The sequence below is a fragment of the Klebsiella sp. K47 genome (assembly GCF_051858335.1).
Taxonomy (GTDB): Bacteria; Pseudomonadota; Gammaproteobacteria; order Enterobacterales; family Enterobacteriaceae; genus Klebsiella; species Klebsiella pneumoniae.
Map to the genome: position 1 here is coordinate 1 of NZ_JBPYUI010000015.1, position 115343 is coordinate 115343.

At 57.1% G+C, this 115343-nt stretch carries 103 protein-coding genes, 1 pseudogene and 1 riboswitch (1 of these 105 running past the window's edge); of the genes and pseudogenes, 54 read left to right on the forward strand and 50 right to left on the reverse strand.

What is annotated here, in order from left to right:
- Window positions 1-143 precede the first annotated feature (143 nt).
- Window positions 144-605 (reverse strand): acetyltransferase, encoded by a 462-nt coding sequence (locus tag RRF55_RS15540; RefSeq protein ID WP_004178258.1) that lies wholly within the window; start codon window positions 603-605, stop codon window positions 144-146.
- 156 nt (window positions 606-761) lie between these two features.
- Between RRF55_RS15540 and metA the strand changes: the two genes are divergently transcribed.
- From metA to aceK, 4 genes are all read left to right on the forward strand, one after another.
- Window positions 762-1691 carry a homoserine O-acetyltransferase MetA gene (gene metA, locus RRF55_RS15545; protein ID WP_004146576.1) on the forward strand — a complete coding sequence of 310 codons (930 nt, stop codon included), beginning with the start codon at window positions 762-764 and terminating at the stop codon, window positions 1689-1691.
- Window positions 1692-1951: 260 nt separating this feature from the next.
- Complete coding sequence (aceB, locus tag RRF55_RS15550; RefSeq protein ID WP_032415842.1) at window positions 1952-3553, forward strand: malate synthase A; 1602 nt, start codon at window positions 1952-1954, stop codon at window positions 3551-3553.
- Window positions 3554-3632: 79 nt separating this feature from the next.
- Window positions 3633-4937, forward strand: a complete 1305-nt coding sequence (gene aceA, locus RRF55_RS15555; protein ID WP_004192658.1) for an isocitrate lyase — start codon at window positions 3633-3635, stop codon at window positions 4935-4937.
- A 102-nt stretch (window positions 4938-5039) separates the two neighbouring features.
- Window positions 5040-6824, forward strand: a complete 1785-nt coding sequence (aceK, locus tag RRF55_RS15560) for a bifunctional isocitrate dehydrogenase kinase/phosphatase (RefSeq protein WP_002884575.1) — start codon at window positions 5040-5042, stop codon at window positions 6822-6824.
- 50 nt (window positions 6825-6874) lie between these two features.
- On the opposite strand, the gene iclR is transcribed toward aceK, so the two are convergent.
- Entirely contained in the window at window positions 6875-7705 is an 831-nt protein-coding gene (gene iclR / locus RRF55_RS15565; protein ID WP_002884578.1) for a glyoxylate bypass operon transcriptional repressor IclR, read from the reverse strand.
- A gap of 194 nt (window positions 7706-7899) precedes the next feature.
- Between iclR and metH the strand changes: the two genes are divergently transcribed.
- Both metH and RRF55_RS15575 read left to right on the forward strand, forming a co-directional pair.
- Complete coding sequence (metH, locus tag RRF55_RS15570; RefSeq protein WP_032439099.1) at window positions 7900-11583, forward strand: methionine synthase; 3684 nt, start codon at window positions 7900-7902, stop codon at window positions 11581-11583.
- Between the two features lie 129 nt (window positions 11584-11712).
- The gene (locus RRF55_RS15575; RefSeq protein ID WP_004177864.1) at window positions 11713-13344 is read left to right on the forward strand and encodes a Na/Pi cotransporter family protein; all 1632 of its coding nucleotides are present in this window, start codon (window positions 11713-11715) and stop codon (window positions 13342-13344) included.
- A gap of 89 nt (window positions 13345-13433) precedes the next feature.
- Here the strand turns inward: RRF55_RS15575 and RRF55_RS15580 are convergent, their stop codons facing one another.
- The 8 genes from RRF55_RS15580 to RRF55_RS15615 all read right to left on the reverse strand — a co-directional run bounded on the left by RRF55_RS15580 (window position 13434) and on the right by RRF55_RS15615 (window position 19975).
- Window positions 13434-14243, reverse strand: coding sequence for a shikimate 5-dehydrogenase (locus tag RRF55_RS15580; protein WP_020803742.1), 810 nt, complete (start codon window positions 14241-14243; stop codon window positions 13434-13436).
- A complete protein-coding gene (gene sorE / locus RRF55_RS15585) occupies window positions 14236-15468 on the reverse strand; it encodes an L-sorbose 1-phosphate reductase (protein WP_002884587.1) in 1233 nt (410 codons plus the stop codon). The genes RRF55_RS15580 and sorE overlap by 8 nt, the downstream gene beginning before the upstream one ends.
- Window positions 15469-15540: 72 nt before the next feature.
- Window positions 15541-16365: a PTS system mannose/fructose/sorbose family transporter subunit IID gene (locus tag RRF55_RS15590; RefSeq protein ID WP_032104777.1), complete on the reverse strand. Its 825-nt coding sequence runs from the start codon at window positions 16363-16365 to the stop codon at window positions 15541-15543.
- Between the two features lie 11 nt (window positions 16366-16376).
- Window positions 16377-17177 carry a PTS mannose/fructose/sorbose transporter subunit IIC gene (locus RRF55_RS15595; protein WP_002884608.1) on the reverse strand — a complete coding sequence of 267 codons (801 nt, stop codon included), beginning with the start codon at window positions 17175-17177 and terminating at the stop codon, window positions 16377-16379.
- Window positions 17178-17242: 65 nt separating this feature from the next.
- The gene (locus RRF55_RS15600; RefSeq protein ID WP_004151751.1) at window positions 17243-17737 is read right to left on the reverse strand and encodes a mannose/fructose/sorbose PTS transporter subunit IIB; all 495 of its coding nucleotides are present in this window, start codon (window positions 17735-17737) and stop codon (window positions 17243-17245) included.
- Window positions 17737-18144: a mannose/fructose/sorbose PTS transporter subunit IIA gene (locus RRF55_RS15605; protein ID WP_009309461.1), complete on the reverse strand. Its 408-nt coding sequence runs from the start codon at window positions 18142-18144 to the stop codon at window positions 17737-17739. Before RRF55_RS15605 ends, RRF55_RS15600 begins: the two co-directional genes overlap by 1 nt.
- A 9-nt stretch (window positions 18145-18153) precedes the next feature.
- A complete protein-coding gene (locus RRF55_RS15610) occupies window positions 18154-18957 on the reverse strand; it encodes an SDR family oxidoreductase (protein ID WP_002884614.1) in 804 nt (267 codons plus the stop codon).
- A 70-nt stretch (window positions 18958-19027) separates the two neighbouring features.
- Window positions 19028-19975 carry a sugar-binding transcriptional regulator gene (locus RRF55_RS15615; protein ID WP_002884616.1) on the reverse strand — a complete coding sequence of 316 codons (948 nt, stop codon included), beginning with the start codon at window positions 19973-19975 and terminating at the stop codon, window positions 19028-19030.
- 349 nt (window positions 19976-20324) lie between these two features.
- On the opposite strand from RRF55_RS15615, the gene rluF reads away from it, so the two are divergent.
- Window positions 20325-21200: a 23S rRNA pseudouridine(2604) synthase RluF gene (rluF, locus tag RRF55_RS15620; protein ID WP_002884619.1), complete on the forward strand. Its 876-nt coding sequence runs from the start codon at window positions 20325-20327 to the stop codon at window positions 21198-21200.
- Here the strand turns inward: rluF and RRF55_RS15625 are convergent.
- The 3 genes from RRF55_RS15625 to lysC all read right to left on the reverse strand — a co-directional run bounded on the left by RRF55_RS15625 (window position 21197) and on the right by lysC (window position 24003).
- Window positions 21197-21469: a DUF3811 domain-containing protein gene (locus RRF55_RS15625; protein ID WP_002884625.1), complete on the reverse strand. Its 273-nt coding sequence runs from the start codon at window positions 21467-21469 to the stop codon at window positions 21197-21199. The two genes, rluF and RRF55_RS15625, sit on opposite strands and share 4 nt — an antisense overlap.
- Window positions 21470-21585: 116 nt before the next feature.
- Window positions 21586-22515: a ketopantoate/pantoate/pantothenate transporter PanS gene (panS, locus tag RRF55_RS15630; protein ID WP_002884627.1), complete on the reverse strand. Its 930-nt coding sequence runs from the start codon at window positions 22513-22515 to the stop codon at window positions 21586-21588.
- A gap of 138 nt (window positions 22516-22653) precedes the next feature.
- Window positions 22654-24003 (reverse strand): lysine-sensitive aspartokinase 3, encoded by a 1350-nt coding sequence (lysC, locus tag RRF55_RS15635; protein WP_004146591.1) that lies wholly within the window; start codon window positions 24001-24003, stop codon window positions 22654-22656.
- Window positions 24004-24182: 179 nt separating this feature from the next.
- Window positions 24183-24418, reverse strand: a riboswitch (Lysine riboswitch).
- A 349-nt stretch (window positions 24419-24767) separates the two neighbouring features.
- On the opposite strand from lysC, the gene pgi reads away from it, so the two are divergent.
- Window positions 24768-26417: a glucose-6-phosphate isomerase gene (gene pgi, locus RRF55_RS15640; protein WP_002884631.1), complete on the forward strand. Its 1650-nt coding sequence runs from the start codon at window positions 24768-24770 to the stop codon at window positions 26415-26417.
- Window positions 26418-26466: 49 nt separating this feature from the next.
- On the opposite strand, the gene RRF55_RS15645 is transcribed toward pgi, so the two are convergent.
- The 6 genes from RRF55_RS15645 to RRF55_RS15670 all read right to left on the reverse strand — a co-directional run bounded on the left by RRF55_RS15645 (window position 26467) and on the right by RRF55_RS15670 (window position 30363).
- The gene (locus tag RRF55_RS15645; RefSeq protein ID WP_004177857.1) at window positions 26467-26922 is read right to left on the reverse strand and encodes an acyltransferase; all 456 of its coding nucleotides are present in this window, start codon (window positions 26920-26922) and stop codon (window positions 26467-26469) included.
- Between the two features lie 8 nt (window positions 26923-26930).
- Window positions 26931-27440, reverse strand: a complete 510-nt coding sequence (locus tag RRF55_RS15650) for a GNAT family N-acetyltransferase (protein ID WP_048332275.1) — start codon at window positions 27438-27440, stop codon at window positions 26931-26933.
- 107 nt (window positions 27441-27547) lie between these two features.
- On the reverse strand, window positions 27548-27928 hold the full coding sequence (locus RRF55_RS15655; RefSeq protein WP_004178266.1) for a Rid family detoxifying hydrolase: 381 nt from the start codon (window positions 27926-27928) through the stop codon (window positions 27548-27550).
- Between the two features lie 20 nt (window positions 27929-27948).
- Window positions 27949-28269 carry an AzlD domain-containing protein gene (locus tag RRF55_RS15660; protein WP_004177855.1) on the reverse strand — a complete coding sequence of 107 codons (321 nt, stop codon included), beginning with the start codon at window positions 28267-28269 and terminating at the stop codon, window positions 27949-27951.
- Window positions 28262-29002 carry an AzlC family ABC transporter permease gene (locus RRF55_RS15665; protein WP_004177854.1) on the reverse strand — a complete coding sequence of 247 codons (741 nt, stop codon included), beginning with the start codon at window positions 29000-29002 and terminating at the stop codon, window positions 28262-28264. Before RRF55_RS15665 ends, RRF55_RS15660 begins: the two co-directional genes overlap by 8 nt.
- An 83-nt stretch (window positions 29003-29085) precedes the next feature.
- Entirely contained in the window at window positions 29086-30363 is a 1278-nt protein-coding gene (locus tag RRF55_RS15670; protein WP_004178268.1) for an L-cysteine desulfidase family protein, read from the reverse strand.
- Between the two features lie 373 nt (window positions 30364-30736).
- Here RRF55_RS15670 and psiE point away from each other — a divergent pair, with 373 nt between their 5' ends.
- The gene (gene psiE, locus RRF55_RS15675) at window positions 30737-31147 is read left to right on the forward strand and encodes a phosphate-starvation-inducible protein PsiE (protein ID WP_002884721.1); all 411 of its coding nucleotides are present in this window, start codon (window positions 30737-30739) and stop codon (window positions 31145-31147) included.
- Between the two features lie 191 nt (window positions 31148-31338).
- On the opposite strand, the gene malG is transcribed toward psiE, so the two are convergent.
- The 3 genes from malG to malE all read right to left on the reverse strand — a co-directional run bounded on the left by malG (window position 31339) and on the right by malE (window position 35096).
- A complete protein-coding gene (gene malG / locus RRF55_RS15680) occupies window positions 31339-32229 on the reverse strand; it encodes a maltose ABC transporter permease MalG (protein ID WP_002884725.1) in 891 nt (296 codons plus the stop codon).
- 14 nt (window positions 32230-32243) lie between these two features.
- On the reverse strand, window positions 32244-33788 hold the full coding sequence (malF, locus tag RRF55_RS15685) for a maltose ABC transporter permease MalF (protein ID WP_002884726.1): 1545 nt from the start codon (window positions 33786-33788) through the stop codon (window positions 32244-32246).
- Window positions 33789-33905: 117 nt separating this feature from the next.
- Window positions 33906-35096: a maltose/maltodextrin ABC transporter substrate-binding protein MalE gene (malE, locus tag RRF55_RS15690; RefSeq protein WP_002884740.1), complete on the reverse strand. Its 1191-nt coding sequence runs from the start codon at window positions 35094-35096 to the stop codon at window positions 33906-33908.
- A gap of 370 nt (window positions 35097-35466) precedes the next feature.
- Between malE and malK the strand changes: the two genes are divergently transcribed.
- The 5 genes from malK (at window position 35467) to ubiA (ending at window position 40551) form a co-directional block, all read left to right on the forward strand.
- A complete protein-coding gene (gene malK, locus RRF55_RS15695) occupies window positions 35467-36576 on the forward strand; it encodes a maltose/maltodextrin ABC transporter ATP-binding protein MalK (protein ID WP_002884743.1) in 1110 nt (369 codons plus the stop codon).
- An 83-nt stretch (window positions 36577-36659) separates the two neighbouring features.
- Window positions 36660-37949, forward strand: a complete 1290-nt coding sequence (locus RRF55_RS15700; RefSeq protein WP_002884747.1) for a maltoporin — start codon at window positions 36660-36662, stop codon at window positions 37947-37949.
- A gap of 114 nt (window positions 37950-38063) precedes the next feature.
- Window positions 38064-38987, forward strand: coding sequence for a maltose operon protein MalM (gene malM, locus RRF55_RS15705; RefSeq protein ID WP_004151749.1), 924 nt, complete (start codon window positions 38064-38066; stop codon window positions 38985-38987).
- A 187-nt stretch (window positions 38988-39174) separates the two neighbouring features.
- On the forward strand, window positions 39175-39672 hold the full coding sequence (gene ubiC, locus RRF55_RS15710; protein ID WP_002884807.1) for a chorismate lyase: 498 nt from the start codon (window positions 39175-39177) through the stop codon (window positions 39670-39672).
- Between the two features lie 12 nt (window positions 39673-39684).
- Entirely contained in the window at window positions 39685-40551 is an 867-nt protein-coding gene (ubiA, locus tag RRF55_RS15715; protein WP_032415843.1) for a 4-hydroxybenzoate octaprenyltransferase, read from the forward strand.
- A gap of 48 nt (window positions 40552-40599) precedes the next feature.
- On the opposite strand, the gene plsB is transcribed toward ubiA, so the two are convergent.
- Entirely contained in the window at window positions 40600-43023 is a 2424-nt protein-coding gene (gene plsB / locus RRF55_RS15720) for a glycerol-3-phosphate 1-O-acyltransferase PlsB (RefSeq protein ID WP_004178269.1), read from the reverse strand.
- A gap of 128 nt (window positions 43024-43151) precedes the next feature.
- Here plsB and RRF55_RS15725 point away from each other — a divergent pair, with 128 nt between their 5' ends.
- From RRF55_RS15725 to dinF, 3 genes are all read left to right on the forward strand, one after another.
- Window positions 43152-43520 carry a diacylglycerol kinase gene (locus tag RRF55_RS15725; RefSeq protein WP_002884819.1) on the forward strand — a complete coding sequence of 123 codons (369 nt, stop codon included), beginning with the start codon at window positions 43152-43154 and terminating at the stop codon, window positions 43518-43520.
- A 122-nt stretch (window positions 43521-43642) separates the two neighbouring features.
- A complete protein-coding gene (lexA, locus tag RRF55_RS15730; protein ID WP_002884822.1) occupies window positions 43643-44251 on the forward strand; it encodes a transcriptional repressor LexA in 609 nt (202 codons plus the stop codon).
- Window positions 44252-44320: 69 nt separating this feature from the next.
- Window positions 44321-45637 carry an MATE family efflux transporter DinF gene (gene dinF / locus RRF55_RS15735; protein WP_004151748.1) on the forward strand — a complete coding sequence of 439 codons (1317 nt, stop codon included), beginning with the start codon at window positions 44321-44323 and terminating at the stop codon, window positions 45635-45637.
- Window positions 45638-45656: 19 nt separating this feature from the next.
- Here the strand turns inward: dinF and RRF55_RS15740 are convergent, their stop codons facing one another.
- Complete coding sequence (locus RRF55_RS15740) at window positions 45657-45806, reverse strand: hypothetical protein (protein WP_004219133.1); 150 nt, start codon at window positions 45804-45806, stop codon at window positions 45657-45659.
- Window positions 45807-45871: 65 nt separating this feature from the next.
- On the opposite strand from RRF55_RS15740, the gene RRF55_RS15745 reads away from it, so the two are divergent.
- Window positions 45872-46081, forward strand: a complete 210-nt coding sequence (locus RRF55_RS15745; protein WP_004151747.1) for a CsbD family protein — start codon at window positions 45872-45874, stop codon at window positions 46079-46081.
- Window positions 46082-46176: 95 nt separating this feature from the next.
- On the opposite strand, the gene zur is transcribed toward RRF55_RS15745, so the two are convergent.
- On the reverse strand, window positions 46177-46692 hold the full coding sequence (gene zur, locus RRF55_RS15750; protein ID WP_002884931.1) for a zinc uptake transcriptional repressor Zur: 516 nt from the start codon (window positions 46690-46692) through the stop codon (window positions 46177-46179).
- A 249-nt stretch (window positions 46693-46941) separates the two neighbouring features.
- Here zur and RRF55_RS15755 point away from each other — a divergent pair, with 249 nt between their 5' ends.
- The 3 genes from RRF55_RS15755 to pspG all read left to right on the forward strand — a co-directional run bounded on the left by RRF55_RS15755 (window position 46942) and on the right by pspG (window position 48911).
- The gene (locus RRF55_RS15755; RefSeq protein ID WP_002884935.1) at window positions 46942-47430 is read left to right on the forward strand and encodes a cupin domain-containing protein; all 489 of its coding nucleotides are present in this window, start codon (window positions 46942-46944) and stop codon (window positions 47428-47430) included.
- A 100-nt stretch (window positions 47431-47530) separates the two neighbouring features.
- Entirely contained in the window at window positions 47531-48529 is a 999-nt protein-coding gene (dusA, locus tag RRF55_RS15760; protein WP_032415844.1) for a tRNA dihydrouridine(20/20a) synthase DusA, read from the forward strand.
- A 139-nt stretch (window positions 48530-48668) separates the two neighbouring features.
- Window positions 48669-48911 (forward strand): envelope stress response protein PspG, encoded by a 243-nt coding sequence (gene pspG / locus RRF55_RS15765; RefSeq protein WP_009484997.1) that lies wholly within the window; start codon window positions 48669-48671, stop codon window positions 48909-48911.
- 182 nt (window positions 48912-49093) lie between these two features.
- Here the strand turns inward: pspG and RRF55_RS15770 are convergent, their stop codons facing one another.
- Window positions 49094-50077: a quinone oxidoreductase gene (locus tag RRF55_RS15770; RefSeq protein WP_002884941.1), complete on the reverse strand. Its 984-nt coding sequence runs from the start codon at window positions 50075-50077 to the stop codon at window positions 49094-49096.
- A 169-nt stretch (window positions 50078-50246) separates the two neighbouring features.
- Between RRF55_RS15770 and dnaB the strand changes: the two genes are divergently transcribed.
- From dnaB to RRF55_RS15800, 6 genes are all read left to right on the forward strand, one after another.
- Window positions 50247-51662 carry a replicative DNA helicase gene (gene dnaB / locus RRF55_RS15775; RefSeq protein ID WP_002884942.1) on the forward strand — a complete coding sequence of 472 codons (1416 nt, stop codon included), beginning with the start codon at window positions 50247-50249 and terminating at the stop codon, window positions 51660-51662.
- A 31-nt stretch (window positions 51663-51693) separates the two neighbouring features.
- On the forward strand, window positions 51694-52773 hold the full coding sequence (alr, locus tag RRF55_RS15780; protein WP_002884943.1) for an alanine racemase: 1080 nt from the start codon (window positions 51694-51696) through the stop codon (window positions 52771-52773).
- Window positions 52774-52949: 176 nt separating this feature from the next.
- The gene (gene tyrB / locus RRF55_RS15785; protein WP_002884946.1) at window positions 52950-54143 is read left to right on the forward strand and encodes an aromatic amino acid transaminase; all 1194 of its coding nucleotides are present in this window, start codon (window positions 52950-52952) and stop codon (window positions 54141-54143) included.
- 190 nt (window positions 54144-54333) lie between these two features.
- Window positions 54334-55047 (forward strand): acid phosphatase AphA, encoded by a 714-nt coding sequence (gene aphA / locus RRF55_RS15790; protein ID WP_004151745.1) that lies wholly within the window; start codon window positions 54334-54336, stop codon window positions 55045-55047.
- Between the two features lie 130 nt (window positions 55048-55177).
- A complete protein-coding gene (locus tag RRF55_RS15795; RefSeq protein ID WP_002884951.1) occupies window positions 55178-55594 on the forward strand; it encodes a secondary thiamine-phosphate synthase enzyme YjbQ in 417 nt (138 codons plus the stop codon).
- 3 nt (window positions 55595-55597) lie between these two features.
- Complete coding sequence (locus tag RRF55_RS15800) at window positions 55598-55954, forward strand: MmcQ/YjbR family DNA-binding protein (RefSeq protein WP_002884953.1); 357 nt, start codon at window positions 55598-55600, stop codon at window positions 55952-55954.
- Here the strand turns inward: RRF55_RS15800 and uvrA are convergent, their stop codons facing one another.
- Window positions 55955-58780, reverse strand: coding sequence for an excinuclease ABC subunit UvrA (uvrA, locus tag RRF55_RS15805; protein ID WP_004146620.1), 2826 nt, complete (start codon window positions 58778-58780; stop codon window positions 55955-55957). It abuts the gene before it with no gap.
- Between the two features lie 251 nt (window positions 58781-59031).
- On the opposite strand from uvrA, the gene ssb1 reads away from it, so the two are divergent.
- The gene (gene ssb1 / locus RRF55_RS15810; RefSeq protein ID WP_004151744.1) at window positions 59032-59556 is read left to right on the forward strand and encodes a single-stranded DNA-binding protein SSB1; all 525 of its coding nucleotides are present in this window, start codon (window positions 59032-59034) and stop codon (window positions 59554-59556) included.
- A 124-nt stretch (window positions 59557-59680) separates the two neighbouring features.
- On the opposite strand, the gene RRF55_RS15815 is transcribed toward ssb1, so the two are convergent.
- Window positions 59681-61261 (reverse strand): lytic transglycosylase F, encoded by a 1581-nt coding sequence (locus RRF55_RS15815; RefSeq protein ID WP_064153648.1) that lies wholly within the window; start codon window positions 61259-61261, stop codon window positions 59681-59683.
- 584 nt (window positions 61262-61845) lie between these two features.
- Between RRF55_RS15815 and RRF55_RS15820 the strand changes: the two genes are divergently transcribed.
- Window positions 61846-64104 (forward strand): TonB-dependent siderophore receptor, encoded by a 2259-nt coding sequence (locus RRF55_RS15820; RefSeq protein ID WP_004177845.1) that lies wholly within the window; start codon window positions 61846-61848, stop codon window positions 64102-64104.
- A gap of 263 nt (window positions 64105-64367) precedes the next feature.
- Here RRF55_RS15820 and RRF55_RS15825 read toward each other — a convergent pair.
- From RRF55_RS15825 to RRF55_RS15835, 3 genes and pseudogenes are all read right to left on the reverse strand, one after another.
- A pseudogene (locus RRF55_RS15825) lies at window positions 64368-64737 on the reverse strand (helix-turn-helix transcriptional regulator).
- A 33-nt stretch (window positions 64738-64770) separates the two neighbouring features.
- A complete protein-coding gene (locus RRF55_RS15830; RefSeq protein ID WP_064153649.1) occupies window positions 64771-66531 on the reverse strand; it encodes a tannase/feruloyl esterase family alpha/beta hydrolase in 1761 nt (586 codons plus the stop codon).
- 373 nt (window positions 66532-66904) lie between these two features.
- Complete coding sequence (locus RRF55_RS15835) at window positions 66905-67135, reverse strand: hypothetical protein (RefSeq protein WP_064153650.1); 231 nt, start codon at window positions 67133-67135, stop codon at window positions 66905-66907.
- A gap of 21 nt (window positions 67136-67156) precedes the next feature.
- On the opposite strand from RRF55_RS15835, the gene bamA reads away from it, so the two are divergent.
- Both bamA and iraM read left to right on the forward strand, forming a co-directional pair.
- Window positions 67157-69580: an outer membrane protein assembly factor BamA gene (gene bamA / locus RRF55_RS15840; protein WP_064153651.1), complete on the forward strand. Its 2424-nt coding sequence runs from the start codon at window positions 67157-67159 to the stop codon at window positions 69578-69580.
- Between the two features lie 551 nt (window positions 69581-70131).
- Window positions 70132-70485, forward strand: a complete 354-nt coding sequence (gene iraM, locus RRF55_RS15845; protein ID WP_002885039.1) for an anti-adapter protein IraM — start codon at window positions 70132-70134, stop codon at window positions 70483-70485.
- A 38-nt stretch (window positions 70486-70523) separates the two neighbouring features.
- On the opposite strand, the gene RRF55_RS15850 is transcribed toward iraM, so the two are convergent.
- Genes RRF55_RS15850 through RRF55_RS15860 form a run of 3 tightly spaced genes read right to left on the reverse strand, consistent with a single transcriptional unit; the run spans window position 70524 to window position 73076 of the window.
- Window positions 70524-71285: an inositol monophosphatase family protein gene (locus RRF55_RS15850; protein ID WP_048332285.1), complete on the reverse strand. Its 762-nt coding sequence runs from the start codon at window positions 71283-71285 to the stop codon at window positions 70524-70526.
- Window positions 71286-71295: 10 nt separating this feature from the next.
- The gene (locus tag RRF55_RS15855; protein ID WP_002885046.1) at window positions 71296-72309 is read right to left on the reverse strand and encodes a LacI family DNA-binding transcriptional regulator; all 1014 of its coding nucleotides are present in this window, start codon (window positions 72307-72309) and stop codon (window positions 71296-71298) included.
- Window positions 72306-73076, reverse strand: coding sequence for an MBL fold metallo-hydrolase (locus RRF55_RS15860; protein ID WP_004178284.1), 771 nt, complete (start codon window positions 73074-73076; stop codon window positions 72306-72308). Before RRF55_RS15860 ends, RRF55_RS15855 begins: the two co-directional genes overlap by 4 nt.
- Window positions 73077-73239: 163 nt before the next feature.
- Here RRF55_RS15860 and RRF55_RS15865 point away from each other — a divergent pair, with 163 nt between their 5' ends.
- The 4 genes from RRF55_RS15865 to RRF55_RS15880 are packed head-to-tail and all read left to right on the forward strand — an operon-like array spanning window position 73240 to window position 77188.
- Window positions 73240-74271, forward strand: coding sequence for an ABC transporter ATP-binding protein (locus RRF55_RS15865; protein WP_032415926.1), 1032 nt, complete (start codon window positions 73240-73242; stop codon window positions 74269-74271).
- 29 nt (window positions 74272-74300) lie between these two features.
- Window positions 74301-75440: an ABC transporter substrate-binding protein gene (locus RRF55_RS15870; RefSeq protein ID WP_004177835.1), complete on the forward strand. Its 1140-nt coding sequence runs from the start codon at window positions 74301-74303 to the stop codon at window positions 75438-75440.
- Between the two features lie 60 nt (window positions 75441-75500).
- Complete coding sequence (locus RRF55_RS15875) at window positions 75501-76334, forward strand: ABC transporter permease (RefSeq protein ID WP_004177833.1); 834 nt, start codon at window positions 75501-75503, stop codon at window positions 76332-76334.
- Complete coding sequence (locus RRF55_RS15880) at window positions 76331-77188, forward strand: ABC transporter permease (protein ID WP_004872930.1); 858 nt, start codon at window positions 76331-76333, stop codon at window positions 77186-77188. The genes RRF55_RS15875 and RRF55_RS15880 overlap by 4 nt, the downstream gene beginning before the upstream one ends.
- A 46-nt stretch (window positions 77189-77234) precedes the next feature.
- On the opposite strand, the gene RRF55_RS15885 is transcribed toward RRF55_RS15880, so the two are convergent.
- Entirely contained in the window at window positions 77235-77516 is a 282-nt protein-coding gene (locus RRF55_RS15885; protein ID WP_004177826.1) for a YjcB family protein, read from the reverse strand.
- A gap of 506 nt (window positions 77517-78022) precedes the next feature.
- Between RRF55_RS15885 and RRF55_RS15890 the strand changes: the two genes are divergently transcribed.
- Entirely contained in the window at window positions 78023-79627 is a 1605-nt protein-coding gene (locus RRF55_RS15890; RefSeq protein WP_020803550.1) for an EAL domain-containing protein, read from the forward strand.
- Here RRF55_RS15890 and soxS read toward each other — a convergent pair.
- Window positions 79612-79941 (reverse strand): superoxide response transcriptional regulator SoxS, encoded by a 330-nt coding sequence (soxS, locus tag RRF55_RS15895; RefSeq protein WP_004151738.1) that lies wholly within the window; start codon window positions 79939-79941, stop codon window positions 79612-79614. The genes RRF55_RS15890 and soxS overlap by 16 nt on opposite strands.
- 84 nt (window positions 79942-80025) lie before the next feature.
- Here soxS and soxR point away from each other — a divergent pair, with 84 nt between their 5' ends.
- From soxR to RRF55_RS15915, 4 genes are all read left to right on the forward strand, one after another.
- Entirely contained in the window at window positions 80026-80484 is a 459-nt protein-coding gene (gene soxR / locus RRF55_RS15900; RefSeq protein ID WP_002885077.1) for a redox-sensitive transcriptional activator SoxR, read from the forward strand.
- Window positions 80485-80743: 259 nt separating this feature from the next.
- Window positions 80744-81412 carry a glutathione S-transferase family protein gene (locus tag RRF55_RS15905; RefSeq protein WP_002885078.1) on the forward strand — a complete coding sequence of 223 codons (669 nt, stop codon included), beginning with the start codon at window positions 80744-80746 and terminating at the stop codon, window positions 81410-81412.
- Window positions 81413-81800: 388 nt separating this feature from the next.
- Complete coding sequence (locus tag RRF55_RS15910; protein WP_002885079.1) at window positions 81801-83150, forward strand: NCS2 family permease; 1350 nt, start codon at window positions 81801-81803, stop codon at window positions 83148-83150.
- A 147-nt stretch (window positions 83151-83297) separates the two neighbouring features.
- Window positions 83298-84944, forward strand: a complete 1647-nt coding sequence (locus tag RRF55_RS15915) for a Na+/H+ antiporter (RefSeq protein ID WP_002885082.1) — start codon at window positions 83298-83300, stop codon at window positions 84942-84944.
- A gap of 162 nt (window positions 84945-85106) precedes the next feature.
- Here the strand turns inward: RRF55_RS15915 and RRF55_RS15920 are convergent, their stop codons facing one another.
- On the reverse strand, window positions 85107-85988 hold the full coding sequence (locus RRF55_RS15920) for a LysR family transcriptional regulator (RefSeq protein ID WP_048299747.1): 882 nt from the start codon (window positions 85986-85988) through the stop codon (window positions 85107-85109).
- 105 nt (window positions 85989-86093) lie between these two features.
- On the opposite strand from RRF55_RS15920, the gene RRF55_RS15925 reads away from it, so the two are divergent.
- The 7 genes from RRF55_RS15925 to RRF55_RS15955 all read left to right on the forward strand — a co-directional run bounded on the left by RRF55_RS15925 (window position 86094) and on the right by RRF55_RS15955 (window position 93239).
- On the forward strand, window positions 86094-86501 hold the full coding sequence (locus RRF55_RS15925; RefSeq protein ID WP_002885086.1) for a CidA/LrgA family protein: 408 nt from the start codon (window positions 86094-86096) through the stop codon (window positions 86499-86501).
- Window positions 86498-87187: an LrgB family protein gene (locus RRF55_RS15930; RefSeq protein WP_002885088.1), complete on the forward strand. Its 690-nt coding sequence runs from the start codon at window positions 86498-86500 to the stop codon at window positions 87185-87187. The genes RRF55_RS15925 and RRF55_RS15930 overlap by 4 nt, the downstream gene beginning before the upstream one ends.
- A gap of 510 nt (window positions 87188-87697) precedes the next feature.
- A complete protein-coding gene (locus tag RRF55_RS15935; protein WP_004192602.1) occupies window positions 87698-88255 on the forward strand; it encodes a fimbrial protein in 558 nt (185 codons plus the stop codon).
- Between the two features lie 60 nt (window positions 88256-88315).
- Entirely contained in the window at window positions 88316-89005 is a 690-nt protein-coding gene (locus RRF55_RS15940) for a fimbrial assembly chaperone (RefSeq protein ID WP_087847632.1), read from the forward strand.
- Window positions 88959-91538, forward strand: a complete 2580-nt coding sequence (locus tag RRF55_RS15945) for a fimbria/pilus outer membrane usher protein (protein WP_020324833.1) — start codon at window positions 88959-88961, stop codon at window positions 91536-91538. The genes RRF55_RS15940 and RRF55_RS15945 overlap by 47 nt, the downstream gene beginning before the upstream one ends.
- A 35-nt stretch (window positions 91539-91573) precedes the next feature.
- Window positions 91574-92122 carry a fimbrial protein gene (locus RRF55_RS15950; RefSeq protein WP_151152145.1) on the forward strand — a complete coding sequence of 183 codons (549 nt, stop codon included), beginning with the start codon at window positions 91574-91576 and terminating at the stop codon, window positions 92120-92122.
- A gap of 19 nt (window positions 92123-92141) precedes the next feature.
- Window positions 92142-93239 (forward strand): type 1 fimbrial protein, encoded by a 1098-nt coding sequence (locus RRF55_RS15955; protein ID WP_002885139.1) that lies wholly within the window; start codon window positions 92142-92144, stop codon window positions 93237-93239.
- Window positions 93240-93285: 46 nt separating this feature from the next.
- Here RRF55_RS15955 and actP read toward each other — a convergent pair whose 3' ends face one another.
- From actP to acs, 3 genes are all read right to left on the reverse strand, one after another.
- A complete protein-coding gene (gene actP / locus RRF55_RS15960; RefSeq protein ID WP_024623073.1) occupies window positions 93286-94938 on the reverse strand; it encodes a cation/acetate symporter ActP in 1653 nt (550 codons plus the stop codon).
- Complete coding sequence (locus RRF55_RS15965; RefSeq protein ID WP_004177812.1) at window positions 94938-95249, reverse strand: DUF485 domain-containing protein; 312 nt, start codon at window positions 95247-95249, stop codon at window positions 94938-94940. The genes actP and RRF55_RS15965 overlap by 1 nt, the downstream gene beginning before the upstream one ends.
- 183 nt (window positions 95250-95432) lie before the next feature.
- Window positions 95433-97391 (reverse strand): acetate--CoA ligase, encoded by a 1959-nt coding sequence (gene acs, locus RRF55_RS15970; protein WP_002885145.1) that lies wholly within the window; start codon window positions 97389-97391, stop codon window positions 95433-95435.
- Window positions 97392-97491: 100 nt separating this feature from the next.
- Between acs and RRF55_RS15975 the strand changes: the two genes are divergently transcribed.
- Both RRF55_RS15975 and gltP read left to right on the forward strand, forming a co-directional pair.
- Window positions 97492-97692 carry a hypothetical protein gene (locus RRF55_RS15975; protein WP_004226113.1) on the forward strand — a complete coding sequence of 67 codons (201 nt, stop codon included), beginning with the start codon at window positions 97492-97494 and terminating at the stop codon, window positions 97690-97692.
- Between the two features lie 111 nt (window positions 97693-97803).
- Window positions 97804-99117, forward strand: a complete 1314-nt coding sequence (gene gltP / locus RRF55_RS15980) for a glutamate/aspartate:proton symporter GltP (protein WP_004146659.1) — start codon at window positions 97804-97806, stop codon at window positions 99115-99117.
- Between the two features lie 36 nt (window positions 99118-99153).
- Here the strand turns inward: gltP and RRF55_RS15985 are convergent, their stop codons facing one another.
- Together RRF55_RS15985 and fdhF are read right to left on the reverse strand one after the other, a co-directional pair.
- Window positions 99154-99840: a tetratricopeptide repeat protein gene (locus RRF55_RS15985; RefSeq protein ID WP_004151733.1), complete on the reverse strand. Its 687-nt coding sequence runs from the start codon at window positions 99838-99840 to the stop codon at window positions 99154-99156.
- Window positions 99841-100069: 229 nt separating this feature from the next.
- Window positions 100070-102217 (reverse strand): formate dehydrogenase subunit alpha, encoded by a 2148-nt coding sequence (gene fdhF / locus RRF55_RS15990; RefSeq protein WP_439419142.1) that lies wholly within the window; start codon window positions 102215-102217, stop codon window positions 100070-100072.
- Window positions 102218-102489: 272 nt separating this feature from the next.
- On the opposite strand from fdhF, the gene RRF55_RS15995 reads away from it, so the two are divergent.
- The 3 genes from RRF55_RS15995 (at window position 102490) to RRF55_RS16005 (ending at window position 104985) form a co-directional block, all read left to right on the forward strand.
- Window positions 102490-103218: a response regulator transcription factor gene (locus tag RRF55_RS15995; protein ID WP_002885152.1), complete on the forward strand. Its 729-nt coding sequence runs from the start codon at window positions 102490-102492 to the stop codon at window positions 103216-103218.
- A gap of 85 nt (window positions 103219-103303) precedes the next feature.
- Window positions 103304-104062: a type IV toxin-antitoxin system AbiEi family antitoxin gene (locus RRF55_RS16000; RefSeq protein ID WP_004177809.1), complete on the forward strand. Its 759-nt coding sequence runs from the start codon at window positions 103304-103306 to the stop codon at window positions 104060-104062.
- A 5-nt stretch (window positions 104063-104067) separates the two neighbouring features.
- On the forward strand, window positions 104068-104985 hold the full coding sequence (locus tag RRF55_RS16005) for a nucleotidyl transferase AbiEii/AbiGii toxin family protein (protein WP_019704723.1): 918 nt from the start codon (window positions 104068-104070) through the stop codon (window positions 104983-104985).
- A gap of 124 nt (window positions 104986-105109) precedes the next feature.
- Here the strand turns inward: RRF55_RS16005 and RRF55_RS16010 are convergent, their stop codons facing one another.
- The 4 genes from RRF55_RS16010 to RRF55_RS16025 all read right to left on the reverse strand — a co-directional run bounded on the left by RRF55_RS16010 (window position 105110) and on the right by RRF55_RS16025 (window position 109679).
- Complete coding sequence (locus tag RRF55_RS16010) at window positions 105110-106117, reverse strand: carbohydrate kinase family protein (RefSeq protein ID WP_004178300.1); 1008 nt, start codon at window positions 106115-106117, stop codon at window positions 105110-105112.
- A gap of 74 nt (window positions 106118-106191) precedes the next feature.
- On the reverse strand, window positions 106192-107133 hold the full coding sequence (locus tag RRF55_RS16015; RefSeq protein WP_002885156.1) for an ABC transporter substrate-binding protein: 942 nt from the start codon (window positions 107131-107133) through the stop codon (window positions 106192-106194).
- A 30-nt stretch (window positions 107134-107163) separates the two neighbouring features.
- Window positions 107164-108162, reverse strand: coding sequence for an ABC transporter permease subunit (locus RRF55_RS16020; protein WP_002885172.1), 999 nt, complete (start codon window positions 108160-108162; stop codon window positions 107164-107166).
- Window positions 108159-109679: a sugar ABC transporter ATP-binding protein gene (locus RRF55_RS16025; RefSeq protein ID WP_032415851.1), complete on the reverse strand. Its 1521-nt coding sequence runs from the start codon at window positions 109677-109679 to the stop codon at window positions 108159-108161. The genes RRF55_RS16020 and RRF55_RS16025 overlap by 4 nt, the downstream gene beginning before the upstream one ends.
- A gap of 179 nt (window positions 109680-109858) precedes the next feature.
- Between RRF55_RS16025 and RRF55_RS16030 the strand changes: the two genes are divergently transcribed.
- Together RRF55_RS16030 and yjdP are read left to right on the forward strand one after the other, a co-directional pair.
- Window positions 109859-112144, forward strand: a complete 2286-nt coding sequence (locus tag RRF55_RS16030; RefSeq protein WP_020802928.1) for an ATP-binding protein — start codon at window positions 109859-109861, stop codon at window positions 112142-112144.
- 70 nt (window positions 112145-112214) lie between these two features.
- The gene (yjdP, locus tag RRF55_RS16035; protein WP_004151729.1) at window positions 112215-112568 is read left to right on the forward strand and encodes a DDRRRQL repeat protein YjdP; all 354 of its coding nucleotides are present in this window, start codon (window positions 112215-112217) and stop codon (window positions 112566-112568) included.
- 21 nt (window positions 112569-112589) lie between these two features.
- Here the strand turns inward: yjdP and phnP are convergent, their stop codons facing one another.
- The 4 genes in view from phnP to phnL are tightly spaced (at most 15 nt apart) and all read right to left on the reverse strand, a layout consistent with a single transcriptional unit that may run on beyond the window.
- The gene (gene phnP, locus RRF55_RS16040; RefSeq protein ID WP_106516923.1) at window positions 112590-113348 is read right to left on the reverse strand and encodes a phosphonate metabolism protein PhnP; all 759 of its coding nucleotides are present in this window, start codon (window positions 113346-113348) and stop codon (window positions 112590-112592) included.
- 15 nt (window positions 113349-113363) lie between these two features.
- On the reverse strand, window positions 113364-113927 hold the full coding sequence (gene phnN / locus RRF55_RS16045; protein ID WP_064153701.1) for a ribose 1,5-bisphosphokinase: 564 nt from the start codon (window positions 113925-113927) through the stop codon (window positions 113364-113366).
- Window positions 113927-115063 (reverse strand): alpha-D-ribose 1-methylphosphonate 5-triphosphate diphosphatase, encoded by a 1137-nt coding sequence (gene phnM / locus RRF55_RS16050; RefSeq protein WP_064153700.1) that lies wholly within the window; start codon window positions 115061-115063, stop codon window positions 113927-113929. Before phnM ends, phnN begins: the two co-directional genes overlap by 1 nt.
- On the reverse strand, window positions 115060-115343 hold the final stretch of the coding sequence (gene phnL, locus RRF55_RS16055) for a phosphonate C-P lyase system protein PhnL (RefSeq protein ID WP_004221959.1). The gene runs 397 nt beyond the window's last position; only the last 284 of its 681 coding nucleotides appear in the window; its start codon lies off the right edge, out of view — the gene reads right to left on this strand; its stop codon occupies window positions 115060-115062. Before phnL ends, phnM begins: the two co-directional genes overlap by 4 nt.

Here is a 115343-nt window from a genome sequence, read left to right on the forward strand (position 1 = left end):
CATCCTGCCGGATGGGCTTTTTGCGTTTCTGTCGTCCGGCCAGCGTGCCGGTATGTCTCCCCGGTGGCGCTGCGCTTACCGGGGCTACGGATCCTCGGCCACCTGCTGGCCGAGGGGACATCAATGCCGCAAAGTTACCGACGTCAATCGTAGTCTGCTTCAGCCTGCTGCTCATACATCAAATTCAATAACGGATACGGTTGCCCCAGATCGTCCGTTTCAGAGCGCCCTGTCACCCTAAAACCCATCTTCTGATAAAACCCGACCGCTTGTTCATTCTGCTCATTTACATTGGTCGTCAGCTTCGGCGTTAACGACAGCGCATGCTCAATCAGCAACTTCCCCACGCCACAGCCGCGGACATCCGGATCGACGAACAGCGCATCCATATGATCTCCGGTCAGCAGCATAAAGGCGATCGGCTGGTCTTCCGTATTAACCGCCACCCACAGCGGAGCCTCCGGTAAAAATGCGCGTACCATCTCCTCCAGCTCCTTTCGATACGCTTTTGTCAGAAAATCATGCGTGGCGTCGACCGACCGACACCAGATCGCAGTCAGTTTATCCCCTTCATCAGGCCGGGAACGGCGGATGTTAATAACCATACTTTCTCCTTTTCTACATTCTTATATTCTAACTCAACAAGCGCCGTGAAATTTTCTCACCGTGAACATGCAGACTCGACATTCACCCGATTCCTGGTTATCTTCAGCTATCTGGATGTCTAAACGTTTATACGTATGCTATGAGGTAATACAGTTATGCCAATTCGGGTGCAGGACGAGCTGCCAGCCGTCAATTTCTTGCGCAATGAAAACGTCTTCGTAATGACGACAACACGTGCAACGACTCAGGAAATCCGCCCCCTGAAGGTGTTAATCCTCAACCTGATGCCGAAGAAAATCGAGACGGAAAATCAGTTCCTGCGTCTGCTATCAAACTCTCCGCTGCAGGTGGATATCCAGTTATTACGTATCGATGCGCGCGAGTCGCGTAATACCCCTGCGGAGCATCTGAATAACTTTTACTGTAATTTCGATGAGATCTGCGATCAGAACTTTGACGGCCTGATTGTTACCGGCGCTCCTTTAGGCCTGGTTGAGTTTAACGATGTTGCTTACTGGCCGCAGATCAAACAGGTGCTGGAGTGGGCCAAGGATCACGTCACTTCGACGCTGTTCGTCTGTTGGGCGGTTCAGGCCGCGCTGAATATTCTGTACGGCATTCCCAAGCAGACCCGCGCCGAAAAGATTTCCGGCGTCTATGAACACCATATTCTTCATCCGCACGCCTTACTGACCCGCGGTTTCGACGACTCTTTCCTGGCCCCGCACTCACGCTATGCTGATTTTCCGGCCGGACTTATTCGCGACTATACCGATCTTGAGATCCTCGCGGAGACGGAAGAGGGCGATGCGTATTTGTTCGCCAGCAAAGATAAGCGCATCGCCTTTGTCACCGGCCACCCGGAGTACGATGCCAATACCCTGGCAAGTGAATATTTCCGCGATGTGGAAGCCGGTTTGAACCCTGAGATACCTCATAACTATTTCCCACAAAACGACCCGCAGAACAAACCGCGCGCCACCTGGCGCAGCCACGGCAATCTGCTGTTCGCTAACTGGCTTAACTATTACGTCTACCAGATTACGCCATACGATCTGCGTCATATGAATCCGACGCTGGAATAATACTCTACGTGAGACGATCCTAAAGCGTTTCAGCATTTTGCCTCTGGCACCTTCGGGTGCCTTTTTTATTTCCGAAATTCACTTCATACACGATGATAACTTTAATTTCATTGTTATCAATGTGTTAATGATAATTTAAAATTAAAATGGAAATTGTTTTTGATTTTGGAAATTAATTGAGTAGTCTTAATTGTGCTGAGCGAAAACTGCACAACGATCTTTCGCTCGCTTCCAGCGGATCAACCAAGAGGAGCAGCACAATGACGCAGCAGGCGACAATCACCGATGAACTGGCCTTTAGTCAGCCCTATGGCGAGCAGGAGAAGCAGATCTTAACGCCTGAGGCGGTAGAATTTCTGACGGAACTGGTGAGCCGCTTTACGCCGGCGCGCAATAAGCTGCTGGCCGCGCGTTTGCAGCAACAGCAGGCTATTGACGACGGGCAGCTTCCGGATTTTATTTCGGAAACTGCTTCCATTAGAAATGGCGACTGGACTATTCGCGGTATCCCGGCTGATTTGCAGGATCGCCGCGTGGAAATCACCGGCCCCGTCGAGCGCAAGATGGTCATTAACGCGCTGAATGCCAACGTCAAAGTCTTTATGGCGGACTTTGAGGATTCGCTGGCGCCTGACTGGCGCAAAGTCATTGATGGTCAAATCAACCTGCGCGATGCCGTGAACGGAACCATCAGCTACACCAACGAGGCCGGCAAAATCTATCAGTTGCAGCCCAATCCCGCTGTGCTGGTATGCCGTGTGCGCGGCCTGCATCTGCCGGAAAAGCATGTGACCTGGCGTAATGAGGCCATCCCCGGCAGCCTGTTCGATTTTGCGCTCTATTTCTTTCATAACTACCAGGCGCTGCTGGCGAAAGGAAGTGGTCCCTACTTCTATCTGCCAAAAACACAGGCCTGGCAGGAGGCGGCATGGTGGAACGATGTCTTCAGTTTTACGGAAGATCGCTTTGACCTGCCGCGCGGCACCATCAAGGCCACGCTGCTGATTGAGACGCTGCCAGCGGTGTTCCAGATGGATGAGATCCTGCATGCGCTGCGCGACCATATTGTTGGCCTGAACTGCGGCCGCTGGGATTACATCTTCAGCTATATCAAGACGCTGAAAAACCATCCGGATCGCGTACTGCCGGACCGGCAGGTGGTGACGATGGATAAACCCTTCCTCAGCGCCTACTCACGCTTGTTGATTAAGACCTGCCACAAACGCGGCGCGTTTGCGATGGGCGGTATGGCGGCGTTTATCCCGAGCAAAGATACCGAACGTAACCGCCAGGTGCTGAGTAAAGTCACCGCCGATAAAGAGCTGGAGGCCAACAACGGTCACGATGGGACCTGGATCGCCCACCCGGGCCTGGCGGATACCGCCATGGCGGTGTTTGACCGCGTGCTGGGCGATAAGCCGAATCAGCTCTCGGTCACCCGGAGCGAGGATGCGCCAATTACCGCTGAACAACTGCTGGCTCCCTGCGAGGGCGAACGCACGGAAGCCGGAATGCGCGCCAACATTCGCGTGGCGGTGCAGTACATCGAAGCGTGGATCTCCGGCAACGGCTGCGTACCGATTTATGGCCTGATGGAAGACGCCGCAACGGCCGAGATCTCGCGCACCTCTATCTGGCAGTGGATCCATCATCAGAAAACCCTGAACGACGGTACCCCAGTCACTAAGGCGCTGTTCCGCCAGTGGCTGGCGGAAGAGCTGATGGTGATTCAGGAGGAGCTGGGAGAGCACCGCTTCAGCCACGGCCGCTTTGACGATGCGGCGCGACTGATGGAGCAGATCACCACCTCCGACGAGCTAATTGATTTTCTGACATTGCCGGGCTACCGCATGCTGGCCTAATCGCCAGATGGTGTGGTTCGCCATTTAGTCCTTCACCTATGAGCCTGGGGAGCCAGGAAATTATATGGAGCATCTGCACATGAAAACCCGTACCCAACAAATCGAAGAATTAAACAAAGAATGGACGAACCCGCGCTGGGAAGGCATTACCCGTCCCTACAGCGCGGAAGAGGTGGTGAAGTTACGCGGCTCGGTGAATCCGGAATGCACGCTGGCGCAGCTTGGCGCGGCGAAACTATGGCGTCTGCTGCACGGGGAGGCGAAAAAAGGGTACGTCAACAGTCTCGGCGCGCTGACCGGCGGCCAGGCCTTGCAGCAGGCGAAGGCGGGTATCGAAGCCATTTATCTCTCCGGCTGGCAGGTGGCGGCGGATGCTAACCTGGCGTCCAGCATGTATCCGGATCAATCGCTGTATCCGGCCAACTCGGTACCGGCGGTGGTGGATCGGATCAACAACACCTTCCGCCGCGCCGATCAGATCCAGTGGTCAGCGGGAATTGAACCGAACGATCCGCGCTTTATCGACTACTTCCTGCCGATCGTGGCGGATGCGGAGGCCGGTTTTGGCGGCGTCCTGAACGCCTTTGAGCTGATGAAATCGATGATTGAAGCCGGTGCAGCGGCTGTTCACTTCGAAGATCAGCTGGCATCGGTGAAGAAGTGCGGCCATATGGGCGGTAAAGTGCTGGTTCCGACTCAGGAGGCGATTCAGAAGCTGGTGGCGGCGCGTCTGGCGGCCGACGTGATGGGGGTCCCGACGCTGGTCATCGCCCGTACCGATGCCGACGCCGCGGATTTAATTACCTCAGACTGCGATCCGTACGATCGTGAGTTTATTACCGGGGATCGCACCAGCGAAGGGTTCTTCCGCACCCACGCCGGGATCGAGCAGGCGATCAGCCGCGGGCTGGCCTACGCGCCGTATGCGGATCTGGTGTGGTGTGAAACGTCGAAACCGGATCTCGAGCAGGCGCGCCGCTTTGCCGAGGCTATCCATGCGCGTTTCCCGGGCAAACTGCTGGCCTATAACTGCTCGCCGTCGTTTAACTGGAAGAAAAATCTCGATGATAAAACCATCGCCAGCTTCCAGCAGCAGTTGTCGGACATGGGATACAAATACCAGTTTATTACCCTCGCGGGGATCCACAGCATGTGGTTCAACATGTTCGACCTCGCCCATGCCTACGCTCAGGGTGAGGGGATGCGCCACTATGTTGAGAAAGTGCAGCAGCCGGAATTCGCCGCCGGGCCGGAAGGCTACACCTTCGTCTCGCATCAGCAGGAAGTGGGCACCGGCTACTTCGACAAGGTCACCACCATTATCCAGGGCGGTACCTCGTCGGTAACGGCGCTGACCGGCTCGACCGAAGAAGATCAGTTTTAAGCCATGCCCGGTGGCGCGACGCTGACCGGGCCTGCAAGAGGACGCAGGCCGGATAAGCGAGCGCGCCATCCGGCATGACGTAGCGCCGGATGGGGGAAAGCGATGACGCGTGGTCTGGAATTACTGATTGCCCAAACGATATTGCAGGGATTTGACGCGCAGTATGGGCGTTTTCTTGAAGTCACTTCCGGCGCGCAGCAGCGCTTTGAACAGGCTGACTGGCACGCCGTGCAGCAGGCGATGAAGCAGCGGATCCATCTCTACGATCACCACGTGGGCCTGGTAGTAGAGCAGCTGCGCTGCATCACCGAAGGGAAAAGCACCGACGTCGATTTTCTTCTGCGGGTGAAACAGCAGTACACCCAACTTTTACCGGATTACCCTCGCTTTGAAATTGCTGAGAGCTTTTTCAATTCGGTCTATTGCCGCCTGTTTGACCACCGCTCGCTGACCCCCGAGCGGCTCTTTATTTTCAGCTCGCAGCCCGAGCGACCCTTTCGTACCCTCCCGCGACCGCTGGCGAAAGATTTCTTTCCGGAACGCGGTTGGTCGCACCTGCTGGGTAAAGTACTGTCCGATCTGCCGCTGCGGCTACCGTGGCAAAACAAAGCGCGGGATATCGGCTATATCATTGCCAGTCTGCAGGAGGCGCTGGGGGAGGAACTGCTCGCCACCTGTCATCTGCAGGTCGCCAATGAGCTGTTCTACCGCAATAAAGCCGCCTGGCTGGTGGGCAAACTGGTCATGCCGATGGCGACGCTGCCTTTTTTGCTGCCGATCCACCGCAGCGAAGAGGGTGAGCTGTTTGTTGACACCTGCCTCACAACCCATGCCGAAGCGAGTATCGTTTTTGGCTTCGCGCGTTCCTATTTTATGGTTTATGCGCCGTTGCCCGGCGCCCTGGTGGAATGGCTGCGCGAGATCTTGCCGGGTAAAACGACGGCCGAGCTGTACATGGCGATTGGCTGTCAGAAGCATGCCAAAACCGAAAGCTATCGCGAATATCTACACTACATTACTCGCTGCGATGAGCAGTTTATTGAAGCGCCGGGTATTCGCGGGATGGTGATGCTGGTGTTTACCCTGCCGGGCTTTGACCGGGTGTTTAAGGTGATCAAGGACCGCTTCGCGCCGCAGAAAGAGATGACCGCCGCCCATGTGCGGGCTTGCTATCAGCTGGTAAAGGAGCATGACCGCGTCGGGCGGATGGCGGACACCCAGGAGTTTGAAAATTTCGTGCTGGATAAACGGCAAATCGCGCCGGCGCTGCTGGCGCTGCTGCAGGCGGAAGCGGGGAACAAACTCACCGATCTCGGCGACCGCATAGTCATCAGCCATCTCTATATTGAACGGCGAATGGTGCCGCTCAACCTGTGGCTGGAGCAGGTTAACGGCCAGGCATTGCGTGATGCGGTAGAAGAGTATGGCAATGCTATCCGCCAGCTGGCCGCCGCCAACATCTTTCCCGGCGATATGTTATTTAAAAACTTCGGCGTCACCCGCCATGGCCGGGTGGTGTTCTACGACTATGATGAAATCTGCTATATGACGGAAGTGAATTTTCGCGAGATCCCGCCGCCGCGCTATCCGGAGGATGAGCTGGCCAGCGAGCCGTGGTACAGCGTTTCGCCTGGCGATGTGTTTCCGGAGGAGTTCCGCCACTGGCTGTGCGCCGACCCGCGCATTGGGCCACTGTTTGAAGAGATGCATGCCGACCTGCTGCGCGCCGACTACTGGCGCGCACTGCAGATGCGGATTAAAAACGGCCATGTGGAAGATGTCTACGCCTACCGGCGCAAGCAGCGTTTTAGCGTGCGCTATGGCGCCGACAGTAGACCGGATAAGGCGTTTACGCCGCCATCCGGCAAGGTGCGCCGATCTGCCTGATGGCGCTACGCTTATCAGGCCTACTTAAAATGCCCCTCTGGGGCATTTTTTTATTTAACCCCGCCATACGCCAGCGTCACTTCCTTCGCCGCCTTGATCACCAGCGCGCCCAGCTCAGTCACCCGATCATCGGTCATACGCGAGATGGGGCCTGAGATGGAGATTGCCGCGAACGGTTCGCGATGTTCATCGTAAATGCAGGCGGCGACGCAGCGCAGGCCGAGCGCGTGCTCCTCATCATCGAAAGAGTAGCCCCGCTTGCGGGTCTGGGCTAAATCTTCCTTCAGATGCAGCGGGGAGACCAGCGTGGCATGCGTATAGGCATGCAGCCCTTTACGGTGCAGCAGACTGGTGACCTGCTCTTCGCTCAGCTGCGCGAGAAACGCCTTCCCGGCGCCGGAAGCGTGCATCGGCAGTTTACCGCCGATTGGCGCCGACATCCGCATCAGCTGGGTGCACTGCACCTGATCGATAATGATCGCCTGGTGGTCGCTCTGGTCGAGCACCGCCAGATTCACCGTTTCACCGGAATCTTCCATCAGCTGGCGCAGGATCGGGTGGACAATGGCCAGCAGATTGCGGCTTTGTAGAAAGCTGCTGCCGACCACGAAAGCATGCGCCCCGACGGCCCAGTGACCCAGCTCGCCAACCTGGCGGACGAAGCCCAGCTGTTGCATGGTGGTCAGCAGACGGTGAGTCGTGGAGTTGGGCAGACCCGCCTGCTGCGCCAGTTCGGTCAGCGCGACGCTGCTGTGGGACTCGGCAATCCATTCGAGTAATTTCAGGCCGCGGGTCAGCGACTGAACCTGACCGCCAGCCTGCTGGGCAGTGGCAGCCGCGGGTTTTCTGCCGCGTTTCGCGGGAATGGGGGTAGTGGCCATCGCGAACTCCTTTTTCTGTATCGTGGAAATAATTTTCGTTTTATTTGGCAATAATGCAATCACAACCGGACTCATCGGAGGAGTGAAGCTGAACATGTCTCATATTGCCCGTTGTTGTCTTTTCCGCTCCGGTGGTTTATGCCAGTATGGTTTGTTGGCTATTTGGCCTGAGTCGAGCGTTGTCGGGAGCAAGTGTGAGCAGCAAAGTTGAGCAACTGCATCAGCAGTTAAAAGAACGTATTCTGGTTCTGGATGGGGGCATGGGCACCATGATCCAGGGCTATCGTCTGAGTGAGCAGGACTTTCGCGGTGAGCGCTTTGCTGACTGGCCGTGCGACCTGAAAGGCAACAACGACCTGCTGGTGCTCAGCAAACCCGAAGTGATCCGCGAGATCCACGACGCCTATTTCGAGGCCGGCGCGGATATCATTGAGACCAACACCTTTAACTCGACGACCATCGCGATGGCGGATTACCAGATGGAATCCCTGTCGGCCGAGATCAACTTTGCCGCGGCGAAGCTGGCCCGCGCCAGCGCCGACGCCTGGACGGCCCGCACGCCGGAAAAACCGCGCTATGTCGCGGGCGTGCTTGGCCCGACCAACCGCACCGCCTCTATCTCGCCTGATGTGAACGATCCGGCGTTCCGTAATATTACCTTTGACCAGCTGGTGGCCGCCTATCGCGAATCCACCCGGGCGCTGGTGGAAGGCGGCGTGGATCTGATCCTGATTGAAACGGTGTTTGATACTCTGAACGCTAAAGCGGCCATCTATGCGGTGAAAGAGGAGCTGGAGGCGTTAGGCGTTGACCTACCGCTGATGATCTCCGGGACCATTACCGATGCCTCTGGCCGCACGCTTTCCGGACAGACCACCGAAGCCTTTTATAACTCGCTGCGTCACGCCGAAGCCTTATCGTTTGGTCTGAACTGCGCCCTCGGGCCGGACGAGCTGCGGCAGTACGTCCAGGAGCTGTCGCGCATTGCCGAATGCTACGTCACCGCGCACCCGAACGCCGGCCTGCCCAACGCCTTCGGCGAATACGATCTGGACGCCGACACCATGGCGACGCAAATTCGCGAATGGGCGGAAGCCGGTTTCCTCAATATCGTTGGCGGCTGCTGCGGTACCACCCCGGAGCATATCGCCGCCATGAGCCGGGCGGTAGCGGGCCTGCCGCCGCGTCAGTTGCCGGAAATTGCGGTGGCCTGCCGCCTCGCCGGCCTGGAGCCGTTGAATATCGGCGACGATAGCCTGTTCGTTAACGTCGGTGAACGAACTAACGTCACCGGCTCGGCGAAATTTAAGCGGCTGATTAAAGAAGAGAAGTACAGCGAAGCGCTGGACGTTGCGCGTCAGCAGGTGGAAAGCGGCGCGCAGATTATCGATATCAACATGGACGAGGGGATGCTCGACGCGGAAGCGGCGATGGTGCGTTTCCTTAACCTGATTGCCGGCGAGCCGGACATTGCCCGCGTGCCGATCATGATCGACTCCTCCAAGTGGGAAGTCATTGAAAAGGGCCTGAAATGTATTCAGGGCAAAGGCATCGTTAACTCGATTTCGATGAAAGAGGGCGTCGAATCCTTTATCCACCATGCGAAACTGGTTCGCCGCTACGGCGCCGCGGTGGTGGTGATGGCTTTCGACGAGGTTGGTCAGGCCGACACCCGCGAACGTAAAATTGAGATTTGCCGTCGCGCCTACAAAATCCTCACCGAAGAGGTCGGCTTTCCGCCGGAAGATATTATCTTCGACCCCAATATCTTTGCCGTCGCCACCGGTATCGAAGAGCATAACAACTACGCACAGGACTTTATCGGCGCCTGCGAAGACATCAAACGCGAGCTGCCGCATGCGCTGATCTCCGGCGGGGTCTCCAACGTCTCCTTCTCCTTCCGCGGTAATGACCCGGTACGTGAGGCGATCCACGCCGTATTCCTCTACTACGCGATCCGCAACGGCATGGACATGGGGATCGTCAACGCCGGTCAGCTGGCCATCTATGATGACCTCCCGCGCGAGCTGCGCGACGCGGTCGAAGACGTGATCCTCAACCGCCGCGATGACAGTACCGAACGGTTACTTGAGCTGGCGGAAAAATATCGCGGCAGCAAAGCGGACGACGGCGCGAATGCCCAGCAGGCGGAGTGGCGCACCTGGGAAGTAAAAAAACGCCTCGAATATTCGCTGGTTAAGGGCATTACCGAATTTATCGAACAGGACACCGAAGAAGCGCGTCAGCAGGCCGCCCGCCCGATTGAGGTCATTGAAGGGCCGCTGATGGACGGCATGAACGTGGTCGGCGATCTGTTCGGCGAAGGCAAAATGTTCCTGCCGCAGGTGGTGAAATCCGCCCGTGTAATGAAACAGGCGGTGGCCTACCTTGAGCCGTTTATTGAAGCCAGTAAAGAGCAGGGCTCCAGTAACGGCAAAATGGTGATTGCCACGGTAAAAGGCGACGTTCATGACATTGGCAAAAACATCGTCGGGGTGGTGCTGCAGTGCAATAACTACGAAATCATCGATCTTGGCGTGATGGTCCCGGCGGATAAAATTCTCAAAACGGCCAAAGAGGTAAACGCGGATCTAATTGGTCTTTCCGGGCTGATTACCCCATCGCTGGACGAGATGGTTAACGTGGCGAAAGAGATGGAGCGCCAGGGCTTTACCATCCCGCTGCTGATAGGCGGCGCGACCACCTCGAAAGCGCATACGGCGGTGAAAATCGAGCAGAACTACAGCGGCCCGACCGTTTACGTACAGAACGCCTCGCGCACCGTCGGCGTGGTGTCTGCGCTGCTCTCGGACACGCAGCGCGACGAGTTTGTCGCCCGCACGCGCAAAGAGTATGAAACGGTGCGTATCCAGCATGGGCGTAAAAAACCGCGTACGCCGCCGGTGACCCTTGCCGCCGCGCGGGAAAACGATCTGGCCTTTGACTGGGAGAGCTACACGCCGCCGGTGGCTCATCGTCTGGGAGTACAGACGGTGGAAGCCAGTATCGAGACTCTGCGCAACTACATCGACTGGACGCCGTTCTTCATGACCTGGTCGCTGGCGGGTAAATATCCGCGCATTCTGGAAGATGAAGTGGTAGGGGAAGAGGCGCAGCGCCTGTTCAAAGATGCTAACGAGCTGCTGGATAAGCTGAGCGCAGAGAAAACCCTGAACCCGCGCGGCGTGGTGGGTCTGTTCCCGGCCAACCGCGTGGGCGACGATATTGAAATCTATCGCGATGAAACCCGCACCCACGTGCTGACGGTGAGCCATCATCTGCGCCAGCAGACGGAGAAGGTTGGCTTCGCCAACTACTGCCTCGCCGATTTTGTCGCGCCGAAGCTGAGCGGCAAGGCGGACTACATCGGCGCCTTCGCCGTGACCGGCGGCCTGGAAGAGGACGCGCTGGCGGACGCCTATGAAGCGCAGCATGATGACTATAACAAGATCATGATTAAAGCCATCGCCGATCGTCTGGCGGAGGCCTTTGCCGAGTATTTGCATGAGAAAGTGCGCAAGGTTTACTGGGGATATGCGGCCAATGAGAACCTCAGCAATGAGGAGCTTATTCGCGAGAACTACCAGGGGATCCGACCGGCGCCGGGATATCCGGCCTGTCCGGAGCATACCGAAAAGGGGACCATCTGGCAGCTACTGGACGTCGAAGCCCATACCGGCATGAAGCTCACCGAATCGTTCGCCATGTGGCCGGGCGCATCGGTTTCCGGCTGGTACTTCAGCCATCCGGACAGCAAGTACTTCGCCGTGGCGCAGATCCAGCGCGATCAGGTCGAAGATTACGCGCTGCGTAAAGGAATGACGCCGGCGGAGGTCGAGCGCTGGTTAGCGCCTAATCTGGGCTATGATGCGGACTAGTCGTCATCTTTCCTTACAACAAACAAGGCGCTCTGTGAGCGCCTTGTCTCTTTATTGAGGTTAACCCCTTATACTGAGATAGGTTCCTGAACTTCGGAAAACCTATAACGATAAGGAGAAGCTGATTCCGTGTTAACTCTGCTACACCTGTTGTCCGCGGTTGCTCTGCTGGTGTGGGGCACGCATATCGTGCGTACCGGGGTGATGCGCGTCTATGGCGCTCGCCTGCGTACCGTTCTCAGTAGCAGCGTAGAGAAAAAGCCGCTCGCCTTCTGCGCGGGTCTTGGCGTGACTGCGCTGGTGCAAAGCAGTAACGCCACCACCATGCTGGTGACCTCATTTGTCGCCCAGGATTTAGTGGGTCTGATGCCAGCGCTGGTGATGGTGCTGGGGGCCGACGTCGGGACGGCGCTGATGGCGAGGGTGTTGACCTTCGACCTGTCGTGGCTGTCGCCGTTGTTGATATTTATCGGGGTGATTTTCTTCCTCGGCCGCAAGCAGACCCGCGCCGGGCAGCTTGGACGGGTGGGGATTGGTCTGGGGCTGATCCTGTTGGCCCTCGAGCTGATTGTCCAGGCCGTACACCCCATAACCCAGGCGAACGGCGTGCAGGTGATTTTCGCCTCGCTGACCGGCGATATCATGCTGGATGCCTTGATTGGCGCCGTATTTGCAATCATTAGCTACTCCAGCCTGGCGGCGGTGCTGTTAACGGCGACGCTGACCGCGGCGGGAGCGATCTCTTTCCCGGTGGCGCTGTGTCTGGTGATTGGCGCCAACCTGGGATCGGGGCTGCTGGCGATGCTTAACAACAGCGCGGCGAACGCGGCGGCGCGCCGGGTGGCGCTGGGCAGCCTGCTGTTTAAGCTGGTGGGGAGCCTGATTATTCTGCCGTTCGTCCATCCGCTGGCCGCGGCGATGCACAAGCTGCCGTTGGCCGAGTCCGAGCTGGTTATCTACTTCCACGTCTTTTACAACCTGCTGCGCTGCATCGCGATGGTGCCCTTTGCCGGACCGATGGCGAAGCTGTGCCAGCGTCTGATCCGCGATGAGCCCGAGCTGGATAACCATCTCAAACCCAAGCATCTCGACCCGTCGGCGCTGGACACCCCGGCGCTGGCGCTGGCCAATGCCGCGCGTGAGACGCTGCGTATTGGTGACGCGATGGAGCAGATGCTGGAGAGCCTGCACAAGGTGATGCATGGCGAACCGCGTCAGGAGAAAGAGCTGCGCCGTATGGCGGATGATATCAACGTACTTTACACCGCTATTAAGCTCTATCTGGCGCGAATGCCAAAGGATGAGCTGGCGGAAGAGGAATCCCGGCGCTGGGCGGAAATTATTGAGATGTCGTTAAACCTCGAACAGGCGTCCGATATCGTCGAGCGAATGGGCAGCGAGATCGCCGATAAATCGCTGGCGGCGCGGCGCGCCTTCTCGGTAGAAGGGTTAAAGGAGCTGGACGCCCTGTACGATCTGCTGCTCAGCAACCTGCAGCTGGCGATGTCGGTCTTCTTCTCCAGCGATGTGCCCAGCGCCCGCCGCCTGCGGCGCAGCAAACACCGGTTCCGCATTCTTAACCGCCGCTACTCGCATGCGCACGTTGACCGTCTGCATCAGCAGAACGTGCAGAGCATCGAAACCAGTACGTTGCACCTGGCGCTGCTGGGGGATATGAAGCGTCTGAACAGCCTGTTCTGCTCGGTGGCTTACAGCGTGATGGAGCAGCCGGATGAAGACGACGAACGGGATGACTACTAAGACGGGTTATTTTCCCCGTTTATGTCGCTTCTTTTGTGGCGCGATAGCCCTCCCGGGAGGTGGCTGACGCCTTTCCCGGGAGGGAGACACTAGCTTCTGGCAAACGCCGAGGCTTCTGCCACCAGCGCATTATCCGGCCGTACGCCGGTATAAAGGGCGAACTGCTCGACGGCTTGCAGGGCAATAACTTCCGCACCGCTGATGGTTTGCTTACCCCGTTGTTGCGCCAGGCGGATCAGCGGAGTTTCCGCCGGCAACGCGACCACGTCAAACACGACGCTGGCCTGGGCCACCATGGCCTCGCTGAACGCCAGCGTGTTGCTTTCCGCTCCCCCCGCCATGCCCAGCGGTGTGACATTGACCAGAATCTCGGCTGCGATCCCTTCGGGCAGGGGCTGCCACTGAAAGCCATACTGTTTTGCCAGCGCCAGGCCGCGCTGGCGATTGCGGGCCGCAATGATCACGTCGCGGAAACCGGCATCACGGAAGGCGGCAATGACGGCTTTCCCCATGCCGCCGCTACCCTGAATCATCACTCTGGCGTTGGTATCGAGCCGATGGCTGGCGATCAGGCTTTTGACCGCGATGTAATCGGTGTTTAGCCCGGTTAACTTCCCGTCGTCGTTGACGATGGTGTTGACGGAGTCGATGACTTTTGCTGACGGATCGATCGCGTCAAGAAACGGTATGCAGCTCTCTTTAAACGGCATGGAGACCGCACAGCCGCGGATACCCAATGCGCGAACCCCTTTTACCGCCGCCTCAATATCCTTAGTCGTAAAGGCTTTGTAGAGGTAGTTCAATCCCAGCTTGTCATACAGATAGTTATGAAAGCGGGTGCCGAAGTTGCCGGGGCGACCCGCCAGGGAGATGCACAGCAGCGTATCGCGGTTAATCATGCGTAATATCCTCCGCGTGGGCCAGCAGATACGCTTCAGCCTCCTGGGACCAGATCCCATGGTGACGCGCCACAATCGCTGCCAGTTCGGGATCGGCGATCTCGCCCAGCGGCGTGAGCGGGAAGGCTTTTCCGGTATACACCAGCTTTTTTCCCCCGCCGACGGCAGGCAGATCGAGGGTGGTTTCGCCCGCGGCGTTCAGGCCGAGAATATGGGTGACCACTTTCGCCGTCTGGACCTTTTTCGCCTGCATCAGCGCCACCGCGGCGCGCATATCGTCAGTATTACCGCCGGAGGTGCCGACGTAGTGGGTGAAGGCGTAGTGCACGTCGTAGAAGTTGATCGGGGCGCTGAATTGCTTATCCTGGGGGCCAGCAAAGAAGTTCAGGCAGCCGTCCGGAGCCAGCAACGAGGAGGCCAGGGTGATCAGCTGTTCGTTTGGCACAAACACGAAGATATCGTCGAAGCCATGGCCGCCGCTGAGCGCCAGCAGCGTATCGCGACTGGCCTCATGGCCGTCGAGGTAGTGGATCAGCGTCTGCGGCTCAGAGGGGTAATGACGGCGGGCGTAGCTGAGCTTCGGCTTATTGGTATCGGTCACTACCAGTAGTGAAGGATTGATGGGGCCGTGCAGCGCATAGTCGATAGCCAGCAGCCCCATCGGCCCCGTCCCGCCCAGGATCAGAGTGTGTCCCTGAGGACGGATCCCCATCACGTGGTTGTAACTCCCCTCCTGCAGATGATAATTGGCGTTGAAAGCGCCAATGACGCAGGAGAGCGGCTCCACCAGCGATCCTTCAAACCAGGTATCCCCCTCCCAGGTGAGCAGGCAATCCTGCGCCATCACCTCATTGGGGATCACCACATGGGTGGCTTCGCCACCGATCCATGGGAATGAGTAGCCGGGGCAGTCGGGTCGGTCGGGCAACTGCAGGTTGGCCTGGATCACGTAGCGCTGCCCTGGCTGAAACTTATGCTGCCACTTTTTACCGACGGCAAGGATTTCGCCGCAGAATTCATGACCGATAATAATGGGCCTGGTGGCCACATCATCTGGCACCTTTTTATGATCGGCACCCTGATTGGCCTCTTTCCATGAGGAAAGACACAGGCTGTCCGTGACCACCCGGGCGAGGATCTCATCGTCCTGCATCGCCGGGAGGGTAAAGGTTTCCAGGCGCAGGTCTCGTTTGCCATACAGGCGCAGGGCCGTTGTTGTTTGCATAAACCACCTCATCCCCTTCATCTTTCGGGGCTATGTTGTTGACGTCACCCCGGCATCGCCGGGGCGGAATAATCAGGACAGAAAGCCGAGGGCGTTGCCGATAATGCCTAAGCCGAAAAGGGCGAAAATCAGCCAGACCGGATTCACTTTCTTGTTCAGCAGACGCACCATCAGTAGCGTCAGGCCCAGCGCCAGCAGGCCGGGGCAGAGCTGATCGAGGATGTTCTGGACGGTCATCGTGACGGTGGCGCCGTCTGCACCGGGCGTTTGGGAAACCACCAGCGGCACATTGATGGTGGTCCATTTGGTCACCAGCACCCCCATGACAAACAGGCCGAGAATGGAGGCGCCTTCAGTCAGCTTCTGCAGCAGGTTACCGCCCATATCGCTGACGATATTGACCCCTTTACGGAAGCCCAGTTGCAGGCCGTACCACTTCATTGCCAGCCGCACTGCATTGAAAATAAAGAAAAATAACAAAGGTCCCAGAATGTTGCCGGAGAGGGCCAGCGAGGCGCCAAGGGCCGCAGTAATCGGCCGCAGCGTGCCCCAGACCAGCGGGTCGCCGACGCCGGCCAGCGGGCCCATCAGACCCACTTTGATGCCGTTGATAGCGCCATCGTCAATGGCCGCGCCGTTAGCCCGGGCCTCCTCCATGGCGGCGGTGACGCCGATCACCGGGCCACACACCGCCGGCGTGGTATTAAAGAACACCAGATGACGCTTCAGCGCCGCGACCTGATCGGCTTTGAGCGGATACAGGCGTTTGATCGCCGGGATCATGTCGTAGCAAAACCCCAGGCCATGAATACGTTCGAAGTTAAAGGAGGCCTGCTGGAGGTTGGAGCGGAGAAACATGCTCACCAGGTCGCCTTGCGTGATTTTTTTCTGTTTCATTTTCGGCTCCATTAGTCGTCAAGCTGGTCAAGGGCGGGGGCAGAGGGGGCAGTGGAGGCGGCGGGTTCAGCCTTACGCCACTGTGGATTGAGCTGGATGTAGATCAGCGCGATGATGACGCCCACGCCGCCGAAGGCCAGCAGGCTGAAGTCGAGATAACCCCCGGCGAGAAAACCGAGGAAAAAGAAGGGCATCAGGTATTTCACGCCCATCATTCGCAGCACCATCGCGTAGCCCACGACGACAATGAAACCACCGGCAATCTGCAGGCCGCGGGTGACGAATTCCGGGATCGCGCTGAGCATACTGCTGACCATATCCGCGCTAACGAACAGCGAGACCACCAGCGCCGGGATTGCCACGCGCAGTGCCTGCACCCCCAGTGCGGAGACATGCAGCAGGTCGATGGTGCGAAAGCGCGCCTCCTCGGCCGCTTTGTCCGCGGCGTGCTGGAACACCACGGTAATGGTACGGGCGAAAACGGTCAGCACCTGCCCGGCGGCGGCCACCGGCAGAGCAATGGCGATACCGGTGGCAATGCTCTGGTGGCCCACAATCACCAGAATGGCGGAGATAATGCTGGCCAGCGCCGAATCTGGCGACTGCGCTGCCCCCACGTTCATCCAGCCGAGGGCGATCAGCTCCAGCGTACCGCCGAGCATAACCCCGGTTTTTAAATCGCCCAGGATGAGGCCAATCACGGTACAGGCGATAAGGGGCCGATGGGTCTGAAATTCATCCAGCACGCTGCCCATTCCGGCAATACAGGAAAAAATAAATATGGCTATTATCTGTAGGGTACTAATTTCCATAATTTATGACCTTTAAGGTGTGAGTCATCCTGCCTGCTACGGCATATCACAACAGGCGCTATTTTTTATTCGCAGAAAGCTGTTTCGTTAATTTTGTCGAGAATATTGACTGACGGATCTGATGCGACCACGCGTAAATCGAGTTTTACGCCCAGTTTATCGAGTTCACGGAATGCCTGAATATCCTGCGGATCCAAAGAAACGGCTTTGGTTAGCTGTTTTTTACCGGGTCGCCAGGCCATGCCACCAATATTTAACGTGGCGATCTGCACGCCCTGGCGCACCATCGTTAAAACATCGTGTGGATTGGTAAATAAATAAAAGACGGTCTCGTCCTGATATTGCGGGTTATGATAGACCGCAACCGCTTTTTCCAGACTGACAACGTTTACCTTCATGCCTGGCGGAGCCGCCTGGCGCAACAGGGTCCGGCGAACCTCATCGTTAAATACATCGTCATTGCAGATAATTATCCGCTGGGCGTTGGCGACTTTTGACCACACGGTGGTGACCTGGCCATGAATCAGTCGGTCATCAATACGGGCGAGGGTAATTTGCATCAGAACTCCTCCTCAACGGTTTCTGGCTGCTGCCAGACCACACAGCACTGACTGGCGATGGCCTGCAGATGCTGGCATAAGTCATCGGCGCTCAGGGTATACTGGTTATCCACCAGCTCGAGCGCCAGCGGCAGCGACAGGCCGCTAATCACCCGGATCTGCGGGTGACGCATTGCCAGCCCGGCTGCGGCATTCCATGGGCTTCCGCACTGCAAATCTACCGCGATTACCCACTCCTCATCGGTGTGGGCGCTTACTAACTTTTCCAGGTTAATGGCGATATCCGCCGCGTTTTCGCCGGGGACAAACGCGACGGCGCTGACGTTAACCTCGCCGTAGACCATGCATACCGAATCAAGCATGGCCCCGGCCAGCTGGCCGTGGGCGCAGAAGATAGCGTGAACCATACTGCCTCCTTAACCGCGCGTTTTTCCGCCGGCAATGTTAGTGGTGACTCCGGTGATGTAGCTGGCGCGCGCTGACAAGAGATAGCAAACAAAATCAGCGACTTCTGAGAGTTTTCCTGCCCGCCCGATGGGAATGGCGTTTTTGGTATATCCCTCGCGAAGTTGCTCGACGGTGATATTGCGCGTCCAGGCCAGCGCCTCTTCATATTCCGGTGTCCGCAGACCGGTTTTTTCGAGGATCCCCGGCGCAACGCCGACCACGCGGATCCCATATTTACCCAATTCTTTGGACCAGGAGCGGGTAAAGCTGTTGAGCGCGGCCTTGGTCGCGGCGTAGCAGCTTTGACCTTCAGAGCCTTCCAGGCCGCTCTCCGAAGAGACATTGACAATCACACCGGCGCGCTGTTTGACCATTTGACGCGCCACCGCCTGCGACATGAAAAACACCCCTTTCTGGTTGATATTGACCATTTTTTCAAAAGCGGCTTCGTTTAATTCATAGCGGCCGGCCGGTGCTTTTTCGTCGACTAATAAACGCGGGAAATTCACGCCAGCGTTATTGACCAAACCATCAATACGCGACCAGCGCTGAATAATGGCATCGATAGTCTGTTGCACCTCTGTCGCGCTGGAAATATCCGTCGGCCAGAAGTGATAATTATCGCCATTGTGATGACGATCGCCGCCATGAATATCAATCATCTGGACATGAGCACCTTGTGATAATAATTCATCGACAATGGCCAGCCCAATTCCCGAGGCGCCGCCGGTCACGATAATGACGTTATCTTTTAAATTTAACCAAGTATTCATTATTCACTCCCATTTCTTTAGATAAAGGGATCCCCCGCAGCGGGTGCTGCGTGAAATCATATCCTGTGTGTTATTTCAGTAATAACTCAGCCGTTTCTCTGTTTGTCACCAGACAATTAATATAGCGTCCGTGCAATGCGCCAAGAATGCCAGAGTATTTCTCTTCCCCCATGGCGATGCCGATGGAATAGCGAGCCTGGCGCAGCTTCGCCATTTCGATCGACAGGGTTTTTTCGCTCATATTGGTATCGACTAACCCGCCGTTAATATCGTAGAAACGCGAACAGATATCCCCGGCGACGTGGCGGGCGTTGAGATCGTCGCTCTCTTCGCTGCCGTAGAAGGCGTGCCAGTTTGCGCCGTCGCGAATGGCCGGTGAACCAATACCCACCAGCGCCACATCCAGGCTGTCCCAGTAGGATGAGATGGTTTTAAAGTGCTGGGACTGCATGATGCCGTTGCGGATCAGCGGGTTATCCAGCAGGGCTGGAAAATCGGCAAGGTGGGATTCCGCTTTCAGTCTGGCTGCCGCGCCGTAGGTTAAGGTGTTCACATGGTAGCGGCTCTCCAGTTTACCGGAAGGTCCACCGATGATGGGGACGCAGATCACCTGGCGTGACTGGCTGGCCTGCGGCAGGTTCTCCACCAGCGAACGCACGGCGCGGCCCCATGAAAAACCGATGATATCGCCTGGCTCCAGCAACCGATCGACAAGCAGGGCGCCATGCTGGCCCATCGCACTCAGCTGTTCTTCTTCCAGCAGCCCATCGCTGCTGGCAACCACCGCCTCTTTCAGGCCAAATTTTTGCTTGAGCTGTTGCTCGAGCCACAGGTTTTCATTGTAGTCATAGTTGATGGCGATGGTAACAATGCCCTGCTCGCGGCCGCGCTTCAGCAGGCGACTGATGGTGGTGCGATAGATCCCCAGCTCGCGAGCAATTTGCGCCTGAGTCATATCCTGCTCGTAATAGAGCTGGGCGATTTTGACAATCAGCCGGATATCGTCACTGTTTTCCATGGTCATCTGCAGGCTCCTGCACATTTGTGCAAATCGCGGGTTTGTGCTGTTGATCTGATATAACCCTATTAGAGCCACCGTTTAAAGCGATTTTCTTTTATTTCATCACCCTAATCTGGCGAATAATCTTGCACATTTGCGTTATCAATAGCGGGTTGTTGGCACCTTTGTGCATTGCACGCTAAATCGCTGATTCTGTGATATTTCATCATGCAAAGTTGCCAGGCGTTGAGCGGGACACTTTTGTGAAAAAAGGCGTAGTCGATCACACCTTGCTCCGGAGGGCGCAAAGGCACATCTTTTTTCTCGCCCACAAGGTAGGGTATATTTCGCTTTTACAGGAGAATCTATGCTGCCCGACTCATCAACCCGATTAAATAAATACATCAGCGAAAGCGGCATCTGCTCGCGTCGCGAAGCGGACCGCTTTATTGAACAAGGCAACGTCTTTATCAATGGCAAGCGCGCCACCATTGGCGATCAGGTGAAGCCTGGCGATTTAGTCAAAGTTAACGGACGGTTGATTGAGCCGCGTGAAGCGGATGATCTGGTGCTGATTGCGCTGAATAAGCCGGTCGGCATTGTGAGCACCACGGAAGACGGCGAGCGCGACAACATTGTCGATTTCGTCAACCACAGCAAGCGTATCTTCCCTATTGGCCGTCTGGATAAAGATTCTCAGGGGCTGATCTTCCTCACCAACCATGGCGATCTGGTGAACAAGATCCTGCGCGCCGGCAACGACCATGAAAAAGAGTATCTGGTCACGGTCGATAAGCCGGTGACCGATGAGTTCATTCGCGGGATGGGCGCGGGGGTACCGATTCTCGGGACGGTGACGAAAAAATGTAAAGTGAAGAAAGAGGCGCCGTTCGTTTTCCGCATCACTCTGGTGCAGGGGCTGAATCGCCAGATCCGTCGTATGTGCGAGCACTTTGGCTATGAAGTGACGAAGCTTGAGCGTACGCGGATCATGAACGTCAGCCTGACGGGGATCCCCTTGGGTGAATGGCGTGATCTAACCGATGACGAGCTGATCGACCTGTTCAAGCTGATTGAAAACTCCTCTTCCGAAGCGAAGCCGAAAGCCAGGCCGAAGGCCAAAGCGGCGACTCCCGGCATCAAGCGCCCGGTGGTGAAGATGGAAAATAGCAACGATAAGGGCCGCCCGGCTGGTAACGGGAAACGTTTCACCCAGCCGGGACGTAAAAAGAAAGGGCGTTAACGCCTGCCGCGGGTCGGCGTATTCGCCGACCAGGAAAAGGTCGCTTCCTTATCCGTTTTATAAGCCTGCTGTTTTCTCACCTGGCGGGCTTTCTTCGCTTCCGCTTCACGCTGCGCCATCAGCTTATCGATATATTCCTTTTTCACGCTGTTCGTTTCCGCATTGCTCAGCGGGCGGCCATGCGCAATACGCGCGCGGTCAAGCAGCGTTTTCAATTCGCGCTGTTCGCGCTCGGTCATCTCTTTTTGTGTAATACGGGGGAGTGCCATGGTGGTGCCCTCAGTCAGACCAGAGCACCCAGTGTACGGCAATGAATATTTTACTGATAGCCTGTATGGCAACTAAAGCAGGCACACGCCCGGGCCTGCGCCCGGACGTATCACGCTCAGCGCTTGTCGGCTTTTTTGGCGATGGGCTTTCCTGACCAGTACCCGGCCAGCAGCGAACCGGACAGGTTATGCCAGACGGAGAACAGCGCGCCTGGCAGCGCCGCCAGCGGGCCGAAGTAAATTTTACCCAGCGCGGCCGCCAGGCCGGAGTTCTGCATCCCCACCTCGATCGCCAGCGTACGGCAGGTGGATTCATCAAAACCAAACAGACGTCCGCCCCAGTACCCGCCAAGCAGACCAATAGTGTTATGCAGGATCACCGCGATAATCACCACCAGGCCGACGGAGGCGATATGGGCGGCGGAACCCGCCACCACCGCGCTGATGATCGCCAGAATGCACACCATCGAGAAGGCGGGCAGGAACGGCTCTACCGCTTTCACCACCTTCGGCAACAGATGATGGACAATCAGTCCCAGCGCGATAGGAATGACCACAATCTGTAGAATGCTGAGCAACATGCCCATGACGTCGACCTGAATATGCGCGTCGACGTACAGACGGGTGAGCAGCGGTGTCGCCACGACGCCGACGAGGGTGGAGACCGAGGAGATGGTCACCGACAGCGCCACATCCCCTTTGGCAAGAAAGATCATCACGTTGGAGGCGGTTCCGCTGGCGACGCTGCCGACCAGCACCATCCCGGCGGAAAGCTCCGGCGGCATATGAAACAGCAGCGCCAGCAGCCAGGCGGCGAGCGGCATCACCAGATAGTGCAGAAATATCCCCGCAGCGACCGGCGCCGGACGCGACAGGACGCGTTTGAAATCCTCCAGCTTCAGATGCACGCCCATACCGAACATGATCAGCATCAGCAGGGTGGTGACCCATGGGCCAATTGGGGTGAAGGTAGTGGGAGTGTAATAGGCCAGAACGGAGAGCAGCAGTGCCCATAACGGGAACAGCCGCGTCAGAGTTGCGAGCATGTTGTGTTCCTTGCGATACGCGAACCGGGCCGCGCCATCCCGATGGGCGGCGAGCAGGTTAGCTGGTTGTGTTGATGTTGTTATAAAAAAGCCGGGTTCGAGCCCGGCTATAGGTATTGTTTATCGTGCTAAGGAATTTTATTCAAACAAATTATGATGCAGCTTCTGCACAACCTTCTCCGCATCGTCGCCCGGCACCAGGAAGCACAGGTTGTGGCTGGAGGCGCCATAGCAGATCATGCGGATGTTAAACGGCTCGAGGACGCCAAAGACCTCTTTGCCGACGCCGCAGGCTTTCGACAGCTCATTGCCAATCAGGGCGACCAGCGCCAGATTTTCTTCCACTTCCACGCGGCACAGCGAAGAGAGCTCGGTCAGCAGCGCCTGGGTCAGCAGGGTATCGCCCGCAGAGGTCGAGCCGGTGGTGTCCATGGTCAGGGCCACGCTCACTTCGGAGGTGGTGATCAAATCAACTGAGATGTTATGGCGCGCCAGAATACCGAACACTTCGGCGAGGAAGCCGCGGGAGTGCAGCATATTCAGGCTGTGCAGCGTCAGCAGCGTTTGCCGGCGACGCAGCGCCAGCGCGCGGAACAGCGGCGGGTTCTCGGTGGTTTTACACACCAGCGTACCGCCCGCTTTAGGCTCTTTACTGGAGCCGACAAACACCGGGATATCGCTGCGCACGGCAGGCAGCAGGGTCGCCGGATGCAGCACTTTGGCGCCAAAGGTGGCCATTTCCGCTGCCTCTTCAAAGGCGATGACGTCGATGCGTTTCGCCGCCGGCGCGACGCGCGGGTCGGTAGTATAGATCCCCGGGACATCGGTCCAGATATCGACGCGGGTGGCATTCAGCGCTTCGCCGAGCAGAGCGGCGGTATAATCGCTGCCGCCGCGGCCGAGGGTGGTGGTGCGGCCTTTCGCTTCGCTGCCGATAAAGCCCTGGGTCACCACCAGGCCTTCCGCCAGGCGCGGCGCCAGCTGCTGCTGGGTCAGTTCGGCGACGGCGGCGATGTCCGGTTCGGCGCGGCCAAAGCGATCGTTAGTGCGCAGCACTTTACGGGCGTCAAACCACTGCGCCTGAATACCGCGTTCACGCAGAATTTCCACAAACAGCAGGGTGGACATCAGTTCGCCATGGCTGACCAGTTCGTCAGTCAGGGCGGTTGAGGAGGCGAGCGCGGCGGCTTCCGCCAGCGTCGTGATATTTTCCAGCAAGCGCTCAATCTCTTCGCGGATCACGTTGGGATAACGCAAACGCTCCAGAATATTGAACTGGATCTGACGCAGAGCGTCCAGCTGGGAAAAACGTTCGGTGGGTTCCAGCCCTCCCGCTAAGGCCACCAGAATGTTGGTCACGCCGGCAGAGGCGGAGAGCACAACAATACGGGTATTGGCATCGAGCAGCGCCACATCGATGCTGCGGTTCATTGCGTCAAAATCAGCAACGCTGGTGCCGCCAAATTTGGCGACGACTAGATCTGTCATAACAACCTCGTGTCAGGGGGCCTGACTTATTAAAACGATTCCTGAGCACCGATCCTGGCAGGGGCTGGACGCCGCCGGATCGCAACAAAATGTCTTAATAAGCCAGGCCAAATTATTCAGCCATGGCACAAGGGAAGAGCGATAAACAGGGTGGCGCAGAGTGATAAACAACTACGATGTCACCCAGAAGTGCTCCACCTTGTAGACCCGACTCACCGCTTTGGGCGCTGAGGTGTTCGGGTATGAAACGCCCGACTGCGAACGTTTCTGGTGACAACCCAGGGGATTCAGCCCCTGTGGCCGGCGAGGAGCGTGACCAGACGCTCTTTCACCTCGGCGTTGCTCCCCCTCACGTATCTTCCCCGGACTGGTTCCTCCAATACGGTTACCTGGGCAACGCACCTCTTCTGGCAATTACTGACGTCTTTCACCTGGCCGGGGGAACAGGGACATTATATCCCCCGCGAATACCCTTTCGCTGTAGCGTGAAATGCGCGAGCAATAGATACCTACCAATACGTAAGCACTGCGGATATATAAAGGCTTAACGCCAGCTATGTCAACGCTGCGGTTATGCGGATTTTTCATGCCTCTGCGGCTAACAGAAAAAAGCCTTATGATAGCTATACTAATGGGGCTTTTTACTCCGTTTTGACCCGATTCCTGACCGGCGTCAGGGTCAAGTCACAAAAATCATCACAATTTTCCGTCACCGGCGCTACAATCGACCGAAGTCACAATCTCAAATCAGAAGAGTATTGCTAATGAAAAACATCAACCCAACGCAGACCTCTGCCTGGCAGGCATTACAGAAACACTTCGACGAAATGAAAGATGTCACTATCAGCGAGCTTTTCGCCAAAGATAGCGACCGTTTTTCTAAATTTTCCGCGACGTTCGACGATCTGATGCTGGTGGACTTCTCCAAAAACCGCATCACTGAAGAGACGCTGGCTAAACTGCAGGATCTGGCGAAAGAGACTGACCTGGCGGGCGCTATCAAGTCGATGTTCTCAGGTGAGAAGATCAACCGCACCGAAGACCGCGCGGTACTGCACGTCGCGCTGCGTAACCGCAGCAATACGCCGATTGTGGTTGATGGCAAAGATGTGATGCCGGAAGTGAACGCTGTGCTGGAGAAGATGAAAACCTTCTCCGAAGCGATTATCTCCGGTAGCTGGAAAGGCTACACCGGCAAACCGATCACCGACGTGGTTAACATCGGTATCGGCGGCTCCGACCTCGGTCCTTTCATGGTGACCGAGGCGCTGCGTCCGTATAAAAACCACCTCAACATGCACTTTGTCTCTAACGTCGATGGCACCCATATCGCCGAAGTGCTGAAGAACGTGAATCCGGAAACGACTCTGTTCCTGGTGGCGTCCAAGACTTTCACTACCCAGGAAACCATGACCAACGCCCACAGCGCGCGCGACTGGTTCCTGGCAACCGCGGGCGACGACAAGCACGTGGCGAAACACTTCGCCGCGCTTTCCACCAACGCGAAAGCGGTTGGCGAGTTCGGCATCGACACCGCCAACATGTTCGAATTCTGGGACTGGGTTGGCGGCCGTTACTCCCTGTGGTCGGCGATTGGTCTGTCCATCATTCTCTCCGTGGGCTTCGACAACTTCGTTGAGCTGCTGTCCGGCGCGCATGCGATGGATAAGCACTTCTCCACCACTCCGGCGGAGAAAAACCTGCCGGTGCTGCTGGCTCTGATCGGCATCTGGTACAACAACTTCTTCGGTGCGGAAACCGAAGCGATTCTGCCGTACGACCAGTACATGCACCGCTTTGCCGCTTACTTCCAGCAGGGCAACATGGAGTCCAACGGTAAGTATGTTGACCGTAACGGCCACGCGGTAGACTACCAGACTGGCCCAATCATCTGGGGTGAGCCGGGCACCAACGGTCAGCACGCGTTCTACCAGCTGATCCACCAGGGCACCAAAATGGTACCGTGCGATTTCATCGCTCCGGCTATCACCCACAACCCGCTGTCTGACCACCATCAGAAACTGCTGTCTAACTTCTTCGCCCAGACCGAGGCCCTGGCCTTTGGTAAATCCCGCGAAGTGGTTGAGCAGGAATATCGCGATCAGGGTAAAGACCCGGCGACCCTGGAGCACGTGGTGCCGTTCAAAGTGTTCGAAGGTAACCGCCCGACTAACTCCATCCTGCTGCGTGAGATCACCCCGTTCAGCCTCGGGGCGCTGATTGCCCTGTACGAGCACAAAATCTTCACCCAGGGCGCGATCCTCAACATCTTCACCTTTGACCAGTGGGGCGTTGAGCTGGGCAAACAGCTGGCTAACCGCATCCTGCCGGAGCTGAAAGACGGCAGCGAAGTTAGCAGCCACGACAGCTCTACTAACGGCCTGATTAACCGTTATAAAGCCTGGCGCGCATAACGCTTGCGCAGCTAAGACGGAATGCCGACCCTTTGGTCGGCATTTTTATTTATAGCCGCCGCAGCAGCCTCGCCGGATTCCCCGCCCACACGCCTTTCTCGGTAATGGACTTCGTTACCACGCTGCCCGCGCCTATCACCACCCCATCGCAGATGCTGACGGCCAGAATCGTGGCGCCGCTGCCGATCGACACGTCATCGCCAATCTCGATCCGCCCCCAGCTGGCGCGGTCGGCGTTTGGTTTACCCTCGCGAAACAGGTCGTTGGCAAACATCACGCCGTGACCGATAAAGCAGCGCTGGCCGATGGTGACGTACTCGCAGATAAAGGTATGGGACTGAATTTTACTGTTCGCGCCGATGCGGGTATTCCCCTGGATCTCAACGAACGGCCCGACGAAGACGTTATCGCCGAGCTGGCAATCATAGAGGTTGGCGGGCTGGTAAATAACGACATTTTCCCCACAAACGACGTTACGTACGCCGGTATCACGAAGCTCAGGCATAGTTCCTCTCAAATCGGTTTGGCCAGAATATGTAAGGTGCTTTGCTGGCTGGCGGAGTGGAAAATCGTGTCTCTGATGTGCTGCATCCCCTGGCGTTCGTAAAAACGGCGCGCGGCGGGATTCGCGGCGAGTACTTCCAGCCACAGCCAACTTTCACCGGCCGTTTTTGCTCGCGTCTCGACGGCGTGAAAAATATGCTCGCCGTAGCGGTGGCCAGTCTTCCCCGGCATCAGGTAGAGCTTATGCAGCAGCGTACCAATCTTGCCGTCGTCAGCCATTCGCTGCTGATAGCTATATTTAGCGAAACCAACAGGAGAGGGGGCTTCGGCGATGAGCCAGTGTTGGGTCGCATCCGCAAGACTCCGACGTAGCGCATCTTCGGCATATTCTTGCTTAAGAAATAACGCCAGTTCATCGGCATCGCGCCAGAGATGAGCAAAGTGGTAATGATAGCTGGCATAGCCCATCGCGCTAAGCTGGGGCGCGTCCTCGGGACATGCCTGTCGAATAGTTAACATGCTGCGTTCCTCGCGTCGTTCTGCGGCTATATTGCCTGTAAAGTGAACAATGTGGAACGACAAAAATCGGTGGGAGAAGGCTGGAGGCGCTCCCTCCAGCCTGGGGGTTAGCGGGCGAAAGCGATCGCTTCGATTTCGACGCCGGCATCTTTCGGTAACCTTGCTACCTCCACACAGGAGCGCGCCGGAAAGGCCGCCTGGTGTTCGATAAAGAAGGCCTCGTAGGCGGCATTGATGGCGGCAAAATCCGCCAGGTCTTTGACAAACACCGTAGTTTTAACGATCTGCCCGACCGTGAGTCCGGCAGCTTCAACGATGGCTTTCACATTTTCCAGTGATTGCCGCGCCTGTTCGGCAATGTCCTCGGGCATGGTGCCGTCCAGCGGATTAATCGGCAGCTGACCGGAGGTGATGGTCATCGCGCCGAGATTGACGCCCTGCACGTACGGGCCGATAGCGGCAGGCGCGTCAGCGGTGGTAATAATCATACGGTTTATCCTTCAAACGGTTACATAAAATAATTTAACAACACCAGCGAGCCGACGCCGCTCACTACCACCCACACCAGGCCTAAACGGAAGCTGGCGAGCGTGCAGATGATGGCGGCGATCACCTTCGGATTTTTTAAGTCGAACTCCATGCTGGAATTCACGCTCAGGATCTGAATGGTGATGATGGCCGGCAGAACGGTGACCGGCACGAAGCGTAGCGTTTTGGTCACCCGCTCGGACATCTGGATCTTGCCGGCCAGGCCGATAAACGAGAAACGGATGAGAAAAGTCACCGCGGCCATGCCCAGCGTCAGGGCGATAAAATAGCTATTACTCATTTTCCATCGCCTCCACTAACGGCATATCGGATTCGGTTTTTGCCATCTGCTTGCGCTCTTCCGCCAGGTCGACGCACAGGCCGGCGAGGACGCCAAGCACTGAGGCGACGACGATACCCAGCGAATAGGGTAGGACCACTAACAGCACGCCGGAAACGGCGGCTACAACCGCGGCGACGGTGCAGGCCTGGCTTTTAATTTGCGGCACCACGATGGCGATAAAGGCGGCGACCATGGCGAAATCAAGACCGTATTTCTCAATGTGGGGAAACGAGGCGCCGACCAGCGCGCCAAGAAAATCAGCCAGCACCCAAATCGCCCAGAAGGTAATCATCGCCGAACCATAAAACAGATATTTTTCCTTTTTATTTCCTTCCATCTCTTTGACGGTGGTGGCATACACCTCGTCGGTGAGCGCATAGGACATAAAGCATTTTTTAAAGAATGAAGCTTCGCGCACGGTGCCGGAAATAGAGGCGCTATACAGCACGTGGCGAAGATTGATAATTAATGTGGTGAAAATAATCACGCCGAGCGTGGCGCCGGTTTTTAACATATTCAGTGCCAGCATTTGCGCCGAGCCGGCAATGACGATCGCCGACCACGCCGTACTCTGCCAGACGCTCATGCCCGCGCTAACGCTTAATGCGCCGACAATAAATGAAAATGGAAAGTCGCCGATGCATAGGGGCATAATAGCGCTGGCGCCGCGGAAGATGACTTTTTTATTCATCTGCTATACCTGCTAATTTATAAATAATAGTGTGGGTAGAGTACGTTAATCGGGGCCTGCTCTTTCAGGCCCGTGAAATGGTATTATTTAGCGACCATAATGCTGATAATTTCTTTATCGGTGAGAGTCATTGGTTTAATCACCAGACGGCACAGGTTATTAATAGTCTGCTCGACATCGGCGCAGACAATACCGTCATTGGCGCCAGCGCAGCTATTTTGCATTGCCATTAGTACCGCCTTAAAGGCGCTGGATACCACTGACGAGACTTTCATCGCGCAGCTGTTGGAAGCGCCATCACAAATCATGCCGGTAATATCGCTGACCATATTAATAATTGCGGTATTAATGGTATTGATGTCGCGGGTAAACAGCCAGGCCATACCGGCGGCGGCGCCCATAGCGGCGGTTGAGGCTGCGCATAGCGCAGATAAGCGCGTATAACGAGAATGAATTGAGATGGCGGTGAGATGAGAGAGAGACAAAGCGCGAGCCAGGGTCTCTTCATCGACGCCGAGATGCTCTGCAACCACCACTACCGGCATGGTTGCTGTAATGCCCTGATTGCCTGAGCCGAAGTTAGACATCGCTACCACCGGCGCGCCGCCCATGCGGGCATCTGAAGCGGCGACGGTGTTGATGATCACCTTGCTTAACAGATCGTTGCTCATCAGGCCGTTTTTCACTGCGTCAGAAAAGGTACCGTTAATGTTCAGGCCATATTTTTTTGTTTTGCCTTCTGCCGCCAGCGCGGAGTTTAAGCGCGCGGCGTCGAGAATAAAGCGAATATCATTAAAGTCGACGCGATTAATAAATTCGTAAGCCTGTTGTAGCGAGAAAGTGGGCAGCGTTTCGCGCTGGGTGCGCGTATTCTGTTTTTCGCTTAATGGCTGCGGCTGGCCATTAATATAAAGTTCGACCACGTTGGTGTGGGTTCCTTTGACCACGACACGACAGCAATTCTCGCCAGCAGAGAGGGTTAAATCGAGATGGATAAAATCCGGGGTCTCTTCGACGGCAATATCAACGGCGTTATTGGCGATCAGCTTCTGCGCCATTTCAACGTGTCGCGGAGTGATATCTTCCAGCGTTTTTAATCCCTTTTGCGGGTCGCCGCCAAATGCGCCAATTGCGGCTGCCAGCGGTACACCGCAAACGGTGGTGCCGGGTATGGTGACGCCCATCGCGTTTTTATAAAGATTGGCGGAAATAAAACCGCTAATTTTAGTGCAAGGCTGATCCAGATATTGTGCGGCGTAGGCGGCCGCGAAGGAAATAGCGACGGGTTCAGTACAACCTAAAGCCGGGGCGACCTCTTGTTTGAGCCATTTTACGTACAGGGAAGCGTTATCGGTGTTCATAATGATTTAATGTCCAAAATTAAATTTTATTCAGCTGCGATAATGCTAAGACAAAAGATAAGAAAAAACTTACCCTAATAACCATAAAAAGACTGTGGTTTGGAGAAAAATTTTATCTTACGGGAGGTTTTAAGATATACCTGTTTCAAAAAGTAAACTTTTTATATTTCAGTTAGTTGGGCTGATTCGTTCTAAGCGTAATGGATGATTTTGTTAATCTGCTCACAGCGTTGCTGGAAGGACAATTTTCTCTTGTTCGTACTTTTCGAATCAATAGCCCGGAGATAGCGTAAGACGAATGAATCATAGGTAGATCTGGATCACACTTTTGCGCTATACAGATCGACAACGTTCATGCATTTGAGGTGTCACTATGCCGTCGGTATATCGTCCGCTGGTTAATTTCGTTGCGAAGGCCATGCAGGCCGTGCTGAATCTGGCACTGCTGTGCCTGGGAATTATTCTGGTGGTGTTCCTGGGAAAGGAGACCCTGCATCTGGCGCACGTACTGTTTACGCCGGAGCCGGTGAGTAAGTACAAGCTGGTCGAAGGGCTGGTGGTCTATTTTCTCTACTTTGAGTTTATCGCGCTGATTGTTAAATATTTTGAATCCGGTTTTCACTTTCCACTGCGCTATTTCGTCTATATCGGTATTACCGCAATTGTGCGGCTTATTATCGTCGATCATGAGTCGCCGCTGGCGGTTCTCATTTACTCCGCGGCGATCCTGATCCTGGTGATTACGCTCTGGCTGTGTAACTCCAATCGCCTGAAACGCGAATAAAAAAAAGCGGCCTCCAGGGCCGCTGACCAACAGTCACAAATAGAATTTATGTAGGGTCCAGTTGAGGATAGCAGTGGCATTGACCTTACTTTTTCAGCTGAGGGCGACGGCGACAATACCCGGTTGGGGTCGTGTATTGCGGCTAGACCGTCGGCCCTCCTCTGAAATTTGGGGCCGGTGTTACAAAAAAATTAACCTTTCACTCCACCCGCCGTCAGGCCATTAACCAGCCAGCGCTGCGCCAGCAGGAAGACAACCGTGATCGGAATGGCGGAGAGCACCGCCGCGGCGGCAAAGTCGCCCCACAGATAGTTCTGCGGGTTGAGATACTGTTGCATACCTACCGCCAGGGTATAGCTGTTCACATCGCGCAGCAGCAGCGAGGCGACCGGCACTTCGGTGATGGCCGCGATGAACGACAGAATAAACACGACTGCCAGAATCGGCACCGACAGCGGCAGCAGCACCAGACGGAAAGCCTGCCATGGGGTCGCGCCATCCAGCGCCGCCGCTTCTTCCAGCGAGCCATCGATGGTTTCGAAGTAGCCTTTAATCGTCCAGACGTGCAGCGCGATACCGCCCATGTAGGCAAAGATGACGCCGCCGTGGGTGTTGAGGCCGACGAACGGGATGTACTGGCCCAGGCGGTCAAACAACGCGTACAGGGCAACCAGCGACAGCACCGCCGGGAACATCTGGAAAATCAGCATCCCTTTCAGCAGGGTCGCTTTCCCCGGGAAGCGCATACGGGCGAAAGCGTAGGCGCAGGTGGTGGAGAGAGCGACGATACCGATCGCGGTGATCCCGGCGACCTTAATCGAGTTCCACAGCCACAGCAGGACCGGGAACGGCGGCGGCGTGACGCGGCCATCGGCGTGTTCGACGCTGAAGCCTAACGCCAGACGCCAGTGCTCCCAGGAGATGGTATCCGGGATCAGGCTGCCGGTGGCGAAGTTACCCTCGCGCAGCGAGATGGCGATAACCATCAGCAGCGGAAACATAATCGCGGCGATAAAAATCAGTAGCAGGAGATGCGTGGTAAATAAACGTAGCTTCTGCGATTTGGGTTGGACCATAGCCATTATCGTTATCTCCCTTAATCAAACTTCATGCGCGTGGCTTTCAGATTCACAATCGCTAACGCGCCAACCAGCAGGAAGATTAGCGTTGCGATAGCCGCCGCCAGGCCGAAGTCCTGACCGCCGCCGCCTTCAAAGGCGATGCGATAGGTGTAGCTCACCAGCAGGTCGGTATAACCGGCCGGGGTGGTGGTGCCGAGACGGTCCGGACCGCCGTTGGTCAACAATTGAATCAGGACGAAGTTGTTAAAGTTAAAGGCGAAGCTGGCGATCATCAGCGGCGTTAGCGGCTTAATCAGCAGCGGGAAGGTAATTTTAAAGAAGTTCTGGAACGGGCCGGCGCCATCCATTGCCGACGCTTCGTACAGATCGTCCGGAATCGCCTTCAGCAGCCCCATGCACAGGATCATCATGTACGGGTAGCCCAGCCAGGTGTTGACGATGATGATCATGGTGCGCGCGGTGGTCGGGTCGCTAAACCAGGCCGGCTTAATGCCGAACAGCGTGCTGAGCATCATGTTGATTTCACCAAAGCTCTGGTTGAACAGCCCTTTGAAAATCAGAATCGAAATAAACGACGGTACGGCGTACGGCAGAATCAGCAGGACGCGATAAATCGCTTTGCCTTTCAGCGCTTCCCACTGCACCAGGCAGGCGAGGATCATCCCCACCGCGACGGTCAGCACCACGGTCAGCACCGAGAACACCACCGTCCAGACGAAGATCGCAAAGAACGGTTTCTGAATGCCTTCATCGTGGAAGACGCGGGTAAAGTTGTCCCAGCCGATAGTCACAGTGTAGCCCGGGCTCAGCTTCTCATTGCCCCAGCTGCCGTCGGCGTTAATTGACTGGTAGAAGCCGACGTCGTTGTTCGGGCGGTATTTAACGTGGGTCTGATTGTTGGTCAGTACCCCGTCTTCGCCGAGGGTATACAGAGGCTGGGTACCGGAGAACTGGCGCAGGGAGCTCATGATGACTTTGCTGTCATCCGGCAGCACAGCGGTCAGCTGGTTCAGCGCGGTGCGATTCTGGGTAATCACGCGCAGGTTGGCGCGCTCGCCTTCCGGCAGGGCGTCGGTTTCTTTTAACGCCAGCTTCTGCTCGCCGCCAAATTTAAAGGCGTCAGAAAGGTAGTTTTTACCGCTTTCGCCGTCGGTCAGCGCCAGCTTCCACTCGTCACCCGCAGGGATCAGCGTGAAATTATAGGCTTTGCCGGCCTGGAAGGAACGATCCATCAGCACCTGCTGCGCACGTTCAAAGGTCAGCTGGTTGGTGCTGCTGTAGTTGGTAAACGCGATAGCGATAGTGCAGATCAGCGGAAACAGGACAAACAGGCCCATGCCGGCGAGGCCGGGATAAACATAGCGCCAGGCATAAGCCTTGCGATTAGCGAAAATATACAGGCCAACTGAGCTTAAAATCAGCGTCATGATGGCGAACAGGTACTCCCCCTGGGCGTACATCAAAACAACAAGGTAACCCACCAGCAGGCACAGTAAGCCAATCACAGACCATGTGAGTTGCGGGCTTTGCCACCAGTGTCTCTTTTTAACGGCATCCATGGGGATCATCCTCTACAGCGGTGAAAACTTATTTGTCAGGTGGCGCTTCGCTTACCTGACCTACGGTCCGAGCCGTAGTGGTAGGGCGGGTAGGCGCACGCGCCACCCGCCGTTTTCTTACTTAGTGATACGGCTCTGTGCATCTTTCAGCGCAGCATCGACAGTCTGGCGACCGCTGGCGGCGTTGATAACCGCGGTACGAACGGCATACCAGAAGGCAGACATCTGCGGGATGTTAGGCATGATTTCGCCTTTCTGGGCGTTCGCCATGGTGGCAGCGATGCGCGGATCTTTTTCCAGTTTTTCCTGGAAGGATTTCAGCGCCACGGCACCCAGCGGTTTGTCGTTGTTAACGGCTTCCAGACCCTGATCGGTCATCAGGTAGTTTTCGAGGAACTCTTTGGCCAGCTCTTTATTCGGGCTGGCGGCGTTGATCCCCGCGCTCAGCACGCCAACGAACGGTTTCGATGGCTTGCCTTTAAAGGTTGGCAGCAGGGTCACGCCGTAGTTAACCTTGCTCTTATCGATGTTAGACCACGCCCACGGACCGTTGATGGTCATCGCGGTTTCGCCTTTGTTGAAGGCCGCTTCCGCGATGGAGTAATCGGTATCGGCATTCATGTGCTTGTTCTTGATCAGGTCAACCAGGAAGGTCAGGCCCGCTTTCGCGCCTGCGCTGTCCACGCCGACGTCTTTCACATCGTACTTGCCGTTTTCAAACTTGAACGCGTATCCGCCGTCGGCAGCGATCAGCGGCCAGGTGAAGTACGGTTCCTGCAGGTTGAACATCAGCGCGCTCTTACCTTTCGCTTTCAGTTCTTTATCCAGCGCCGGGATCTCTTCCCAGGTCTTCGGCGGGTTCGGCACCAGGTCTTTGTTGTAAATCAGGGACAGGGCTTCGACTGCGATCGGGTAGGCGATCAGTTTGCCGTTATAGCGAACCGCATCCCAGGTGAACGGATAGAGTTTGTCCTGGAACGCTTTGTCCGGGGTGATTTCCGCCAGCAGGCCCGACTGCGCGTAGCCGCCGAAACGGTCATGCGCCCAGAAGATGATGTCCGGGCCGTCGCCGGTCGCCGCAACCTGCGGGAATTTCTCTTCCAGCTTGTCCGGGTGTTCTACGGAAACTTTAATGCCGGTGTCTTTTTCAAACTTTTTACCCACTTCAGCGAGGCCGTTGTAGCCTTTGTCGCCGTTAATCCAGATAACCAGCTTACCTTCTTCAATTTTTGCGAGGGCAGAGGCGGAAAACATCATCGTGGTCAGTGCCGACAGCGCGAGGATGCGAGCGCCAGTTTTGATTTTCATATACCCGTCCTTTTTGGTGTTGTACTCGTGGATACACTTCGGTGGCTTAACGATGATGAGTTTCCTTTTTTAACAACCCCTTTCCATCCTCCCCAGGTCTACGCCCCACCCGCTGGTTGTGTGATCTCCATTGCAAAAACGGCCGTATTGCGTCCTGGAGCACAGAAAAAAGCGCCCAATTTTGTCGCCTCCATCACGAAATCACGCTCCGCCCGCCATCCCCCGCGGCGAGAGCCAATCTCTCATCCTCCCATCTCCTCCCCCATAAAAAAGCCGGGGGGTGGAGGATTTGCCTGCGTAATGAATGCCGCATAGTCGACCCATCTTGAATGTGACTGTTAGTGACAGGTTGTAACGAAGGGAGAAGGGCATGGCGAGCGTACAGCTGCGAAATGTAACGAAAGCCTGGGGTGACGTGGTGGTATCGAAAGATATCAATCTCGATATCCACGAAGGGGAATTCGTCGTGTTTGTCGGGCCATCGGGCTGCGGCAAATCTACCCTGCTGCGTATGATTGCCGGGTTAGAAACTATTACCAGCGGGGACCTGTTTATCGGTGACACCCGCATGAACGAGATCCCACCGGCAGAACGCGGCGTTGGGATGGTATTCCAGTCTTATGCACTCTATCCCCACCTTTCCGTTGCGGAAAATATGTCGTTTGGCCTGAAGCTGGCCGGCGCGAAAAAAGATCTGATTAACCAGCGGGTGACTCAGGTTGCGGAAGTGCTGCAGCTGGCCCATCTGCTGGAGCGTAAACCGAAAGCCCTCTCCGGCGGTCAGCGCCAGCGCGTGGCGATTGGTCGTACGCTGGTGGCAGAGCCAAGCGTTTTCCTGCTGGATGAGCCGCTTTCCAACCTCGATGCCGCCCTGCGCGTCCAGATGCGTATCGAAATCTCCCGTCTGCATAAGCGACTGGGCCGCACCATGATCTATGTCACCCACGATCAGGTGGAAGCGATGACCCTCGCCGACAAGATCGTGGTCCTCGACGCCGGCCGTGTGGCGCAGGTTGGGAAACCGCTGGAGCTCTATCACTATCCGGCTGACCGCTTCGTTGCCGGCTTCATTGGTTCACCGAAGATGAACTTCCTGCCGGTCAAAGTCACCGCGACGGCTATCGATCAGGTGCAGGTTGAACTGCCGAACCGTCAGCAAATCTGGCTACCGGTGGACAGCGCCAACGTGCAGGCGGGCGCCAATATGTCCTTAGGTATTCGACCGGAGCATTTATTGCCCAGCGATATCGCCGATGTAACCCTTGAAGGCGAGGTCCAGGTCGTCGAACAGCTCGGTCACGAAACGCAAATTCATATCCAGATCCCCGCCATCCGTCAGAACCTGGTTTACCGCCAGAACGACGTGGTGTTGGTAGAAGAGGGAGCCACATTCGCTATCGGTTTGCCGCCAGAACGTTGCCATTTATTCCGTGAGGATGGCACCGCTTGTCGTCGGCTGCATAAAGAGCCGGGCGTGTAAGGCTTCCCATTAAAAAAGCGCGAACCCGGCTGGCGATATACCGGCGAAGCGTGCAAAGAAAAGCAATGATCTCAGGAGATAGAATGATGATTACTCTGCGCAAACTTCCTCTGGCGGTCGCCGTCGCAGCAGGCGTGATGTCTGCTCAGGCGCTGGCTGTCGATTTCCATGGCTACGCGCGTTCCGGCATTGGCTGGACCGGCAGCGGCGGCGAGCAACAGTGCTTCAAAGCAACCGGCGCTCAAAGTAAATACCGTCTTGGTAACGAATGTGAAACCTATGCGGAACTGAAGCTGGGCCAGGAGCTGTGGAAGGAAGGGGATAAGAGTTTTTATTTCGATACTAACGTTGCCTATTCCGTGAATCAGGAAGATGACTGGGAAAGCACCTCTCCGGCGTTCCGTGAAGCCAACATCCAGGGTAAAAACCTGATCGACTGGCTGCCGGGCTCCACGCTGTGGGCGGGTAAACGCTTCTATCAGCGTCATGACGTTCACATGATCGACTTCTACTACTGGGATATCTCCGGCCCGGGTGCAGGTCTGGAAAACGTTGACCTTGGCTTCGGTAAGCTCTCTCTGGCCGCTACCCGTAACTCAGAAAGCGGCGGCTCTTATACTTTCTCCAGCGATGACACCAAAAAATATGCTGCGAAAACTGCCAACGACGTCTTTGATATCCGTCTGGCGGGTCTGGAAACCAACCCGGGCGGCGTGCTGGAGTTAGGGGTCGATTACGGCCGTGCTAACCCGCAGGATGACTATCGCCTGGAAGACGGCGCGTCGAAAGACGGCTGGATGTGGACCGGTGAACATACTCAGTCTATCTGGGGCGGCTTCAACAAGTTTGTGGTTCAGTACGCCACTGACGCAATGACCTCCTGGAACAGCGGCCACTCTCAGGGGACCAGCATCGATAACAACGGCAGCATGATCCGCGTTCTGGATCACGGCGCGATGGACTTCAACGATGACTGGGGCCTGATGTACGTGGCAATGTACCAGGACGTGGATCTGGACAGCAAGAACGGTTCTACCTGGTACACCGTGGGTGTCCGTCCGATGTACAAATGGACGCCGATCATGAGCACCCAGCTGGAAATCGGTTACGACAACGTGAAATCCCAGCGTACCAGCGAAAACAACAACCAGTACAAAATTACTCTGGCTCAACAGTGGCAGGCAGGCAACAGCGTCTGGTCTCGTCCGGCTATCCGTATCTTCGCAACCTACGCGAAGTGGGATGAAAACTGGGGCTACAGCAACACCTCCGGTCTGCAGACGAAAGACAGCAGCGGAAGCGGCGCTTTCACCTCCAGCCGCGGTGACGACAGCGAAGTTACCTTCGGTGCCCAGATGGAAGTGTGGTGGTAATACCGTCCGCAGGACGGGTGTAACCTGGGAGGGGCGTCAGCCCCTCCTGATTATTCAGGGTTAGCGCGCTATTGCCTGGCTACCGCTAAACCGATGCTATCCAAGGTGAGAAGAATGAAAATGAAGAAAACTCTCGTCGCTCTGTGTTTATCCGCAGGGATGTTGGCATGCGTGCCGGGGATGAGCCTTGCCGATGTTAACTTTGTACCGCAGAACACCAGCGCCGCGCCGGCTATTCCAGCCAGCGCGCTGCAGCAGCTGATCTGGACGCCTGCCGATCAATCAAAGACGCAGAGCGTTGATTTAACCACCGGCGGTCAACGCCTGGATGTCCCGGGGATCGTCGGACCGGTCGCCGCCTGGAGCGTGCCGGCCAATATCGGTGAGCTGACCCTGACGCTCGACAGCGAACTGAACAAACATAAGCAGATTTTTGCGCCGAACGTGCTGATTCTCGACCAGAACATGACGCCCGCGGCGTTCTTCCCCAGCAATTACTTTACCTATCAGCAGCCGGGCGTGATGACCGCTGACCGCCTGGGCGGCGTGATGCGCCTGACCCCGGCGCTGGGCCAGCAAAAGCTCTATGTGCTGGTGTTTACCACTGAAAAAGATCTCCAGCAGACCACGACCCTGCTGGATCCGGCGAAAGCCTATGCCAAAGGCGCCGGCAATGCGGCCCCGGATATCCCGGATCCGATCGCTAAACATACCACCGATGGCGTGCTGAAGCTGAAAGTGAAAACTAATAGCACTTCCAGCGTGCTGGTAGGGCCGCTGTTCGGCTCCTCCGGCCCGGGTCCGGTAACCGTCGGCAACACCGCGGCGCCGGTAGCCGCGCCAGCCGCCGCCGCGGCGCCGGCCGCCAAAAGCGAACCGATGCTCAGCGATACCGAAACCTACTTCAACAATGGTATTAAGCAGGCGGTGAAACAAGGTGACATCGACAAAGCCCTGAAATTGATGAACGAAGCTGAGCGCCTCGGCTCGAAATCCGCTCGTTCCACCTTTATCAGCAGTGTAAAAGGCAAGGGGTAATCGTCTCCCCACAATGCTGATGTTTAGGCACAGCCTTTAGGTGCATCCTCCGGGATGCACCTTTTTTTGCACGCGCGGCAGCCTGTTGCATGGCTGTTGCGTGAATGATCGTATATTGACGTTTGCCCGCCACCAACCGCCTATTCTGCGATACAATGCTTTCACGTTATGTACCGGAGAATCAGGCATGTCCCATCCTGCGCTTACGCGACTGCGTGCGCTGCGCTATTTTGCCGTTATGCCATCCCTGCCGCCGCCGCTAAGTGACTGGCTGCTGCTGGAGGACTCAATGACCCAGCGCTTTGAACAACAAGGAAAGCAGGTCACCGTGACCCTGGTTAACGAAGGGTATATCGGCCGTGACGCGCTGACTGACGAAGCGGCGCTGCTGCCCGACGAGCCGCGCTACTGGCTGCGGGAGATTATACTCAATGCCGATGGCGAGCCCTGGCTGGCCGGGCGCACGGTGGCGCCGGAGTCGACGCTGTGTGGTCCGGAGCTGGCGCTACAGCAGCTCGGGCAAACTCCGCTGGGCCGATACCTGTTTACGTCGTCGACATTAACCCGCGATTTTATTGAAATTGGTCGCGATGCAGCGCTGTGGGGGCGTCGTTCCCGCCTGCGGCTGAGCGGCAAACCCCTGCTGCTGACCGAGCTTTTTTTGCCTGCGTCGCCGTTGTACTAAGAGGAAGAAAAAATGGAGTGGAGTCTGTCGCAGAATAAGCTGTTGGCGTTTCATCGCCTGATGCGCACTGACAAACCGATCGGCGCTTTGCTGCTGCTGTGGCCGACGCTGTGGGCGCTATGGGTGGCCTCGCCGGGCGTCCCGCCGCTGTGGATCCTGGCGGTATTCGTCGCCGGCGTCTGGCTGATGCGCGCCGCCGGCTGCGTGGTGAATGACTATGCCGACCGAAAATTTGATGGTCACGTAAAGCGTACCGCCCGCCGTCCGCTGCCGAGCGGCGATGTTACCGAGAAAGAGGCGCGAACGCTGTTTATCGTGCTGGTGCTGCTCTCTTTCCTGTTGGTGCTCACCCTCAACACCATGACCATTCTGCTGTCGGTGGCGGCGCTGGCGCTGGCGTGGATCTATCCGTTTATGAAGCGCTACACTCATCTGCCGCAGGTGGTGCTGGGCGCGGCCTTTGGCTGGTCGATCCCGATGGCCTTCTCGGCCGTCAGCGAATCGCTGCCGCTGAGCTGCTGGCTGATGTTCCTCGCCAATATTCTGTGGGCGGTGGCCTACGATACCCAGTATGCGATGGTGGATCGCGATGACGACGTTAAGATCGGCATCAAGTCGACGGCGATCCTGTTTGGCGAAAACGATCGTCTGATTATCGGTATCCTGCAGGTGGCCGTACTGGCGCTGATGGGCGCGGTGGGTTGGCTGAATGGGCTGGGCTGGGAATATTACTGGTCGCTGTTCGTGGCGGCGGGTCTGTTTGGCTGGCAGCAGAAGCTTATCTTCAATCGCGACCGCGATAGCTGCTTCAAAGCGTTTATGAACAATAACTACGTCGGGCTGGTGCTGTTCCTCGGCCTGGCGATGAGCTACCTGTAACCTCCTGTCCGCTGCCCCCCGGCATTCCGGGGGGCAGCAAACGCCGCGTTACGCGTCGTCCTGCGTGACGCTCTCAATGGTCAGTCGGACATCCGACGTAATCAAATCCGCCAGCATCCGATAAACCTTCAGGGTCTCTTCCGGCTCGGCGTCGCCGGTGTCGCTGATATAGCCTTCATCGCGCAGGGTCAACACCAGGGTGCTGAACACCGCTTTGTCGAAGAACTCCGGCGCATTGATGCCGTGTAGCACCGACAGACGCTGGGCCACGGTGCGACTCTCTTTTTCCAGCGAGCTGCGGTTGATCGCCGGGTTAGCGCTCAGCAGCCAGAAGGTGATGGCATAGCGCTGCAGCGTCTCGCGGGCGCCAGCGGCCAGCAGCTGCAGGGAGCGAGAGTGCGACGGGTTGAGGCTCATGACATCGCCATCGACGACGATCAGCTCCTGACGCAGCATCTCGGCAATCAGCGCATCCACCACTCCGGCCAGCTCCGCTTTTTCCCAGCGCAGGAACAGCTCGGCCTTGAGGAACGGATAGAGTGTTTCCACATGACGCAGCACTTCGGCGCGGCTGAGATGACGATGCTGAGTCACCAGAGCGGCTAACAGCGACGGCATCACCAGCATATGGGCGATATTGTTGCGATAGTAGGTCATCAGCACCGCCTGCTCGCGCGGCAGGATGATGATGTCGCCAATGGTGTCCTTCTCCACTTCGAACTTGTTCATCTGCAGTGCATGATCGATGAGCTCGCTGGCTGAAGCGGATGGGGCGGTCGCATCCGGAGAATAGGGCACATTGCGCAGCAGCGCGAGGTAGCACTCTAACTGCTGGGTGAGCTGCTCACGGGTCAGCGAACGCTGGCGGGAGGCCAGTAGCGCCGTACAGCACAGGTTCATGGCGTTGGCCGCGCCGGCGTTATTGATGCGCACCATCAGGTCAGCGGCGATGCTATTCACCGTCGGCGTCAGCCAGGAGGGGCGAACCGCTTCGATCGGGTCGATCGCTTCCCGCCAATCCGGCACATGCTGGTTAAGATAGGTCATCAGCGGCAGCGGTTCGCCGAAGTTAACGTAACCCTGGCCCAGGTTGCGCAGCTTGCTTAAACCGCGCACCATCTGCGGCAGACTCTCTTTCTCTTTAGTGGCGCCGCGCAGCTCTTTGGCGTAGGTTCCTACCTCCATCACGTGCTCATAGCCGATGTAAATCGGCACCAGGGTGATCGGTCGGGTTCCGCCGCGCAGCATCGCCTGGATGGTCATCGACAGCGTACCGGTCTTCGGATCGAGCAGGCGGCCGGTACGGGAGCGGCCGCCTTCGACGAAATACTCCACGGAATAGCCGCGGCTGAACAGTTCGCCAAGGTATTCGCGGAACACGGTGGAATAGAGCTTGTTGCCCTTAAAGGTGCGGCGAATAAAGAAAGCGCCGAGGCGGCGGAAGATCGGCCCGGCCGGCCAGAAGTTGAGGTTGATGCCCGCCGCGATATGCGGAGGGACCAGCCCCTGATGGTACAGGACGTAGGAGAGCAGCAGATAGTCCATGTGGCTGCGGTGGCAGGGGACATAGACAATTTCATGGCCGTCGTGCGCCAGCTGGCGTACGCGCTCGGCGTTATGCACGTTGATGCCCTGGTACAGGCGGTTCCAGGTGAAGCCGAGAATGCGGTCGGTCAGGCGGATCATCTCGTATGAGAAGTTCGCCGCAATCTCTTCCATCAGCGCGATAGCGTTCTGCTGTGCCTTCTCGTGCGAAATTTTCTTGCTGCGCGCTTCGTCTTCCACCGCGCGGGCAATCGCTTTCGAGGCCAGCAGTTTATTAAACAGATCCTGGCGGGCCGGCAGACGCGGGCCAACGGCGGCCAGCCGCTGGCGGGCAAAATGCATGCGAGCGACGCGAGCCAGCTTCTGGGCGATGATCTTATCGGTACCGTGCTCATCCGCCATGCGGCGCAGCGAAACGGACGGCGAGAAGCGCACGAAACTGTCGCGGCCGAGCCAGGAGACGGCGAAAAATTTCTGAATGCCGTTCAGCATCCGCAGCGGCGGATTGACTTCTCCTTTCTCGCGACCCGGCGAACGGCCGAACATGACCGAAACCGGCACCATTTGCACATCGAGGTCCGGATGGTTGCGGTGCAGATCGAGGTAATCGTGGAACAGCTTGATGGACTCTTCTTTTGGCGTGTAATAAGTAAATACGCGCGGCCCACCGTGGATGAATACGTAACGCGGCAGCAGGGCGCCGTCGATTTCCAGCGGTTCAAGCGGGTCAGGTAAATCATGCGCCAGGCATTGGGCGCGCAGCGTCAGCAGGTCCGCCTTCGAATTATAGGGCAGGACGTACATGACCGGACGCGAGGTATCGAGTCCTAATTCCTGGGCAGGCTCTGCCGGAATAGACTTGCTTTTTACCAGCACCTGTAATGGTAAATTCAGTAATTTATAGTAAATTCGTTGCCAGCCGGACATAAACGATGTGAAGCCTCTGGTTAATCATGCAAATGCGCGGCAAGAATAACAGAAAGTGGGCAAAATTTCCGTTACCACGCGGCAAACGCGCACACTCATCGACGTCATTTACGTAAAAAGGTTTTGTGATGGCCAATAATACCACCGGGTTAACCCGGATCATTAAGGCGGCAGGTTACTCCTGGAAAGGATTTCGCGCGGCGTGGATCAACGAGGCTGCGTTTCGTCAGGAAGGCGTCGCCGCTATCGTGGCCGTCGCGGTAGCCTGCTGGCTGGACGTCGACGCCATCACCCGCGTATTGCTGATTGGCTCGGTCCTGCTAGTGATGATAGTCGAAATTCTCAACAGCGCGATTGAAGCGGTTGTGGACCGTATCGGCTCGGATTTTCACGAGCTTTCAGGGCGCGCCAAAGATATGGGGTCGGCGGCGGTTCTGCTGGCGATTATCATCGCGCTGATCACCTGGGGAACGCTGCTGTGGAGCCATTATCACTAACGTTCTTCGCTAACCCTCGCAAAATATGAACAATCCGCCGATTTTTGTGTGCCATGTGGTTCCAAAATCACCGTTAGCTGTATATACTCACAGCATAACTGTATATACACCCAGGGGGCGGAATGAAAGCGTTAACGACCAGGCAGCAAGAGGTGTTTGATCTCATTAGGGATCATATCAGCCAGACGGGCATGCCGCCGACGCGTGCGGAAATTGCTCAGCGCTTGGGGTTCCGTTCCCCAAACGCGGCGGAAGAACACCTGAAAGCGCTGGCGCGTAAAGGCGCGATCGAGATCGTCTCCGGCGCTTCTCGCGGTATTCGCCTGCTGACGGAAGAAGAGCAAGGCCTGCCGCTGATCGGCCGCGTCGCCGCCGGTGAGCCGCTGCTGGCGCAGCAGCATATTGAAGGCCACTATCAGGTCGACCCGTCGATGTTTAAGCCCAACGCCGATTTCCTGCTGCGCGTCAGTGGGATGTCGATGAAAGACATCGGTATTCTGGATGGCGATTTGCTGGCGGTCCACAAAACCCAGGATGTGCGTAACGGCCAGGTGGTTGTCGCGCGTATCGATGAAGAAGTGACGGTGAAGCGCCTGAAAAAGCAGGGCAATGTCGTTGAACTGTTGCCGGAAAACAGCGAGTTTTCCCCGATCGTCGTCGATCTGCGCCAGCAGAGTTTTACCATTGAGGGTCTGGCCGTTGGCGTGATCCGTAATGGAGAATGGCTGTAGCGCCTGCCTCTGCGCAGCGTCATCTGTTGCGTGACGCTGCGACGTTTTTCCTCAATCAGGTCCTCAAACATGCTGCTCAACGCTGCCGATAAAGCGCTGTGGCGTCTTGCCCTCCCTATGATTTTCTCCAACATCACCGTCCCGCTGCTGGGGCTGGTGGATACGGCGGTGATCGGCCACCTGGACAGCCCGGTATACCTCGGCGGCGTAGCGGTCGGGGCGACGGCCACCAGTTTCCTCTTCATGCTGCTGCTGTTCCTGCGCATGAGCACCACCGGGCTCACCGCTCAGGCCTGGGGCGCCAAAGATCCGCAGCGCCTGGCGCGGGCGCTGGTGCAGCCGCTGGCCCTGGCGCTGGGCGCCGGGGTGCTGATTATCCTGCTTCGCCTGCCGCTAATTGACCTCGCTCTGCATATTGTCGGCGGCAGCGAGGCGGTGCTTGAGCAGGCGAGACGGTTTCTCGAAATTCGCTGGCTCAGCGCCCCCGCCTCGCTGGCCAACCTGGTGCTGCTCGGCTGGCTGCTGGGCGTCCAGTACGCCCGGGCGCCGGTTATTCTGCTGGTGGTGGGTAATCTGTTGAATATTGTGCTCGATCTGTGGCTGGTGATGGGCCTGCGGATGAACGTCCAGGGAGCGGCGCTGGCCACGGTCACCGCGGAGTACGCCACCCTCATTATTGGCCTGCTGATGGCGAAGCGGGTGCTGACGCTGCGCGGCGTGTCGCTGGCGATGCTGAAAAATGCCTGGCGCGGGGATCTGCGCCGTTTATTGGCGTTGAATCGGGACATCATGCTGCGCTCGCTGCTGCTGCAGCTGTGCTTTGGCGCGCTGACCGTATTCGGCGCCCGTCTGGGCAGCGACATCGTGGCGGTGAACGCCGTACTGATGACCATGCTGACCTTTACCGCCTACGCGCTGGATGGCTTTGCCTATGCCGTGGAGGCTCACTCCGGCCAGGCCTACGGCGCGCGCGACGGTAGCCAGTTGCTGGAGGTGTGGCGGGCGGCCTGCCGGCAGTCCGGCATGGTGGCGCTGGCGTTTGCCCTGATTTACAGCCTGGCGGGGCAGTACATTATCGCGTTGTTAACCTCACTGCCTTCCCTGCAGCAGCTGGCCGATCGCTATCTGATCTGGCAGACGATCCTGCCGGTGGTCGGCGTCTGGTGTTATCTGCTGGACGGCATGTTTATCGGCGCGACGCGCGGCGCTGAGATGAGGAACAGTATGGCGGTCGCCGCGGCGGGGTTTGCCGTGACGCTGCTTACGCTACCGGTGCTTGGCAACCATGGTCTGTGGCTGGCGCTGGCGGTGTTCCTCGCCCTGCGCGGCCTGTCGCTGGCGCTGATCTGGCGTCGACACTGGCGACGCGGCACATGGTTTAGTTAGTTATCTCCCGTCATTGCCGCTAGCCGTGACCTTCCCCGGTCGCGCTACGCTTACAGGGCGATTCAATAGCCCGGCTCAGCGTGGCGCAAGCCGGGAACATCCTCTTCGCGTTATCCCGCGGTGCGATGGTTAAAAATTCCGAATAACGAATCGACGCCAGCATTCTCATCTATAGTTAATACCATGTCCGGCACAAAACGGGCTGTAAACCCACCGAATGATGAGGACGTTATTATGAATAAAGACGAAATCGGCGGTAACTGGAAACAGTTTAAAGGTAAAGCCAAGGAACAGTGGGGCAAACTTACCGATGATGATATGACCGTAATCGAAGGGAAGCGCGACCAGCTGGTCGGCAAAATTCAGGAGCGTTACGGCTATGAGAAAGATCAGGCTGAGAAAGAAGTCTCAGACTGGGAGCATAAGAACGACTATCGCTGGTAGCGTTCCTTGATCCGAAGAATGAAGCATTTGTGTTAGTGCCTGTCTGAATGGCGCAGGGACGCGCCGTTAACCCTTTTTCCCGCTGCGGCAGCCGCTCAGCGGGCTTTCTTTTTGAGCTGAATAGTATGATCGTGCTGGCAGTGTCCCGGGGTGCTGCAGGCTTCGACTTCCACGCAGCCCGCGCAAAGCCCGTGAGCTTCTATCACATTGTGGCGCAGGGCAAACCCCATGCGGGCCGCCAGCGTATGCATGATATCTTCCACCCCTTCCGCCGCCTCTTCTTTTACCACGCCGCAGCGGTCGCAGATAAACATGGCCGAGCTATGGGTCGGCTGGTCGAACAGATGGCACAGCACATAGCTATTGGTTGACTCTACCTTATGGACAAAACCCTGCTCGAGTAAAAACTCCAGCGCACGGTAAACCGTCGGCGGTTTCGCCTGCGGCTCTTTTTCACGTAGCAAGTCCAGCAGATCGTAGGCGCTGATTGCCCCTTGCTGCAGGCTCATCAGGCGCAACACTTCCAGACGCTGTGGAGTCAGGCGTACGCCGCGCTGTGCGCAAAGCTTTTCAGCATGCGCTAACATCTCTTGCGAAGGGGTCTTATCCATGAGCATCCTCGGATTGCGTGAATTTGAATCTGTTACTTTATCACGTTCCTCAGAAAACACCGAGAGCCGGCAGGTGATACGGGTCATACTTCAGGTTGTCGGCACCGGCGCCCGTCCCGAGCGCTGGCCGCTTATTCTCGAGCAGACTACGCCTTAGCCGCTCGCTAAAACCACCATGTCCGATTTAATCACAACACGCCCGACCCTGGGTATGCTATATCTGAAGTGTCTCATTTTCGGGAGAAAACGATGAAACGACCTGATTGCATTCGCCACTGGCGCGAACTGGAAGGGCCCGACGATGCTACTTATCCCGACAGCCCGGAGCGTTTTTCAATCGGCGCGCCGCTGGGGCGAGGTTTACGTCTCAACCGGCTGGGGATCCACCACGAGCGGCTGCCGCCCGGGCGGCGCACCTCTTATCCACACGCGGAGAGCGATGAGGAAGAGTTCATCTACGTGCTGGAGGGCTATCCGGAAGTGTGGATAAACGGCTATCTCTGGAAGCTGGAGCCCGGCGACAGCGTGGGTTTTCCCGCTGGTACCGGCATCTGCCACACCTTTCTCAATAACACCGAGCAGGAAGTTCGTCTGCTGGTGGTGGGCGAGGCCAACAAGAAGTACAACCGCATTTATTACCCGCTCAATCCCGGCTATGCCGCGACGCGCCAGGATCGTTGGGTTGACCATCCGCCGCAGTTCTTCGGTCCACACGACGGCAAGCCGCGGAAAAAGTAATCATTTCAGGTGAGGGGCGAAGCGCGGCGCACTATGCGCCTGTGGTGTATCTTTATGCTATAGTAGCGCCCCTTTTTACCCGGATGCTTATTTATTCGCCATGATGCCTGAATCAACGTCACCTGTTTTCCCTGCTCACCGCTTCTCCATCGCGCCGATGCTCGACTGGACCGACCGACACTGCCGCTACTTCCTGCGGCTGCTGTCGCGGCATACGCTGCTGTATACCGAAATGGTGACCACCGGGGCGATTATTCACGGCAAAGGGGACTATCTGGCCTATAGCGAAGAAGAGCACCCGGTTGCTCTGCAGCTCGGCGGCAGCGATCCCCAGGCCCTGGCGCAGTGCGCAAAGCTGGCCGAGGCGCGCGGCTATGATGAGATCAACCTCAACGTCGGCTGCCCCTCCGACCGCGTGCAGAACGGGATGTTTGGCGCTTGCCTGATGGGCAATGCGCAGCTGGTGGCCGACTGTATCAAGGCGATGCGCGATGTGGTGTCGATTCCGGTCACGGTAAAAACCCGTATCGGTATCGACGACCAGGATAGCTATGAGTTTCTGTGCGATTTCATTGAGACGGTCTCCGGCAAGGGCGAGTGTGAGATGTTTATTATTCACGCCCGCAAAGCCTGGCTCTCCGGGCTGAGCCCGAAAGAGAACCGCGAGATCCCGCCGCTGGATTACCCCCGCGTCTGGCAGCTGAAGCGCGATTTCCCCCATCTGACGATGGCGATCAACGGCGGCATCAAATCGCTGGACGAAGCCAGAGTACAGCTTGAGCATATGGATGGGGTGATGGTCGGGCGTGAGGCCTATCAGAACCCGGGCATTCTGGCCTCGGTCGACCGCGAAATTTTCGGCGTCGCCGGCGCGGATGCCGATCCGGTAACGGTGGTGCGAGCCATGTACCCCTATATTGAGCGCGAGCTCAGCAAGGGCACCTATCTGGGCCATATTACCCGCCATATGCTGGGGCTGTTTCAGGGGATCCCTGGCGCTCGCCAGTGGCGTCGCTACCTGAGCGAAAATGCGCATAAAGCCGGCGCCGATATTGCGGTGCTGGAGCATGCCCTGAAGCTGGTGGCCGATAAACGTTAATTTCTGACCAAAACCTGGTGAAATTGACCACGCCTCGCGCACTGACGCGGGGCGTTTTCTTTTAAAGTCAAGTGCTTATGTTTGGCATGCTTTTTGTAATACCTGCAGAGTGAAGTATTCATTTTTTGGGGAGAGAACCATGCTGGAACTGCTATTTGTCATTGGATTTTTTGTCATGCTGCTGGTCACCGGCGTATCGCTGCTGGGGATTATCGCGGCAATCGTGGTGGCGACGGCGCTGATGTTCGTCGGCGGGTTGTTCGCCTTGATGATCAAATTACTGCCGTGGCTGCTGCTGGCGGTGGCGGCGGTGTGGGTTATTCGGGCGCTGAAATCCCCGAACGGAAATGCTTTTCGCGACAATAACCGTTGGCGTTACTAAGGTATTGAGGGGTGCGTCACAACCTGAACAATTTTGCAGACAACCGCGTAGGCATTGCTGCGCAAATCTGTCACTATTAGCGCGTTAACGAATTCATCGCGCTGTACCCTACATACAGCCGAACTAAAAAAAAGTAAGGGCTTCCCAGGTGGAAGCCCTAAACTTTTGCCCCTTCTGCCAACTTATGGCAGCAGCAAACTCGAACCCTGCGTCACCCGGCTCTCCAGAACTTCATGCGCCCGCCGCGCTTCGCTCAGCGGATAGATCTGACTTTCAGCCACGTCCACTTTAATCACCCCGCTGGCGATCAGCGAAAACAATTCACTGCAGGCTTCCTCCAGTTCTTCCCGGTTGGTGATATAGCCCTGCAGCGATGGGCGAGTGACGTACAGGGAGCCTTTTTGATTCAGGATCCCCAGATTAACGCCGGTCACCGGACCGGAGGAGTTACCAAAGCTGACCATCAGGCCGCGGCGCTGCAGACAGTCCAGAGAGGCCTCCCAGGTATCTTTCCCCACCGAGTCGTAGACGACGGCCACTTTCTTACCGTCGGTGAGCGCCTTGAGCCGCTCCACGATAGACTCCTCGCGATAGTTAATCACCTGCCAGGCGCCCGCCTCTTTGGCGCGCTGCGCTTTCTGCGCGCTGCCGACGGTACCGATAAGTTTCGCCCCCAGCGCTTTCGCCCACTGACAGGCTATCAGCCCCACGCCGCCAGCGGCCGCGTGAAACAGGAACATCTCATCAGGCTTAATTTCATAGGTTTTGCGCAGCAGATACCAGACCGTTAATCCTTTGAGGAACGACGCGGCGGCCTGTTCGAAAGAGATAGCGTCCGGCAGGACCGCCGCTTTGTCGGCCAGCACATTGTGTACCGTGCTGTAGGCGCCGAGCGCCGACTGGGCGTACACCACCCGATCGCCTACCTTAATATGCGTGACCCCATGGCCAACTTTACTGACGATGCCGGCCGCCTCGGTGCCCAGGCCGCTCGGCAGCGACGGCGGCGGATAGAGGCCGCTGCGAACATAGGTGTCGATATAGTTGATGCCGATGGCTTTGTTTTCGACCTGAATCTCATGTTCTGCGGGATCGCGTGGCGTGAACTCAACCGCCTGAAGCACCTCCGGTCCCCCGTGTTTCGAAAATTCGATGCGTGTTGCCATGTTCGCTCCTGTGTTGTTCCGAGATTATTCAGTAAGCTTAACAGCCTGCGCCGGCGGCGACGGATTTTCTTACCCGCCTCAGGCCTGCCACGCTTAATGGGTTCTTTAGCGGCAATGGCTTTCTCGCTATACTGTCACGCTCTTTTCCGGATCGGTGAAATGTTAGGCTATGGCAGGAAATAAACCCTTCAACAAACCACAGACAGAAACCCGCGAACGCGATCCGCAGCTCGCCGGGCTGAAAGTCCCGCCGCACTCGATTGAAGCGGAGCAGTCGGTGTTGGGCGGTTTAATGCTGGATAACGAGCGCTGGGACGACGTCGCCGAACGCGTCGTTGCCGACGACTTTTATACCCGTCCGCACCGTCATATTTTTACCGAGATGGCGCGCCTGCAGGAGTCCGGCAGCCCGATTGACCTGATTACGCTCGCCGAGTCGCTGGAGCGTCAAGGGCAGCTGGACAGCGTGGGCGGCTTCGCCTATCTGGCCGAACTGTCCAAAAATACGCCCAGCGCGGCTAACATCAGCGCCTATGCCGACATCGTGCGCGAACGCGCGGTGGTGCGCGAAATGATTTCGGTGGCCAACGAGATCGCCGAAGCCGGCTTCGACCCACAGGGGCGAACCAGCGAAGATCTGCTCGACCTCGCCGAATCCCGGGTTTTCAAAATCGCCGAAAGCCGGGCCAACAAAGACGAAGGGCCGAAGAACATCGCCGATGTCCTCGATGCCACTGTCGCCCGTATCGAACAGCTGTTCCAGCAGCCCCATGACGGCGTCACCGGGGTCAATACCGGCTACGACGACCTCAACAAAAAGACCGCCGGCCTGCAGCCGTCGGATCTGATTATCGTCGCCGCCCGTCCATCGATGGGTAAAACGACCTTCGCGATGAACCTCGTGGAAAACGCGGCGATGCTGCAGGACAAACCGGTATTAATCTTCAGTCTCGAGATGCCCTCGGAACAGATCATGATGCGTTCTCTGGCCTCGCTGTCGCGCGTCGATCAGACCCGCATTCGTACCGGTCAACTGGACGACGAAGACTGGGCGCGGATCTCCGGCACCATGGGCATCCTGCTGGAAAAGCGCAATATCTATATCGATGACTCCTCCGGCCTGACGCCGACGGAGGTGCGCTCCCGCGCGCGGCGTATCGCCCGCGAGCACGGCGGCATCGGACTGATTATGATCGACTACCTGCAGCTGATGCGCGTGCCGTCGCTCTCCGACAACCGTACCCTTGAGATTGCCGAAATCTCCCGCTCGCTGAAGGCGCTGGCGAAAGAGCTGCAGGTGCCGGTGGTGGCGCTGTCGCAGCTTAACCGCTCGCTGGAGCAGCGCGCCGATAAGCGCCCGGTCAACTCCGACCTGCGTGAGTCCGGCTCTATCGAACAGGATGCCGACTTAATCATGTTCATTTACCGTGATGAGGTCTATCACGAGAACAGCGATCTTAAAGGCATCGCGGAAATTATCATTGGTAAACAACGTAACGGTCCGATCGGCACCGTGCGACTGACCTTTAACGGCCAGTGGTCGCGTTTCGATAATTATGCCGGTCCTCAGTATGATGATGAGTAATCCTTCCGCCTTCTTTTATTAAGGAATTCAAATGCAAGCGGCAACTGTAGTTATCAACCGCCGCGCTCTGCGACACAACCTGCAACGTCTGCGTGAACTGGCGCCCGCCAGCAAACTGGTTGCGGTAGTGAAAGCGAACGCCTACGGACACGGTCTTCTCGAGACCGCGCGAACGCTGACCGACGCCGACGCCTTTGGCGTCGCCCGCCTGGAAGAGGCGCTGCGCCTGCGAGCGGGAGGCATCGCCCAGCCGATCCTCCTGCTGGAAGGCTTTTTTGCTGCGGAAGACCTGGCGGTGATCGCCGCCCAGCGCCTGCATACGGCGGTGCATAGCCCCGAACAGCTGGCGGCGCTGGAGCAAGCCGATCTCCCCGAGCCGGTGACCGTGTGGATGAAGCTGGATACCGGCATGCATCGCTTAGGGGTGCGCCCGGAGGAAGCCGAGGCGTTTTATCAGCGTCTGAGCCAGTGTAAAAACGTCCGCCAGCCGGTGAACGTGGTGAGCCACTTCGCGCGCGCCGATGAGCCGACCTGCGGCGCCACCGAACGCCAGCTGGATATCTTCACCACCTTTACCGAAGGCAAACCGGGGCTGCGCTCTATCGCCGCCTCGGGCGGCATTCTGCTGTGGCCGCAATCGCATTACGACTGGGTGCGCCCCGGAATTATCCTGTATGGCGTGTCGCCGCTGGACGATCGCTCCACCGGGAAAGATTTCGGCTGCCAGCCGGTGATGACCCTGACGTCCAGCCTGATTGCGGTGCGCGAGCATAAAGCAGGGGAGCCCGTCGGCTACGGCGGCACCTGGATCAGCGAACGCGATACCCGTCTCGGCGTGGTGGCGATGGGCTATGGCGACGGTTATCCGCGCGCGGCACCGTCGGGCACGCCGGTGCTGGTCAATGGCCGGGAAGTGCCGATTGTCGGCCGGGTGGCGATGGATATGATCTGCGTTGACCTCGGACCGCAGGCCCAGGATAAAGCCGGCGACGCGGTAGTGCTGTGGGGAGAGGGGCTCCCGGTAGAGCGCATCGCCGAGATAACGAAAGTGAGTGCTTACGAACTTATTACGCGACTGACCTCCCGCGTCGCCATGAAATACCTCGACTAAGCCTCTGGCGTACCGGATAGCACAGAGGCTGATCCGGTACGCACCAGGCCTGCGGCGCTCAAAAAAGCGGTTTATACCGCTGCGCGGTCACTTTCCCCTCAACATCCTCTCGACCTGCCGTCATATCCGGTTTATTGTGTAAGAACCTGCCCCATGTAAACCTGGAGATACATCGCGTGTTTCAAAAAGTTGACGCCTACGCCGGCGACCCTATTCTTTCTCTAATGGAACGCTTCAAAGAAGACCCGCGAAGCGACAAAGTCAACCTGAGTATCGGGCTGTACTACAACGATGACGGCATTATCCCGCAGCTGCAGGCGGTGGCGGAAGCGGAAGCACGCCTGAACGCCGAGCCACATGGCGCCTCGCTGTATCTGCCAATGGAAGGGTTGAGCGGCTACCGTCAGGCGATTGCGCCGCTGCTGTTTGGCGCAGAGCATACCGCGCTTAAGCAAAATCGCATTGCCTCTATTCAGACGGTCGGCGGTTCGGGCGCACTGAAGGTCGGGGCCGACTTCCTCAAACGTTACTTTCCTGAGTCTCATGTCTGGGTCAGCGATCCGACCTGGGAAAACCACATCGCCATTTTTGAAGGGGCTGGCTTCGAAGTAAGTACTTACCCCTGGTTTGATAAAGCCACCAACGGCGTGCGCTTTGAGGACCTGCTGGCGACGCTGCAAACGCTGCCGGCCCGCGATATTGTGCTGCTGCACCCTTGCTGCCACAACCCGACCGGCGCCGACCTGACGCCAGCCCAGTGGGACCGCGTGGTTGAGGTATTGAAAGCGCGTCAGCTGATCCCCTTCCTCGACATCGCCTACCAGGGCTTTGGCGGGGGGCTGGAAGAGGATGCCTACGCTATTCGCGCCATCGCCAGCGCCGGGATGCCGATGCTGGTCAGCAACTCGTTCTCCAAAATTTTCTCGCTGTACGGGGAGCGCGTCGGCGGTCTGTCCGTGGTCTGTGAAGACAGCGAAACCGCGGGCCGCGTGCTGGGTCAGCTGAAGGCCACCGTGCGCCGCAACTACTCCAGCCCGCCAAGCTTTGGCGCGCAGGTGGTGGCGACGGTGCTGAACGATGCAGCTCTGAAAGCCACCTGGCAGGCGGAAGTGGACGCCATGCGCGCGCACATCCTGACCATGCGCCAGGCGCTGGTCGACGCGCTGCAGCAGGTTGCCCCGGGTAGCAAAGTGGATTACCTGCTCAAGCAGCGCGGGATGTTCAGCTATACCGGATTTAGCGCGGCGCAGGTGGATCGTCTGCGCGACGAGTTTGGCGTCTACCTGATTGCCAGCGGACGCATGTGCGTGGCGGGGTTAAACTCACGTAATGTTCAGCAGGTAGCGAAAGCTTTTGCCGCGGTAATGTAAGCCGCTCTCCAGCAGGTTGTCTCTGCCGGTCAACGGGCAGGGGCAACCCCCTCGGATGTGATCATCCTCTTTTTCTATGACATCTGCGCGAAAAAGGCTTTTCATCCATGCCGCCGGCGGGTAAGGTCGGGACGTTGATAAGCATGCACATTATTGAAAACAATAATGATTGATAGATTTAGGGATAAATATGCGCAAACTTACTCTCGCCCTTGCGGCGGCTTCTCTCCTGTTCACGCTGAACAGCGCCGTTGTGGCGCGCGCCTCCACGCCGCAGCCGCTGTGGGTTGGCACCAACGTGGCCCAGCTGGCCGAGCAGGCGCCGATCCACTGGGTTTCGGTGGCGCAAATTGAGAACAGCCTGCTGGGGCGGCCGCCGATGGCCGTCGGCTTTGATATCGATGACACCGTCCTCTTCTCCAGTCCGGGTTTCTGGCGCGGGCAAAAAACCTTCTCTCCCGGCAGCGAGGATTACCTGAAAAACCCACAGTTCTGGGAAAAAATGAACAATGGCTGGGATGAATTCAGCATGCCGAAAGAGGTGGCGCGCCAGCTGATTGCGATGCATGTGAAGCGCGGGGACAGCATCTGGTTCGTCACCGGCCGCAGCCAGACCAAAACCGAAACCGTTTCTAAAACCCTGCAGGATGATTTTCTCATCCCGGCCGCCAATATGAATCCGGTGATTTTCGCTGGCGATAAGCCTGGCCAAAACACCAAGACCCAGTGGCTGCAGGCGAAGCAGATAAAGGTTTTCTACGGCGATTCGGATAATGATATCACCGCCGCCCGCGAAGCGGGCGCCCGTGGCATCCGCGTGCTGCGGGCCGCCAACTCCTCCTATAAGCCGTTGCCGATGGCTGGCGCGCTGGGCGAGGAAGTAATCGTCAATTCCGAATACTGATGACCGCCTGAACGCGATAAACGGCAGCGACGGCGCTGCCGTTTTTTTATGCAAAATCAGGGGTGGAAGGTTTTACCTTTTCACGTATTGCTGCACACTTAGAAGGATTCATTCGCAAAAGGAGTCAATGATGTGGTATCAGCAAACCCTGACGCTTGGGCCAAAATCCCGCGGTTTTCATCTGGTCACCGACGAAATCCTTGGCCAGATCCGCGGGCTGTCCGGGGTGAAGGTTGGCCTGCTGCACCTCCTGCTCCAGCATACTTCCGCTTCCCTGACGCTCAACGAAAACTGCGATCCCACCGTCCGCTATGACATGGAGCAGTATTTTCTCAACGCCGTACCGGACAATGCGCCGTATGAACATGACTATGAAGGCCCTGACGATATGCCGTCGCACATCAAATCATCGATGCTTGGCGTGTCGCTAATGCTGCCGGTCGAGGACGGGCGCGTCAGGTTGGGAACCTGGCAGGGCATCTGGCTGGGGGAGCATCGGATACACGGCGGTTCGCGGCGCATCGTTGCGACGCTCATGGGGGAATAAAAGATGACAATTTCGGAGTTATTACAGTACTGCATGGCGAAACCGGGAGCAGAGCAGAGCGTCCACAGCGACTGGAAAGCCACGCAGATTAAGGTCTCAGACGTGCTGTTTGCCATGGTGAAGGAGGTTGAGGACCAGCGGCCGGCGGTCGCGCTGAAGGCGAGTCCGGAGCTGGCTGAGCTGCTGCGTCAGCAGCATCGCGATGTCCGGCCCAGCCAGCATCTCAATAAAGCGCACTGGAGCACCGTCTATCTGGATGGCTCGCTGCCGGATTCGCAAATCTACTATCTGGTCGATGCGTCTTATCAGCAGGCGGTGAAAATGCTGCCGGAGCCGGTCCGGCAGCAGCTTACCCGCTAATTATTTCAGCATGGGCTTGAGGAAGCGCGCGGTGTGCGAGGCTTCGCACTCGGCGACGGTTTCCGGCGTACCGGAGACCAGGATTTCGCCGCCGCCGCTGCCGCCTTCCGGGCCGAGATCGACAATCCAGTCGGCAGTTTTAATCACATCGAGGTTGTGCTCAATCACCACGATGGTATTGCCCTGATCGCGCAGCTGGTGCAGCACTTCCAGCAACTGCTGGATATCGGCGAAGTGCAGACCGGTGGTCGGCTCATCGAGGATATACAGCGTCTGGCCGGTACCGCGCTTGGACAACTCGCGCGCCAGCTTCACGCGCTGCGCCTCGCCGCCGGACAGGGTCGTCGCCGACTGGCCAAGGCGGATATAGGTCAGGCCGACGTCCATCAGGGTTTGCAGCTTACGCGCCAGCGCCGGTACGGCATCAAAGAATTCACGCGCCTCTTCAATGGTCATATCCAGCACTTCGTGGATGGTCTTACCCTTGTACTTAATCTCCAGCGTTTCGCGGTTATAGCGTTTGCCTTTGCACTGGTCGCACGGCACGTAGATATCCGGCAGGAAGTGCATCTCAACCTTAATGACGCCGTCACCCTGGCAGGCTTCGCAGCGCCCACCGCGAACGTTAAAGCTAAAGCGCCCCGGCGTATAGCCGCGTGAGCGAGACTCCGGTACGCCGGCGAACAGCTCGCGCACCGGGGTAAACACCCCGGTATAGGTTGCCGGGTTGGAGCGCGGCGTCCGGCCGATCGGGCTCTGGTCGATATCGATCACTTTATCGAAATGTTCCAGCCCCTGGATATCGCGATACGGCGCTGGTTCAGCGATGGTCGCGCCGTTGAGCTGGCGCTGGGCAATCGGGAACAGGGTATCGTTGATCAGCGTGGATTTACCCGAGCCGGAGACGCCGGTGATGCAGGTAAACAGGCCCACTGGCAGGGTGAGCGTTACATCCTTCAGGTTGTTGCCGCGCGCGCCGGTCAGTTTGAGGACTTTCTCCGGGTTGGCGGGCACGCGCTGCTTCGGCACTTCAATTTTGCGTTTACCGCTCATGAACTGGCCGGTCAGGGATTCCGGGACCGCCATAATGGCCTCCAGCGGCCCTTCCGCTACTACCTGGCCGCCGTGAACGCCAGCGCCGGGACCGATATCGATCACATGGTCGGCGGCGCGAATGGCGTCTTCGTCGTGCTCAACGACGATCACCGTGTTGCCTAAATTACGCAGGTGGATCAGGGTGCCGAGCAGGCGTTCGTTATCGCGCTGGTGCAGGCCGATAGAGGGTTCATCCAGCACGTACATCACGCCAACCAGCCCGGCGCCAATCTGGCTTGCCAGACGGATACGCTGGGCTTCGCCGCCGGAGAGCGTTTCCGCCGAGCGGGAGAGCGTCAGGTAGTTGAGGCCGACGTTGACGAGGAATTTCAGACGATCGCCAATCTCTTTCAGCACTTTTTCGGCGATTTTCGCCCGCTGGCCGGAGAGCTTCAGATTGTTGAAGAAATCCATCGCATGGCCGATGCTCATATCGGAGATGGTCGGCAGCGGGGTGTTTTCCACAAACACGTGGCGCGCCTCGCGACGCAGACGCGTGCCGTCGCAGCTGGCGCACGGACGGTTGCTGATGAACTTCGCCAGCTCTTCGCGCACCGCGCTGGATTCCGTCTCTTTGTAACGGCGCTCCATGTTATGCAGCACGCCTTCGAACGGATGGCGGCGCACCGAGGTATCCCCGCGGTCATTCATGTATTTGAATTCAATACTTTCTTTACCTGAACCGTACAGCACCACTTTCTGCACGTTGGCGCTGAGGGTGCCCCATGGCGCTTCGACGTCGAATTTATAGTGCTCCGCCAGCGACTTCAGCATCTGGAAGTAGTAGAAGTTACGCCGATCCCAGCCGCGGATGGCGCCGCCCGCCAGCGACAGCTCGGGATTTTGCACCACGCGATCGGGATCGAAATATTGCTGCACGCCGAGGCCGTCGCAGGTCGGGCAGGCGCCCGCCGGGTTGTTAAAGGAGAACAGACGCGGCTCCAGCTCGCGCATGCTGTAGCCGCAGATCGGGCAGGCGAAGTTGGCGGAAAACAGCAGTTCTTCCGCTTTCTCATCATCCATATTAGCCACAATGGCGGTCCCGCCGGAGAGCTCCAGCGCGGTTTCGAACGACTCGGCCAGGCGCTGCGCCAGATCGTCGCGCACCTTGAAGCGGTCGATGACTACCTCAATGGTGTGCTTCTTCTGCAGCTCCAGCTTCGGCGGATCCGACAGATCGCAGACCTCGCCGTCGATCCGCGCGCGGATGTAGCCCTGACTGGCGAGGTTTTCCAGGGTTTTAGTGTGCTCGCCTTTGCGCTCTTTAATAATGGGCGCCAGCAGCATCAGGCGCAGGCCTTCCGGCTGGGCGAGGACATTATCGACCATCTGACTGACGGTTTGCGCCGCCAGCGGCACGTCGTGATCCGGACAGCGCGGTTCGCCGACGCGGGCGTACAGCAGACGCAGATAGTCGTGAATTTCGGTAATAGTACCCACCGTCGAGCGGGGGTTGTGAGAGGTTGATTTCTGTTCGATGGAAATCGCCGGCGACAGCCCTTCGATATGGTCGACGTCCGGCTTCTCCATCAGCGACAGGAACTGTCGCGCATAGGCGGAGAGCGATTCGACGTAGCGACGCTGGCCTTCGGCATACAGGGTGTCGAAAGCGAGTGAAGATTTGCCAGACCCGGAAAGCCCGGTGACGACAATGAGTTTGTCGCGCGGGATAACGAGGTTGATGTTTTTGAGATTATGGGTGCGGGCGCCCCGAACTTCGATCTTATCCATTCACCTTTCCCGGTAGGTAGATACACGGATTGCCTGGTTTGCTTGAAGGACAAACGGCAGAAACGGCTAATTATGACACAATTTAACCTGAATGAATATACAGTATCGGAATGCAAATTCGGGTCGAGTGTGCAACAATGCCGTAGCCGGGTACTATCTCTGGAATCAGCCTCGCAGCTATTAAAATGCTACGTGGAAATGGTACACTCGCGCGTTTACACTATTAAGAAACGTATTCAGGAGACACGAACATGGCCAGCAGAGGCGTAAACAAGGTGATTCTCGTCGGTAATCTGGGGCAGGACCCGGAAGTACGCTACATGCCAAGTGGCGGCGCTGTCGCCAACTTCACGCTGGCAACTTCCGAATCCTGGCGTGACAAGCAGACCGGCGAAATGAAAGAGCAGACCGAGTGGCACCGCGTTGTGCTGTTCGGCAAACTGGCGGAAGTCGCTGGTGAGTATCTGCGTAAAGGCTCTCAGGTGTACATTGAAGGCCAGCTGCGTACCCGCAAGTGGACCGATCAATCCGGTCAGGACAAATACACCACCGAAGTGGTGGTGAACGTGGGCGGCACCATGCAGATGCTGGGCGGCCGTCAGGGCGGCGGCGCACCGGCAGGCGGCGGCCAGCAGCAGGGCGGTTGGGGTCAGCCGCAGCAGCCGCAGGGCGGCAACCAGTTCAGCGGCGGCGCGCAGTCCCGTCCGCAGCAGCAGGCCCCGGCAGCGCCTTCCAACGAACCGCCGATGGACTTCGACGACGACATCCCGTTCTAAGGCTTGCCTTAGGCGCACTGTCTGCGCAGTCGAAAACAGAAAGCCCCGGTTTCGCCGGGGCTTTTTCTTTGTTATTCCTGCACCGTCATTTCAGGATGGAATTTGACCTACGGTAACGAGCGATTCAGATGACGGGCACCTGAGCGGTGGCGGCTGTCGCCACGCTGGGCTGCGGTTTGGCTGGCTGCGCCACCGGCTCCTGCCGCGGTACGGCCGTCGCTTTCTGTTTGCGGGCCATGTCATCGACGATCAGCCGATAGGCGATGTAATACTTATAGATATTGCTGACGTAGGTTACCGTCTCGGCGCCAATTTTTTCTGCCGCCATATTTTCGACGTTACCGAACCAGACGTTCGGGTCAAATCCTCGCTGTTTAGTCATGGTGCGCAGGCGGGCGATACGCGCCGGACCCGCGTTATAGGAGGCAAAGGTAAACAGCGCTTTATCGAGCCGGGTCATGGGCTCATCGGCATAGTACCGATCCATCATCCAGCGCATGTATTTCACGCCGGCATGGATATTGGGATCCAGCTGTTTAATATCGCCCACCTTCAGCTCTTTTCCAGTGCTGGGCATCACCTGCATAACGCCGATGGCGCCGACGTGGCTCCGTACCGACTGATTCAGCCGCGACTCCTGGTATCCCTGGGCCGCCATCAGCAGCCAGTCGACGTCGTAACGATCGCCGTACTTGCGGAAGACATCTACCATCGCGAGGAATTTGCGTCGTTCCTTACTCGCCGCGGCATTTTTGACATATTTAGCATTTTTCAGGTAACGCAGCAGGAGAGTATTGCCCAGCGTGGTGCCCTGACGATTCTTTTTGACGAAGTTGTTCAGTACCGTCAGCAGCTGCGGGCTGTCTTTGCGTACCGCCCAGGCAATGTCGCCGCCGTCGCGCAGCACCACATTGTCATGGACCTGAATTTTTGGAAACACCTGTTTCCAGAACAACGCTTTATGCTGATCGACGACGCTCAGCGGAATCAGCCCGGCGTTGAGCATTTCCAGCAGATCTTCATCCTCCAGCGCTTCCGGCGCCGCCTCCAGTATCACCGGTGGGCGCGACTCACCGGCAAATCGGGCGTTCAGCGCTTGCAGGCTGTCGTAATAGCTGGAGGAGCGGCGAACAAAGACGGTTTGACCAGAGAGTTGCTCCAGGCTGTCGACCTTCGGTGAAGCCGGGCCGGAGATCAGTAATTCTTTCACGTTGCTGTAGAGCGGCTGGGCGAAATCGACCTGTGCTTCCCGCGAGGGCGTGATAGTCAGATTGGCAGCCGCAATATCGCCTTTACCTTCATTAAGCGCGATAAAGAGATTGTCCCGACTGACCGGCACAAAAACGATATGCAGCTTCAGGTGGCGCTGTTTGAGCTTTTTATCCTTCGCTAGCTGTTTATTCAGCTCGTTTTCCAGCGCGATAAAAATGTCGTGCGTCGCCCCGCGCTGGGTGCCTTTATCAATAAAAAAGAAGGTCTTGCTGTAGGTGGTTAATACCCGAATGGTACGACGGTCGATCATGCCAGGCAAATCGCCTCTCCATGGCCGTAGCATATCGTCGATATGAATCGATAGCGTGTTGTCTTCGGCTGCTGCCGGCGGCGCTTTTTCCGCCTCTACTGCCGGCAGCAGAGGAGCGAATAACAGTGTCGCGAGGCAGGTGAGCCAGGCGATAAACAGACGTGATAGCGAGTAGGCGTTCATGGAGGAATACTCCGCAGGGGATGTGATTATTTTAGCAGAACGGCCGCCGTTAGCCGGGCACGACAAGGGCGTAAAAACATAACAATGCCGACAAATAGTTTTCTCCCATTTTATCGCTTACTATTAATGTGTTTTTATCTTTAATTTAACTATGGAGATAATATGGCGAAAATGTGTGTTTTTAATGATAAATAGAAAATAATGATGATGTTTTTATTTTATTTCTCCCCATCTGTTTTGTTGTAACCTTTTGATTGTTGGTGTTTATTTTATTTTTCTCCGATATTGATTATTATCATCTTGATAATGAATCTCATTTTTATTACCGTAACACGGCACATTACTCTAATGACACGCTGTCTGGATTACGCTATCAAAGAATAGCGCGCAGCGCTTTTTCTCTAATGATGAAACAGGGCACTTAATTTTATTATGCCTCATGCTTTTTTTATTCCCATTAATGCCGGGAAGGCGCTGACCTGCGCCAAAATCTGGCGACGCGCTGAGGCAAGTATTTTATCCCATTGTTTTTTCAATTGGGGAAGGCGTTATGCCCGACAGCAACAGAAAACAGGGCATATTCTATGAAATACACGTCTCACTTCCCGCTGGGGATCGTCATTCCTCTGCTCGCCTGTAGCGTGCCGCTGCAGGCGGCAGAGAACATGACCGAACAATCGACGCCTGACGAGAGCGCCGCCACTGCCGAAAATCACGAGGAGACGATGGTCATAACCGCCGCCAGGCAGAACCTGCAGGCGCCGGGCGTGTCGACCATCACCGCAGAAGAGATCCGCAAACATCCCCCCGCCCGCGATGTGTCGGAGTTAATTCGTACGCAGCCCGGGGTAAACCTGACCGGCAACTCCACCAGCGGGCAGCGCGGCAACAACCGGCAAATTGATATCCGTGGCATGGGGCCCGAGAATACGCTGGTGCTGGTCGATGGTAAACCGGTGACCAGCCGTAACTCGGTGCGGTATGGCTGGCGCGGCGATCGTGACTCCCGCGGCGATACCAGTTGGGTGCCAGCGGAGATGATCGATCATATCGATGTGATCCGCGGCCCGGCGGCGGCGCGCTATGGTAATGGCGCGATGGGCGGGGTCGTCAACATCGTGACCAAACCGACCACGCGAGAATGGCACGGGTCGTGGAATACCTATATGAATGCTCCGCAGCACCGTAAAGAAGGGGCGACGAAACGTACTAACTTTAGCCTCAATGGTCCGCTGTCGGACAGTGTCAGCTTCAATCTCTGGGGTAATCTGAGTAAAACCCAGGCCGATGCACAGGATATTAACGCCGGGCATGAAGCGGAACGTACCGGTTCCTACGCCGGTTCTTATCCCGCCGGACGTGAAGGGGTGGTGAACAAAGATATTCACAGTAAGCTGCGCTGGGAGTTTGCCCCGATGCAGGCCCTGGAGTTTGAGGCCGGTTACAGCCGCCAGGGTAATCTCTATGCCGGCGACACACAAAACACCAATACCAGTACGCTGGTGAAGAGTATGTACGGGAAAGAGACCAACCGTCTCTACCGGCAAACTTACGGCGTAACATGGACCGGCGGCTGGGATAATGGCGTGACCAGCAACAGCTATGCCCAGTACGAACACACCCGTAACTCGCGAATGGATGAAGGGCTGGCGGGCGGTACGGAAGGGATCTTCTCCAGTAGCGAGTTTTCAGATATCGATCTGGCCGATGTCCTGCTACATAGTGAAGTGAATATTCCGTTTACGCTGGGGGTCGATCAGAATCTGACGCTGGGGACAGAATGGAATCAGCAGCGGATGAAAGATGGCGTATCGACAACCCAGGCGCTCTCTTACGGCACTATCGATGGCGTATCGGCTACCGGTCGTAGCCCGTACTCCAGCGCCGAGATCTTCTCGCTGTTTACCGAAGATAATATGGCGCTAACGGACAGCACCATGCTGACACCCGCTCTGCGCTTCGATCATCACAGCATCGTCGGCAATAACTGGAGCCCCTCACTGAACCTGTCTCAGGAGCTGACGGACGACTGGACGCTGAAGCTGGGCATTGCCCGTGCTTACAAGGCGCCTAACCTCTACCAGTTGAACCCGAACTATATTCTCTACAGCAACGGTCAAGGCTGTTACGCCAGTAGTTCCGCCTGCTATCTGATGGGGAATAGCGATCTGAAAGCGGAGACCAGCGTTAATAAAGAGATTGGTCTTGAGTACAAGCATGATGGCTATCAGGCGGGGATCACCTGGTTCCGTAACGACTATCACAATAAGATTGAGTCAGGGTATGCGGCGGTGGGTACCGCCAGCAACGGCACCACCAATATCTATCAGTGGGAAAACGTACCAAAGGCGTTAGTGGAAGGCCTGGAAGGAACGCTGAATCTGCCGGTGGGGGAGGCGGTTAACTGGAGCAATAACCTGACCTGGATGCTGCAGAGCAAGAATAAGACGACCGGCGACCGGCTGTCAGTGATCCCGCAGTTTACCCTGAACTCGACCCTAAGCTGGCAGGTTCGTGAAGATCTCTCCCTGCAGAGCACCTTTACCTGGTATGGCCGACAGAAACCAAAACGCTTCAATTATAAGGGCGAGGCGGTCAGCGGCAGCGAACTAAACGAAGTCAGCCCATACAGCATTGTCGGCCTCAGTGCGACCTGGGATGTGAACAAAAATCTGAGCTTCACCAGCGGGATAGATAACCTGTTTGATATCCGCCACTACCGGGCAGGGAATGCGCAAACGACCGGCAACGCGACGACGGGAGCTTATCTGTATGGCGCGGGTGCCGAGACCTATAACGAGTCGGGGCGGACCTTCTTTATGAGCGTTAATACTCATTTCTGATGATCCTGATGAGGAGTAAACCGGGTGCAACGCGACCCGGTTTTTTTATTTCAGATGACAGCGGAGGAGGCGGTTATAAATCGTGACAAAATCTTCACGCCCTCTACATTATTAGCTCAACATATCCTTTTATACTGATTTCCGTCGCGCAAGGTCGTTGATCCCGACCGGGTTCGATAATAGCATCCTGCTATTTCCCTTCTGTAATATCCCCTGTCCCCCTTCCATTCCCAACCGCAGCGATGCGGAGGAGGGGGACCTCCTTATTTTTGCCGCGTGATCTGATAGCGATACTGAGTGGGCGTGAGCGCATGATATTTTTTGAAGGTACGATTAAACGCACTGAGATCGTCATAACCGACCATCATACAAATATCGACGATTCGGTAACCAGGCGTCGTCAGCAATAAACGGCGACACAGCGACATGCGCTGCTGGCGGATATATTCCATTGGCGAACGATCAAAATAATGACGGAAGAGCCGAAACAAATGCCAGGGGGAATAACCAGAGATATCGCTCAGATCGTCGACGGTCAGTTTCTTATCCAGATTATTATCGATCCACAAGAGCAGGTCGCTTAATACCGATTGCTGGAGCGTTTATGCTACGCATAATTGCGGCCAATCCCATAACGCAGGGCTCCTCAGTGAGGAGCCCTGGGGTTTATTGAACAGTGAGTGTGCCGTGGCGAACCTGATAATTTTTTTGATTATCAGGGCCAATATAGTCGCTGGCGGGTTTTGCCAGCTGCAGATGACCAAAGGCGGTAGTTTGCTCTGCATGATAATTTTCGCCGTCATTCACGTCGCCGCGCCCGTTATAACGGGCAATAGCCGGGAAGGGATACACCGGACGAGTCGCGATAACAGCTGGAGCAGCGTCAGCGTAAGGCTGACTGACTTTCTGCACGCCGTGAAACTGCGTTTGCGCATCTGGTTTTTCTGTCATCGGCGGCAGGTCGGCAGCGGCTGTTGCCCGTTTGCCGGCCATGATCTCCTGCGGCGCGATGCCTTCCTCGGTCCAGCGCATCAGCGGGGTAAGGAGATCAATTTGATCGTAACCTTCGCCATTACCGCAATGGGCTACCCCAGGCAGCAGGAATAACCGCAGGAAGGTATCCGTTGCGGCATGGCCCATCTCTGCTTCTACGCCGCGATAATAGGCGATAGAAAAGGCCGGACTGACGGAGTCATCGGCCAGACCGTGCCAGAGGATAAGCTTGCCGCCGCGCTGTTGATAGGCATGAAGATTGGTATTTGCCGCGTTATAGAGCGGCGCCAGTTGGGCGACGGCGTCAAAATTCTGCTGGTTAAGCGGGAAATCCCGCATCGATTGGATCTTCTGTTTTTCTCCTGGCAGGAGCACGGATTGCAGAGCCGGTAGTACCATCATTTCCGACATTGAGTGGCCGGTCGGCGTCTCGGGCACCGGCCAGCGTAGCTCGGAACCCAGCGGCAGACCGCCCGCGACGAACTGGGCGCCGTGGCTGTCGTAAGCCCCGCGGTAGAGCTTTTTCACCAACTCGATCTCTTCCTGCGTCAGGCAGGTAGAACGATCCCGAGCATCGGCAGGACAGCGGGGGAGCCATGACTCAGAGAACTGACAGGCATACGGATTTTGCAGGATACCATCCTGCACGCCGGAAAGCGTCGGGCAGTGAGCCAGCACGGCCTGGTGAATCAGAGGAAGGCGATTTTTCAGCAGGATAGCGGTACCGTCCGGGCGCTGATTGGCGGCCACATTCCAGCCGTGGAAGAAGGAGTTCTGAAACTGGAAAAAGGCCGCTGGCGCGCCAGCGCTGATACCGTCAAAATCCTGCGGAAAGCGCTGCGCTTCCATCAATGCTTCGCGACCGCCGTCTGAGCAGCCCATAAAGTAGGCATACTTTGGCGGCTGGCGGTAAAGCGTCTGCATCACCGCTTTGGCCAGCACGGCGGTCAGGTGGTTGGCGCGCCAGGCAAAATCGATGCGCTTTTGCGGATCTTCGGCCCATGACGCATCCATCATACTGCCATGGTGCCCCATATCGGTTGCTGCCACCACAAACTCGCCGTTCATTGCCGGCAGGCAGCCGCTGGCATTCGACAGACTCAGGTTAATACTCCCGCACAGTCCGCCACAGCCGACCTGCAAAAAACGTTGACTCCAGCGTTGAGTCGGCAGGGCAATCTGCACGCCAATCTCAGGGGCGATAGTGGCGCTCACCTTGCACCAGCTTCCCTGCGCGGAGGTCTGCATTTCAGTGTGATTGATAGTGACTTTTGCGCCAACGGCTGCGCTGAAGTCGGTAGTGCTTAGCGCATCGCATGTCAGCGCGGGAAGAACGATCGGCAGACTGGCGATAGCCTGCGTGGGTGAAGCGAACGATAACCCGAAGAGGGTGCAGAGGATGATGGGCAAGATTGTCTTAAGTAAGCGTGTCATACGCAGTTCCCTGTGGCTGATGATGGGAGGCGGCAGGATGGCGAAACCTATGCCTCACCTTCCCTGGCGAGGCGCCACTGCTTGGCTATTGTAGATAACGATAGACTTTCCTTGATGCCTTGATAAGGCGACCCTACTGTATTCTGCTATTTTGAGGAAAATATGGAGATGTTTGCCAACGGCGTCTGGCGGTGAATTCGGGGTAGAATGTTGTGATATCAGTTGCATAATTTATTCAATTTCTCTTCATTAAATCTGCTGGGTTGCAGGTTATTTTTCTCCCTGTTCCTGGTGATCCCAGAGAGCATCATTCCTAACGAGATCCTTCCCCCTTTCCATTAATAAGAAAGGGGGCTTTTTATTAATAAAACGTTCAGGTAAATCTAAATATAGTACTGGTGTTGGCCATTAGAACCATGCGCTTCAGAAAAAGTTCCATCATTAAATATCTTTTTAAAGATGCTTTAACATCCATTTTTTCTCCATTTTGTCGCCATAATTGCATGTAATTCTGCGCCTCGCTCAGGTTATTTTCTGTCGCATATTTTAGAGATGCATCCTGAATAAATAAGCTCAACGCCAGCAGAACACTGCTATTGCTCATTATCTCGTAGACGACACATTCATGTTAAAAAAGACTCATATCATCAGCGGATTATTGATCGCCCCTTTAACGTTATATGCCGCAACATCATATCAAGTTGATGATATCCGTTTTGAAGGGCTACAGCGCGTGACCGTCGGGGCGGCGCTATTAAGTATGCCATTGCACGCGGGAGATGCGGTGACGCCAGAAGATGTCAGCGAGGCAGTGCGCGCGCTGTATGCGAGCGGCAATTTCGAAAATGTGCAGATCCTGCGCGATGGGAAAACGCTGGTGGTGCAGGTTAAGGAACGGCCCACTATTGCCAGCGTCAGTTTTTCCGGGAATAAGGCAGTGAAGGATGATGCGCTAAAGGAAAATCTCACCGCGTCCGGTATTTCTGCAGGTAGTGCACTGGATCGAAATTCGCTTAGCGAAATAGAAAAGGGGTTGCAGGATTTCTATTACAGCGCGGGGAAATACAGTGCGCAGGTTCACGCGGTGGTGACCCCGTTACCGCGTAATCGCGTTGACTTAACGTTCGTTTTTCAGGAAGGCATCTCGGCGAAAATCGCACAAATAAATATTATCGGTAATCAGGCGTTTCGGGAAGAGACGCTCCTGGACCAGCTTCAGCTACGTGATAATGTGCCGTGGTGGAACGTGGTAGCCGATAAAAAATACCAGAAGCAGAAGCTGGAAGCCGATCTGGAAACGCTGCGCAGTTTTTATCTCGATCGCGGCTATGCGCGCTTTGCTATCGAGTCCACGCAGGTCAGTATGACGCCAGATAAAAAATCCCTGTATATCACTATCGCCCTCAATGAAGGCGAACGTTATCGGGTCGACCGAACTCAGGTGACAGGCGATCTGGCTCAGCATGGGCCGGAGATCGAGGCGCTTGCCCAGCCGCTGGCGGGGGCATGGTATAGCGGGGCGCAAGTCACCACGGTTGAAAATGAGATCAAAAAGCATTTTGGTAAGTATGGTTATGCCTGGCCGCAGGTGACGACCACACCGGAAATCGATGATGCGCATCACCGCGTGGTGCTGCATATTCAGGTCAACGCGGGCCGCCGCTACTCGGTACGCCAGATCCGCTTTTCCGGTAACGACACCTCCCGGGACGCGGTGCTGCGTCGTGAAATGCGCCAAATGGAAGGGGCGTGGCTCAACAACGAAAAAGTCGATCAAGGGAAGGTACGTCTTGATCGAACGGGTTTTTTTGAGAACGTTGAACAGCAGATCGTTCCGGTCAATGGAACGGCGGATCAGGTCGATGTGGTCTACAAGGTGAAGGAGCGCAACACCGGTTCATTCAACGTGGGCCTGGGATTTGGTACGGACAGCGGCGTGAGCTATCAGCTTGGCGTGACGCAGGATAACTGGCTGGGTACGGGTAATAGCGTGAGCTTCAACGGGACGCGCAACAGCTACCAGTCTTATCTTGAACTGGGGGCGACGAACCCGTGGTTTACCGTAGATGGCATCAGCCTGGGCGGAAAGATTTTTTATAACAGCTATGATGCTTCTGATGCGGATGCCGGGAGCTATAACCAGCAGAGCTATGGTTTAGGTAGTACGCTAGGGTTTCCCATTAGCGAAAATAACTCCCTGAACCTGGGACTGGATTATGTCCATAATCGCCTGACCAATATGGATCCGGAGCTGACGACCTGGCGCTACCTCAGCTCTCGGGGAATCGAGCCCAGCGTGGTGACGAAAGATGGCGACAGCGGCGCAAAATATAGCGCCAACGATTATTTTGTGAGTCTTGGATGGGGCTACAACGATCTCGATCGCGGCTTCTTCCCGCGTGCGGGAAACAAGAGCAGCCTGAGCGGTAAAGTGACGCTCCCCGGTTCGGATAATAGCTACTACAAACTCTCTTTTGACACCGCCCAGTATCTGCCGCTGAGCGAGAACAAGCGCTGGGTCTGGATGGAACGCCTGCGCGCAGGCTATGCCGGCGGGTTAGACGGCAAAAGTGTGCCGTTCTACGATAACTTTTACGCTGGCGGTTCGTCGTCAGTGCGCGGATTTTCTTCTAACACCATTGGGCCTAAAGCGGCCTATTACCGCTGTAACGGTAGCGAAAGCAGCTATAGCGCCTGCCCGCTGGACGCCTCGTCTGATGCGGTCGGCGGGAATGCCATGGGGGTGCTGAACAGCGAATTTATCATTCCAACCCCCTTTGTGAATGATAAGTACGCCGATAGTCTGCGAACCTCGCTGTTTGTTGACGCGGGGACGGTCTGGAGTACATCCTGGCACAACACCGCGCAGACGCTGGCGGCAGGGATCCCTGACTACGGCGATCCGAGTCATATTCGTCTCTCCGCGGGGATTGCCGTGCAGTGGATGTCTCCCCTCGGTCCACTGGTCTTCTCCTGGGCAGAGCCGTTTAAAAAGTACGATGGTGATAAAGCAGAACAGTTTCAGTTTAATATCGGCAAAACCTGGTAGGGCTCCAACGGGGCCTGATAGACCGGCGTGGCTATATTCTGTGGACTGTCCTCCGATATAGCGATTGAGCAGAATATACTCAACCGCTATGTCGATATTATCGCTAAGGAATACGATCTGGCGGGACACCCGCGACATTTACCCGAGCGCGGTCTGAGGGCCTCGCGGACCTGGTGGCGTACGACGAGGTAACCGCGCAATAAATAGCTGCCTGCTACTATCCTCTCTTCTTGCCAAACCGCGGGTAATACTCAGCGCTGCATCATCTAATACCAATGACTGAGGCCTCATCCAGAGGGACTAAGACGTATTGTAAATTAAGTTTATATTATCTTATTTTTTATTATATTTTCTTTTTTAAGGGTAATTTGGCTGTTTTTCATCAGGCCTAACCATAAATTTAGAGAGGGAAATGAAACGTTACTAATAATGGAGTATGTCGTTAGGAATTGCCTTAAATCACATAATTGTCAGGGGTGCTTGCGATTTATAACAATGAATGCTATCACTATATATTGCAATAATTTGTAGCATCTTTATAAGGAAGGAATATGAAATGGACTATTCTTAATACCCTGATCTGCCCGCAATCTGGTATCGCCTTCTCGGCTATATCCAGTCTGCGTTTCTTGAAATTTATCATGTGGTACGAGGCTGATGTAATCCTGTTGCCCGGTGAGTCGATAAGACTCTATTCCTCGAGAGTTTTAATTAATGACCAGTATCATTCATTAAAAATCTATAATATTACGGTGTACGACGAGGCGCAGTGGGAAAAATTACGTGAGCGACCATCGTGCCCTTACCATGCCGGTGGCGAGCGGTCTGACTCCTGTTTTTACCAGTCCTTTTGCACGATTAAGCGTTGCCCGAATAATATTCCCCGCAGTGAACCCTGGCGTTAGCCAGTCCACGCCGCCGGTCAGACACCGGCGGCGTGACGTCATTTCGCCAGCAGGGCGGCCAGTCGAGGCTGGACGCTTGCGCAGCCGGCCAGCACGAGGTTGCCTCGCCGCAGGCCCGCATTGGCGAGAAACGCATTGCACGTTCCGCCCGCCTCCTCAATCAATAGCATGCCTGCCAGCGCATCCCAGCTGTTCATATGCGCTTCATAATAGGCGTGGAGCTGACCGGCGGCGACATGCGCCAGCATCAGGGCGCCCGCGCCAAAACGGCGATACTCCAGACCGGCGTCGAGCAGCGTGTCGATGGCCCGGGCGTAGTCGCTGGCCGGGGCCCGGCTGGAGCGCCCCATGCCGATCACCACCGCATCGGGCTCCGGCTCGCGTAGCGTCAGGCGCCGACCGTTGAGATACGCGCCTTCGCCGCGGGCGGCGAAGAAAAATTCATCGCGATCGGGGGCGTAAATGATGCCGAGCGACAGCTCGCCCTGGCACACTCGCGCCAGTGAGATGCACCAGTAATCCATGCCGAGGATAAAGTTGGTGGTGCCATCGACAGGATCCAGCACCCAGACGGTCTGGTCGTCGCCTTCAAAACCGCTCTCCTCGCCGAGGAAACCCTCCTCGGGAAAGTGGGCCTGCAGCCAGCCTTTAATCTCTTGTTCTACCCCGAGATCCGCCTGCGACACAAAGTCCTGGCGCGCTTTTTTATCGACCTGTAATCCCGCATCGCGCAGCGCCTGGGCGTGGGCGCCTGCCTGGCGAATCAAGGCGCATAATGACTCTCGTTGTGCTTCCGTCATAGTCCTGCTCTCAGATAACAAAGGGCGACGTGCGCCGGTGAATTAAGGTTACCTCCACCCAGGTGGTGCGTGAAGGTTGCGAAGGGTCGGCGGCGCGCTCCAGAAGCCGGGCGAGCGCCTGGCGGGCGATCGCCGCCACATCCTGATGTAGCGTGGTGAGCTGATAGCTATATTGCGCGGTCGTCGGCGTGTTATCAAAACCAATCAGCTGAAAATCCGCCGGAGCCTCTCTGCCGCGCTGGCGCATTCCATCGAGAAAGCCACAGGCAAGCTGGGCGTTGGCGCAGAAGATCCCCTCCAGCGCCTCGTCGGCGAGCGCCGCAGCCTGTAACCCGCCCGCGTAACCTTCTTGCTGACAGGCGAGGATCGCCAGGTGGCGTTCGACGTCCACTCCGCGCGTTTGCAGCGCCCGGCCGAACGCTTCCCCGCGCATGCGGCCGGCCCAGGTGGAAGGATGGTGGTTGAGCCAGCCAAAGCGCTGACAGCCGCTGCGCAGCAGCTGGTCGGCGGCCAGTTCGGCGCCGGCGGCGTTGTCAGAACAAACGTAATCCACACCGGGGATCGTCGGCTGACGATTAATGCCCACGACCGGAATATGCTGCTGGACGCACTCGTTCACCAGCGCCTCCGGCGGCTGGCCGGAGGTGACGATAACGCCGGAGACGCGAAACTGAGCGAAACGGCGCAAGGTCTGCGCCAGATCCTGCTCGCTGTGGATCTCGCTCACCAGCGCCTGAAAGCCCTGGCGCTGGATCTCGTTAAGCAGCGCATCAAGCAGGGTACTGCGAAAAGGATCGCTGATGCGCGAGACGATCACGCCGATTAAGTGGCTGCGCTGACGGTTCAGCCCCTGGGCGAGGAAGTTAACCTGATACCCCAGCTCTTCGGCGGCGCGCAGTACCCGCGCCCGGGCGTCGGGAGAGATGCTGCCGTTGTTGCTCAACGCCCGGGACACCACTGCCCGGGAGACGCCCGCTCGCCGGGCAACATCCTGGGCGGTGACGCTGGGTTTGCGTGGGTTCATAGGAGGTACGTCTCGTCAGTGGGCGTGGGACGCGGCAGCGTTAAGGTGAGTCCATCCCGGGAAACGAATAAGCCCGGCCACGGCTGACAGGCCTGCTTTAGCGCCGACAGGGAAGCATCCTCGCAGTGATAGAGCCCCAGCGCCGGGAGCTGCAGCGTTCTGAACAGCATCAGGCAGGAGGGGAAATCGCCATGCGAGGCGTCATCGTCCAGGGCTGCTACCGAGGCGCACTCCTGAAACGCCAGCCCGGCGCCGGCCATCAGGGCTATCGAGTCGGCGGTCGGTCGGCCATCGCCGCTGTAAAACAGCGTCTGCCCGGCAATGGTGATGCGGATGGCGCGATTACTCAGCTCATGCTGGGTGGGGGCAGTGCGGATCTGCCAGTCCTGCCACGTCCAGGCTTCGCGGCATTCCTGCCAGTCGATGGTGAAACCAAGGTCCGCCTGCGGCCAGTTCGCCAGCGCGGCCAGCTGCATGAGCACCGGCTGCTGCGCCGGCTGGCAGTAGATAATGACTGGCTTCTGACGGGAATAACTTTTCCAGTGGTTCAGTAGCGCCGTCAGGCCGGTGCAGTGGTCCGGGTGAACGTGGGTGAAGTAGATCGCGTCGATATCGTTGACCTCGCCGCCGCGCTGCCAGAGCGCGCGGGGAACGGTGGGGCCGCAGTCGATTAACCACTGTTTGTTGTCCGCATCGATCACCCGCAGCGCGGAGGTATTTTGCGTGCAGGAAAAGGCGCTCCCGCAGCCAAGCACATCTATTTTCATTTACCCTCGCCAAAATTTTTTGCCGCTTAATTAAATTGTCATAAATACCCGACAAAGTAGGCTCACATCATGTCGATTCAACGTTGCATTTTTTTTACAGCCAAATGAACACGTGTTCACCTTGCTAAAAAAAATGCCGCAGCAGCGCTTTCAGGTAGCGAATATGAGTTATTTACAGATCTCCGGCCTTAAAATTAGTTATGGCGATAAGGTGGTTTTACATAATATCGATCTGGCGGTAGAGCAGGGAGAGATGATTGCTCTACTGGGCCCGTCGGGATGCGGAAAAACCACGCTGCTGAACGCCCTCTGCGGCTTTATTCCGGTGCAAAGCGGCGAGGTGGCTATTGCCAGCCGAACGATCACTCATCTTGCGCCGGAGCAGCGCAATATCACCATGGTATTTCAAAGCTACGCCCTGTGGCCGCACCTAACGGTAGCGCGCAATATCGGCTATGGCCTGAAGCTGCGCAAATGGCGGGGGGCGGATATCGCGCGGCGGGTGGCGGAGCTGCTGCGAATAGTCAATCTCGAAGGGCTTGGCGAGGTGAAAGTGACCGAACTGTCGGGCGGCCAGCGGCAGCGGGTGGCGCTGGCGAGAGCCCTGGCCATAGAGCCCCAGGTGCTGGTGTTGGATGAGCCGTTATCTAATCTGGATGCCAAAGTGCGCCTGAATGTGCGCCATGAAATTAAATCTCTGCAAAAGAGACTGGGGTTCACGTCATTAATTGTCACCCACGATCAGCAGGAAGCCTTAGTGATGGCGGACCGCATTGCGGTATTAAATCAGGGGCGTATTGAACAAACCGGCACGCCGGAAGAAATATATCAACGCCCCGCGACGCCCTTCGTCGCTGATTTTATGGGGGCCGATAATAAAATAATTTCCGGTGAATTATCCGCTGCCGCAATATCCGGTTTATCTGCCGCTCAGCAGGGTGACAACGTTATTTATTTTCGCAGCGCCGATGCCGCGCTCGCTGAATTAACGCAGCCTGCGCCGCAGGAGGGGCTGGCTCTGGAAGGCGTGGTGGAGCAAAGCGCGTTTCTGGGCAATCTGTATCGTCACAGCGTGCGCTGCCATGACCGCCTGCTGCTGGCGGATGCCGCGCAGTGCTGGCCGACAAAAAGCCGCGTTCGGCTCCATGTGCCAACGCCGGCCCTGCATATTTTTCCTTTAGCACTATCACAGTGATATCAGCGTGTTCATTCTGGGGACAATCCATGTTGACTAAGACGAAAGCAGCGATCGTAACGACCCTCTTCCTGAGCCTTGGCGCACAGGCCGACACCATTCTCAACGTCGCCACCGCGGGCGATCAGAATATGGTGGATTATGTAAAAACCTGGCTGGGGCCAAAATTTGAAGCCGCTCATCCCGGCGTCAAGGTGCGGGTGATCGGTACCGGCCCCGGCGACGCCGGGTCGAATAAAATTAGCGAGAAGCTAACGGCCCAGCAGGAGAGCGGCGCGCAGCAGTGGGATATCGACGTCGCGGTAGTGCACCAGAAGGCGGGCGGTGAGCAGGTGGCAAAGGGATTGCTGCAAAAATACCGTCAGGATATTCAGACCGGCGGCATGGTGAGTTCGCCGAGCGCCACCCAGGCGCTGGGCGTTAACGTTGACGGATACGTGATGCCGATGTTCTTAAGCCAGACCGCTATCGCCTGGAACAGCGATCTGGTCACTACCCCGCCGGCGTCGTATGACGAGCTGGTGGCCTGGACGCAGAAACACCCGCAGGCTTTTGGCTATAACGGCATCAAGAACGGCATGTCCGGCGTCAGCTTTGTGGTGGGCTGGATCTACGCCTACGGGACCGACGCCCAGCGTCTCTCCGCCGGGCCCTATGATAAAAGCGTCGAAAAAGGCTGGCAGCAGGCCTATGAGAAGCTAAAGGCGTTCAATAAAAACGTAACTTTCACCCCGGGCAACGCCGGGACGCTCGATATGCTGAGCCGGGGGGAAATCGCCATGGGCCCGGTGTGGGTCGATATGTTCTATAGCTGGAAAGATCAGGGCAAGCTGCCGCCGTCGATCAAGCTTGCTTTACTGGCGCCGGGCATGCCGGGCCAGCCGATGTATTACGTCATCCCGGCGAAGGCGGCGAATCCGCAGCTGGCGCGCGACTTTATCGCGCTGGCCACCAGCCCGGAAGTGCAGGCGCAGGGGATCGTCAAGCAGTTCAACTGGTATCCGGGCATCGACGCCGGGCAGGTGAAGCCGAAGCTGGATGCGGCGACCTGGCAAAAGCTGTTTGCCGAAATCTCGCCGGAAGCGCTGGCGAAGTATGGCAAAAGCTTCCCGATCGCCCCCTACTTTGACGATATCAAAGAGGGTTACGAAAGCCAGGTGGCTAATTAAACCTTTTTCCAGCCCGGGCCGCCGTCCCGGGCGCTTGCTTGTGCTGACGCCAGGTTTATTATGTCCAGTTCATTAAAATATCTGCTGCTGGTTGCCCCGGCGGCGCTGATGATCGCGATCCTGTTTTTGTATCCGCTGGGGTTTTCGCTGGTCTCGGCGTTTACCGCGCCGGGACAGCCGTTCACCCTCGATCACTTCCGCAAGGTCTATGCGCTCTACGCCAGCGATGTGCTCTTTTCGCTGCTTATCGTGCTGATCTCAGTGGCGCTGTTAGCGCTGCTCGCCATTACCCTGTCGGCAGTGATTGCGCTGTCACCCTGCCGACCCGTTGTGCGTTTGCTGGGTTTTTTGTATCGCCTGCCGCTGTTTATTCCTTTTATCGTTGTTGCCCAGATGATGCGCACTTTTCTCGCCAAAAATGGCCTGATGAACAATGCGCTGGTGGCGGCCGACCTGGTCACGCCGCTGGAGACGCTCTCCTGGCTGGGATGGAAAGGGATAGTGATCACCTTTGTCTGGAAGCAACTGGCCTTTGCCACGCTGCTGATCTGCGGGGCGATGGCGGCGCTGGAGTCGTCGCAGATCCTTGCTGCACGTAATCTTGGCGCCTCCCGGCCGCGGATCCTGTTCGATATCATGCTGCCGCAGGTCCTGCCGACTATCGGCGTGGCGCTGGTGCTGTCGACGGTGACCATGATGTCGGTGCTGTCGGTACCGTTGATGATCGGCGTGGGGACCCCGACGATGCTAACCGTGGATATGGCATTTCGCGTCAATTCCTATGGTGATTACGCGGTAGCGAATGCGCTTGGCGTGGTGTCGCTGGCGATCTGCGGCGCGCTGTCGTGGTTTTACCTGCGCCACAGCCTGCAGCAAAAAGGCGGTGAATCATGAAAGCGCTGGCCCTCGTATCAACCTCGGCATGGTGGGTGAAAGGGCGCCGTAAAGTGCGCGCCAGTCCGGTGCTACAGACCCTGCTGCTGCTGTTTATGCTGCTGGCGATGTTTGGTCCGCTGCTGAACCTGTTGATCTGGACCGTAGCGGAAAGCTGGTATTTTCCCCATTCGCTGCCCAGCCGGTGGGGGCTGAAGTACTGGTATCAGGTTTTCAATCCATACAGCGATGTCTCCAGCTCGCTGTTAACCAGCGTGCTGATCGCTCTGTTATCGGTGGGGGTCTGTTTGCTGATTTCCGTACCCGCCGGCTATGCGCTTTCCCGGCGGAAAATGCCATTACGGATGCTGTTCATGCTGCTATTTCTTATCCCGCAGGCCTTTCCTAACCTGACGGTATACATGAATGTTGCCCGATTGTTTTATCAGTGGGGATTGAACGGCAGTATCGCAGGGGTGGTGCTGGTGCATAGCGTCCACGGTCTGATGTACTCGGTGTGGATCTGTGTGGCCGCGTTTTCAGCCATCGACCCGCTGCTGGCGCGGGCATCGCGTAACCTTGGCGCCGGGCCGGTGTATACCTTCTGGCACATTGTGCTGCCGCAGGCGGCGCCGGGGATCGTTGCCGCCAGCATCTTTGTTTTTCTGGAGTCGCTGGATGAGTTTACCGGCACTTTCTTCGTCGGGGCGCCGGATATCACCACGCTGCCGCTGCTGCTCTATAACGCCAGCATGTCGGGTAACTATCAGGTCTCGTCGATTACCGCGCTGATTTTGCTGGCCCCATCGCTGCTCTTTATGGTGGTGATCCATAAATTTATGCGTCCGGAGATGATGGCCAAATTAGGGAAATAAGGGCTGCAGAAAACGAAAAAGCTTCCCGTCGGGAAGCTTTTTAACCTCAGGTCATCATCATTGGCCATTCTGGCGGTGTCTGACTCATGACTTCAATCATCACATCTTTGATATTGCCCCAGATTTTGGCCATATCAAGCAGGGTGATACCGAGCAAACCGGTGGCGAACCAGCAGGCGGCGGCCAGGCCGAGGCAGCTGCAGATCACCGCCAGACCGGCGTAATCGCTTTTGCGAAGCTGAATATTCAGTGAGCTGGCGAGAAACATCAGCACCGCGCTCACCAGGGGCCAGCGCAATAATACGACACTGGTAGTAATGGAAGCCATTAACCTATCCTCAAAGAAAGTCGGGAGCCATGGACGACCTGGCGCGACTGACGATGGCATAGCGCTCTGGTCTCAACTGGCGTACTAGAGAGTGATGAAACGCCATTTCTGTTTCATCAACTTGTGTGAACTATATCACACTTGGCGCTTTATTCACCAGTCAAAAAATGAGCTTTTGCTGCGTTTAATAACTATGAAGTTTGTGTGGATATTGGTGGGCAACCCCGGGAAGCATATTTTCATTCACTGCCTAATGATTATTATTCTGCGGGTTTTATTACCTGTTCTTGTTTATTACACGGAGAAACCGAGTCAGATGCGCGTCTATTCTTAATCTTGCCGGAATATCTTCCGAATACCTGATAAATAAGTATTATTCATCACCATCAGAGGTAAAACTGACGCTCGTGAGGGCTGTCGGATGTCAGCTGATGTCTATCGCAATCGCGATTGCTAACGTGTTCGGGCTACCTTAATTAAGGCATATCGCATGGATGTAAGCGTAAATGGGTGACAGTGCGCCGCATAAGGCGCTAAGACTCATCGGAACAGGTTTGGTTATTTTATTGCCAGTGGTGCTGGCATTGTGGTTTGCCCAGCTGCGGGCTAAAGCCGAAACCATTGATCAATTACACTCATTTTCGCAGTTGGCGCTGCAAAAAACGGAAATGGTCATCCGGGAAGCGGATCAGGCTCGGGCTAAAGCCAGCCAGTATCGCGGTGAGTTGTGTTCAGCGGAGCACCAGCGTTATTTACTGCATATTGTGCGCGGCCTGCTGTATGTGGAAGATCTGATCTACGCTAACGGCCAGCGCTTTATCTGTTCAACGTCCGTTCATCAGCAAACCGGCTGGCGGATGCAGGCGGCTAATTACACCAAAAAGCCGGATGTCGCGATTTACTATTACCGGGACACGCCGTTTTATCCGGGCTTTGCCATGAATTATATGCAGAAGGGGCCCTATGTTGTGGTGGTTAATCCCTTCTCGTACAGCTCGGTGATCGCCAGCGACCGCGATTTAGCCTATGGCGTTTTCGATACCAAAACCAACCTCTTTTTCTCGGTAAGTAACAATGTCGAGCCCGCGGAACTCCATGCGTTAATTCGCGAAGGCGATACCTTTTTTAATCAGAATGGCCGGGTGTATACGATCGCCCGCTCCGCTATTCGCCCCATCGCCGTCATTATGTCCACCTCGCGGGCCAGCTACTATCACAACTTTTGTGACCAGGCCAGTCTGACGCTGCCGCTGGGGATAATTTGCAGTATTTTACTGGTGCTGGTGTGGTCGCGCACCCGCCGACAGTATCACTCGCCGCGCAATATGCTGCAGCGGGCTCTGAGCTGCCGCCAGCTGCGCCTGCACTACCAGCCGATTATCGATATTAAAAATAACCGCTGCGTTGGGGCGGAAGCGCTGCTGCGCTGGCCTGGGTTTGACGGTCCGGTGATGAACCCGGCGGAGTTTATTCCGCTGGCGGAAAATGAAGGCATGATTGCCCAGGTCACGGACTACGTGGTGGATGAACTGTTTTATGAAATGGGTGAGTTTCTGGCCAGCCATCCACAGTTGTATATAGCCATCAATCTCTCTGCGTCGGATTTCCATTCGGCGCGGCTGATTTCACAGATCAGTGAGAAAGCGCACAGCTACGCGGTCTGTATCGGACAAATCAAAATCGAAGTGACCGAGCGCGGGTTTATCGACGTACCGAAGACCACGCCGGTGATCCAGGCGTTCCGCGAAGCAGGCTATGAAATTGCCATCGACGATTTCGGCACCGGCTACTCGAATCTGCATAATCTGCACGCGCTGAACGTCGATATCCTCAAAATCGATAAAACCTTCGTCGATACGCTCACCACCAACAACACCAGCCACCTGATTGCTGAGCATATCATCGAGATGGCGCGCGGGTTGCGGTTAAAGACGATTGCAGAAGGCGTGGAGACGCCGGAGCAGGTAAGCTGGCTCTACAAGCGCGGCGTACAGTATTGCCAGGGCTGGCTGTTTGCGAAAGCGATGCCGGCGCGGGAGTTTATGCAGTGGTTAGCCAATGCTCCCGCGCCCGCGAACGTGCCTCAGCCGCCGCGTCACGCGGAGATCTGATGGCGATAGTCGCTGGGAGTGCGGTCAAACTCGCGGCGGAACACCCGGGAGAAGGTTTGCTGCGAGACGTAGCCCAGATCCATGGCGATATCAAAGATCGGCCGCTGGGTGGTTCGCAACGCTTCCGCCGCCAGCAGCAGGCGGCGCTGGCGAATATAGTCCCCCAGCGTCTGATGCATCACGGTACGGAACATCCGCTGCAGGTACCACTTCGAGTATCCTGACTTTCTGGCGACTATATCAATGTTAAGTGGTTGATCGATATGTTCATCAATCCATTCAATCAAAGTTTGAATAATATCCTGATGGGACATAAAGCGGCCTCTCTCAATTCTCGATTCGTCGTTTTGTCTGCAGGCGAGTATAATTCCTCAAGTTAACTTGAGGTAAAGCGCTTTATGGAAAAGAAATCACCCCGCATCAAAATGCTGTTGACGCCTGGAGAAGTGGCAAAACGAACCGGCGTGGCGGTCTCGGCCCTCCATTTTTATGAGAGTAAAGGATTGATCCACAGTCAGCGGAATGCCGGCAATCAGCGGCGCTACCGGCGTGACGTTCTGCGCGCGGTGGCGATTATCAAAATTGCGCAACGTATTGGCATCCCGCTGGCCACTATCGGCGACGCGTTTGGCGTGCTGCCGGAAGGGCACAATCTCAGCGCAAAAGAGTGGAAGATGCTGTCATCGCAGTGGCGTGAGGAGCTGGATCGGCGCATTCATACCCTGACGGCGCTACGCGACCAGCTCGACGGCTGTATCGGCTGCGGCTGTTTATCGCGACGCGACTGCCCGCTGCGCAACCCGGGCGATAAACTGGGGGAAGAGGGAACCGGCGCCCGGCTGCTGGAAGACGAGTGATAAAACTAAAGCGCCACAACTGGGCGCTTTAGTTGTTTTCCGGTCTTGGTCTTTCGCATTATCTCGCTGGTTCGCGAGAGGGTTTCCCCCGACGTCGACGTCCCTCAGTATTGCGCAATCTGTTGATGGAGGTTCCGGTTTGCGTCGACACTTTAACTATGGCATCTGCCGTCGCTTTTTCCTCACTATTTTGCTGAAATTTTCCCGGCAATGAGCGCCTGTTTCTATAGTTAATTTGAACAAACTACGGGAGAGGCTCATGCTGACGGTACATCATCTTAATCAATCACGATCGCAACGCGTACTGTGGGCACTGGAAGAGCTGCAGCTGCCTTATCAGATAGTCCGCTATCAGCGGGAGAAAACGATGCTGGCGCCGGCGGCGCTAAAAAAAATCCATCCGTTGGGCAAATCACCGGTACTGGAAGACAACGGCTATGTGCTGGCGGAGTCCGGGGCGATCCTCGAGTATTTGCAGGAAACCTGGGACAGCGGCGGGTTGTTGAAGCCGCAGGGAATTGACGACAAACTGCAGTACCGCTTCTGGCTGCACTATGCCGAAGGCTCGCTGATGCCGCTGCTGTTAATGAAGCTGGTGTTCGCCAGCCTTGGCAAACCCCCTGTGCCCTTTGGCGTTCGCTCGCTGGGTTCGCTGCTGGGCAAGGGGATACAGAAAACGTGGCTCGATCCGCAGCTGGCCACCCATGCGCGGTTCATTGACGACCATCTTGCCGCACGGCCATGGTTCGCTGGCGAGCGGCTGAGCATGGCCGATATCCAGATGAGCTTCCCGGTGATGGCATTGTTGGCGCGCGGCGGCATGCATGACCTTGTCCATATCGAGGCCTGGCGTCAGCGAGTGGAACAGCGACCGGCCTGGCAACGCGCCATCGAGCGCGGCGGCCCCTTCACCTTACCCGGCGCCTGAGATATCAGCGGATCCGATGACGTCGATAAATGAAAGCAACTCACTAAAAAATTGTTAGCGGATTGCGCATGGACGATAACGTTTGCGCATCGTCTGGTTATTTTCTGTTCGTCATAAGCGAAATTTAGCGAAATACGATAAACATCGGTTGAAAAGGGTTATCTAAAGGCCGGATAATCGTTTGCCTTTCTGTTTCGCTCCCCCTTTTTTCTGCTGTCCGGGGGAGGCGATAAGGTTGACCACCGTAGTGTATGCGCGGAGTTAAACGTTTGCTTTTTTGCGGCCCCCCTGGCGCTGCGATTCGGTACATGGAGATCGCGTTTAACTGGCAGTGGACGGTCCACCACGCATATCAACGAACGATAAAAATTTTCAGGGGAAGTTTTCTATGTCTACGCCTTCAGCGCGTACCGGCGGTTCATTGGACGCCTGGTTTAAAATTTCGGCGCGCGGCAGCACCGTGCGTCAGGAGATTGTTGCAGGTCTTACTACCTTTCTGGCGATGGTGTACTCCGTCATCGTGGTGCCGGGCATGCTCGGAAAAGCGGGCTTCCCGCCGGCCGCGGTGTTTGTCTCGACCTGTCTGGTAGCGGGCGTTGGCTCGCTGGCGATGGGATTATGGGCGAATCTGCCGATGGCGATCGGTTGCGCTATCTCGTTGACCGCCTTCACCGCCTTCAGCCTGGTGCTGGGGCAGCAGATCAGTATTCCGGTAGCCCTCGGCGCAGTATTCCTGATGGGGGTCCTGTTTACGGTGATCTCGGCAACCGGCATTCGCAGCTGGATCTTGCGTAACCTGCCGCAGGGCGTGGCGCACGGTACCGGGATCGGCATTGGCCTGTTCCTGCTGCTGATCGCCGCCAACGGCGTTGGTCTGGTGATCAAAAACCCGCTGGACGGTTTGCCGGTGGCGTTGGGCAACTTTGACAGTTTCCCGGTGGTGATGTCGCTGATTGGCCTCGCGGTGATCATTGGTCTGGAAAAAATGAAGGTGCCGGGCGGCATTCTGCTGACCATTATCGGCGTGTCGATTGTCGGCCTGATTTTCGATCCCAACGTCCATTTCTCCGGCATTTTCGCTATGCCATCCCTGAGCGATGGCCAGGGTAATTCCCTGATCGGCAGCCTGGATATCGTCGGCGCGCTCAACCCGGTCGTGCTGCCAAGCGTGCTGGCGCTGGTGATGACGGCGGTCTTTGACGCCACCGGTACCATCCGTGCCGTGGCTGGCCAGGCGAACCTGCTGGATAAGGACGGACAGATCATCAACGGCGGTAAAGCGCTGACCACCGACTCCCTGAGCAGCGTCTTCTCCGGTTTAGTCGGGGCGGCGCCGGCGGCGGTTTATATCGAATCGGCGGCGGGTACCGCGGCCGGTGGTAAAACCGGTCTGACCGCGGTGACGGTCGGTGTCCTGTTCCTGCTGATCCTGTTCCTCTCCCCGCTCTCTTATCTGGTGCCGGCCTACGCGACCGCGCCGGCGCTGATGTACGTTGGCCTGCTGATGCTGAGCAACGTGGCGAAAATCGATTTCAATGACTTTGTTGACGCGATGGCTGGCCTGATCACCGCGGTGTTTATCGTGCTGACCTGTAACATCGTGACGGGCATCATGATCGGTTTCGCGACCCTGGTTATTGGCCGTCTGGTCTCCGGAGAGTGGCGCAAACTGAACCTCGGCACGGTGATTATCGCTGTGGCGCTGGTGGTGTTCTACGCCGGCGGCTGGGCGATTTAAACCCTTCGTGCTCCTCACGGGCGGCTCAGGCCGCCCGTTTTATTTTTAAGCCACATCCTGTTTCCATTTGCGTTAATCTGGGTAGCGTATGATTCACAGGCACGACGCCTTACAGGTATAAAAGAAAACGCAGCAAACAGGGAACACATGGAAATATTCTTTACCATCCTCATCATGACCCTTGTGGTCTCACTCTCCGGGGTAGTGACGCGCGTACTGCCCTTTCAGGTTCCACTTCCACTGATGCAAATCGCCATTGGCGCGCTTCTGGCGTGGCCGACCTTTGGTTTGCACGTTGAATTTGATCCAGAGCTGTTTCTGGTACTGTTTATCCCGCCGCTGCTATTCGCCGACGGCTGGAAAACGCCAACCCGCGAATTTATTGAACACGGGCGCGAGATCCTCGGCCTGGCGCTAGCGCTGGTGGTCGTGACGGTGGTCGGCATCGGCTTTCTGATCTACTGGATTGTGCCGGGCATTCCGCTGATCCCGGCGTTCGCGCTGGCGGCCGTGCTGTCGCCGACCGACGCCGTGGCGCTTTCGGGCATCGTTGGGGAAGGGCGGATACCGAAGAAAATCATGGGCATTCTGCAGGGGGAGGCGCTAATGAACGACGCCTCCGGCCTGGTCTCGCTCAAGTTTGCCGTCGCGGTGGCGATGGGCACCATGGTCTTTACCGTTGGCGGCGCCACCGTAGAATTTCTGAAGGTGGCGATTGGCGGCGTGCTGGCCGGGTTTGTGGTGAGCTGGTCGTATGGCCGCTCGATGCGCTTCCTCAGCCGCTGGGGCGGGGATGAACCCGCCACGCAGATTGTCCTGCTGTTCCTGCTGCCGTTTGCCTCCTATCTGATTGCCGAACATATCGGTGTCTCCGGCATCCTGGCGGCGGTAGCGGCGGGGATGACCATCACCCGTTCCGGCGTGATGCGCACCGCGCCCTTGGCCATGCGCCTGCGCGCCAACAGCACCTGGGCAATGTTGGAGTTTGTCTTCAACGGCATGGTCTTCCTGTTGTTGGGCCTGCAGCTGCCGGATATCCTCTCCAGTTCGCTGGTAGCGGCGGAGGCCGACCCCAACGTTGAGACCTGGATGCTGTTTACCGACATTATCCTGATCTATGCCGCGCTGATGCTGGTGCGTTTTGGCTGGCTGTGGTCGATGCGTAAGCTCAGTCAGCGCTTCCTGAAGAAGAAGCCGATGGAGTTTGGCTCCTGGACTACGCGCGAGCTGCTGATCTCCTCCGTTGCCGGGGTGCGCGGGGCGATTACCCTCGCCGGTGTGCTCTCCATTCCTCTGCTGCTGCCGGACGGGAATGTCTTTCCGGCGCGCTATGAACTGATTTTCCTCGCCGCCGGGGTGATCCTGTTCTCGCTGTTCGTCGGGGTGATTGCGCTGCCGATCCTGCTACGTCACATTGAATCGAGCGATAATGTGCAGCAGCGGAAAGAGGAGCGTCTGGCGCGCGCGGCAACGGCTGACGTGGCGATTGTGGCGATCCAGAAGATGGAAGAGCGTCTGGCGGCGGATACCAAAGAGAATATCGATACCCAGCTGCTGACCGAAGTCAGTTCGCGGGTGATCGGTAACCTGCGCCGGCGCGCCGATGGGCGTAACGACGTGGAAACCTCTATGCTCGAAGAGAGTCTGGAACGCCGCTTCCGCCTGGCGGCGCTGCGCTCTGAGCGCGGCGAGCTGTATCATCTGCGCGCCACCCGGCAGATCAGTAACGAGACGCTGCAGAAGCTGCTCCACGATCTCGACCTGCTGGAAGCGCTGTTAATCGAAGATCAATAACCTGTAATCCGGATAGCGCGACGCTTATTCGGACTACTGGCGAGACTGCAGTAAATGTGTAGCCCCGGTAAGCGTTAGCGCGACCGGGGGAAACCCGGGCAGCGGCGCAAGCGCCTGACCCGGGCTACCCCTTCCCTTGCGGAACGCGTTGTCACCAGAGAATTATTCCAGCCAGAACGCTTTGCTGCACGTCAGCCAGGCTTCAGCGCTGCGCGACATATATACGCCTTCCCGCCAAATCATCCCCAGCTCCCAGCGCAGCTCGCTTTGCAACGGGATCCAGCAAAAATTCTGCCGGTCGAGACGCTGGCAAATCGGCTCCGGCAGGATCGCTACGCCAATGCCCGCCTGCACCATGGCGGCGAGAAAATCCCACTGGCCGCTGCGCACTGCGATACGTGGCTTCACGTCATGCTCGGCAAACAGCCGCATCAGCTGCTGGCTAAGGGCAAATTCCTCGTTGTAGATAACCAGCGGATGCGACGCCAGCTCGGCCGGCGAGAGCGAGGTTTTACCTTCCCACTCCGCGGTCCTTGGCGTCAGGACGCACAGCGGGTGATTGAACAACGGCAGAATGGTGAGGCTGCTATCCTCCTCGACAGGCAGGGCGGTCATCGCCATATCAAGTTCGCCATTGCTGACCGCCTGCTGGACCGTCAGGCCGCCAAACTCGGCGATCTTCAGCTCGACGCCCGGATAGCGATGGCGGAAGCGACTGATCGGCTCAGCCATCAGCATCCCGACCATCGGCGGAATGCCAAGCCGCAGCACCCCTTTATGCAGGTGGTTGATATCGCTCAGCTCTGACTCCAGCTGGCTGAACTCGCCCAAGATCGCCTGGCCGCGTTCAAAGACGACGCGCCCGGTATCGGTGAGCAGTAGTTTGCGGCCGTCGCGGATCAACAGCGTGCAGTTTAGCTCATCTTCGAGATTCTTGAGCATCTTGCTGATGGTGGGCTGTGTGACAAACAGCTTTTCCGCCGCGCGAGTAAAACTCTGCTGACGAACCACTTCAACGAAATAGCGCAGCGTTCGGATATCCATAATTATTCCCTGAGACTATACCTGCGATGATTTTAATTCATTTCTGTCCGCTTCGGCGGCTCTCTATACTGCTCGCCTGACTTCTTTTTTTCAGGACTATCGCACATGGCCTTCGCGCCAGCTCGCGTTGCCCCCGCCGTGGCGCAACGACTTCAGATCCCGGTACAGGTACTTCTCTACGTCGGGTTATTCATCTTCGCACAATATCTGGTGAACAGGTGGCAGGTACCGCTGCCGGCTAACCTGGTCGGCATGGTGATGCTCCTGCTGCTGATCGTCTGCCGGGTGATACCGGTAAGCTGGGTGCGCGCCGGCGCCCGCTGGCTGCTGGCGGAGATGCTGCTGTTTTTCGTCCCGGCGGTGGTCGCGGTGGTGAACTACGCCCAGCTGTTGATGGTCGATGGTTGGCGGATTTTTCTGGTGATTGCCTTAAGCACGCTGATGGTGCTCGGCGCCACCGCCTGGGTCGTTGACAAGGTCTATCGTTACGAAGTGGGCAGGTTAAAAAAATGAGCGATGCCGTGCTGAGTATCCTGTGCCTGGTGGCGACGCTGGTCCTCTATTACGCCAACAAAAAACTGTATCGCCGTTTTCATAAACTCCCTCTGATGCCGCTGGTGTTCACGCCGATCCTGCTGGTGCTGATTCTGGTGGTAGGCCACATCTCTTATCAGAGCTATATGGGAGAGACCCACTGGCTGCTGTGGCTGCTGGGCCCGGCGACCATCGCCTTTGCCGTTCCGGTGTATGAAAATGTCGCGGTGATTAAACGCCACTGGATGTCGCTCAGCGCCGGGGTGGTGACGGCGGTAGTGGTGGCTGTCACCAGTTCCGTATGGCTGGCGCGCGGGTTTATGTTGTCTGATGAAATTCAGCGTAGCCTGGCGGTGCGCTCGGTGACCACGCCCTTTGCGCTGGCGGCGGCGAAACCGCTCGGCGGTCAACCCGATCTGGTGGCGCTGTTTGTGGTGATCACCGGCGTATTTGGCATGGCGGTGGGAGATATGCTGTTCTTACGTCTTGCTATCCGGGAGGGGATGGCGAAAGGAGCCGGGTTCGGCGCGGCTTCCCATGGTGCGGGAACGGCGCGCTCGTATGAGTTGGGCCAGCAGGAGGGCGTGGTGGCCAGCCTGGTGATGATGCTGTCAGGCGTAGTGGTGGTGCTGGCTGCGCCGGTCGTCCGCTGGCTGCTGTTTTAACATTATCGCCAGAGTGAATGTTAATAAATATTGAGGAGAGGAATAGCTATCGGCTATTCCCTGTTTTTGTTATTGATGCATTTAACGGTTCATCATAAAAGATTAAGCCAATTCTTATATCAGCACTGACTTTGTAACTAAATGTTTCTCTGCATGCCCGTATTTAATTATGGGGCAAATATTATATAAATATCCAATTATCTTTGCGAATTTTATAACTTTATAACTCTTTGGTTTTTATGGTTTTGAGTATGGCCGCGCATGCGTTGCGATGTTATGTCGCAAAAAATCAATTTTTACATTAATAATTGAGTTCTTACCTCATGCTAGTTATTATTTTTACGCGAGCTTGTATTATTGAATGGATTCAAATGCTGGTCGTTTATTTATGAATAATATTGATTGTCATAAACCATATGTCATGTAAATACATGCATGACGCCGCGCTGCTTGAATTTCATTCTCTAATATCGCTGCATAAAGCAATTGACGGACTGATTGTCGTTTATAATGGATATGGGAATAAATATGAAGATGAGTAAAAAATTTCTGGCGGGTGCCCTGATTTTCTCTGCCTGCAGCGCGCTGTCTACCGTTGCGCAGGCTGATAACACCATTACCTTTAATGGTATTGTTTCCGATACCACCTGTACGGCGACCATTGATGGCGGTGTAACGGCTATTGATATGGGCACCACCTCAGTGGCGGATCTGAAAGCGTATACCTTCGGCGCTGCCAAGAACTTCTCCTTTAGCTTAGCTGATTGCCCGACCGCGGAAGAAGGTGGCAACAGTATCGCCCGCGTCACTTTTGGCGGTGTTTCCGATACCGCGAACAGCGATTATTTTAAAAACCAGGCAACTGATGAGCCGGCAACCGGCGTCGCTGTGGCCCTTTTCGACGAAGCGGGCAATGTGATGAAGAATAACGAAGAGGGTTCTGATGTTGATATCTCTTCGGGTGCAGCAACCATTCCGTTCACCGTTAAAATGGTGAAATCGGGTGATGCCGATCCGACGAAAGGTACCGTTCAGACAACCGTGACTTATAACGTGACCTATCATTAATTCGGCTTCTTGTTGAATGGAGAAAGGGGAATCGCCTGCTATTCCCCTTAAATTAAACATATGAGATATCCTTTTTTTGCGATCGGTTTATTGCTGTCTTCTTCCTTCGCGCAGGCCAGCGTGGTCGTTGGCGGTACGCGTCTGGTTTTTGATGGTACGAAAAATAACGCTGTAATAACGGTTGAGAATAAAGATCAGAACAGCAATATCGTTCAGTCCTGGCTCTCGGTGGTTGATGCAGCCTCACCTGCCAAAGACGCATTTATTATTACGCCGCCGCTGTTTCGTCTCAAAGCCGGGGAGAAAGGATTTGTCCGCGTAGTTCGATCAGGAAAGAAATTACCCGACGATCGCGAGTCGATGTTTTGGCTCAATATTAAAGGGATCCCGGCAACAGAGTATGTACCTGATAAAAATGTCGTACAGTTTGCGATTAATTCGAAAATAAAATTGATTTATCGACCCGCTGCGTTAAAAGGTAATACACCGGAAGCGTACGCTGAAAAATTACAGTGGGGGAAAGAGAGGTCGTCGCTGACGGTAAAAAATAACTCACCGCTGTATATGAATTTCTCACAGGTTAGCCTTAACGGTAAAAATATTTCTGGCGCATGGTTTGCTGCCCCGTTTTCCACCTTAAAAATACCCGTGCAGAGTAGCCTGTCGGCGACAGGAAAAAAAGAGATCACATGGAGCGTGATTAATGATTATGGTATGTCAGGGAAGAAATATACCGCTATCATTCAGTAGCGTTGAGCTGCTATTTTCAACTAAAAGTATCTGCGTCGCTATTATTCTGTGCCTAAGTACTCTGCCCTCTCGCGCGGAGGCCGGCGAATATTTCAACCCAAATTTACTCGAAGTCGCCGAGAGTCCTGCGGCTTCGGTTGATCTATCCTATTTTTCGCAAGATGGCATACCGCCGGGCACCTATCACCTGGATGTTTACATCAACGATAAGTACGTCAGTTCAGACTCGCTGACTTTTCAGGAAATTAGCCATGACGCAGGCGCGACTGCTTCTCCCTGCCTGTCCGCGGAGTATCTGAATTCATGGTTGATTAATACCACCGCCTATCCGCAGTTGTTCGAGGCAGGGGAAACCTGCGCCCGGCTGTCGGCGATCCCCGGGATGACGTTCTCGGTATCTCTTGCCCAGCAGCGCATTGATTTTACCGTGCCGCAGGCCGCCATGCTGAATCGCCCCAGAGACTATATTCCCGAGAGCCAGTGGCAACAGGGGATCAATGCCGGTCTTCTCAACTATAGCGTCACCGGTCAGCGTAATGCGCCGCGGCATAACGGCGCCACTATCGACAGTCAGTTCGTCAGCCTGCAGCCTGGGCTGAATCTGGGACCATGGCGCCTGCGCAACTACAGCACCTATAGCCACAGCGATAACAACAGCCGCTGGGAGTCGGTTTACTCCTATCTTGCCCGCGATATTCACACCCTACGCAGCCAGCTGGTGGTCGGTAATACGTATACCTCTTCCGGCATTTTCGACAGTTTGAGTTTTACCGGTCTGCAGCTCAGTTCGGACAAAGAGATGCTGCCGGATAGCCTGCATGGCTTTGCGCCGACGATTCGAGGGATCGCGCGCACCACCGCGGAGGTCTCGGTTTATCAGAATGGTTACAGCATTTATAAAACCACCGTCGCTCCCGGCGCCTTTGAAATTAACGATCTGTACGCCACCGGCAGCGCCGGCGACCTGTACGTCAACATTAAAGAGTCTGACGGCAGCGAGCAAAACTTTGTGGTGCCTTTCGCGTCGCTGGCGATCCTGCAACGTGAGGGCCAGCTGGACTATGCGCTGAGCAGCGGCAGGACGCGATCGGGTAGCTCCGACGATAAAGAATATAACTTTATTCAGTCTTCCCTGGCCTATGGCGCCACCAGCAACATCACTTTTTATACTGGTTTCCAGCAGGCGGAAGATAAATACACCAACCTGTTGTTAGGCGCTGGCTTTAACCTCGGTACTATCGGTGCGCTGTCGTTTGATGGCTCTCAGTCGTGGGCCGACGTGAAAACCAGCGATACGGCCTCGTCAACCAGTAAAGAGCAAGGGCAATCGTATCGCGTCCGCTTCAGTAAAAGCTTTCTGCAGACGGGCACCAGCTTTTCCGTGGCCGGTTATCGCTACTCCACCTCGGGATATTATTCGTTTCAGGACTTTGTCGATAACTCTTCCACACAGCGCGACTGCTGTACGCAGAGCGGCAGAACGAAAGGCCGGTTTGACGCATCGTTGTCGCAAACGCTGTTTGGCTATGGTTCGCTCTCGCTTTCGTTGGTCAATGAGACCTACTGGGACAGTTCGCGTATGGAATCGGTGGGCGTGGGCTATAGCGGGTCGATTGGCAAGGCCTCCTACTTTATTAACTATTCCTATAACCGCAATGTGCAAAGCACCGATGACAGCGACAATAACCGGCCGGCCAGCGATACCGTCATCTCCCTGACGTTAAGTATTCCGCTTGGCGAGACGCTCTCGGCAAATTACACCATGAACCATGGTCGACATAACGATACCACGCACAGCGTGGGGCTCAACGGCTCGGCGTTTGAGGATCGTTCCCTGAACTGGAGCGTACTGGAAGGGTACAACACGCAGGATAAAAGCACCTCCGGCAACCTCAGCGTCAACTACCAGGGCTCGAAAGGGGATGTAGCTGGCGGCTATGGCTACGACCGCTACAGCAATCACTACAACTATTCGCTGCGCGGGGGCATGGTCGCCCATGCGGGCGGACTCACGCTATCACGCTTTCTGGGCGAGAGTTCTGCGCTGGTCGAAACGCCTGGCGTCAGCGATGTGACAGTGCGCGGTCAGACAAACGTGACGACGGATGCCGCCGGATATGCGGTGGTGCCTTACGTCCGTCCGTACCATCGTAACAGCCTGGCGCTGGATGAACAGGAAATACCTGGCGCTGAAGTGGATAACGTCGCCAGAACGGTGGTTCCGACGCGCAATGCGATCGTCAAAGTGAAGTACGACACGCGAATTGGCTATAAGGCGATGCTCACCCTGCGTACCCGCAATGGCGTGGTGCCTTTCGGCGCGCTGGTGACCCTCGATAATGATCACGGTAGCGCGTCGCGCAGCAATATCGTTGGCGATGAGGGGCAGGTGTATCTAACGGGGCTGCAGAAAAAAGGCCAGCTGTTAGCGCGCTGGGGGGAGAAAAGCAGTGAGCAGTGCACCGTTCATTATGACTTCTCCGGCATGGCCCTTGGCGACGATATTCTGTTCTATCAGGCCGAATGTCGGTAATGGATGCAGGTTTTCAACATGGAAGAGGGGCTGATATGAATATGCGAGACGGCAGCACAAGGGGCCTCCTGGTGGCCATTTTGCTGCTCTCCCTTCCGGCGCTGGCTTATGAGGGCAGCAGCACGGTCAATTTTAACGTCACGGGCTCCATCGAAGCGCCTTCCTGTGAGGTGGCCGTGGAGCCGTCGAACAGTATCGATTTAGGCACCGTCTCCTCGCAGACGTTCTCCGGACATGCCGGGGCGAGCGGCGCCAGCGTGCCGGTTAAGCTGGTCTTTTCCAGCTGTTCCGCCGATGCGTCGGCGGTGACCATCGCGTTTAGCGGCACCAGCTTCGATAGCACCCACGCTTCAATCTATAAAAACTTCCAGACTGGCAGCAACGGTGCCAGCGGCGTCGGTTTGCAGCTGCAGAGCATGGCCGACCAGCAGCCCCTTGGCCCCGGCGACCAGTATCTCTATACCTTTGGGGACGATGCGGATATCCATACCTTTAATATGGTGGCACGTATGTTTTCGCCTTATGGCCAGGTAAGGTCCGGGATGGTCGGGTTTACCGCCACGTTCGATGTGGCCTACAAATAACGTTTCGACAGGGATGGGTATGAAAAAACTGATCTTATTGCTCATATTGGCACTGTGTCCCGTCTATAGCTGGGCGGCCTGCACGGGAACCAACTATGGCGATGTCTCGATGACCAACCTGCCGGAAAAGATCCTGGTCAATGCCGGGAGCTATACCGCAGGGACGGTACTGTATGACTCGGGGAAGATTACGCGCTCGCAAACGGAATTGCTTAACTGTGAGGGGAGCACCTACGCGGTTTTTGCCTGGTCCTCGAACAATGCCGGGGCACTGATAGGGGATAATATCTATGCCACCTCGGTGCAGGGGATCGGTATCCGCGTCAAGGTGTGGCTCAATATCAGCGGTGAATATGGCGATGACACCGATGATTTCAGCCCCGACTCGCAGGTGCATTATATTGGTGATGTGAATTATTACCTCGGAAAGCCGACAGGTCTTTTCGACTCTTTCGCGTCGACTCATTATACCCCGGCGTATCAGCTGCAGCTGGTGGCCACCGGCGGCGCCATCGCCAGCAAGAGTCAATTATCGTTCAGCGACCCGGTGGCCACGGTATCGGCCAAGGATAAAAAGGGGACCATCGCTATTTCACAACTGCACATCAGCGGCACCACCAGCATCCAGCTAATCCCGATGGGGTGTATTGTCGGTAGCAATAATCTCAGTTTTTCCATGGGCAGCATCAATGCCAGTGAGTTTAATACCGCGACGAAGGTGGGTAGCGCGCGGCAGTCTCTGAGCCTCTCCTGCGAGCCGGGAACTAACGTTTCGATGCGTGTGGCGGCTGCTTCTGCAAGCGGGGATAACCCTGACAATACGGTGATGGCCCTCACGGCGGAACAGAATGCCGCCACTGGCGTGGGAGTGCAGTTAAATTTGAATGGCAAAGCACTGCCGTTAAATACCGATATCAGCCTCTATACTTCGAGCCGCGCGACGGTGACCAACAGCGGCGCGGATGCCAGCTACAGCTATTTCACCAACCCCGACAGCCCCGGAGGCGCAGCGGCCATGCAGACGCTCGCCTTATCCACTAACTATTACAGGACGGGGAGCGCGGTGACCGCGGGGACAGCCAACGCCACCGGGGTGATCACCTTTACTTATAACTGAGGGGAGAATCCCTTCCCCGAACGATGCCGGGGAAGGGAGAGGACGATTAATGCGCCTGGCCGCGTTCGATACCGATCCCGGTTTGTGAACGGATAAACTGGGCGCGGAACTGCTCGCGCTCGCGCATCCCTTCCGGTGAGTTATCGGTGGCGGAGAAGACCCAGATGCCAATGAACGCGATGGCAATGGAGAACAGCGCCGGATATTCATACGGGAACAGCGCTTTCTCATGGCCGAGGATCTGCACCCAAATGGTAGGGCCGAGGATCATCAGAATGACCGCAGTCAGCAGGCCCAGCCAGCCGCCGACCATCGCGCCGCGGGTGGTCAGCTTCGACCAGTACATCGACAGCAGAATAATCGGGAAGTTACAGCTGGCGGCGATGGAGAAGGCCAGGCCGACCATGAAAGCAATATTCTGATTTTCAAACAGAATACCCAGCAGAATGGCCACCACCCCAAGGATCAGCACGGTGATCTTGGAGACCTTCAGCTCCTGACGCTCGGTCGCGCCCTTGCGGAAGACGTTGGCGTACAGGTCGTGCGACACCGCTGACGCGCCGGCGAGGGTCAGGCCCGCCACCACCGCCAGGATAGTGGCGAAGGCTACCGCAGAGATAAAGCCGAGGAACAGGTTGCCGCCAACCGCATCCGCCAGGTGCACAGCCGCCATGTTATTGCCGCCGATAAGCTGTCCGGCCGCGTCTTTAAACGCCGGGTTCGCGCCGACCAGCATGATGGCGCCGAAGCCGATGATAAAGGTCAGGATATAGAAATAGCCCATAAAACCGGTGGCGTAGAAGACGCTTTTACGCGCTTCTTTGGCGTCGCTCACGGTAAAGAAGCGCATCAGAATATGCGGCAGGCCAGCAGTACCGAACATCAGACCCAGACCCAGAGAGAGCGCAGATATCGGATCTTTCACCAGTCCGCCGGGACTCATAATCGCCGCCCCTTTCGGGTGGACCGCCATCGCCTCGGTAAACAGGTTATTGAAGCTGAAGCCGACGTGCTTCATGACCATAAAGGCCATAAAGCTGGCGCCGCACAGCAGCAGAACCGCTTTAATAATCTGCACCCAGGTAGTCGCCAGCATGCCGCCGAACAGGACATAGAGCACCATCAGCACGCCAACCAGCACTACGGCGACATGGTAATTAAGGCCGAACAGCAGCTGGATTAGCTTGCCGGCGCCCACCATCTGGGCAATCAGATACAGGGCCACCACCACCAGCGAACCGCAGGCGGAGAGGGTGCGGATCGGCCCCTGCTTCAGGCGGTAAGAGGCGACATCGGCAAAAGTATAGCGGCCAAGATTGCGCAGACGTTCAGCAATTAGAAACAGGATAATCGGCCAGCCGACGAGAAAGCCCAGCGAGTAGATCAGCCCATCGTAGCCGGAGGTATACACCAGCGCGGAGATACCGAGGAACGACGCCGCTGACATAAAGTCGCCGGCAATCGCCAGCCCGTTCTGGAAGCCGGTAATATTGCCGCCGGCGGTGTAGTAATCGCTGCGCGAACGCACCCGTTTTGAGGCCCAGTAGGTGATGTACAGCGTCAGGGCGACGAAAATCAGGAACATGACAATCGCCTGCCAGTTGGTCGGCTGGCGCTGTACCGCGCCGGTAATAGCGTCTGCGGCGTGAGCGCCGAGGGGCAGCAGCGTGGCGGCGAGCGCCGTCAGGACTCTCTTGATCATGCTTTTACCTCGTTGAGAACGCTTTTGGTCAAACGGTCGAATTCACCGTTAGCTCGCCAGACATAAATACCGGTCAGGATAAACGAAATGACGATCACGCCAATGCCGAGCGGGATCCCGCGGGTGACGCTGGTTCCGGCGTGCAGCGGGGTGCCGAGCCAGCCGGGTGCAAAGGCGATAAGCAAAATAAAGCCCACGTAGATCACTAACATAATCACTGACAGAATGGCGGCAAACCGTTGCCGTGATGCAACTAACTCCCTGAAATGCGCACTATTTTCTATCCGCTGACAAAGTTGTTCATTCATCTTAGCGTCTCCAGAGGTCTCCCTTTCGTCATCCACTCGGCGGACGCTGGCGACAGCAACCCCTCCGGCGACGGAGCCGGGACAGGTGTTGCTGACGGCGTTCCTGCGAGTGAAATCCTGGGGGAGGGACTTATTTTTATCCTCTCCCCGGAAGGGGAGAGGGTGTAGGGAATCGGTCCTTACTTACGATGGCATGGTAATGGCCTGCTTCTCTTCGAGCAGTTTTTCCACGACGCCAGGATCGGCGAGGGTCGAGGTATCGCCGAGGTTGCTGGTGTCGCCTGCGGCAATCTTACGCAGAATGCGGCGCATGATTTTGCCCGAGCGGGTTTTCGGCAGCGAATCGGTCCAGTGCAGCACATCCGGTGTCGCCAGCGGGCCGATCTCTTTGCGTACCCAGTTACGCACTTCGGCATACAACTCCGGCGTCGGTTCTTCGCCGTGATTGAGCGTCACGTAGGCATAGATGGCCTGGCCTTTGATGTTATGCGGGATCCCCACCACCGCCGCTTCGGCGATTTTTGGGTGTGAGACCAGCGCCGATTCGATCTCGGCGGTCCCCAGACGGTGTCCGGAGACGTTCAGGACGTCATCCACCCGGCCGGTGATCCAGTAATAGCCATCTTCATCACGACGCGCGCCGTCGCCGCTAAAGTACATATTTTTGAAAGTGGAGAAGTAGGTTTGCTCAAAGCGCTCATGGTCGCCGAACAGGGTACGCGCCTGGCCGGGCCAGGAGTCGGCGATGGCGAGGTTGCCCTCGGTGGCGCCATCCAGCGGCAGGCCTTCGTTATCCACCAGCACCGGCTGGACGCCGAAGAACGGACGCGTCGCGGAGCCGGCCTTCAGCTCAATCGCGCCCGGCAGCGGAGTGATCATAAAGCCGCCGGTTTCGGTCTGCCACCAGGTGTCCATCACCGGGCACTTCTCGTTACCGATCTTCTTCCAGTACCACTCCCAGGCTTCCGGGTTAATCGGTTCGCCGACCGAGCCAAGAATGCGCAGCGAGGAGCGGTCTGTGCCTTCGATAGCTTTGTCGCCTTCCGCCATCAGGGCGCGAATAGCCGTCGGGGCGGTATAGAGAATGCTGACCTTATGCTTATCGACGACCTGGCACATGCGCGCCGGCGTAGGCCAGTTCGGCACCCCTTCGAACATCAGGGTGGTGGCGCCGCAGGCCAGTGGGCCGTACAGCAGATAGCTATGGCCGGTGACCCAGCCCACGTCGGCGGTGCACCAATAAATATCGCCCGGATGGTAGTCGAAAACGTATTTAAAGGTGGTGGCCGCATAGACCAGATAGCCGCCGGTGGTGTGCAGCACCCCTTTCGGTTTACCGGTGGAGCCGGAGGTATAGAGGATGAACAGCGGATCTTCGGCGTTCATTTCGACGGGCCGGTGTTCGGCGCTGGCGTTCGCAATCAGGTCGCTCCACCACAGATCGCGGCCTTCCTGCCAGTCGATATTGCCGCCGGTGCGTTTCAGGACCACCACGTGCTCAATGCTTTTCACGTTCGGGTTTTTCAGCGCGTCATCGACGTTTTTCTTCAGCGGGATGGCGCGACCGGCGCGCAGCCCTTCGTCAGCGGTGATCACCAGGCGTGAGCTGGAGTCGATAATGCGTCCGGCCACCGCCTCCGGCGAGAAGCCGCCGAAAATGACCGAGTGGATTGCCCCGATGCGGGCGCAGGCCAGCATCGCCACCGCGGCTTCCGGCACCATCGGCATATAGATAGCGACCACGTCGCCTTTTTTAATCCCGAGGTCGAGCAGCACATTGGCGAAACGGCACACGTCGGCATGCAGTTCACGGTAGGTGATGTGCTTGCTTTGGCTGGCGTCGTCGCCTTCCCAGATGATGGCGGTTTGATCGCCGCGTTCGGCGAGGTGGCGGTCGAGACAGTTAGCGGCGAGGTTCAGGGTGCCATCTTCATACCATTTGATGGAAATATTACCCGGTGCGAAGGAGGTGTTCTTTACACGGGTATAGGGCCGCATCCAGTCAAGGATCTTGCCCTGCTCGCCCCAAAATGTATCAGGGTCGGTTATGGATTGTTGGTACTGCGCCTTGTACTGATCCGGGTTAATCAGGCAACGTTCCGCAATATTAGCGGGAATAGGGTGTTTGTGAATTTGGCTCATGGCTTTTTTTCTCCTTTGAACTTGTTAAATATATGTCAAACAAACGTTAAGAGTAGGGGTTTTGACAGCTTTGTTTGTTAATTGGGGGGCAGATCACGCAATGATTAAACTGGGTGAAATTTCATCAAATGAAACTTTGAAGCGAAATAATTACGCAAATGAATTTATAGAAACGGAAGCTGTGAAAATTTTTTTATTACAAATACTTATGCAATATAACTGGGGGAAATTCGCTGCTTTATGCATAAAAGCAGAGGAAAGCCCTGTTCTTAAAGGCTTGCGCAGCATGCCGTGCAAATGATACTGATATTGCGCGTTAAATAACCCCACAAAGCAACGCAACACAATTCATACCCCCTGCAGTGGGTACCATGACGAAAAGGAATGGTGCCTTTCATTGAGGAAGTCAGTAGTGAAGAAAACAAAAAAAGTCAGTCTGGCCTGGCAAATTTTGCTAGCCCTGGTGCTGGGTATCCTTCTGGGCAGTTATCTGCATTACCACGCTGAAAGTCGCGATTGGTTAATTAGCAATTTGCTGACGCCGGCGGGCGATATCTTTATCCATCTGATTAAAATGATCGTGGTCCCGATTGTCATTTCGACCCTGGTGGTCGGGATTGCCGGCGTGGGTGACGCCAAACAGTTAGGGCGGATCGGTGCCAAAACCATTATCTATTTCGAAGTGATCACCACGGTGGCGATTGTGCTGGGTATCACCCTGGCCAACGTCTTCCAGCCGGGGACGGGCATTGATATGTCGCAGCTGGCGGCAGTTGATATTTCGAAATATCAGAACACCACCGCCGAAGTGCAGAGCCATGCGCACGGCCTGATGGGCACCATCCTGTCGCTGGTGCCGACCAATATCGTGGCATCGATGGCGAAAGGCGATATGCTGCCGATTATCTTCTTCTCGGTGCTGTTTGGCCTGGGGCTCTCCTCGCTGCCGGCGACCCACCGTGAGCCGCTGGTGACGGTCTTCCGCTCTATCTCCGAGACCATGTTTAAAGTCACCCATATGGTGATGCGCTATGCGCCGGTCGGGGTATTCGCCCTGATTTCGGTAACCGTCGCCACCTTCGGTTTCGCCTCGCTGTGGCCGCTGGCCAAGCTAGTGTTGCTGGTTTACTTTGCGATCCTGTTCTTCGCGCTGGTGGTGCTGGGGATTGTCGCGCGCCTGTGTGGTCTGAGCATCTGGATCCTGATCCGCATCCTGAAAGATGAGCTGATTCTGGCTTATTCTACCGCCAGCTCGGAGAGCGTACTGCCGCGCATTATTGAGAAGATGGAAGCCTACGGCGCGCCGGCGTCGATCACCAGCTTTGTGGTACCGACCGGTTACTCCTTCAACCTCGATGGTTCAACGCTGTATCAGAGCATCGCGGCGATCTTTATCGCCCAGCTGTACGGTATTGACCTCTCTATCTGGCAGGAGATTACCCTGGTGCTGACCCTGATGGTGACCTCGAAAGGGATCGCCGGCGTGCCGGGCGTCTCCTTCGTGGTGCTGCTGGCCACCCTGGGTAGCGTTGGGATCCCGCTGGAAGGGCTTGCCTTTATTGCCGGCGTCGACCGTATCCTCGATATGGCGCGTACCGCGCTGAACGTGGTGGGTAATGCGCTGGCGGTGCTGGTTATCGCCAAGTGGGAGCATAAGTTCGATCGCAAAAAAGCGCTGGCCTATGAACGCGAAGTGCTGGGCAAGTTTGATAAAACCGCCCAATAAAACACAAAGCCCGGCGCGATAGCGCCGGGCTTTTTCTTATCCTTTACTGATCCGGTCAAACTCTTCGCAGCCGGTATCAAACCCCTCCAGGCAACTGACGTTGAGCCAGTGCAGCGCCTTCTGCTTATTCGGTTCGATAAAGCCTTTCTCTCCCTGCTGGAACATCATCCCGGCCCAGTATTCGGCATAGCCGGTGCGGGAAAGTGATGAACTGCCTTTAAAGTATTCACTTGCTTTCACATCATCCTCCGGGCCGTGTACGCCGCTGGCGTAGATCAGCCCCAGCAGCATCTGGGCATCTACCGCCGCATCGCTTTCGCTATCCCGGGCAGCATCCTGCAGCAGCGTGATGGCGTGCGCTACGTCGGTGGCGCCAGCCTGACGGTTGACCAGCACCCGCGCGAGGACGATCTCTCCGGATTTACTGCCGGCCTCGACGGCTTTTTCCGCCAGCTGGCGGGCCTGCGGATAGTCCGCCTGTTGGGGGTTACGGATTTTGAGCTGCGCCAGCAGCGCCAGCGCATCGCCATCGCCCTGGGCGGCCGCCTTCTGCGCCCAGTATTCGGCTTTTTGATAATCGCCGGAGCTGACCCAGGTATCGGCAAGGTAATATTGCGCGCGTCGATCGCCGGCTTCGGCCTGCTGTTGATACTGACTGCCAGGTTCGGTGGCCACCGCTGCGCCGCTGGTGAAAACCAGTAGAAATAAAAAGAGGTATTTCATTTGTATTTATTATCAGTAAGGAACATAGCGCGCAGTATAAAGGGAGGCGAAAAAGAAGAAAATGGCGGGTATCGGTAGGTAGGGCCGATTTGCGTTACCTGACCGTAGGCCCGCGCCAGCGCAGCGCCGCCGGGCGACAGACTGTGGACACGGAGCCGTTTATGTGCCGGGTGGCGGCTGCGCCTGACCCGGCTAACGCATCGCGCGAGCCGGGTCAGACCGCCGAACCTTAACCCATCGCGCTTTCGCGCAGGCGGGATTTCAGCTTGTTGTACTCGTCGATCACGTACTGTTCCGCGGCGCGCTGATCGGCAATCCGCTCAACGTTGACCGCGCAGTACTTGTACTCCGGCGTTTTGGTTATCGGACTCAGGTTCTCTGAGACCAGTTCGTTACAGGCGCCGATCCACCACTGGTAGGTCATGTACACCGCGCCTTTATTCGGCCGATCGCTGACCTGCGCGCGGGTGATGATGCGCCCCTTACGCGAATTGACCCATACCAGCGCTTCATCTTCGATGCCTAGCCGTTCGGCGTCGGCGGTGTTGATTTGCGCATAGCCTGGTTCATCCGCCAGCGCCGCCAGCGCCGCGCAGTTACCGGTCATTGAACGGCACGAGTAGTGGCCGACCTCGCGCACCGTCGACAATACCATCGGGTACTCATCGGTAAGCTTATCGATCGGCGCGACCCAGTCGCAGGTGAAGAACTGCGCCAGTCCGTTCGGGGTATCGAACTTCTCTTTAAACAGATACGACGTTCCCTGATCGGCGTCGGACTCATCGCGGCACGGCCACATGACATAGCCGAGCTCACCCATTTTCTCGTAGGTGGCGCCGTAGAAGTCCGGGCACAGATGCCGCAACTCGTCCCAGATCTCCTGGGTGTTATTGTAATGCATCGGATAGCCCATCCGGGTGGCGATTTCGCTGATGATCTGCCAGTCGGTTTTCAGGTTCCACTTCGGCTCCACCGCTTTAAAGAAGCGCTGGAAGCCGCGGTCCGCTGCGGTATACACGCCTTCGTGCTCGCCCCACGAGGTGGACGGCAGGATGACGTCAGCCGCGGAGGCGGTTTTGGTCATGAAAATGTCCTGGACGATAACCAGTTCCAGATCGTCGAACGCTTTGCGGACCGCCGAGAGTTCGGCGTCGGTCTGCAGCGGATCCTCACCCATAATGTACGCCGCCCGCACTTCACCGTGCGCCGCGCGGTGCGGCAATTCGCTGATGCGATAGCCGGTATGCGCAGGCAGGCTTTCCACGCCCCAGGCTTTGGCGAATTTCTCGCGGTTCTCCGGGAACTTGACGTACTGATAGCCCGGATAGGTATCCGGTAGCGCACCCATATCGCAGGCGCCCTGAACGTTGTTCTGGCCGCGTACCGGGTTGACGCCGACGCTCGGCTTGCCGAGGTTGCCGGTGAGGATCGCGAGGCTGGTCAGCGACCGCACCGTCTCCACGCCCTGGTAGAACTGGGTGACGCCCATGCCCCACAGGATGGCGGCGGATTTGGCGCTGGCATACATCCGGGCGCAGGCGCGGATCTCCTGGGCGCTGACCCCGGTGATCTCCTCCACCGACTCCGGCGTATAGCCTTCAACGATTTTGCGATACTCCTCGAAGCCTTCGGAACGGCTGGCGACGAAGGATTTATCGTACAGATCCTCTTCAATAATCACGTGGCCAATGGCGTTGAGCAGCGCGATGTTCGAGCCGTTCTTCAGCGCAATGTGCATATCGGCGATGCGCGCGGTTTCAATTTTGCGCGGGTCGCAGACGATAATTTTCGCCCCGTTGCGTTTAGCGTTAATGACGTGATTCGCCACGATAGGGTGGGAATCCGCCGGGTTGTAACCGAAGATAAACACCAGATCGGTGTTATCAATCTCCGTGATGGCATTACTCATGGCGCCGTTACCGACCGACTGGTGCAGACCTGCAACCGAAGGGCCGTGTCAGACGCGAGCGCAACAGTCGACGTTATTGGTACCAATAACGGCGCGCGCGAATTTTTGCATCACATAGTTGGTTTCATTACCGGTGCCGCGGGAGGAGCCGGTGGTTTGGAGCGCATCCGGGCCATATTTGGCTTTAATGGCGCTGAGGCGGGTGGCGACGTAATCCAGCGCCTCGTCCCAGGAGACGGCTTCCAGCTTGCCGCCGCGTTGACGGCGGATCATGGGGGTTTTCAGGCGCGGCGTTAGGATCTGGGTATCGTTAATGAAGTCCCAGCCATAATAGCCCTTCAGGCACAGGGTTCCCTGGTTGGTTTTCCCCTGCGCCGCTTCAGCCCGAACGATTTTGCCGTTATCGACCACCAGGTTGATTTTGCAACCTGATGCGCAATACGGGCAAACCGTGACGACTTTTTTCATCGGTCTTGCTCCAGTTATTCAATGGGCGCGTTTGCGCTATCGCGCCGTCACTATGCATCTTCTATGCCATATTTTCATTGTGGGTATTCCTTGATGATACGCGGGTTTTTTGGGCGGAATGCTGACGAAAAACAGCCTGTCGACAGATTTGACGTGTCGATACACTGGAGATGTGACGGCGCTTGAAAAAATGTCACCGGGAGAGGAATTTGTCGGCGCAGGCTTGCAGAATCGATCAGACTGACACTAATTCCCGGCGGGCAGAGGCAAAAATGAAACCAGTCATTTTAGTGGTGGATGATGACAGGGCAATGGGCGAGCTGCTCAGCGATGTGCTCGGCGCGCACGCGTTTGAAGTGCTTGTCAGCCAGACCGGCAACGACGCGCTGACGACGGTGGCGCAGCGGGCGGATATCGCGCTGGTCTTACTGGATATGATCCTGCCGGATACCCATGGCCTGCAGGTGCTCCAGCAGCTGCAGCGCACGCGGCCTGAGCTGCCGGTGGTGATGCTCTCCGGTCTGGGCAGTGAGTCTGATGTGGTGGTGGGCCTGGAGATGGGCGCCGATGATTACATCGCCAAACCGTTCAGCTCGCGGGTGGTGGTCGCCCGGGTGAAAGCGGTACTGCGACGCAGCGGGGCGCTGGCCGGCGAGGCGTCGGGCGCCGGTGCTGGCCTGACGTTTAACGGCTGGCGGCTGGATACCACGCGCTGTGAACTGTATAACCCGCAGCAGCAGGCGATCCCGCTGACCCAGGGAGAATATGGCCTGCTGCTGGCGCTGGCGCAGAACGCGCGCCGGGTATTGAATCGCGAACAGCTGCTGGCGCTGACCCATAACGAAAGCACCGAGGTATTCGACCGGACCATCGATGTGCTGATCATGCGCCTGCGGCGCAAAATTGAGCTCAACCCGCATCAGCCGACGTTGATTAAAACCCTGCGCGGTCTGGGCTATGTCTTTTCCGCCGACGTGACCCACAGCGAGAAGGCGGCGTAGGGCGGGTTTGCTGCCAACCCGCTGTTGACTTTATTTGGCGCAGGGAGTTTACTTTTTTTATTAAAGTGACACTCTGGGTTAATCTATGGCAACAAAATTAAACTGGCTGCTGCAAAACAGCGCTCCCGGAGATGTGATCCTTCAGTCCTGGTTAAGCCAGCATGCCATCTCTCCCTCTCTGGCCTTTAAATACGCGCAAAGTGGCTGGTTAAAAAAAAGAGGCAACGGCGTATATGCGCGTGCGGGACGTGAGCCGGAGTGGAACGATGCATTAGCATGTTTGCAAAATCAGCTTGCCGCTCCGGTGTATGTTGCGGGGCTCAGTAGCTTAGTCTGGCAGGGCCGTTCACACTATCTACAGCTAAAACAAAACCAGTGCTGGCTTAGTGTGGAAAATAAAGCGCTGCTGCCGAAATGGTTCAGGGAATTCCCGGGTGTGGAGTGGATAGTCATATCGGGGAAAAAACTGCCGGTGCTGGATGATAGATACCGTGTAACGCTTGATATAAAAGGGAAAAAACTCATCGGCAGTGCGCCAGAACTGGCTGCTTACGAGTTGCTGAGCGCGGTGCCGGGGACCCTCTCATTTAACCACGCTGCAGAGCTTTTCCAGGGGCTGGTTAATCTTAATCCTCGTAAAGTAGAGTATCTTCTTTCCGTCAGCCAGTCCGTGCAGGCCAAGCGTTTGTATCTCTTCTTCGCCAGTTTTTACGAGCATGGCTGGCTCAAACGAATCGATAGCCAAAAAATCGATCTGGGAGCGGGCAAGCGGCAAATCGTGGAAAATGGAAAGTTCAATGCTCAATACCAAATCACAGTGCCTGAACGCTTTCAAAAGGAATAAAAAATATGGATATACAGGCGCCTTATTATCGGCAGGTTGCTCTGCTAATGCAGGTTTTACCCTATGTTGCTGTCGAACGGGAATTTGCGCTGAAAGGTGGCACTGCAATCAATCTCTTTATCCGCGATTTCCCTCGATTATCGGTGGATATCGACCTCGCCTGGGTGCCCCTGGAAAGCAGAGCCATCGCTTTACCTCATATACGGGATGCGCTTGCACGTATTGCCGCCAATCTGCAACAACAGGCAGGTATGAGCGCTGTATTACAAGCTAATCGTTCAGATGAGATGCGTGTCATTGTTACTACCGATAGCGCGCAAATAAAGATAGAGGTTTCACCGGTCGCCCGGGGAACATTATATCCACCACAGGAGCGAGAAGTGGTGGGGGCGGTAGAGGACGTTTTTGGCTATGCCAGCCTTCCAGTGGTTTCGTTGCCTGACCTCTACGGTGGAAAATTATGCGCGGCGCTGGATCGCCAGCATCCCAGAGATTTTTATGACGTGAAATTACTTCTTGATGCGCAGGAGCTTGACCGTCCCATTTTCAATGGGTTTATCGCGTATTTACTGAGCCATAATCGGCCTCTGGCTGAAGTGCTGAGTCCTCGCTGGAAAGATATTGCTGAACCTTTTTACCGTGAATTCAGCGGGATGACATTTGAGACGATAGCCCTGGAGGAACTGACAGCAGTCCCCAACAGGATGATTGCTGCGTTAAAATCCTGTTTCACACAACAGGATGTCGATTTTTTACTGTCATTTAAACGAGGCGAACCAGACTGGCGTTTAGCGCCGGAAATGCGTATTCAGGATTTGCCTGCCGTGCAGTGGAAATTGCGCAATATTCATCAGATGCCAGCGATAAAACGCGCTGAGTCATTAGATAAACTGGAAAAGGTGCTGGCCGAGTGGCGCAGTTAGTTACCTGGCCCGCCCTTGTTGAACTCAGCGTAAAACAGGCGTGATTTGAATAAACCGTATCCCTTTTCTCGCCATGACACGCCGTTCTCCTGTGGCATCGCCCTGATAGCGGGATCTACTCGATCTAAACATTCTGCAACTGAATAAACGCCTGCAGCTCAGGGAGCGTTTTGGCGCCGTCGATCGCGTTGGCGGCCTGCAGGCTGGCGCGGGCGCAGGCGTGGGCCAGCTGCAGACTGGCGGTTAACGGCCAGCGTTCGTGGCTGCCATACAGCAGGCCGGCGCAGAAGGCGTCCCCCGCGCCGACGCTGCCGATAATCTCCTCCGGCGGTAGCCGCCATGACGGTACCCAGCGCCCGGCTTCGGTACGGGAGACGCCCCATGCCCCCTCCGGACAATGGATCACTACCCGCTGGCGTACGCCGGCGTCAAGCAATGCGCTGGCGGCGCGGGCGATATTGGCGACGTGCGGCTCGCCGTTGGGTAGACGAATCTCCAGCCCGCTAAACTCGCTGGCTTCCAGTTCATTGATGGTCAGGTAGTCAAGATGCTTCAGCGCCGGCAGGACCAGCGGCCGGTAGCGCGGGTCGCCCTTGCGCGACACCAGATCGAGGGACACCTCATAGCCTCGCTCGCGCATCTGCGCCAGCAGTCGCGCGCTGCGGGTGCCGTACACTTCATCGGGGCGATCGAGGCTTTCGAGCAGCAGCAGATAGCCGAGATGGAAAATTTTCAGCGGCGCATCCAGCGGCTCAAAAGCCGGGAGATCAAGCAGGCGGTTGGCGCCGGGAGAGTGAAAGAAAGTGCGCTGGCCTTCGGCGTCGGTCATCACCTGGGTCATCGAGGTGGGGGCGGAGCTGGTGCGCTGTACGAGCTGGCGATTGATATGGTACTGATCGAGCATGGCGGTGATGTAGTCGCCATCGTTATCCTCGCCAATCAGGCCGACCGCCTGCAGCGGCAGCCCGGCGTGCATTTTGGCCAGGGTCAGCAGGACATTCAGCGGCGCGCCGCCGGTGGCGCGTTCGCTATGGACAATTTCCACCAGCCAGCCGCGCTCCGGCCACTGCCCGATCTGGTGGACATGATCGACCAGCATGTTGCCTGCGGCAATAATGCCTTTCCGTTCCATGATCGCTACTCCGCGCCGTCATATTCGTTAAGCGTAGCGCACAATCGGCGGAACGATTGTGCGCCTGGTTGCGCTTATTTCACGGTCCAGCCTTTGTAAGAGCTGACGTTATTTTTGTCGATCATCGTCACCGGGATCAGTACCGGCGCGGTCGGCGCCGGTTTGCCCTGCAGGATGTCGTAGCCAATCTCCACCGCCTTCGCCGCCATCACCTGTGGGTCCTGCGCTGGGGTGGCGACGAACAGCGAGTTCTTACGCTTCAGCGCCTCTTCGCCGTCCGGGCTGCCGTCGACGCCGACGATGAAGAACTCGCTGCGCTGCGCCTGTTTCGCTGCCAGATCGGCACCAATCGCCGTCGGATCGTTGATCGCGAACACGCCGTCAATCTTCGGATTGGCCGCCAGCAGGGAGGTCATCACCTCCAGGCCGCCTTCCCGGCTGCCTTTGGCGTTCTGGTTGGCGGAGAGGATTTTAATGTCCGGGTGTTTTTTGAACTCCGTTTCGCAGCCTTCGACGCGGTTTTGTACGGCGGAGACCGGCGGCCCGTTGATGATCACCACGTTGCCTTTGTTGTTCAGGCGGTCGCTAATGTATTTACAGGCCAGCTCGCCCGCCTGGGTGTTATCGGAGGTGATGGTGGCGTCGGCCCCTTCGGCGGCGACGTCAACCGCCACCACCACGATCCCGGCCTCTTTGGCCCGCTTCACCGCCGGGCCAATGCCTTTCGAATCGGCGGCGTTGAGGATGATCATATCGACTTTGGCGGCGATAAAGTTATCGATCTGCGCCACCTGCTGGCCCAGATCGTAGCCGCTGGAGACCAGCGTCACTTTGACGTTATCCCCCGCCAGCTTGCGGGCCTCCAGCTCCGCCCCTTTGGTGATCTGTACAAAGAACGGGTTGGCAAGGTCGCCCACCGTCACGCCAATCGCTTTCAGCTCTTTGGCCGACGCAAAAGGGGAGGCGGCCAGCAGCGCGCCAGCACACAGCGCGGTGACTATCGGTTTTAAACGCATTCGCTTTTCCTCGCAGGTAAGATGTTGTTGTTATGCACTTTGATGATGCCGGGTACGGTATTTGTCGATCAGCACCGCAATGATGATCACCGCCCCTTTGATCACCAGTTGCCAGAAGTAGGAGACTCCCATCAGGGTCATGCCGTTATTGAGGGTGGCGATAATTAGCGCCCCCACCAGTGTACCGGTGATGGTGCCGATACCGCCGACGAAGCTGGTGCCGCCGAGAATGACCGCGGCGATGGCGTCCAGCTCGTAGCCGACGCCAAGGTTGCCGTTGGCGCTGTACAGCCGCGAAGCGCTCATCACCCCGCCAAGGCCGGAGAGCAGGCCGCTCATGCCATAGACAAACAGCAGCACCAGCCAGACTTTGATGCCGGTCAGCCGCGCCGCCTGCATGTTGCCGCCCACCGCGTAGATATGCACCCCAAGGGTGGTGCGGCGCAGGATAAACCAGCACACCGCGATCACCGCCAGGGCGATGACTACCAGCCAGGGCACCGGGCCGAGGTAGTCATTGCCGATCCACTCGAAGCTGATATCGGAGTTGATCACCGTGGTGCCGTCGGCCAGCAGATAGGCGGCGCCGCGCAGCGCCGTGTAGGTGCCGAGGGTGACGATAAACGGCGGTAGCCCGGCGAAGGCGACCAGCGCGCCGTTGAACAGGCCGAGCAGCAGGCCGAGCATCAGCGCCGCCGGAATCGACAGCAACGCAAACGCCGGGATCAGCGACACCACCATCGCGGCCACTGCGGTGGTGCCAAGGATGGAGCCGACGGAAAGGTCAATGCCGCCGGTGAGGATGATGAAGGTCATTCCCGCCGCCAGCACAATGTTGATCGAGGCCTGGCGGGTGATATTCAGCAGATTGCTTTCCGTGAAAAAGTTGGGGGCGATAAAGCCGAAAACGGCGACGATCAGGATGAGGATCGGCAGAATGCCGACGGTCTGCATCAGGTCGCCCATCAACATTTTTTTCGCCGAAGCGGATTTCGCGACCGGCGCGGAGGTCTCTTTCGGTATGCTCATAGTTGCCCTGCCTTAAGGTGAGAATCGGTCACGCCGGTGGCCAGCGTCATGATACTTTCCTGGCTAATATCACCGGCCTGTAGCTCGCCGGCGATATCGCCCTCGCGCATCACATAGACCCGGTCGCTCATGCCCACCACTTCGGGCAGCTCGCTGGAGATCATCAGAATGGCGACGCCCTGGCGCGCCATGTCGTTCATGATGCGGTAAATTTCGCTTTTCGCGCCGACGTCGACGCCGCGGGTGGGTTCATCGAGGATTAGAATGCGCGGGCCAATCGCCACCCAGCGCGAAATTAACAGCTTCTGCTGGTTGCCGCCGGACAGTCCGCCGGCGCGCACCTGGGCGTGCGGCACGCGGATGTTAAGCAACTGGATGGCGTCATCGGAGATGGTTTGCGCCTTCCGGCGGTTGAGCATCCCCCAGGTCGCGTCGCGCTCCAGCGTCGCCATGGTGATGTTTTCCTGGGCTGCCAGTTCGAGAAACAACCCCTGTTCTTTGCGGTTTTCGGTCAGAAAGCCGATCCCGAGGTCGATGGCTTCCCGCGGCGAGTGGATCACCACCGGCTCGCCGTCGATCTCAATCACCCCGGCGGTGGCTTTGCGCACCCCGAAGATCAGCTGCGCCAGTTCGGAACGCCCGGCGCCGACCAGCCCGGCGAGGCCGACGATTTCGCCGGCATGCACCACCAGGCTGCTGGGCTTAACCTTGCCGCCATCGGTCAGATCCTCGACCCGCAGGCGCGGCTGGCCGCGGGGAATGTCCCGTTCTTTATTGAACAGATCGCTGAGCGGCCGACCGACCATCATGCGCACCAGCTCCGGCGCGTTGAGCTTGTCGCGCACCAGGCTGCCGACATACTGCCCATCGCGCAGAACGCTGACCCGGTCGGAGAGCTCATATACTTCCGCCATGCGGTGGCTGATATAGATGATCGCCATCCCCTCATCGCGCAGGCGCAGGATGAGCTCGAACAGGCGCTGGGTTTCCCGCGAGGAGAGGGCGGCGGTGGGTTCATCCATCACCAGAATGCGGCTTTGACGGTGGAGCGCGCGGGCGATCTCCACCTGCTGCTGTTCGGCGATGGTCAGGGTCATCACCCGGTCGCTGGCTTTGAACTGGGCGCCGAGACGGTCGATCACCGCCTGCGCCTGGCTGAGCATGGCTTTGCGCTGCACCAGACCACCGCGCGCCAGCTCGCTGCCGAGGAAAATATTTTCCGCGACGGTCAGGTTCGGCGCCAGCTGCATCTCCTGGTAGATCAACGTGATCCCGGCGGCCAGCGCGTCCTTGGGGCCGCGGATGGTTTGCGGTTTTCCGTCGATCAGGATCTCGCCGCTGGTGGCGGTATAGGCGCCGGCGAGGATCTTCATCAGCGTGCTTTTTCCGGCGCCGTTCTCCCCCATCAGGGCATGGATCTCGCCGGGCCAGACCGTCAGGTCGACGCCCTTCAGCGCGTAGAATTTGCCAAAAGCTTTGGCGATATGGCGCATTTCCAGTACCGGGGTGGCGGTCATCGCGGCGCTCCTGTCTGTAAGAACAATAGCTGCAGTCCACCACCGGAAAATAAATGCAGAATGTCAGAATCCATTCATATTTGTCATAGTGATAAATAGTTAACCGCGATCACAGTTACGCGGCGTCATTTTCTGCACCGTCACGCTTATCTGCCGACCGATCCTTCACCGGAGTTGTTATGACCGCTCGCCGACACCCGTTTTTCACCAGCGCCCGTGGCCGCCTGCTCTCCTTTAATCTGCTGATGGGCGTGGTCACCCTGTTGGTCAGCGGCGTGGCGGTGTTCGGCTTTCACCACGCCAGCCAGCTGCAGGAGCAGGTGCAGCGCCAGACTCTCAACGACATGCGCGGCAGTATGGATCTGGCGCGGGACACGGCGAATGTCGCCACGGCGGCGGTGCGCCTGTCGCAGGTGGTGGGGGCGCTGGAGTACAAAAGCGAAGCGGAACGGCTGCTGGCGACGCAGCAGGCGCTGAAGCACTCGCTGGCCCAGCTGGCGGCGGCCCCGCTGGCGCAGCAGGAGCAGGCGCGGGTGGCCAATATTATTCGCCGCAGCAACGCGCTGCAGCAGAGCGTGGCGGAGATGCTGGAGCGCGGCCAGCGGCGCCATCTGCAGCGCAATGCGCTGCTGAGTTCGCTTTACCAGAATCAGAGTAACCTGCGCCATCTCGCCGATCTTAACGATCGCGGCGGGGATAAGGCGATCGATCCGCGTCGGCTGGCCGAGATGGACCGGCTGATCGTGGCTGCGATCCATACCGTCACGCCGCGGTCGATCGTCCTGCAACTCGACCAGCTGCGCGGCGCCCTGCCGACACGCAGCGCCGATCCCGCGCTGGCGTTTGTCCTCCCTGATGTGACCCGCGAGCTGGCGACGCTGGCCCCGCTGTCGGCCCAGCTGGAGGAGAGCGACCTGACGATCAGCTGGTACATGTATCACATCAAAGCGCTGGTCGCGTTGCTTAACGAAGATATCAATCAGTACGTGACCCGGGTGGCGGAAGCCTCAGAGCAGCGGGCGGCGCAGAGCCATCGGGAGCTGCGCTCCATCAGTATGTTTATTCTGCTTTCCGCGCTGCTGGCGCTGGCGATCACCGGCTGCGCCGGGTGGTACATCTACCGTAATCTCGGCTCGAACCTGACCGCCATCTCGCGGGCGATGTCGCGGCTGGCTCAGGGAGAGCCGAACGTCTCGGTGCCGGCCCTGCAGCGGCGCGACGAGCTGGGGGAGCTGGCGCGGGCCTTTAACGTTTTCGCCCGTAATATGGCGTCGCTGGAGCACACCACCCGGCTGCTGAAAGAGAAGACCAACCAGATGGAGATCGATCGGATTAAGCGCCAGGAGCTGGAGGAGGCGCTGCTGCATAGTCAGAAGATGAAGGCCGTCGGCCAGCTGACCGGAGGTCTGGCGCATGACTTTAACAACCTGCTGGCGGTGATTATCGGCAGCCTTGAGCTGGTGGAGCCGGATGCGCGCGATGCGCCGCGCCTCTCCAGGGCGCTGAAGGCGGCGGAGCGTGGGGCGCTTCTGACCCAGCGGCTGCTGGCCTTTTCGCGCAAGCAGGCGCTGCATCCCCAGGCGGCGGCGATGGCGCCGCTACTGGAGAACCTCAGCGAGCTGATGCGTCACTCCCTGCCGGCGACCTTAAGCCTGGAGATTGAGGCGCAGTCGCCGGCGTGGCCGGCATGGATAGACGTTGGCCAGCTGGAAAACGCCCTGATCAATCTGGTGATGAACGCCCGCGACGCCATGGCGGGGCGCGACGGGGTCATCAAAATACGCACCTGGAATCAGCGGGTCACCCGCAGCAGCGGCCAGCGGCAGGATATGGTGGCCCTGGAGGTGATCGATCATGGCAGCGGGATGTCGCAGGCGGTGAAAGCCCGGGTGTTTGAACCTTTTTTCACCACCAAAGCCACCGGCAGCGGCAGCGGCCTGGGGCTGTCGATGGTGTATGGCTTTGTGCGCCAGTCTGGCGGCCGGGTGGCGCTGGAGAGCGCGCCGGGGCAGGGGACGACGGTGCGGCTGCAGCTGCCGCGAGCGTTGACCGAGGTTGAGAAGGAGGTGGCGCCAGCGGTGGACGAGCCGCCCCCGGCGGGCGAGCGGCTGGCGCTGGTGCTGGAAGATGAAGAGGATGTCCGCCAGACGCTATGTGAACAGCTGCATCAGCTGGGCTGGCTGACGCTGGAAACCGCCAGCGGTGAAGAGGCGCTGCAGCTGCTGGAGGCCTCGCCGGATATTGCCCTGCTGATTAGCGATCTGATGCTGCCCGGCGCCCTGAGCGGCGCCGATGTGATCCATACCGCCCGACGCCGCTTTCCGGCGCTGCCGGTGCTACTGATCAGCGGCCAGGATTTGCGTCCGGCGCAGAACCCGGCCCTGCCGGAGGTTGAGTGGCTGCGTAAGCCGTTTACCCGCGCCCAGCTGGCGCAGGCGCTGAGCGCGGCGTACGCGAGGATTTGAGATTCCTCCGCTACCCGGGTTTCATGCGGATGATTAAGGTAGCGGCAGGACTCTGATGAGATTGGCCCCGATGAAACGTTACGCAACCGCACTGCTCTTTTGCACTCTGTCGCTGACCAGCCTGGCCGCTCGCGCCGATATTATCGATGACGCGATCGGCAATATTCAGCAAGCCATTAACGACGCCTATAACCCGGGCAGCAGTCGCTCCGATGACGACGACAGATACGATGACGATGGCCGGTATGATGACGGGCGCTATCAGGGGAGCCGTCAGCAGAGCCGTGACAGTCAGCGCCAGTATGACGAGCGGCAACGACAGCTGGACGAGCGCCGCCGCCAGCTGGATGAACGCCAGCGTCAGCTCGACCGCGATCGTCGTCAGTTAGAAAGCGACCAGCGTCGGCTGGATGATAGCTACTGATCGCCCCCCGCAGGCCAGCGCTTAATCCAGCGCTATTTCCATCCCGTCATAGCCCGCTTCGAAACCTGTCGGCAGCGGGTTATCCATCATCCAGACGTCAAACTGGTGGCTGATATGGGTGAGGATCACCTGCGGACAGCCAATGACCTGGTTAAGGCTGCGGACGGTGTTTAGATCGTTATGGTTACGCGGGGTCTGCGCGCGCGGCTCATGACTGCAGTCGATGATCATCGCCTGCGGGCGGTTATTGAGCAAAAACTTCAGCGTCTTGTCCGGCAGCCCGGCGGTATCCGAGAGCCAGGCCAGCCGGCTGTGGGCCGACTCCAGCAGATAACCAAAGGTCAGCTTCGAGTGATTAAGGGGTAGGGGCGTCACCCGCAGCCCCTGCAGGTTAAACATCACAAACGGCGTGACGGTATGGCTAAAGTCAAGCAGACCGGGGTGTTTGAGCAGATCGTCGCAGCCGGCGTCATCCGGCGGGCCATAGACCGGAATCGACGCGCCGACTCCCCAGCGCAGCGGAAACAGCCCCTGCACATGATCCAGATGGTAGTGGGTCAGCAGCACCTGTTGAAAGCTGCCGGCGGGATGATGTTCCATCAGATCCGGTCGTCCGGCATCGAGCAGCGTCACGGCGCTGTTGAACGTGACCACTCCGCTACAGGGGCGGCGTCGGTGGCTCTCCTCGCGGCGGGCGCGGCGGCAGGCCGCGCAGTCGCAGCCGAAGACCGGCACCAGCTGAGCGCCGCCGGTGCCGGTTAAGCGGAGGGTCAGGCTCATCGTGTCACCTTTTGTTTATACCAGTTGATCCGCTTCGCGCGCCGCGTGGCTGCGCAGCAGGCGGAAAAATTCATCGACCGATTGTCGGAGACTGCCGTCGTTATTCAATGTCAGGCAGTTGTCCGGCTTATAGCGCGCGGCGCGGTCCAGACGCTGGGCGATTTCCAGCGCATTTTCCCGGCCGCGCTGCTCCAGCCGCTGGCGCAGCACCGGCGGCGAGACGGCGAGACAGATCGGCACCAGCACCTCGCCGTAGCGTTCCCGGGCCAGCGCCAGATGGGAGCGGGAGCCGTTGGCCACCACGTCAAAGCCGGCGTGCAGCCAGAGGTCGATCTCCACGCCAATGCCATAGTAAGTATTGTTGGCGTGCCAGCTGAGAGCAAAAAGATGCTGCTCGGCGCGGGTAAAAAACTCATGTTCGCTGAGGGCGATATGATTCTCGCTGCCCGCGTTAAACGGGCGGGTTATGTAACGATGGGCCACCAGCAGCTGCGGGTGCTCGCGCTGGCGCAGCGCCGCCAGCAGGCTATCTTTACCGGAGCCGGAGGGGCCCACCAGCCAAATCAGTTTTCCTGGCATTAAAAGACCCTCTTTCCCTGGCGCCAGACATGGTCGATCTGGAGATGTTCGCCGCGACGGTGCGCCAGCACCAGGTCGGCGCGTTTCCCCTCGGCGATGACGCCGCGATCGTCAAGGCCCAGCGCCTGCGCCGGATGCTGACTGACCAGACGGATCGCCTGTGGCAGGGTGAAGGCATTGTCCTCGGCGTCGGCGATACGGAAAGCGGCATCCAGCAGGCTGGCGGGGTAATAGTCAGATGAGAGGATGTCCAGCAAACCGTGGCTCGCCAGCTGGTGGGCGGCGACGTTGCCGGAGTGGGAACCGCCGCGCACGATATTCGGCGCCCCCATCAGGACGTGCATCCCGTGCTGACGTGAAGCCTGCGCCGCGGCCAGCGTGGTGGGAAACTCGGCGATCACGCTCCCTAGCTGGTGGGATTCGGCCACATGCGCCTCGGTGGCGTCGTCGTGGCTGGCGAGGGCGATACGGCGGGCGCGGCACATGGCGGCGATGGTCTGGCGATTGGGCTGCGACCAGGTGGCGGCCAGAGCCATCTGCTCGGCTTCAAAACGGTCCATTTCGTCATGCGTCAGATGATATTTGCCCTGATAATAATCGCGGTACTTGCTGCGATCGGCGTACTGACGCTGGCCCGGCGAGTGGTCCATCAGAGAGACCATGCTCACCGACTCGCGATCGATCAGCTTTTCAAACAGCGGCAGCGTGGTGTGATGCGGCAGCTCGCAGCGCAGGTGCAGGCGGTGTTCGGCGCGGTTGAGACCGCGCTTTTGCGTCTCCTCCACGGCATTGACCATCTTCTCCAGATTCTCAAGACGATCGCCGCCATCGCGCACGTCGCCAATCGCCACGGCGTCCAGCACGGTGGTGATGCCGCTGGCGACCATCATGGCGTCATGGCTGCTCATCGCCGAGTGGGCCGGCCAGTCTACCTTCGGCCGCGGGGTAAAGAACTTGTCGAGGTTATCGGTATGCAGCTCGATAAGGCCCGGCAGCAGCCAGCCGCCTTCCCCATCCAGCGCCTGCGGCAGCCGGCTCTGGCTTTCGGCGAAGGCGAGGATGCGACCGTCATGGACTTCCAGCGAACCGTGGACCACCTCGTCGTCGAGAACCAGTTTTACGTTATTGATAATCATGCTGTCATTCCCATAGAGTGCAGTCGGTCGGCGACCTGACGGCGTACCCCTTCGTCATGGAAAATCCCCACGATGGCCGCGCCGCGCGCTTTGGCATCGTGGATCAGGTTGACCACGGCAGCACTGTTTTTGTCATCCAGTGAGGCGGTGGGTTCATCAAGGAGCAGGATCGGATAGTCGACCGCAAAACCGCGGGCGATGTTGACCCGCTGCTGCTCGCCGCCGGAAAAGGTGGACGGCGCAAGGTGCCACAGGCGTTCCGGAACGTTGAGGCGGGTCA

Excerpts from the sequence above, each read along its gene's own strand:
- RRF55_RS15540 (WP_004178258.1), bottom strand. The coding sequence starts at position 605 with ATGGTTATTAACATCCGCCGTTCCCGGCCTGATGAAGGGGATAAACTG.
- metA (WP_004146576.1), top strand. The coding sequence starts at position 762 with ATGCCAATTCGGGTGCAGGACGAGCTGCCAGCCGTCAATTTCTTGCGC.
- aceB (WP_032415842.1), top strand. The coding sequence starts at position 1,952 with ATGACGCAGCAGGCGACAATCACCGATGAACTGGCCTTTAGTCAGCCC.
- aceA (WP_004192658.1), top strand. The coding sequence starts at position 3,633 with ATGAAAACCCGTACCCAACAAATCGAAGAATTAAACAAAGAATGGACG.
- aceK (WP_002884575.1), top strand. The coding sequence starts at position 5,040 with ATGACGCGTGGTCTGGAATTACTGATTGCCCAAACGATATTGCAGGGA.
- iclR (WP_002884578.1), bottom strand. The coding sequence starts at position 7,705 with ATGGCCACTACCCCCATTCCCGCGAAACGCGGCAGAAAACCCGCGGCT.
- RRF55_RS15580 (WP_020803742.1), bottom strand. The coding sequence starts at position 14,243 with ATGATTAACCGCGATACGCTGCTGTGCATCTCCCTGGCGGGTCGCCCC.
- sorE (WP_002884587.1), bottom strand. The coding sequence starts at position 15,468 with ATGCAAACAACAACGGCCCTGCGCCTGTATGGCAAACGAGACCTGCGC.
- RRF55_RS15590 (WP_032104777.1), bottom strand. The coding sequence starts at position 16,365 with ATGAAACAGAAAAAAATCACGCAAGGCGACCTGGTGAGCATGTTTCTC.
- RRF55_RS15595 (WP_002884608.1), bottom strand. The coding sequence starts at position 17,177 with ATGGAAATTAGTACCCTACAGATAATAGCCATATTTATTTTTTCCTGT.
- RRF55_RS15600 (WP_004151751.1), bottom strand. The coding sequence starts at position 17,737 with ATGCAAATTACCCTCGCCCGTATTGATGACCGACTGATTCATGGCCAG.
- RRF55_RS15605 (WP_009309461.1), bottom strand. The coding sequence starts at position 18,144 with ATGGTTCACGCTATCTTCTGCGCCCACGGCCAGCTGGCCGGGGCCATG.
- RRF55_RS15610 (WP_002884614.1), bottom strand. The coding sequence starts at position 18,957 with ATGAATACTTGGTTAAATTTAAAAGATAACGTCATTATCGTGACCGGC.
- RRF55_RS15615 (WP_002884616.1), bottom strand. The coding sequence starts at position 19,975 with ATGGAAAACAGTGACGATATCCGGCTGATTGTCAAAATCGCCCAGCTC.
- rluF (WP_002884619.1), top strand. The coding sequence starts at position 20,325 with ATGCTGCCCGACTCATCAACCCGATTAAATAAATACATCAGCGAAAGC.
- RRF55_RS15625 (WP_002884625.1), bottom strand. The coding sequence starts at position 21,469 with ATGGCACTCCCCCGTATTACACAAAAAGAGATGACCGAGCGCGAACAG.
- panS (WP_002884627.1), bottom strand. The coding sequence starts at position 22,515 with ATGCTCGCAACTCTGACGCGGCTGTTCCCGTTATGGGCACTGCTGCTC.
- lysC (WP_004146591.1), bottom strand. The coding sequence starts at position 24,003 with ATGACAGATCTAGTCGTCGCCAAATTTGGCGGCACCAGCGTTGCTGAT.
- pgi (WP_002884631.1), top strand. The coding sequence starts at position 24,768 with ATGAAAAACATCAACCCAACGCAGACCTCTGCCTGGCAGGCATTACAG.
- RRF55_RS15645 (WP_004177857.1), bottom strand. The coding sequence starts at position 26,922 with ATGCCTGAGCTTCGTGATACCGGCGTACGTAACGTCGTTTGTGGGGAA.
- RRF55_RS15650 (WP_048332275.1), bottom strand. The coding sequence starts at position 27,440 with ATGTTAACTATTCGACAGGCATGTCCCGAGGACGCGCCCCAGCTTAGC.
- RRF55_RS15655 (WP_004178266.1), bottom strand. The coding sequence starts at position 27,928 with ATGATTATTACCACCGCTGACGCGCCTGCCGCTATCGGCCCGTACGTG.
- RRF55_RS15660 (WP_004177855.1), bottom strand. The coding sequence starts at position 28,269 with ATGAGTAATAGCTATTTTATCGCCCTGACGCTGGGCATGGCCGCGGTG.
- RRF55_RS15665 (WP_004177854.1), bottom strand. The coding sequence starts at position 29,002 with ATGAATAAAAAAGTCATCTTCCGCGGCGCCAGCGCTATTATGCCCCTA.
- RRF55_RS15670 (WP_004178268.1), bottom strand. The coding sequence starts at position 30,363 with ATGAACACCGATAACGCTTCCCTGTACGTAAAATGGCTCAAACAAGAG.
- psiE (WP_002884721.1), top strand. The coding sequence starts at position 30,737 with ATGCCGTCGGTATATCGTCCGCTGGTTAATTTCGTTGCGAAGGCCATG.
- malG (WP_002884725.1), bottom strand. The coding sequence starts at position 32,229 with ATGGCTATGGTCCAACCCAAATCGCAGAAGCTACGTTTATTTACCACG.
- malF (WP_002884726.1), bottom strand. The coding sequence starts at position 33,788 with ATGGATGCCGTTAAAAAGAGACACTGGTGGCAAAGCCCGCAACTCACA.
- malE (WP_002884740.1), bottom strand. The coding sequence starts at position 35,096 with ATGAAAATCAAAACTGGCGCTCGCATCCTCGCGCTGTCGGCACTGACC.
- malK (WP_002884743.1), top strand. The coding sequence starts at position 35,467 with ATGGCGAGCGTACAGCTGCGAAATGTAACGAAAGCCTGGGGTGACGTG.
- RRF55_RS15700 (WP_002884747.1), top strand. The coding sequence starts at position 36,660 with ATGATGATTACTCTGCGCAAACTTCCTCTGGCGGTCGCCGTCGCAGCA.
- malM (WP_004151749.1), top strand. The coding sequence starts at position 38,064 with ATGAAAATGAAGAAAACTCTCGTCGCTCTGTGTTTATCCGCAGGGATG.
- ubiC (WP_002884807.1), top strand. The coding sequence starts at position 39,175 with ATGTCCCATCCTGCGCTTACGCGACTGCGTGCGCTGCGCTATTTTGCC.
- ubiA (WP_032415843.1), top strand. The coding sequence starts at position 39,685 with ATGGAGTGGAGTCTGTCGCAGAATAAGCTGTTGGCGTTTCATCGCCTG.
- plsB (WP_004178269.1), bottom strand. The coding sequence starts at position 43,023 with ATGTCCGGCTGGCAACGAATTTACTATAAATTACTGAATTTACCATTA.
- RRF55_RS15725 (WP_002884819.1), top strand. The coding sequence starts at position 43,152 with ATGGCCAATAATACCACCGGGTTAACCCGGATCATTAAGGCGGCAGGT.
- lexA (WP_002884822.1), top strand. The coding sequence starts at position 43,643 with ATGAAAGCGTTAACGACCAGGCAGCAAGAGGTGTTTGATCTCATTAGG.
- dinF (WP_004151748.1), top strand. The coding sequence starts at position 44,321 with ATGCTGCTCAACGCTGCCGATAAAGCGCTGTGGCGTCTTGCCCTCCCT.
- RRF55_RS15740 (WP_004219133.1), bottom strand. The coding sequence starts at position 45,806 with ATGAGAATGCTGGCGTCGATTCGTTATTCGGAATTTTTAACCATCGCA.
- RRF55_RS15745 (WP_004151747.1), top strand. The coding sequence starts at position 45,872 with ATGAATAAAGACGAAATCGGCGGTAACTGGAAACAGTTTAAAGGTAAA.
- zur (WP_002884931.1), bottom strand. The coding sequence starts at position 46,692 with ATGGATAAGACCCCTTCGCAAGAGATGTTAGCGCATGCTGAAAAGCTT.
- RRF55_RS15755 (WP_002884935.1), top strand. The coding sequence starts at position 46,942 with ATGAAACGACCTGATTGCATTCGCCACTGGCGCGAACTGGAAGGGCCC.
- dusA (WP_032415844.1), top strand. The coding sequence starts at position 47,531 with ATGATGCCTGAATCAACGTCACCTGTTTTCCCTGCTCACCGCTTCTCC.
- pspG (WP_009484997.1), top strand. The coding sequence starts at position 48,669 with ATGCTGGAACTGCTATTTGTCATTGGATTTTTTGTCATGCTGCTGGTC.
- RRF55_RS15770 (WP_002884941.1), bottom strand. The coding sequence starts at position 50,077 with ATGGCAACACGCATCGAATTTTCGAAACACGGGGGACCGGAGGTGCTT.
- dnaB (WP_002884942.1), top strand. The coding sequence starts at position 50,247 with ATGGCAGGAAATAAACCCTTCAACAAACCACAGACAGAAACCCGCGAA.
- alr (WP_002884943.1), top strand. The coding sequence starts at position 51,694 with ATGCAAGCGGCAACTGTAGTTATCAACCGCCGCGCTCTGCGACACAAC.
- aphA (WP_004151745.1), top strand. The coding sequence starts at position 54,334 with ATGCGCAAACTTACTCTCGCCCTTGCGGCGGCTTCTCTCCTGTTCACG.
- RRF55_RS15795 (WP_002884951.1), top strand. The coding sequence starts at position 55,178 with ATGTGGTATCAGCAAACCCTGACGCTTGGGCCAAAATCCCGCGGTTTT.
- RRF55_RS15800 (WP_002884953.1), top strand. The coding sequence starts at position 55,598 with ATGACAATTTCGGAGTTATTACAGTACTGCATGGCGAAACCGGGAGCA.
- uvrA (WP_004146620.1), bottom strand. The coding sequence starts at position 58,780 with ATGGATAAGATCGAAGTTCGGGGCGCCCGCACCCATAATCTCAAAAAC.
- ssb1 (WP_004151744.1), top strand. The coding sequence starts at position 59,032 with ATGGCCAGCAGAGGCGTAAACAAGGTGATTCTCGTCGGTAATCTGGGG.
- RRF55_RS15815 (WP_064153648.1), bottom strand. The coding sequence starts at position 61,261 with ATGAACGCCTACTCGCTATCACGTCTGTTTATCGCCTGGCTCACCTGC.
- RRF55_RS15820 (WP_004177845.1), top strand. The coding sequence starts at position 61,846 with ATGAAATACACGTCTCACTTCCCGCTGGGGATCGTCATTCCTCTGCTC.
- RRF55_RS15830 (WP_064153649.1), bottom strand. The coding sequence starts at position 66,531 with ATGACACGCTTACTTAAGACAATCTTGCCCATCATCCTCTGCACCCTC.
- RRF55_RS15835 (WP_064153650.1), bottom strand. The coding sequence starts at position 67,135 with ATGAGCAATAGCAGTGTTCTGCTGGCGTTGAGCTTATTTATTCAGGAT.
- bamA (WP_064153651.1), top strand. The coding sequence starts at position 67,157 with ATGTTAAAAAAGACTCATATCATCAGCGGATTATTGATCGCCCCTTTA.
- iraM (WP_002885039.1), top strand. The coding sequence starts at position 70,132 with ATGAAATGGACTATTCTTAATACCCTGATCTGCCCGCAATCTGGTATC.
- RRF55_RS15850 (WP_048332285.1), bottom strand. The coding sequence starts at position 71,285 with ATGACGGAAGCACAACGAGAGTCATTATGCGCCTTGATTCGCCAGGCA.
- RRF55_RS15855 (WP_002885046.1), bottom strand. The coding sequence starts at position 72,309 with ATGAACCCACGCAAACCCAGCGTCACCGCCCAGGATGTTGCCCGGCGA.
- RRF55_RS15860 (WP_004178284.1), bottom strand. The coding sequence starts at position 73,076 with ATGAAAATAGATGTGCTTGGCTGCGGGAGCGCCTTTTCCTGCACGCAA.
- RRF55_RS15865 (WP_032415926.1), top strand. The coding sequence starts at position 73,240 with ATGAGTTATTTACAGATCTCCGGCCTTAAAATTAGTTATGGCGATAAG.
- RRF55_RS15870 (WP_004177835.1), top strand. The coding sequence starts at position 74,301 with ATGTTGACTAAGACGAAAGCAGCGATCGTAACGACCCTCTTCCTGAGC.
- RRF55_RS15875 (WP_004177833.1), top strand. The coding sequence starts at position 75,501 with ATGTCCAGTTCATTAAAATATCTGCTGCTGGTTGCCCCGGCGGCGCTG.
- RRF55_RS15880 (WP_004872930.1), top strand. The coding sequence starts at position 76,331 with ATGAAAGCGCTGGCCCTCGTATCAACCTCGGCATGGTGGGTGAAAGGG.
- RRF55_RS15885 (WP_004177826.1), bottom strand. The coding sequence starts at position 77,516 with ATGGCTTCCATTACTACCAGTGTCGTATTATTGCGCTGGCCCCTGGTG.
- RRF55_RS15890 (WP_020803550.1), top strand. The coding sequence starts at position 78,023 with ATGGGTGACAGTGCGCCGCATAAGGCGCTAAGACTCATCGGAACAGGT.
- soxS (WP_004151738.1), bottom strand. The coding sequence starts at position 79,941 with ATGTCCCATCAGGATATTATTCAAACTTTGATTGAATGGATTGATGAA.
- soxR (WP_002885077.1), top strand. The coding sequence starts at position 80,026 with ATGGAAAAGAAATCACCCCGCATCAAAATGCTGTTGACGCCTGGAGAA.
- RRF55_RS15905 (WP_002885078.1), top strand. The coding sequence starts at position 80,744 with ATGCTGACGGTACATCATCTTAATCAATCACGATCGCAACGCGTACTG.
- RRF55_RS15910 (WP_002885079.1), top strand. The coding sequence starts at position 81,801 with ATGTCTACGCCTTCAGCGCGTACCGGCGGTTCATTGGACGCCTGGTTT.
- RRF55_RS15915 (WP_002885082.1), top strand. The coding sequence starts at position 83,298 with ATGGAAATATTCTTTACCATCCTCATCATGACCCTTGTGGTCTCACTC.
- RRF55_RS15920 (WP_048299747.1), bottom strand. The coding sequence starts at position 85,988 with ATGGATATCCGAACGCTGCGCTATTTCGTTGAAGTGGTTCGTCAGCAG.
- RRF55_RS15925 (WP_002885086.1), top strand. The coding sequence starts at position 86,094 with ATGGCCTTCGCGCCAGCTCGCGTTGCCCCCGCCGTGGCGCAACGACTT.
- RRF55_RS15930 (WP_002885088.1), top strand. The coding sequence starts at position 86,498 with ATGAGCGATGCCGTGCTGAGTATCCTGTGCCTGGTGGCGACGCTGGTC.
- RRF55_RS15935 (WP_004192602.1), top strand. The coding sequence starts at position 87,698 with ATGGATATGGGAATAAATATGAAGATGAGTAAAAAATTTCTGGCGGGT.
- RRF55_RS15940 (WP_087847632.1), top strand. The coding sequence starts at position 88,316 with ATGAGATATCCTTTTTTTGCGATCGGTTTATTGCTGTCTTCTTCCTTC.
- RRF55_RS15945 (WP_020324833.1), top strand. The coding sequence starts at position 88,959 with ATGATTATGGTATGTCAGGGAAGAAATATACCGCTATCATTCAGTAGC.
- RRF55_RS15950 (WP_151152145.1), top strand. The coding sequence starts at position 91,574 with ATGAATATGCGAGACGGCAGCACAAGGGGCCTCCTGGTGGCCATTTTG.
- RRF55_RS15955 (WP_002885139.1), top strand. The coding sequence starts at position 92,142 with ATGAAAAAACTGATCTTATTGCTCATATTGGCACTGTGTCCCGTCTAT.
- RRF55_RS15965 (WP_004177812.1), bottom strand. The coding sequence starts at position 95,249 with ATGAATGAACAACTTTGTCAGCGGATAGAAAATAGTGCGCATTTCAGG.
- acs (WP_002885145.1), bottom strand. The coding sequence starts at position 97,391 with ATGAGCCAAATTCACAAACACCCTATTCCCGCTAATATTGCGGAACGT.
- RRF55_RS15975 (WP_004226113.1), top strand. The coding sequence starts at position 97,492 with ATGATTAAACTGGGTGAAATTTCATCAAATGAAACTTTGAAGCGAAAT.
- RRF55_RS15985 (WP_004151733.1), bottom strand. The coding sequence starts at position 99,840 with ATGAAATACCTCTTTTTATTTCTACTGGTTTTCACCAGCGGCGCAGCG.
- RRF55_RS15995 (WP_002885152.1), top strand. The coding sequence starts at position 102,490 with ATGAAACCAGTCATTTTAGTGGTGGATGATGACAGGGCAATGGGCGAG.
- RRF55_RS16000 (WP_004177809.1), top strand. The coding sequence starts at position 103,304 with ATGGCAACAAAATTAAACTGGCTGCTGCAAAACAGCGCTCCCGGAGAT.
- RRF55_RS16005 (WP_019704723.1), top strand. The coding sequence starts at position 104,068 with ATGGATATACAGGCGCCTTATTATCGGCAGGTTGCTCTGCTAATGCAG.
- RRF55_RS16010 (WP_004178300.1), bottom strand. The coding sequence starts at position 106,117 with ATGGAACGGAAAGGCATTATTGCCGCAGGCAACATGCTGGTCGATCAT.
- RRF55_RS16015 (WP_002885156.1), bottom strand. The coding sequence starts at position 107,133 with ATGCGTTTAAAACCGATAGTCACCGCGCTGTGTGCTGGCGCGCTGCTG.
- RRF55_RS16020 (WP_002885172.1), bottom strand. The coding sequence starts at position 108,162 with ATGAGCATACCGAAAGAGACCTCCGCGCCGGTCGCGAAATCCGCTTCG.
- RRF55_RS16025 (WP_032415851.1), bottom strand. The coding sequence starts at position 109,679 with ATGACCGCCACCCCGGTACTGGAAATGCGCCATATCGCCAAAGCTTTT.
- RRF55_RS16030 (WP_020802928.1), top strand. The coding sequence starts at position 109,859 with ATGACCGCTCGCCGACACCCGTTTTTCACCAGCGCCCGTGGCCGCCTG.
- yjdP (WP_004151729.1), top strand. The coding sequence starts at position 112,215 with ATGAAACGTTACGCAACCGCACTGCTCTTTTGCACTCTGTCGCTGACC.
- phnP (WP_106516923.1), bottom strand. The coding sequence starts at position 113,348 with ATGAGCCTGACCCTCCGCTTAACCGGCACCGGCGGCGCTCAGCTGGTG.
- phnN (WP_064153701.1), bottom strand. The coding sequence starts at position 113,927 with ATGCCAGGAAAACTGATTTGGCTGGTGGGCCCCTCCGGCTCCGGTAAA.
- phnM (WP_064153700.1), bottom strand. The coding sequence starts at position 115,063 with ATGATTATCAATAACGTAAAACTGGTTCTCGACGACGAGGTGGTCCAC.